The following is a 115,343-nucleotide window of genomic DNA, read 5'->3' on the forward strand; positions in this document are numbered from 1 at the left end:
ATTTTCCTTAGCATGCGTTAGTAGCTCTGGGGATGGCACAGAAGACTATAAATAGCTGATTTCTTTGAATTATTGCGCTTTATTGTAGTTTAGAGGAAGTGTTATTTCGAAATTAGGGCCGCGCTTGTCATCTACTACCTTAACAGTGCCATTATGTAGTCCAGCTGCCCAACGAGCAATTGACAAACCTAATCCAGTTCCGCCAGACTCAGTACCAATTCTTTTATTTCCCTTAACAAATCTACGGAAAATATCAGCTCGATCTTCTACAGGAATTTGATTACCAAAATTAACTACGTTGCTTACAACAGTATTCTGCAGATGATTAATATGAGCGCTAATTAACACACGAGTTCCGTCGTTTGAATGTTTAAGCGCGTTGGAAATAACGTTAGTAAACAATTGTGAAAGACGGTCTTGGTCTCCTGTTAATTCAATACCATTTTCAATCTGAATGCTAATTTCATGATTATGACCAGCGTCAGCTATTTCAAGAGGCTCAATAATTTCATCAATAAAATCCGCAAAATTAAATGACGTAATATTAAGGCTTTCAGCCCCTGCTTCAACCCTAGATAGGTCAAGAAGAAAAGCAATAAGATCCGCTAATCTGTGTGTTTGGTTCAAAATAGCTTCCATATTGGACTCAGTAGGTTCAACAACCCCATCTGCAAGATTTTCAAGCATCGCTTGCAAAGCAGATACTGGAGTGCGCAACTCATGGCTTACGTTTGCTATAAGTTCGCGTCTCATTTGATCAGCATGCTCAAGTTCCTCGGCCATTTCGTTAAAAGCAAGCGTAAGTTTACCAACTTCGTCGCGTCGATTTTCTACAGCAACTCTTACGGAATAATCACCGTCTGCCATTGCTTCTGAAGCGTCTTTCATTTGACGAAGAGGAGCAGTAAGTCCTCTTGAAAAAACGTAAGTGATTCCTAATGCAACAACCAGTGTTAATGGCATAGCAATCCATCCGTTTAATCCTGTTTTTAGCAAAAACCATGCCATTACGAATGCAATAGCAGTTGCGAACACAATAATCGCAGAAAGTTCAATTTTTAGAGATGAAAAAAATCCAACTGGGCGATTTGGGTAACGGTGTTCTTGCTTATTTTGATTCGATATATTGTTAGATTTTTCCTTGTTAGAAGTATTTTTCTTAAATAAAAGTTTTTTCATAATAGTTAATTAGTTTTAGATTTGCACTAATGATTTATATATAAAATTACATAATAATTATGTAAAAAGTGGTGTTAAATTAGGGTAATTTTTATGAAGCTTGTGATTGAAGTACCTGCTCATAATCATTCATAGGTGGTTCAAAAGCGTAACCTATACCGTGAACTGTGCGAATCCACTCTGAACCAATCTTATGGCGAAGTGACTTAATGTGAGAATCAACAGTTCTTGTGCCGGAAGCATCTGGCCAATCCCATACTTGTTCTAGTAGCTCTTCGCGCTTAAAAACATTATGTGGATGTCTAGCAAAAGTCGCAAGTAAATCAAATTCAGTAGGAGTAAAATGCACTTCCTCATCGTTTAGCATTACTTGGCGTTGACGAGGTTTAATAACAAGCGCTCCAAAATTAAGGGTTCGCTCATTCTCCATGGTTTTTGCTATTTGAGCAGCTCTTTCTACTCGGCGAAGCAATGCTGCGCAACGAGCAATTAATTCGCGAGGAGAAAAAGGCTTAGTCATATAATCATCAGCGCCAGCGCTTAATCCGACTATTTTATCTGCTTCTGCATCTCTAGCAGTAAGCATAAGAATAGGGACGGGTCTTTTTGCAATAATCCTACGCGTAGCCTCAATGCCATCCATTATTGGAAGCATAATATCCATGATTATAAGATCAGGTTTAAGCTGTTCTGCCGCTCTAACAGCAGATGCTCCATCAGCAGCAACTCTAGCTCTCCAGCCTTGAGCAGTAATGCGTTGTGCAATTGCTGTAGCAAGATCTGGCTCATCTTCAACCACAAGAATGGTACGAAGCGTGTTGCTAACCGATGGAGCATTTAGCATATTTTTTAATAAACCTTTCAGTGTTGTACTGGCTTTAAGAATACCGCACCTAACGCTGGAACGGTAATTCTTGCTGAGTATGGGCGAGAATGATATTCTTCAGCAGCTGCAGTAAATGTGCCATTGTGAATATCAGAACCGCAATACTTTGCGTCATCGGTTGTGAGTATCTCTTCCCACTGGCCGCCCTTTGGCAACGCAACCTGGTAGTCTTGCCAAGCTTGACCTGAGAAGTTTACTACTACAACAATTTCTTCGCCGTCATCGCCAATACGCATGTAGCTTAATGCGTTGTGGTCGGAATCGTCACTTGTAAGCCACTGGAAACCATCAGGAGTAAAGTCTTGACTCCAGAAAGCTCTAGAACTCTTATACAAGGCGTTCAAATCTGCAACAAGCTTTTGCACTCCTTGATGGAATGGCCACTGCAATTCATTCCAGTTAAGAGAAGTATTGAAGTTCCATTCGCTGGACTGTCCAATTTCACCGCCCATAAACAGCAAGTTCTTGCCTGGGTGAGACCACTGGTACGCAAGCAAAGCACGCAAGCCTGCGAACTGTTGCCATTCATCTCCTGGCATCTTTCCAAGCAGTGAACCCTTGCCATATACGACTTCATCGTGGCTTAATGGCAACACGTAATGTTCAGAATACGCGTAAACCATAGAGAAGGTAATCTCATTGTGATGCCAGCGACGATTAATTGGCTCTTCCTTAAGGTATTGCAATGTGTCGTGCATCCAACCCATGTTCCACTTCAAGCCGAAGCCTAAGCCGCCCATATCGGTTGGTGCTGTTACTCCCTGATAAGCAGTAGATTCCTCAGCAATCATCATGATGCCAGGATTATTCTTGTAAGCAGTAGCGTTTGCTTCCTTAATGAAATCAATAGCTTCAAGGTTTTCTCGACCGCCGTAAATATTTGGTCTCCACTGCCCATTTTCTCGACTGTAATCCAAGTAAAGCATGGAAGACACTGCATCGACGCGCAGTGCGTCAACGTGGTACTCATCCAACCAGAAGCAAGCATTGGCAACAAGGAAGTTGCGAACTTCGTGGCGACCAAAGTTGAAGATATAAGTACCCCAATCAGGATGTTCTCCTCGCATAGGATCAGGATCTTCATAAAGTGCCGTACCGTCGAAACGACCAAGAGCGAAGTCATCCTTAGGGAAGTGGGCAGGAACCCAATCCATAATGACACCAATTCCTGCTTTGTGAAGCTTATCTACAAGGTACTTAAAGTCATCAGGGGAGCCGAGTCGAGAATCTACAGCATAGTAGCCTGTAACCTGGTAGCCCCAAGATCCAGAGAATGGGTACTGTGTAAGAGGCATAAACTCAACGTGAGTAAAGCCTTCTTTTTGCACGTAGTCAACCAAGTGGTCAGCAAGCTCGCGATAATTACCTAAATCGCGATTCCAACTGTTAGCTTGTATTTCGTAAATACTTATTGGGCCATTGTGTGCATCAGTTTTTGCACGCTTATCCATCCAATCGGTATCGTGCCACTTAAATTCAGAATCGACAACAATGGATCCAGTATTTGGTGGAACTTCATGAGAGCGTTCCATTGGATCGGCCTTCATAATCCAGTTGCCAGACTGCGTAAGAATTTCATACTTGTATACTTCGCCAGCTGTAACACCTGGAATGAAAAGTTCCCAAATTCCTGAAGATCCAAGGGAGCGCATTGCGTGACGTCGGCCATTCCAGTAATTAAAGTTTCCAACAACTCGAACTGCGCGAGCATTCGGCGCCCAAACAGAAAAAGCAGTGCCGGTTACTTTCTTTACCATCTTACCTGTTTCAGGAGAAACAAGACCCCAAGAATCGGTAATAGTCTTAATATGCGCGCCTAACGCTTCCCAAAGACGTTCATGACGACCTTCGCCGAACAGGTACATATCAAGATCGCCAACTTGAGGCAAATAGCGATACGGGTCATCGTCTGTTGATTCAGAGCCGTCAATTTCTACAGTATGAACGCGGTAGCTTGGCACAGACCAAGTTTTACTTTTCGCATGCTTTACTGCAGGAATAACAGCGGTAAAAATGCCATTATATTCATGCTTAGCTTCGTATTCTCCGCTCTTGGTGAGAATTACTACTTTCTTTGCCATTGGGCGTAAAACGCGGACGGTTACAGTGTCAGCACCTTTGTCAGTTCCAAGGTGGCCGCCGAGAACCTCATGTGGATTGTAATACTCTGCATTGCTCACCGCAGCTAATACGTCCTGACGGACTGGGACTGCGACTGCATCTTCATTGATGTTAGTAACTGTACTCATGTTGACTATCATACATGGTTTATTGCTATAAGTCGCGTGTGTTTCGCAGTATTGTGAAAAATTTATGAAAGTTTTTTCAAGTCTTGCCCTTATGGGAAACTGTTATGAGTTTTTCTGTGCGTACGGAGGGTTCTGTTGGAATATCAAGTCGGCGATATGGTCGTCTATCCTCGTCACGGTGCAGCTCGTGTTGAAGAAATAAGTGAGCGCACTGTAAAAGGTGTAACTCGTCAATATCTGCGCTTAGTAGTGTTGTCGTCAGATGGTTTGGAAATTAATGTACCAGTAGACAATGTTAAAAAAGTAGGCGTACGTGACATTGTTGGGGCTCAAGAAGTAGCAAAAGTTTTTGAAATTTTGCGCACTCCAATTATTGAAAAAGAAATGAATTGGTCTAGGCGGTACAAGCTTAATGTTGAGAAGATTGCCACCGGTGATGTGAACAATATTGCTGAAGTTGTGCGTGATTTATCTCAACGCGATGTAGACGAGCATGGTCTGTCTGCTGGCGAAAAGCGTATGCTTTCACGCGCTCGCAGTATTCTAATTTCTGAAATTGCTTTGTCTGAAAAGATTGATGAATTGGAAGCTGAGCGTCTTCTTGATGTAAATCTTGGCTACAAAGACCCCCAGGAAGGTGATGATAAGCATCATACTTGCGCGCCTGATGAGCCTGCATCTCAGACTTTATTGCTTTTAGAAGAGCGTAATAAAAAAGCAAAAAAGAAGTAAGTCTAAATTTTTAATTAGTTAATTTAGTTAATTTAATAATGTAACTGTTTTACAAATTAAATTAATTGTTAGATTTCAGCAATAAAAAATCTCTTGCACCATATGATGCAAGAGATTTTTTGTTATAGCGATTGAAGCTTTGTTACTGTTTACTTGCCTGGATCTTGCTGACCCTGATTTGAATTCTTAGGATCAGTATTCTTGGCTATAGTTGGCTTCTTAGTAATAGGTTTCTTTGGTGAATCTTGATCATCAATATTCTTGCGCATATCTTTTGTATCGTTAAGAGAGTTTTGAAGATCATCGCAAATTTTCAAAATCCACTGATCTAGCTGATTGGCATACTTAGGCATAAGCTCACTTACGCGTACTGTCGACGTGTAGCTTCTACCAGCAATACCATTTAGAAGATTAAGAACATCATTGCCTTGCTGACTATCACTAATAAGAACATCAATCTTACGATCTTCAATGAGCTTTTGGAATTCTTCTACACTTGAACGTTGTGGTTCAGTGTTATTGCTTATAGCGTCAGAATATTCCTTAGGAGCTGCATCCTTTACGTTCATGTCTGCCATAAGCCAGAACAGAATTGGCGAGGTTGAAGCATATTTTGCATCACTATGATTTTTAGCAAAATCACTAATAGAACTTGCTAATTTCTTTTCGCTATTTTGCCATTCAGATAGTCGCTGAGCAAAATCATGCTTCTTAGCCGGAAGAACCTTTGAGAAAGTATCAGCCATTGATGAAGCCATAGCTTCTCTTGCATCGTGAGAGAACCACAAGTACGGATTATCTCCATTTAATGCACCAACTGTTGCAGCTGCACTGATAGTTTCAGCCTTTTTTGGATGCACTTTAGAAGCCCAATCGTCGTATCCTGCGCCGTTTGTAATTAATACTTGCGCATCCTGCATATTTTCCAAGTCTTTTGGTTTAGGCTTAAAAGATGAAATATCAGTATTTGCACCAGCCATTATCGATTCGACTTTAACGTCTTTACCGCCGATTTCTTTAGCCAAGCTGCCCCAAGTATCTACAGTAGATACAACAGTTATTTGTGTTGCTGCTTTAGGTTTTCTTTTGGCTTTTCTACCTGCTGACCGCATGCCGAAAATCCAAGAAGTACTGCAGATGCAATAAGGCATGTTGAAACGGTTTTGCCAAATTTTTTTGCCGCGCAAATAATGGTACGCATCACTGTGGCTCCTTCTTTGATAATAGTGCGTCGGCGCACATTAGTTTTGCTTGTCGACTAATACACTTCTATACCTCACGATAGCCTATCCTTACGAATTGTGCGAGTTGGGAGGCATATTTATGGTTATTGTTCTTGATGGTAAAGCACTTGCTGGCAAAATTAAGGAAGATTTGTCTGCACGCGTTGCGCTATTGCGTAAAAATGGTATTGAACCGGGATTGGGTACTCTACTTGTTGGGAATGATCCTGGATCATTAAAGTATGTTGCTGGAAAACACAAAGATTGCGAAGAAGTTGGGATTCGTTCAATCAGATGTGATTTGCCAGAAGATGCTAGTGAAGATGACATTCTTAAAGCAGTTGAGCAATTGAACAATGATCCGCTTTGTACAGGTTTTATTGTGCAATTGCCTCTTCCTAAGGGCGTGGATTCTCAAAATATTATTGCGGCAATAGACCCTGCAAAAGATTGTGATGGAATGCATCCTTATAATCTAGGCGAGCTTGTGATGCATATTTCTGGAGATATTACAACGCCTTTGCCGTGTACTCCTCGTGGAATTTTAGCTTTGTTAGACGAGTATGGAATTAATCTTTCTGGTAAAAACGTTTGTGTTCTCGGTCGAGGAATCACGGTTGGGCGAACAATCGGTCTGCTTCTTACGCGCAGGGGAGTAGATGCAACTGTTACACTATGCCACACTCATACTAAAAATTTGCAGGAAATTATGCGTGGATCTGACGTTATTATTGCTGCAATGGGCTGTGCTGGTTTTGTTAAGCCAGAAGATATTAAACCTGGTGCAGTTCTAGTTGACGTTGGCGTATCTCGCATATTTGATGAGGAAGCGGGAAGATATCGTATAAAAGGCGATGTGGATGTTGCTTGCCGTGAGATTGCTGGAGCATATTCTCCAAATCCTGGTGGAGTAGGCCCTATGACACGCGCTATGCTTCTTGCGAATGTTGTTGATATGGCTGAAAGAAAGCTTCAAAATTAATATTTCGACACTCCCGGACTAAAACGGCAATTTTGGCTAGGCCTGCCTATAAACTAGCTCTTTGTGTGCGTAGTATCGCGCATAACTATAACTAAATATCGAGTAATATCCACCCCAAGAAGAAACCACTAATAAATAATGGCAGAGAATAATAACGAAGTCGCCAAGGTTGCGATTAATGATATTGGCACCGAAGAAGACTTCATCAAGGCAGTCGATTCAACCATCAAGAATTTTGATGATGGTGATTTAGTTGAAGGTACCGTCGTAAAGATTGATCACGACGAAGTATTGTTGGATATCGGCTACAAGACTGAAGGTGTAATTCCTTCCCGTGAACTTTCCATCAAGAAAGACGTTGATCCAGATGATGTCGTTGAAGTTGGCGACACCATTGAAGCCCTTGTTGTTACTAAGGAAGACAAGGAAGGACGTCTTATTCTCTCCAAGAAGCGTGCACAGTATGAGCGTGCTTGGGGTGACATCGAGAAGATTAAGGATGCAGACGGCATCGTTGAAGGTACAGTTATTGAAGCTGTTAAGGGCGGCTTGATTGTAGACATCGGTCTTCGTGGCTTCTTGCCAGCTTCCCTCGTTGAAATGCGTCGCGTTCGCGATCTTTCCCCATACATTGGCCAGAAGATTAAGGCTAAGATTCTTGAGCTCGATAAGAACCGCAACAACGTTGTGCTTTCTCGTCGTCAGTTCCTTGAGGAAACCCAGTCCGAAGTTCGCGAGACCTTCCTCTCGCAGCTTAAGAAGGGTCAGATTCGCGAAGGCGTTGTGTCTTCTATCGTAAACTTCGGCGCATTTGTTGACCTCGGCGGCGTTGACGGCCTCATTCACGTGTCTGAGCTTTCTTGGAAGCACATCGATCACCCATCTGAGGTTGTTAAGGTTGGCGATAAGGTTACCGTTGAAGTTCTCGACGTTGATCTCGATCGCGAACGTATTTCCCTTTCCCTTAAGGCAACTCAGGAAGATCCATGGCAGCGCTTCGCTCGCACCCATGTTCCTGGACAGGTTGTTAAGGGCAAGGTTACCAAGATCGTTCAGTTCGGTGTGTTCATCTCCGTTGAAGATGGTATTGAGGGCTTGGTTCACATTTCTGAGCTTGCAAACCGTCACGTAGAGAACCCAGAAACTGTTGTTAAGGCTAACGAAGAAGTATTCGTGAAGGTTATCGACGTTGATCTTGATCGTCGTCGTATCTCCCTCTCCTTGAAGCAAGCTACTGAAGCTGTCGATCCAAATTCTGAAGATTTCGATCCAGCTCTCTACGGCATGCCAGCTGAATATGATGCTGAAGGTAACTACAAGTACCCAGAAGGCTTCGATCCAAACACTAATGAGTGGATGGCTGGATACGAGCAGCAGCGCGAAGAGTGGGAAGCTCAGTATGCTGCAGCTCACGAGCTTTGGGAAGAACACAAGGCATTCGCTGCTAAGGAACTCGCAGCTGCAGCTGAATCTGCTGCCGCTGACGGCCAGAGCGAAGAAGCTGAAAAGAAGCCAACTAAGGAAGAGAAGAAGGAAGAAGTTGCTTCCAACTATTCTTCTGAGGCTTCTAACGAAGGTGCTTTAGCTGATTCCGATCAGCTCGCAGCTTTGCGCGAACAGCTTTTGAGCGAAAAGAAGTAGTTTTCTACTTTCTACTAGAAGCTTATTAACAATTGCCCTGGTGAGTGATCATCGGGGCAATTTTGTTTATGTTTTACTACTATTTTGAGTATGTTTTGCGAGTATTTTTGTGACTCAAGTTTTGTAATTAAATATAGGTACAATTAATTTTCTTTTAAGAATCATGATTATATGATGCTTTTAAGCATTAATCATAATTATTAAAAGGATTGGTGAAGATTATGAGCACGTTTGACAACAATCAGAAAAATGCTCAGTCCCCTTCGTACGATGGGAATAGTGAGGAGAACGCTAAAGCAACTTTAGTAAGCTCGCGCAATAAAATTGTTGCAGGTTTGCTAGCGATTTTCTTAGGCACATTAGGTATTCACAATTTCTATCTTGGTTTTAAAGGCAAGGCGATTGCACAGCTGCTTATTTCTGTTCTTTCCTTTGGTTTTCTGTTGATCATTACAGCAATATGGGCATTGGTTGAGGGTATTTTGATTCTTTGCTCAAAGCCTGGAACTAAGTGGCACAAAGATGCTGATGGTGCTGAGTTAAAGGATTAGTGTTTTATAATTATTGTTAATAAATAAGATGCCCTGGTGAGTGATTATCTGGGCATCTTTTAATATCTTTAGTAATAACGCTTTTATTTATTAATTTTTTATTATATAGTTTTTAAGAAAATAAATTTCTTACGAGAGAAAGTGTAATTATTGTGAGTGATTTAGATAATCAAACTGGAGATTACGCCGGCTCTGACGGACAGCCACAGTACGGACAGCCACAGTACAATGATCTGTCTCAGCAGTACAACCAGGCTCAGCCACAATATAACGACCAATCCCAGTATGGTGCTCAGCCTCAGTACAATGCTCAGCCACAGTATGGTCAGTACTCTCAGTCTGCTCCTCAGTACAATCAAGCGTCTTCCTACTCTAACTATGGGTCTAATAATTATTCATCAAACACATACAGAAGCTCTCGTAACAAGATTGCTGCAGGCCTGTTAGCGATTTTCTTGGGCGCTTTGGGTGTGCACAATTTCTATCTTGGTTTTAAAGGCAAGGCTATTGCCCAGCTTCTTATTTCTATTCTTTCTTTCGGCTTGCTGGCTTTTGTTTCTGGAATTTGGGCATTTATTGAAGGAATTTGCATTCTTTGCTCTCAGCCTGGTTCTAAGTGGCATAAGGATGCCGATGGTGCTGAACTTCAAGACTAATTTTACAATTACTATTTAGCATATAATGCCCCGGTAATTATTTACTGGGGCATTACTTATAATTTATATATGACAATAATGCGTATTGCGATAACGGGCGGAATTGCTGCCGGAAAATCTACAGTAGTAAACCATTTGCATTCGCTTGGCGCTTTTGTTATAGATTACGATGTTTTAGCGCGTAAAGTGGTGGAACCAGGAAGTGCAGTATTGCAGCGAATCGTAGGAATTTTTGGGGAAAATGCCGTTTTGGAAGACGGTTCTTTAAATCGTGCGTTTATTGCAGAGCATATTTTTGGAGATGACGATGAACGTAAGCAAGCGTTAAGTAAGCTTGAGGATGTAATTCATCCTGCTATTTATGATTGTGCAAAGACTTTAGAAAGCGAATATAAAATCGAATATTCTAGTAAAATTTCTAAAGAAAATCGCAATGAAATAAGCAGTATAAGCTCGGTTATTGTGCACGATATTCCACTTCTTGCGCAAGTAATTGACAGCATTCCATTCAGTTTTGACCATATTATTACTATTGAAGCGCCTAAAGAAATTCGCGTTAAGCGAATGATAAGCGAGCGAAATATGACGGAGAGACAAGCTTTAGCGCGCATAAATAGTCAGCTTCCAAGTAAAGCTCGAAAAGCTATGGCAGATTTTGTTGTAGATTCAACGAAACCGATGGAATCTATGCTTAAAAGTGTTGACAATATGCTGAAAACATGGCTGCAAGAAATAAACAATAAACAATCAAAGCGCTGAAATGGCAAAATTGGGGAAGTAAAAGATTATGTCGAATAAAATTCAGCGCACAAACAAGCCGTTTGTTGTAAAAGCTCCGTACAAGCCTTCGGGTGATCAGCCGCAAGCAATAGAAGCGTTGGCGAATCGCATTGAAAACGGCGAAAATGACGTTGTTTTAATGGGTGCTACGGGAACTGGTAAAACTGCTACAACTGCTTGGCTTATTGAGCGTTTGCAGCGTCCTACTCTTATTATTGAGCCGAATAAAACTTTAGCGGCTCAGCTTTGCGCGGAGTTTCGTGAGCTTATGCCAGATAATGCCGTGAGCTATTTTGTGTCTTACTACGATTACTATCAGCCAGAAGCGTACATTCCGCAAACAGACACGTATATTGAAAAAGATTCCAATATTAACGACGATGTTGAGCGGCTTCGTCATGCTGCTACAGCGAATTTGCTTACTAGACGCGATTGCGTTGTTGTGGCTACTGTTTCTTGCATTTATGGACTTGGTACTCCAGAGGAGTATGCAGAGAGAATGCTTATGCTAAACGTTGGCCAGCAGCTTGAGCGAGATACGCTTCTTCGCCAGTTTGTGAGCATGCAATATAAGCGCAACGATATTGCTTTTACGCGTGGAACTTTTAGAGTGCGCGGAGACACTGTTGAGATTATTCCAGTGTACGAAGAATTAGCTGTGCGAATTGAGTTATTTGGTGACGAAATCGACAGAATTACAATGTTGCATCCTCTTACAGGAGAAGTGATTCGCCAGGAGAGTAGCGTTCATATTTTCCCAGCATCTCACTACATTGCAGGGCCAGAGCGCATGGAACGCGCGCTAGAGGCTATTGAAAAAGAGCGTGACGAACGCGTTGCACAACTTAAAAAGCAGAACAAATTGCTGGAAGCTCAGCGTTTAGAAATGCGAACTACATATGATCTGGAGATGCTGCGTCAGGTTGGTGTGTGCCCAGGAGTGGAAAATTATTCTAGGCATTTTGACGGACGCGATGCAGGCACGCCTCCGCATACGCTGCTTGACTTTTTCCCAGACGACTTTTTGCTAGTTTTAGACGAGTCGCATGTAACAGTGCCGCAAATCGGAGCCATGTATGAGGGTGATGCTTCGCGCAAAAGAACGCTTGTGGAGCATGGCTTTAGGCTGCCTTCTGCAATGGATAATCGCCCGTTAAAGTGGAAAGAATTTTTGGAGCATGTTGGTCAAACTGTGTATCTTTCTGCAACGCCTGGAGATTATGAGTTGGGGCTTTCTGACGGCGTAGTTGAGCAGATTATTCGCCCAACTGGTTTGCTTGACCCTAAGATTGAGGTTCGACCTGTGGAAGGTCAGGTTGACGATTTGCTTGCGGAAATCAAGGAGCGAGTGGCAAAAGATGAGCGTGTGCTTGTTACTACTCTTACGAAGAAAATGGCGGAAGACTTAACCGAGTACTTTTTGGAGCTTGGAATTAAAGTTGAGTACTTGCATTCAGATGTTGATACTTTGCGCAGAGTGGAGCTTTTGCGCGAGCTTCGCGAAGGCAAAATTGATGTGATTGTTGGCATTAATTTGCTTCGTGAGGGTTTGGATTTGCCGGAAGTCTCGCTTGTTGCGATTTTGGATGCAGATAAGGAAGGTTTCTTAAGATCTTACCGCTCGCTTATTCAGACGATTGGTCGTGCTGCTCGTAACGTTTCTGGAACTGTTCTTATGTATGCGGATACTGTTACTGATGCTATGAGCAAGGCGATTAGCGAGACAGAACGCCGTCGCGAAAAGCAAATCGCGTATAACAAGGCTCATGGAATTGATCCTAAGCCTTTGCGAAAGAAGATTAGTGACGTGAACGACATGCTTGCTAAAGAAGATGTTGATACGCAAACTTTGCTAGCAGGCGGTTACAGGAATGCTAATAAGGCTGGGAACTCGCATTATGGCGTGCCAAAAGAGCCAAATCTTGGGCAGCAAAGCAAAGAAAAGCGTATGGCAAATGTTTCTGCGTTGCCACAAGACGATATTATGTCGCTGATTAAAAATTTGAGCGAGCAAATGCATGTTGCTGCGCAGCAGTTGCAATTCGAGTTGGCTGCTCGTTTGCGCGACGAAATACGCGATTTAAAGAAAGAGTTGCGGCAAATGGATGAGGCTAATAAGTAAGGGTAATGAGTGAGCGCAGCTAGTCGTGGTTAATTTTAATGAATAAATAGGCGCGAGTTTTGCCTATAGGTCACAATTTGCTGGTACACTATTACTCGGAAAGTGGGTATTTTCCCATTTAAAAATAAACAAAGGAAATAGGTAGGCATTATGCGTAAAGCCAAAATTGTTGATACCATTGGTCCAGCTACAGAATCGTTGGAAGGTATTACCAAGCTTGTTGAAGCTGGTATGGATGTTGCTCGTTTGAACCGTTCTCACGGCACTCCTGAAGATCATTTGCGCGTTTACAACAATGTTCGTGCAGCTTCCAAGTCCACTGGCCGCAATGTTGCTGCTCTTGTTGATTTGCAGGGTCCAAAGATTCGCTGTGGTTGGTTCAAGAAGAACGCTGATGGTGAAGATAAGGTTTATTTGGAAGAAGGCCAGGAGTTCATCATTACTACTGATGATGTTGAAGGAGACGAGCATCGCACTTCCACAACCTTCAAGGGCTTGCCAGGAGATTGCCATGCAGGCGACCCAATTCTTATTGATGATGGTAAGGTTCGTCTTGAGGTAACTAAGGTTGAAGGCAACGACGTTCACACTAAGGTTATTGTTGCTGGCCCAGTTTCCAGCCACAAGGGCATTAACCTTCCAGGCGTTGCAGTTTCTCTTCCAGCTTTGACCGAAAAAGATGAGTCTGATCTTCGTTGGGCTATTCGCACTGGCGCTGACATTATTGCTATGTCCTTCGTGCGTTTTGCTACCGATATTGATCGCGCTCACGAAATCATGGACGAAGAAGGTCGTCGTATTCCAATCGTCGCCAAGATTGAAAAGCCACAGGCTGTTGAAAACTTGGAAGAGATTGTTAAGACCTTCGATGGCATTATGGTTGCTCGTGGTGATATGGCTGTGGAAATGCCTCTTGAAGAGGTTCCACTTGTTACCAAGCGCTGCATTGAGCTTTCTCGCCGTTATGCAAAGCCAGTTATCGTTGCTACCGAAGTTCTTGGCACAATGGTTAACTCTCCAGTACCAACTCGTGCAGAAGCTTCCGATTGTGCTAACGCTGTTCTCGATGGTGCTGACGCAACAATGACTTCTAACGAAACTGCTGTTGGTAAGTATCCAGATGTTACTGTAAAGACTATGTCTCGCATTTCTCAGTATGCTACCGAGAATGGCTATGATCGCATTCCTGCAGTTGAGCTTGATATGTCTAGCACCGGCGCAGTTTCCTCTGCAGCTGTTGATTTGGCAGATAAGCTTAACGCTAAGGCTATTGTTGCCTACACTCAGACTGGTCGTACGGTTCATCGTATTTCCCGCGAACGTCCAACTGCTCCAATCTACGGATTGACCAACAATGAGCACACTTATCACTGGTTGGCTTTGAGCTGGGGTACTGAAGGATTCTTGATTAGTGAAGATTATCACGATATGAATCGTCACGATTTGATGATTTTCACCGACAAGGTTCTTCGTGAGGCTGGTAAGGTTTCAGATGGTGACCAGATTGTTATCTTGAGCACTGCTCAGGGTGAGCGTCAGGCTGGTCGTACTGACTCCATCTACGTTCACACAGTTGGTGCTTGCGACTAATATTACGCGGTTTTGCACATGCGTTTAGTATGATTTAATTTTTTAATTATTTACTTGCGCATGTGTAGGACGTATAACGTGTAACGTATAAGTTGTGACTTGTAATGCGCGCTTCCTATCTGTAGGTTGCGCGCATTGCTTGTATTTAATCGCAAATATTCAATATTGCGACACGCGCAAAACGCCTTAACTATTTGCATGCAGCTTAAAGTGTGCTATAGTCGACAAGTCGCAAAAAATTGCGAAAAATTGAAGATGCCCCTGTATCCCAATTGGTAGAGGAAACAGCCTCAAAATCTGTGCAGTGTGAGTTCGAGTCTCACCGGGGGCACGTGCACAACGTCACTTAGCTTGCTGAGTGACGTTTTTTTATTTCGTTTTAATATTCAGACATAAACAGTAAAGCGTATAATAATAAAAGCATTTTCGCACAATAAAACAATGAATGTGCTGTACGTGATGTGAAAGGAACAAAGATGATCCGCAGTGCAAAATTGCAAGTAGGTAAGCGTAAAAAAAGTAATTATGCTAGCGAATTAATCAATAATTACAAGCATAAATTAATGTTTGTATTTGCGTCATTCGCTGCTGTAGCAACAATATTAATGTGTGTGTTTACCATTGTTCCAAACTCTTCGGCATTTGCTTCAACTAAATCAACAAACAGCCTTCCACAAAAGGGCGTTATTGTTACAGCTTTTCAGCAAAACTGGAGGAGTATTGCCAAGGAGTGCAAAGAAACGTATGGTCCTGAAGGTGTTAAGTATGTTCAGGTGTCTCCTCCGGAGGATCATATTAAAGGAAAAGCGTGGTGGACTTCTTACCAGCCTGTTAGTTACAATCTAAATTCCAAACTTGGCACTGAAGATGAGTTTAAGAATATGATTACTACGTGTAAAGCTGCGAAGGTTGGAATTATTGTTGACGCTGTAATTAACCACACAACAGGCGCTGATAATAAAGACACTATTGGTGTTGGTGGCAGTAAATATGATGCTGCAAATCAGAGCTATCCTGATGCTGGTTACACAAAAGATGATTTCCATCAAATAGATAGAGATATTTACACGTATAGTGATGCTCAAGTAGTTTGGAATTATCGTTTAGTTGGTTTGCTTGATTTGGATACTTCTAAGCCGCATGTGCAAAAAACTCTTGGTAACTATTTTGCAAAATTGCTAAAAATGGGTGTAGCTGGCTTCCGCGTGGACGCTGTAAAGCATATTGCGCCAAACGAGATGCAAGCTATTAAAAAAGCTGCAGCAGAGGCGAGTGGAATTAAGCCTGAACACATTTGGTGGATGCAGGAAACGATTGGGGACAGTAATGGTGCGAAAGAAAATCAGCCAAATAAATATGTTGGAACTGGTGAAGTAGACGAGTTTGAGTATTCGTATCGTTTGCGAAATTATTTTTATGGTTCAATTGACAATTTGAAGCATATTACAGATGGTCTTATTCCTAATAAGAGTGCTGCTATTTTTGTTACGAATTGGGATACTGAGCGAGATAATGCCACAAGTGTTCTTACTTATAAAGATGGCAAATTATATGAGCTTGCGAATGCTTTTATGCTTGCTTACCCGTATGGTACGCCAAATATTTACTCTGGATACAAGTTTAGTGCGCGGGATGTTGGTGCTCCTGGTGCAACTGAAACGTCTGTGCCAGATGCAAGCTGTGGTAAGGATTCAAAGTGGCAGTGCACTCAACGCTGGACTTCAATTCGAGGCATGATTGGCTTCTATAATGCTGTTAAAGGCACGAAAGTAACTAAGTGGCAGGATGACGAAAGTAATAATATTGCTTTTAGTCGCACAAATAAGGGTTTCTTCGCTATTAATAATGACGATAAGCAAAATGATGTTAACTACAATACTGATTTGCCGGATGGCGAGTATTGCAATGTCTATGCATCAAAGAATTGCGAAAAGACTGTAACTGTTAGCGGTGGGAAAGTTGAAACTACAATTCCTTCTCATTCTGCAGTGGCATTGCATGTTAATGCTGTAAAGCACTTTGGTAGCAATTCTGCAATTAATAAAATACTTCTGGTATTTGTTGCTATTTTTATAGCTTTGGTTGTGGCTCTTGCAGTTAGATTTAGGAAGCGTGTAAAGGATGTAGCTAAAGATAATGGAGCTAAATAAATAAGTTAAATTGTGAAGTGATAAATAAATTGTTACAAATAGAAAAGTATAAATAAACCTGTATAGCGTATGACATTTTTGCAGTTTAAATATAATTATTGCAATGTTGTCAATTTATGTTATACTAAGCAATGCATATAACGCATATGAGACGAGGGTAGATACATTGTTGTACTGCCCTCGTTTTATGTGTTGTTGCTATCGGCAAGCCAAAGAAGAATATTGCTGATACCAATGGAGGAAAGGATACTGATGACTCGTCATCGACATCTTGCATCGAAGATTATTTCTATTGTTGCCGCTCTTTCAATGCTTGTGACAGGATTTGCTGTTGCAGGCAGTGCAAGCGCTGTTACTAGCGGGGGGGGGTCTACCAATAGCAAAGAAACTTCTACTAATGTAACTCTTAAAAGTAAGGGTGTTATTGTTACTGCGTTTCAGCAAAATTGGAAGAGTATTGCTCAAGAATGCACTAAAACTTACGTCCCTGAGGGTGTGAAGTATGTTCAGGTTTCTCCGCCGCAAGATCATATTAAAGGTAAAGCTTGGTGGACTTCTTACCAGCCTGTGAGCTATAAATTAAATTCTAAACTTGGTACTGAAGCTGAGTTTAAGCAGATGATTACTACTTGCAATGCGGTAGGTGTTGGAATCATTGCTGATGCTGTGATTAATCACATGACTGGCGCTGATAATAAAGATACTGTTGGTGTTGGAGGAAGTAAATATGATGCGTCTAATCAGTCCTTCACAGACGCTGGATACACTAAGGATGATTTCCATAAGAGCACTGAAAATATTAAAGATTACACGAATGCTGAAGAAGTTTGGACTCACAGACTTGTTGGTTTGCTTGATTTGGATACTTCTAAGCCGCATGTTCAGCAAGTGTTAGGCAAGTACTTTGCAGATTTGTTGAAACTTGGCGTTGCTGGTTTCCGTGTGGACGCTGTTAAACATATTTCGCCAGAAGATATGAGAGCTATTAAAGCTTCTGCCATAAAGCAATACAATGAAGGCGTTGACGACAGCAAAAAGATTAATGACATTTGGTGGATGCAGGAAACTATTGGAAACCCTTCAGAAGCTGCACAAATTAAGCCTGCTGCACATTTGAATGAAGGCGAAGTTAACGAGTTTGGCTACTCTTACCAGCTTAAGCAAAACTTCAAAGGCTCTCTTATTAAATCAGATAAGCCTCTGAACAAAATTCAAGACGGAATGGTTCAAAGTGATAAAGCTTCGATTTTCGTTACGAACTGGGATACTGAGCGCGGTAACAGTGTGCTCACATATAAAGATGGCCGTCGTTACGCTTTAGCAAATGCATTCATGCTCGCATGGCCATACGGCACTCCAAACGTGTATTCCGGATACAAGTTTGACACTCATGATGAGGGCGCGCCTGGTGCATCTGATACGTCTGTTCCAGATGTATCTTGCGGCAAAGATTCAAAGTGGCAGTGCACTCAGCGTTGGACTTCGATTCGTGGAATGATTGGATTCTATAATGCTGTTCAAGGCGCGAAGGTTACGAATTGGCAGGATGATGGCGACAATAATGTTGCATTTAGCCGTGAAGGCAAAGGCTTCTTAGCAATCAACAATTCTCTTGACGAAAAAGAAGTTTCTTACAAGACTGATTTGCCAAATGGTGAGTATTGCAACGTTTATGCTGCAGGAGACTGCTCTAAGACTGTTAAAGTTGAAAATGGTGTAGTTAATGCGAAAATTGGCGCTCGCGAAGCAGTAGCATTGCATGTTAATGCCACAAAATCCAAGCATCCAGCTGGCGCTGCTACAGACCCGTCTGATCCTCAATATGGTGAAGAAAAGCCTGATGCAGGTATGCCAGAAGATCCTAAAACAACTATTTACTTTAAGCCAGACGAAAAGTTTAAGGATAAGAAAGTATATGTTCATTACGGCATAGGCTCAAGCTGGACGTCAGGTCATGGCGAAGAGATGCAAAAGGCTTGCGATGGTTGGTATAAGCATACGATTAAAACCAATGGTAAAGCTTATGAAGCAGTGTTTAATGATGGTGAAAACTACTGGTATCACGAGGGAGAGAATAATAACTTTAAGATTCCAGCTCATACTGATTCATATGTAGCTCAAGATCACAAGGGTAGTGTTGGAGTAAATCCTTGCCCAGTAAAATATGAGCCAAAGACTACTGTTCGAATCCACTATAAGCCAAAAGCGGGCGATGATCGCAATATCGGCGTTTATTTGTGGGGTAAAGACAAGGATGGTAAAGAGCTTCATGGAGTCTGGCATCAGTTTACTGGCTCTGATTCTTTCGGCAAAGTTTTTGAAACTACAGTTGATGGAGCTTTTGAAAACAAGTCACTTTCCTTTATTACTACTACAAAAGAGTGGGGTAAAGATGGTGGCGATCGCGCTATTGAAAACTGTGCAAGTGGCCTTGCTGAAGCTTGGGTAACAGGCGGAACGGATACTACGCAGTTTACTGCTCCAGACAATCTTAAGAAGAAGCCAAAAGAGTTAAAGGTAACAGTTCATTATCGCAGGAATGCTGGCGATTATGAAGGCTGGAACATGTGGACTTGGAACGACGGAACTGGTGGTACTGCTCGTTACTTCACTTCGCATGACGATTACGGCAAAGTTGCAACCTTTACTGCTAAGAATGATGGTGGTATTGACAGTGTTGGTTTCAAAGTTAGAAAATCTACGCCAAATAGCGATTGGGAAAAACAAGATCCTAGCGATCGCAGTATTCCAAACAATGCTATTAAGCTAGATGCAAGTGATCCAAGCAAGGGTAGTGCTGAAGTCTGGTTAATGCAAGATGACATGACAGTATACTTAAACGCTACGATGCCACAACTTACAGCTCACGTGATGTCTGCGGATATTACTGGCTTAAAGAAGTTAGCTGTAAAAGTATCTGGTGATGTGTCGTCTGTAACGACTTCCAACGTAACACTTTTGGATACTAGTGAAAATCCTAGCAAGAAAGTTGAAATTGCTTCTGCTAAAGCTAAGGGTCCAGATATTACTATTGAGACCAAAGAAGAACTTAATATTAAGCATAAATATGAGTTGAGTATTAAGGGATTAGCTACAGGTATTAAGCTTTCCGCTTCTTCAAAAACTGGTGCTAGCGTAATTCGTACCGATGAATTCGATAAGAAATACGCGTACAATGGCAATGACTTGGGCGCTGTGCATTCTGCTTCTTCAACTACTTTTAAGCTTTGGGCTCCAACAGCAACTGAAGTAAAGTTGATTACTTATCGGTCGACTGCTGAAAAAGCAGAAAAGTCTAAAGAAATTGCTATGAAAGCAGAAGATCATGGTGTGTGGTCTGCAAAGCTTGATGGAGATCAGGCTGGTACAGCTTACGCATATGAAGTTCATTTTGCTGATGGCACAGTGAATGTTTCTGCTGATCCTTATGCGAAAGCTGCAGTAGTAAACGGTGAACGTTCTGTTGTATTAGCAGATAAAGACGCTGGCAATGCTGGAAATCGTATGCCAAGCTTTACGAATCCAAGTGACGCAACAATTGCAGAAATGGATGTTCGTGACTTCTCAATCAATCCAAACTCTGGTATTAGCGATGCTCATCGCGGTAAGTATCTTGGAGTAATAGAAGCAGGCACTAAGACCACAGATAAGCATAATGTTTCTGGCTTTGATTATTTGAAGTCGCTTGGTGTCACTCACGTGCAAATCATGCCAATGTATGATTTTGCTTCAGTTAATGAAACTGGTGACTTGAGTTACGGAAAGCAAGGCGCTCAAAACTGGGGTTATGATCCGCAAAACTACAATGTTCCTGAAGGATCTTACTCTACTGATCCTGCAACTCCAACAACAAGGGTTAAGGAAGCTAAGCAAATGATTGCTGGCCTTCATAAGGCTGGTTTGCGTGTAATTATGGACGTGGTTTACAACCATGTTTATGACGTGCAAAATCATTCGTTTAACAAGACTGTTCCTGGATACTACTTCCGCTATAAGGATGGCGCTTTGAATGGTAATTCTGGATGCGGTAACGATACTGCCTCTGAACGTCAAATGATGCGCAAGTATATTTTGGATTCTGTGAAGTATTGGGCTACGCATTACAACCTCGACGGCTTCCGATTTGATTTGATGGGCTTAATTGACCTGAAGACTATGCAAGAAGTGCGTGCTGAGCTTAATAAGATTGATCCTTCAATTATTGTGCTTGGTGAAGGCTGGGATATGAATAAACTGCTTCCTAAGAGCGAGTCTACTATTCAACCTAATGCTTATAAGATTCCAGGAGTAGCGTTCTTTAATGATTCATTCCGCGATTCTGTAAAAGGTTCTGTGTTTGATACTGAGGGTACTGGTTTTGTCAATGGCAATACAGATAAAGGTGTTAAGGCTTTGCTTGAGCATAATTTGCTTGGTTGCCAATTTGGCACGAGTAGTACTGTTAAGTGCTGGAATGGTAATGCTGAAACGCACTTTGCTGATGCAGGTCAAATTGTTCAGTATGTTGAAGCTCACGATAACTTGTCGTTGTATGATAAGCTAAAGGTCTCTGCTCCTAACGACACTGAAGACGTACGATTGAGGCGAGTAAAGCTTGCAAATTCAATGATTTTGCTTTCGCGCGGCATGCCGTTTATTCAACTTGGTCAGGAATTCTTGCGAACTAAGAACGGTAACGAAAATAGCTACAATTCTGGAGATAAAGACAATGCTCTTGATTGGAATCGCGCAACAGAAAAGTCTGATTCTGTGAACTATTTCAAGGGATTGTTGAAGCTACGCAAGAGTATTAAATCTCTTCGTGATTTTGATTATGCAACAATTAACAAGAACATGAAGATGATTGATGGCACTACTGATGGTGTAATTGCTTATACGCTTAAAGATGCAGATAAGCAATACGTTGTTGTGTTCAATGCTAATAATGCTGAAACTCAAGTAAAGATTCCAGCAGGAAAGTATTCTGCTCTTGTTGCTGATGGCAAAGTTAATGAAGTTGCTCAAGAGGCTAATGTTTCAGCTGACGGAACATACAAGGTTGCTGCTCTTTCGACTGCTGTGCTTGTGAAGGATGAATCTAAGCCTGGTACGCAGCCTGGTACGCAGCCTGGTACGCAGAATCCAGATCCATCTACGCATGGGCATGAACAAACTCCTGGTACTGTGACTCCTGGTACTGGTCCTCATCCAGCGCCAGCTCCGGCACCTGGACATGAGCAAACGCCTGGTCAAGTGACGCCTGCTCCTGCTCCGTCTCCTTCACCAACGCCTCAGCACAATCCATCTGAGCATGAGACTCCATCTAAGCCAGGTCAGACTAAGCCTGCTCCAGCTAAGCCAGATCAGTCTAAGAATGAAACTCCAGCTGAGCATCCTGCGCCAGCTAAGTCTGAACAAACTGCTCCAGCTAAGCCTGCAGAATCAACTCCTGTGCCTCAAGCTCCGGAAACAGTCCAGCAGCTTAATCCAGAATTAAAGGGAACTCTTAGCGTTGGTAACAATAACGTTGCAACTGCAGGTGTTGTTAACAGTGTGAGAATTAATGTTGTAAACAGCGAGTTCACCGAGCGTTTGCAGCGTGATGGAGTAGTTTATGCTTACGCGTACATTTACTCATCTCCACGCTTGCTTAAGGGTGCTGATGGTTCAAAGTTTGTGACTGTTCGCATGGTTAATGGCAAGCCTCAATTCGACGCTCAGTTCCCAGCTGGATACACCGGAAAGCATACGGTTGTTTTGGTTGACGAGAAAGGTAATCAACTTGCATGGACAGACATAACCGTTGTAAATAACGATATTGTTAAAAAATCGCAAGAATTAAGTTCTACTGGCAGCAGCATAATTCAGATCGCATTTATTTGTGCAATATTGTTGGTTGTGGCTGGTGCATTCTTCATTAAAATAAATCGAGCTAAGAATATATAAAAGAAGGTATAGAATCAAAAAGTAGATTAAGCTTAATCTTATTATGTAAGTACTTGCGTGATAATGTGAGAAAGAAGAACGTATGTTTTGCATCAACTGTGGAGCATTAGTTAAGGATAATGCACGGTTCTGTTCTCGTTGTGGAGCAGCTGTTAATGCTTCTGCAGAAAATGATCAGCAGAACAATGCGCAGAATCAGCAAAGCTCGCAGAATCAGCAAAGTATTCGTAATAACATGAATCAAGCTTACAAAGCTGAGCCGTATAATTCTGCAGCATCAGCCACTTATACGGCATCAGCTATTCCTGCGTCTTCACGCGGAGGCAGCGTATTTTCTGTATTTGATGTTTTTTCAAATGAGGAATTAAAGAATAAAAGAAACATAATTCTTGCTATTACAATAGTTATATCTTTTATTCTTTCGTGCATTTTTGGATGCTTAATTTGGGATTTTATTCACCCGAGTCAAATTCCTTATTCAAAGCTTCGCAGTGAGCTTACTCAATCACACAAGTATGAAGATTATACGCTAAAAATTGTTAATTCCGACGTTTCTCAATATCCGCACGTTAAATTGTACTTTTCTCTTACAGATAGCAGTGGAAAAGCCCTTGAGATTGACTCTCCAACTGCTGCAATTCGCGAGAAAATTGGTGGTGGCAAAGAAGTAGAACGCCTTATTCACAAGGTTGAGAGAATTAAAGACAATCAAGGTGTTAATTACGAGATTCTTCTTGATAAATCCGGCTCAATGGATTCTTCAATCGACACTATGAAGAAAACAATGAGTGATTTTGTTCGCAATCTCAACTATAAGGTTGGTGATAAAGGAGAGCTTATATCTTTCGATAGCTACCTCATGTATATGGCAACATACACGAGCGATAAAGATCGACTTCTTACAGGTATCGATAATATGACGCCTTACGGCATGACGGCCTTGTACGATGCTCTATACGCTGGTGTTACTAATGCTTCAAACCATCCAGGTTTTAACTGTGTTATTGCTTTTACAGACGGTTTGGATAATGAAAGCACTCATACTGCGGATGAGGTTATTGCTCTAGCAAAAGAAAAGGGAATACCAGTTTATTTGATTGGTACAAGTGATGCTGATTCTAACGTATTGCAGAATATTGCAAACGAAACAAACGGCTACTTCTGGGATATTAATTCTATTTCAGATATGAAAGATGTAATGAATAGAATTAGAGTTAATCAAGATAATGTTTATTGCCTCGAGTACGATTCTGATTCCTCAACAAATCCTTATGTTAATCGTGTAGTTTCTGCTTTGCTTGCAGATTCGAAGAACCATAAGTCTGGTGGCATTGGTGATGATTTAGCATTTAAGCCAGTCAAGAAGAAGACTTACAAGAAGGGTAGTTCTCGTTTTGTTCTTCATAAGGGAGACGTAACTTGGACAGAAGCTAATAGTGCATGCATGCAAGATGGCGGTTACTTAGTAACTCTTACAGACAAGCGTAAGGAAACTAAGGTTATAAATATGGCTAAGAAGGAAGGCATCAAGTATGTTTGGATTGGCGGTTACACTTCTCAGCGCGAAAATGGTGACGTGTATGCGCACTGGGTTACTGGTGAAAAAGTAAAGTATCAAAACTGGTTACCGGGTGAGCCAAGCCGAAATGATAAAGATGGTGAACCTGAGTTTTATCTTATGCTTTGGAGATTAAATGACGAATGGTCTTGGAACGATCAGCGTGACAACCTATTTACAAATCCTACATTGCGCAAAACGTTTAGCGGTAAAACAGGCTACGTGTGCGAAGTGAATAAATACTAATAAATAATTTCAATAGTATTTTTATTATTAGTGAATTAGGGGAAAGCTTATGCGCAAGCAGCAGCCGCGTAAATTGCAAAGTGGGCCACATACTGTAACTGGTCGTGCAGTACAATATAGGGGTGCGTTGCATAATCAACGTGCAAAATCAGTCGCGTCTAGAAATCATTTCGCTTCTATTTTTGTGATTATTATTGCGCTTGCTTTAATAGCAGTGTCTATGTGTGCTGCAGTATATGTTATGCGCTCGCAATTCTTCGACCATTCTAATAGAACTGCTGTTAAGAGTCCTAAAGAGTTAGCAATAGAAGCAGAAAAGCGAGAGTCTTTAATTAAAGCTCATAAAAAACTGGCTCGTAGAGGAATTGATCCCAATAGTGCAGAAGTTAGAAGCGTGATTTCAAAAATGTCTCTTGAAGACAAAGTTGCGCAAATGTTTGTTGTAAAACCTGAGGAATTAGTTGGCATAAACTGGACTGTGACTTCTTCTGGTGCACAAATGCAGCAGGCTTTTAACTCCTTGCCTGTTGGCGGAATAATGTACACGAGAGAAAATATTCAAAGTCCTGAACAGACTAAAAGTATGATTTCTAAATTGCAAGAAATAAGTAATGCTCGTGTATTATTGCCTGCGATTGTTAGCGTTGATGAAGAGGGTGGGACTGTTGCAAGAGTTAGTTCTAATCCTCAAATGGGAGTGAATACTTCGCCTAATATGAGAGATATTGGTGTTACTAAGAAAATGCGTAAAGCTTATAAAGCGGGAGCATATATTGGTAAATATCTCCATGATTTTGGCTTTAATGTTGATTTTGCGCCTGTTGCAGATGTTCTAACTAATCCGGATAATAATCTTATGAAAAAGCGCTCATTCGGTTCTAACCCAAAGCTTGTGGCTCATATGACTGACGCGTTTACGGATGGTTTGCAAGAAAATCATGTTTTTGCTACGTATAAGCATTTTCCTGGTCATGGCTCAACTTTTGAAGATTCTCACAAAGGTACTACTGTTTCGAATCAAACTCCATTTTTGCTAAGAAAAGTAGATTTAGTTCCATTCAAAGATGCGGTAGATACTGGCGTTAAGTTCATTATGGTTAGTCATGTGTCGTATCCGAAGATTACGGGAGATGATACTCCAGCTAGTATGTCGGAAAAGATTGTTACAGGTTTAGCTCGTAAAAAGCTTGGCTATAACGGTATTCTTATTTCTGATTCTTTAGGAATGGGAGCAATATCTTTACGTTATGCTCCTTCAAGCGCTGCAATTACTGGAATTAAAGCAGGTCTTGATATGCTACTTTCTCCTGCAAATTTGCGCCAAGCTTACTATTCTGTTGTTAATGCCGTTCGTAGAGGAGAAATTCCTGAGTCTAGAATTGATGATTCTGTAAAACGAATTATTGCTGTAAAATTGCAGATTGCTAAATATCAAAAACTTTATAAATAGTAAACAAAATACTAATAAGCACTAATATTTTTAATAATAATTTTAATAATATTTTCAGTTTGTGCGCGTGTTGTGTTTGCATTTGTACTTTCATAGTGTTAGCATCATTTCAACACAAACGAATATCGAATATTTCGGTTGAGGTTTGTGCATTGAACCACAAGTAGTTAATGAGTTTAGGAGGCAGTCATCATGCGTAACATGAACATGAATGCTGAATCTATGAATACTCTTAACGCTGCACGTATGTGGTGGTGGCAGTCTTCTCTTTGGCGTGAGTTTACTCTGAAGTTTTAGAAGCTGCATATAAAAGCTTGTAGAAGACCTCCGAGGTAAGCTCGGGGGTCTTTTTGTATACAAGCCTCAAATCTCAAAAATAACCAAATCACAAATCACAAATCACAACAAAATATTCGATAGCTTTATATGAATAATATAAAGCCCAAACAAGGAGAGAAATCATGGCTCAAGAAATTAACGAAACCGTTAAGGAAACTTATAACAATAGTGCAAACGCAACTACAGATGCTGCAGCTGCGATGATGCAAAATGTGAAAGTTAAGAATCATGCATTAGATATTACTTCGTTAGTGTTAGTTGCGGTACTTTTTGCGGCTGGATGCATTCTTGACTTTACTGTTGCAAAATCTCTTTCTATTGGAAATATTCAGCCTGAGTTTGTTATTGCTTCATTCTGCTTGTCAATTTTGCTTGTTAGGCCGAAGATTTACCAGGGTGCTATTATTGGTGCTCTTGCTGCAACGTTAATTCAATTTAATACTTCGATTCCGTTCCTTGAATATGCTTGCGATATTCCAGCTGCAATAGTTATGACTGCAATGTTAATTGGCTATATTCGCTTATTCCCAAAGGATGCAGCTCGTAAAGTAAGCGTATTCCCATTCATTGCTACTTTCATTACTACAGTAATTTCCGGTTGTATTTTTGCTCTTATTGCTGCATTCTTCGTATTGCATTCTCCAAACATGGTTCTTGTGATGTTCCCAATTATTTTGGGCACTGCAGTATTTAATGCAGTTGTTGTAGAAGTGCTGTTCACGCCATTGAAGATTGTATTGCATAAGTAAATCAATTTTTATACAAATTATTTTGCATAAAATGTGTTTTTTATTGCACTTAGTATGCATGAATGATTGCAGTGTATAGAAAAAGTAAAGGTATAAAAGTGAGTTGATGCCAGTCATATTGCGATTGGCATCAACTTTTATGTTAGTAAATAGTTTGAGTTTGATTGGTGTGTTACAGTTATGGATGGTATGCATCAGCAAAATGAACTGATTGCTGGAAGAAAATTAGTTGAACAAGCCCCACAACGAAACATAAAGAGCCTTATGAAAAAACCTAATGATTCACACTTAGAAGATCCGCTACTTGAATTGAAGAATGTGTCTTTTCAATACGGTACAAATCGTAGTGAAAATACTTTAAGCGTTGAGGATAATAAGTATGTGCTTAATAGCGTAGATCTTAAAATTTACCCTGGTGAATTTGTTGGAATTATTGGACCTTCTGGCTCTGGTAAAACAACTCTTGCTTCACTTTTTTCTGGCGCTATTCCTCACCATTATTCTGGCGAACTTTTAGGAAGCGTTAAGATTGCGGGTCAAGACACTAAAAATCTTGCTCTAACCAATATTGCTTGCTTGATTGGATCTGTTATTCAAGATATTGATGCGCAAATGGTTGCTGCAAACGTTGAAGACGAGCTGCTTTTTGGATTGGAAAATTTTGGAGTTCCTCACGATGAAATTCCTAATCGTATAGCTAGTTCTTTAGAAACTGTTGGTATTAGTGATTTGCGCAATCGAGATTTAGATACATTGTCTGGTGGGCAGAAGCAGAAAGTTGCTATTGCTGCAATTTTGGCACTTAAACCTAAAGTTTTAGTGTTGGATGAACCAACATGTGCGTTGGATCCTGTATCTTCCCGCATGATTTTTTCTATTCTTCAAAATCTTAATAAAAAATTTGGTATTACTATTGTTGTCATTGAGCAAAAAGTAGCTTTGTTGAGCGAGTATTGTAATCGTCTTATAGTGCTTTCTAAAGGTGAACTTGTTCTTGATGCTCCTGTTTCTTTAGCTCTTAAAGATATAGAGTTACTTCGTAAAGTAGGTATTAACTATCCGCGTACTACGCATTTAATTAAGCAGTTGCAAGATGAACAGATTTGTAATCCTGCTGAGCTTACTGTTGGCGTGGAAGAAACTGTAAATACTATTGTTAAAACATTACGTACGGATTATTCTAAACTTTCTAATTCAAATAACTCGAATAATGCAGAATCTGTTTTAGAGTCTCATAAAGAGGCTTTTATAAAAGCTAATAATTCAGATAATTCTAACAAGCCATGCCTTTCAATAAATAATGTGAGTTTTGCTTATGCGAATGGTGTTAAAGCTCTAAAAGATGTTTCATTTAATGCAAATAGCGGTGAATTAATTGCGTTAATTGGAAGAAATGGTGCTGGAAAAACAACAATTACAAAGATTATTAATGGTCTATTAAGACCTACAGAAGGTAGTGTTGCAATAGATGGCATCGACACTAAGTCGCTTCGCATTAGTCAAATAGCAAAATATGTATCTACCTTATTCCAAAATCCTGATCGACAATTATGCAAAGAAACGGTACTTGAAGAAGTTACTTTAAGCTGTATTTTAATTGGTCAGAATGAGGACGAAGCTAAAGCTCATGCAATGGAAATTATTGATGAGTTGGAGCTGGATTCTAAAGCTAGCCCGTTTATGCTTTCTAGAGGACAGCGTCAAATGGTTGCTTTAGCTGCAACAGTTGTAACGAATCCTAAGATTCTTCTTCTTGACGAGCCAACTTGTGGCCTTGATTACAAGGAATGCATGAGAATTATGCAAGTTGTAGAGCGTTTAAGAAAAAACGGTTGCTGCGTGATTATGGTTTGTCACGATATGGAAGTTGTGCTTGATTATGCAACTCGACTTATAACAATTAACGATGGAAAGCTTATTATTGATGGTTCAGCGCATGATGTGTTTGAAAAGCCGGAAGTGTGCTCTGCTGCAGCATTGTATCCGCCATTATTGTGTTCCGTTTCTCAAGGCTTGGTTGCGCATGGATTTAATAAGTGTAATGGCTTGTATGTGCGAGCAGAATTAGTAGAAGCGTTGCGTGGCGAAAAAATCGTAAAACAGACTGTACAGAATTAGTAGAAGCAATAGCAAATAAAAGTAGCAAATAAAGTAGTAAAGGCGTCTGATATTTATGAAAACGAGATTGTTAACTTACCAACCAGGTAACACTTTTCTTCATCGCACTAATCCTATTGCAAAACTAATTCTTGCTGCGAGTGTTGTAATAAGCGTGTTTATTGCTAAACAGTATTCCGCGCTTATTGCGATTGCAGCTATTATTTTCATTGGCATGGCTTTTACTCGAGTTGTTAAAACATTATCTGGTCTTATTAAAGCTATGCTTATAATTTCTTGCGTAATGTTTCTGATACAGACTGTTATTGCTCAAAGTGGAAACTATATTTTCTTGTGGTTTACGTTGCACGGTATTGATATTGGTGCAAAAGCTGCTTTGAGATTGTTCTGCTTTGCTTTTCCTCTTGTAACAGTTCTAACGGTAACTAAATTAAACGATCTTGCAAATGCTGTAGTGCAATATTTGCATGTTCCATACTGCTACGCTTTTACTATTACAACGGCAGTGCGTTTCGTGCCGATTTTCGCTTACGAAATGTCTCAAATCACAGAAGCTCAAATGGCTCGTGGTATTGAATATGATACTAAAAATCCGTTTAAAAAAATAAAGCTTATGATGCCGCTTATTGTGCCTCTTTTAGTTTCTTCAGTTCGAAAAGCAGACAGTTCTGCACTTGCTGCTGAAGAGCGCGGTTTTTATTTGCGCACGCGCAAATCATCGTATTATAAATATCCATTCGGATGGCGTGGATTCTTATCTGTGATTATTTCTGCGCTTATTATTGCTTTACCAATAGTTACTTCAATCTTTTTGCCTAATCTTGTATGAAGAATTTATGTAATTAACAAATAGTTTAAGAGGCTAATAATGAAAAGTGTAAAAGTTTGGCTTAAAGGTGCAAGAATTTACACGCTGCCAATAGGAATAGTTCCTGTTGTTATGGCATTTGCTATTTCTCTTAGAATGATGCGTTTTTCGCATTTTGAGAAACCAATTATTAGTTTTGTGCAGTGCTTTATACAATTTTTTCTGTGCTGTGCTGTTGCAGTATTTATGCAGATTGCTGTTAATTATGCGAACGATTATTGTGACGGCTTGAATGGTTTAGACGAGAATCGTAAGTTTCGCCCTGTGAGTAAAAGTAAAAATTCTAAGCCATTATGTGATGTATCGTGGCGTCTTGCGGATGCTGGTATTGAGTCAAAATCTGTGCTTAAAGCGGTAATAGTTTCTGCTTTGATTTCTTGCATAGCAGGTTTACTTATTGTTTTTAGCACGGGAATATTGTGGTTTATTCCGCTTGGAATTGCCTGCATTGCTGCAGTGTGGTTTTATGCAGGAGGAAAGCATCCTTATGGTTATAAAGGCTTTGGAGAAGTAAGCGCTTTTGTGTTTTTTGGCCCTGTTCCTTTTATTGGATCTTTATGTGCAATAACACATGGCATAGGTGTTCAAGCAAACAATATTTTTATTAATAGTCCATTAATGGTTTTGGCTTGTGTTTTAATGTCATTCATTCCTGGAGCTTATTCTGCATGCTTAATGATGGTGAACAATCTTCGAGATATTGCAAGTGATAAAGAACATGGAAAAATAACTGCGATGATAATGCTTGGAGAGCAAAGAGGTAGGCGTTTATGTGCTGCAGTGAGCATTGTTGCGGCGCTTTTGTTGTTAGCGTATTCGGTTTCAATTATTGTTTTTCCTTTTGAAGTTCCTTCAATATGGAACCTTTATAATGCTGAAATTTTCTTCAATTTTAGTAATTTAGTACGCAATATTCCATTGCACCTATTTTTTGCTATTCTTCAGTGGATTATATTGGTAGCTCTTATAATAAAAGCGTATAAATTTGGCAAATGTATACTTAAAGGCGACTATAAGAATGCTTTTCCACTTTGTGTTGCTCAAACCATTTTTGCAGCTGTAGTAGTACTGTTGTCTGCGGCTGTATAAATAAGCAAAATAGCGCGAATTTGTGCATTCTTTCGCGAGTCTTGTGAATCTTATGGTATCATTGATTGACACAAACATTGGGTGCGTGCGGTTTTAGTGACATGCAAATTGCGTTATGATGCGTGATTCTACCGGTGTTTGTGAACGTGCTGTTGCGTAGTCGTCATGTTAAAGATGCATGGCGGTGTTGCCCTGTTTATGCGGCAATGAAATGAGGTTGTGAGTATGCCAGTTACGAAAAGGAATGAAGGGACAGAGCAAACAATGCCTGAAATACTTACTGATGATGAGCTTCGTAAGGCTGCTGATGCAGAAGCTGTGAAGAACGAGTCTGAAGATAAGAAATCTAACAATATTCGCACTGTTGTTGTTGCAGAAGATGAATCTGTTAATCGCATGGATTTAGTAGCTATGTTGGAAGATAACGGTTATCAGGTTGTAGGTCAGGCAGCTAACGGTCAAGAAGCTATTGAGTTGACTCGTGAGAATCATCCGGATGTTGTGTGCATGGACGTTAAGATGCCTGTTATGGATGGTATTACTGCTGCAGCAACTATTTGTGATGAAAACATTGCGCCAGTTGTTATGCTCACTGCTTTTTCGCAGGCAGATTTAGTAAAACAAGCAACAGGTGCCGGTGCAATGGCATACGTAACTAAGCCGTATGAAGAATCTAAGCTTCTTCCAGCTTTGGAAGTTGCTATGGGTCGTTTTAGTGAGATTAACGATTTATTAGATAGCGTTGAGCGCACAGAAAATAGATTGCACGATACGGAAGATCAGCTAAAAAAGACGGAAGAAAAGCTTAAGAAAGCTGAAGATACCTTAGAAGAGCGAAAGCTGGTAGACCGAGCTAAGGGTCTTCTTATGGATAAGGCCGGATTCTCAGAGCAGGGTGCATTCCGTTGGATTCAAAAAACTTCTATGGATCAGCGTATCCCTAAGAAGCGTCTTGCTTTGGCTATTATTTCAAAGTATAGCGATGATAAAATAGACTCAGATTCTGAGGATTAATAGTATTAATCTTAAAAATCTTAAATTTATTAAATCATAACGCTTGTTGTGCTGAATACTATTAGCATAATTGTTGTAATAATTACGGAACGTAGGTGAGTAGTCAACAGTGGATACCAGCATCGTCGAAGAACATTCTTCTGATTTTAAGAATGAGAAAGGAACGTTGTTGGTCGTTGATGGCCATTCTCTTGCGTTCCGTGCTTTTTTTGCAGTTTCTGCGGATAATTTTTCTACTCGCTATGGGCAGGCCACCAATTCTGTCTGGGGCTTTATTACTATGCTTTCCCAAGTGGTAAGAAAAGAAAATCCTGACCGTTTAGCTATTGCTTTTGATGTTAAAGGTGGCACTTTTAGAAATAAGATGCTTCCTCAGTATAAGGGTACGCGTGAAGCTGCTCCTCAAGAGCTTCTTTCTCAGCTGCCTCTTATTCAGCAGATGCTACGTTCTTTAGATATTACATATATTGAAAAACCCGGGTATGAGGGTGATGACGTTATTGGAACACTTGCAACAATGGGCGCTGATGCTGGGTATAGAACTTTAGTTCTTTCTGGAGATCGCGACGCATTTCAGCTTATTGACGACAATATTACAGTTCTTTATCCGGGGCAGCATTTCAAAGATTTGAAACAAATGAATGCTGCTGCCGTTTTAGAAAAATATAATGTTACTCCTAAGCAATATCCTGATTTAGCTGCATTAAGAGGCGAAACTGCAGATAATATTCCTGGTGTTCCCGGTGTTGGAGATGGTTATGCTGCCAAATGGATTAACCAGTTCGGCAGCTTGGAAGATATTATTTCTCATGCAGGTGAGATTACAGGTAAAAAGGGTGAAGCTTTACGAGAAAATATTGATCAGGTTCGTTTGAACCGTCGAGTTAATGCTTTGGTCCGTGACTTAGATCTTGGTATTAGTGTTGATAATTTGCGTTTTGGTGAAGATATTAATGCTAATAAATTAGGAGAGTTGTTATCTCAACTTGAGTTTGGTGAATTAAAAAAGCGTAAGATTCTTAAAGCTTTTAGTCGTACAAATCAGCAATTGCTTGATGACAATATGCGAATTATGCTTTCTTCAACGTATGAAGGAAATGCTGAAATAGAGCATACCAGTCGCGGCGAGCAATCAACTTCTGATGCTGAAAATCTTCAAGACGTATTAAAAAATACTAAAGTAAGTCATATTAAATCTTTAGAAGATTTACGCGAGTGGGAAACTAGCGTAGCTGCTTTCCTAGAAGAAGACAATAGTAACGAGGAAGAAAATACTGACGTAGAAAAAACGAAAGATTCTTCGCAATCTGATTCCTCTGTAGATGCAGAAAAACTTATTGATAATGAGCAAAAATGTGCAGATTTAATATTAAACAATCGCGAATTAGTTGTTTATGCTCATGAAAGTAGCTGCCAGTCAAAGCATCGTTTTGGTTTAAAAGCAGACTGTTTATTGATGCTTGTTAGGGGTAGGGCAGCACTAATTTATGCTTCAGACTTGCGTGTAGAGACAAACTCCTTACTCGAATCTTTAAGGGAATTTTTGCAAAAATATGCTTCTTCAATAGTTTTGCACGACTATAAAAAGCATTTAGGATTGTTGTCATCTTTGGAATTAGTTGATTCCGATAACCCGAGTATTACTCCTCTTCTTGATACAAGATTGGCTTCATATTTGCTTGAGCCTGATTTTCGTGCTGAAACGCTTGAAAATATGGCAGAACATTATTTAGATATTTCGAGCGATGATGAGGATTCAGATAATCAGGAAGCTAAGCAGGGTGAGCTTGATCTTTTACTTGATGATTCACTAGCTTTAGATGAAGCTAAAACAAGCGAAGAAGAAACGCAAAAGTTTGAAGATAAAATTTTAAGAACTGCTGTTCTTACACGTCTTTTAGCTATTCAATTTGCGCCAAAATTGGATTCTAGAAAACAAACAGGTTTGATGTCGAACTTGGAAATGCCTATTTCAAGAGTTTTGCGAGGACTAGAAGATGTTGGCGCTGCTGTAGATATGCAGCGTTTAAGTAGCATGTTCCAACAATTTTCTTCCGATGCTGAATTTGCCCAGAATATGGCTTGGCAGGCTGCGGGAAATCGTGTGAATTTGCAAAGTCCTAAGCAATTGCAGCAAATACTGTTTGATCATTTTGCTCTTAAACCAACTAGGCGCACAAAAAACGGTTCTTACACTACTAATGCTGAAGCATTGCAAGCAATGTATGCGAAACTTGATCCTGAAGAACCTGCAAGTCAATTTTTAGGGGCTCTGCTTAGTCATCGCGAGAAAAATAAGTTAAAGCAAATAGTGCAAAGCTTAATTGATGCTGCTCATTATGACGATAAACGTATTCATACAAGATTTGAGCAGACTATTGCTGCAACAGGCAGATTAAGTTCTGCAGATCCGAATTTGCAAAATATTCCTAATCGTAATGCTGCTGGCCGTGAAATTCGTGCAGCGTTTGTTCCAGGTGAAGATTTCGAATATTTAATGAGCTGTGATTATTCTCAAGTTGAGTTGCGTATTATGGCTCATGCTTCTCATGATGAAACTCTTATTGAAGCGTTCTGCTCTGGTGCAGATTTTCATAAATATGTGGCAAGCCTGGTTTATCAAATACCTGTAGATCAAGTTAGTAGTGACCAGCGTTCTCACGTAAAAGCTATGAGCTACGGTTTGGCATACGGATTGAGTACTTATGGTTTGGCAAAACAACTTTCTATTACACCGTCTGCTGCCGAAGTGTTGAAAAATAAGTATTTTGATACTTTTGGAAAAGTTCATGATTACCTGGAGTCTTTGGTTTTGAAAGCTAAAGAACTTGGGTATACAGAAACAATGTTTGGTAGGCGTAGATATTTCCCACAGTTATCGTCAAATAATCGTACAGCTCGCGAAGCTGCAGAACGTGGAGCTTTAAATGCTCCAATTCAAGGAACTGCAGCCGATATTATGAAGCTTGCAATGATACGTGTTGATAAAGGATTGCGAAATTCTAAAATGCGCAGCCGCGTAATTTTACAAATTCACGATGAATTAATTTTGGAAATTGCGCACGGAGAAAAAGATAGTGTAGAAAATATTGTGCGAGAAGCTATGGAGCATGCAGTTAATTTAGATGTTCCGCTTAATGTGTCAACTGGCGTTGGTGTTGATTGGCAATTAGCAGCTCATTAGATTTGCATATATTTGAATAAATTTGTATAAATTTTCATCTTTTTTCAAATAAAAGCAACATAGCGTGAAAAGTGCGCAAATATATGAGATACTTATATTATGCATATAAGACCAGGTTCCATGTATCCGCTTGGCGCCAATTATGACGGTGCCGGCGTTAATTTTGCGCTGTTTTCCGAAGTTGCAAAGCGCGTTGAATTATGCTTGTTTGACGAGAATGATAATGAAACACGTATTGATATGACCGAACAGAACTCATACGTTTGGCACAATTATGTATCAGGTATTCAGCCTGGCCAACGTTATGGGTATCGTGTTCATGGTCCTTACGATCCTTCGCACGGATTGTGGTGCAATCCTCATAAGCTTCTTTTAGACCCGTATGCAAAAGCAATTGAAGGCAATATTGACGGTGATGAAAGCCTGTTTTCTTACTGGTTTGATAATCCGGATGATATTTCTGCAATGAATACTTTGGATTCTGCAGACCATACGATGAAAGCTGCAGTTATTAACCCATACTTTGATTGGGGTAATGATCAGCATCCTATGATTCCGTACCATGATTCTGTTATTTATGAGGCTCATGTTCGCGGTATGACTAATCTTGATAGTCGTGTTCCTGCAGATATTCGCGGAACTTATGCTGGTCTTGCTCACCCAAGCGTTATTTCTTATTTAAAGAAGCTTGGTGTTACTGCAATTGAGCTTATGCCAATTCATCAGTTTGTAAATGATTCATTCTTACAAAATAAGGGATTGAGCAACTATTGGGGCTACAATACCATCGGTTTCTTTGCTCCGCAAAATTCTTACTCAAGTTCTGGTCAGCGCGGTGAGCAGGTTAATGAGTTTAAGTCAATGGTTAAGGCTTATCATGCTGCTGGAATGGAAGTTATTCTTGACGTAGTTTATAACCACACTGCTGAAGGCAATGACCGTGGTCCTACTTTGAGTTTCCGTGGTATTGATAATCGCGCATATTATCGTCTTGTAGACAACGATCAGCGTCATTATTTTGATACTACTGGTACGGGTAATTCCTTACTTATGCGTTCTCCGAAAGCATTGCGATTGATTACGGATAGCTTGCGTTATTGGGTTACCGAAATGCACGTTGATGGCTTCCGCTTCGACTTAGCTGCAACTCTTGCTCGTCAGTTCCAAGAAGTAGATAAACTTTCTGCATTCTTCGACATTATTGAGCAAGATCCTATTATCTCTAGCGTAAAACTTATTGCAGAGCCTTGGGATATTGGTGTTGGAGGTTACCAGGTTGGCGGATTCCCTCCAAGCTGGTCCGAATGGAATGGCAGGTATAGGGATTGCGTTCGTGATTTTTGGCGTTCGCAGCCTTCTACTTTGCCTGAATTTGCAAGTAGGCTTATGGGAAGCTCTGATTTGTATGAGCAAAATGGACGTAAGCCTGTTGCTTCTGTGAACTTTATTACAGCTCATGACGGCTTTACTATGAACGATTTAGTAAGCTATAACGAAAAACATAATGAGGCGAATAAAGAAGGAAATAACGACGGCGCAAATGACAATCGTTCTTGGAATTGCGGTGTAGAAGGTCCTACAAGTATTCACGATGTAAATGAGCTGCGCGAGAGGCAAATGCGTAACCTGTTCTCAACATTGCTTATGAGTCAGGGTATTCCTATGATTTGCGCGGGCGACGAAGTGATGCGTACACAGCACGGCAATAATAATGCTTACTGCCAAGATAACGCTATTTCTTGGATGAGCTGGGATTATAACGAAACTCAGCGTGATATGTTTGATTTCGTTTCCAAGCTTATTCATCTGCGTCTTCATCACCCTGTTTTGCATCGCCGTCGCTTCTTTACAGGACGTTCAAACGATGATGACGTTTGCGATATTCCACAGGTTGAATGGCTTGATCATAACGGAACTGTTATGGACATGGAAGATTGGTCAAATACTCACGCGCTTTCTGTGATGATTTATTTGAATGGATCCGACATTCCAGAAACAGACTGGTATGGAACAAGAATGGTCGATAACGACTTTATTCTTATATTTAATGCTCATTATGAGCCTATTACTTTTACATTGCCAGACAAGCGTTATGGTGAAAAGTGGAAGCTGATTGTAGACACTTACAATCCAAAAGGTCCTGAGCTTTTATATGAGGCAGGATTTAATATTGTGGCTCAATCTCGCAGCTTCTTGCTACTTATGAGCGAGCATAAGCCAGAGCGTTAAATAAGATTCGAATAAAAATAATTTAATCGCAAATAATTTTATAATTTCATAATTTCATAAGATTGAAGCAGCGTAGGGAATTTAGTTTCCTGCGCTGCTATTTGCTATAATAGCCTGATTAATTTTTGATTGAAGACGGTCAGTTTGCATAGCTGCAACCTGCCTTGAAAAAACAATAATCCATCCTAGAAATAGCAGGCAAGATAATGCTTCAACATTAGTAAGAGTATTGTGACCGTGCATCCACTGATTTCCAGCCCAAGCTGTAAGAACAACAGCTAAATCAGAAGCTACATAAAATGTGCGAGAAAGGCGAGGAGCTAACCAAGGCAAGCATACAAGCATCGTACAAATTAATCCAGTTACGCCTCTAGCGCACAAGTCATGAAGAAAAGGATGAGGGGTATAGCGGAAAGTTCCTATGCCAATAAAAGCAATACCGCCTAAAATAAGTAAAGTAGCCATAATAGTTGTGCGAGTTCTAAAATGACGCGTGCGCTCTTCATTATTGTGCTGCAATATTTCGCGTTGGGTTGCAACAAATTCTGTAATAGCAAAGTAGCTTGTTATGATAATACAAATTCCAGATAGTACAAGCGTTGCGTTAAACATGCTGGCTGCAAAAGTGGTTCTGTCGCCAAGCTGAGAAAAATTATTGTTATACCAGTAAGGGTCATCCGTGGTAAGACCTGCAGTTGCAGCGCCTGAAATAACGAATAGCGGAAGCAGGGAAGCTACAGTTTTAGCTTCAAGAAGCTCAGCTTGAATAAGTGTTGCGTAACCAACAATTCCAGATAATGCTGAACATAATACCGGCAAGTAATTGTTCATTGCAGATTTGCCAATAATACTGTTTATGATGGAAAGCAAAGCAAAAGACATAAGAAACATTGTTGCGCCATAAATTGTAGAAAGCGCTGTAATTTCAAAAGTATGTTTTACTATGCGAATCAGATGGTGTCCGGTAAATTTTTTATTAGTACGCAAATAGCCAATAATAAAAGCGCCAATGCTGCACAAAGCCACAATTCCTGAGGCTGTAAGGAAAAGTCTTTGGCTAATTTGCCAAAATGCTGGCATAACCAACATGTACATAGACATAGTAACCATTGCGAATGATGCGCATACAAGAAACGCTATTAATCCCATTGCTTCAGTTCGCTGGAAACGTCCCATACCTTAGCCCCTTTATCTTGTTAACTAATTACATTGTACAGTTTGCGCTAAAGTCAAGCACGCATAAAATTTTATACACGCCACGTGTGTCGAAAATTTGCATTTGTCGGCAAAGTGCGCTATTGTATTTGATTGTGCTTGGAGCTGGTTAACAGTTCAAAAGCCTCGGGGTGTAGCGCAGTTTGGTAGCGCGCCTGCTTTGGGAGCAGGATGTCGCAGGTTCGAATCCTGTCACCCCGACTTTTTTATATCTAGTGAAATATTTTATTCAGCTCGCAACAATTATCTGTGCACGTATCCGTACATATTAATAGATAGTATTCATATTATGAGTGATATTAACGATACTGTGGATTGTGCTACTTGTTGGGAAGCACCGTATTCTAATCATCAATTAAAAGCTTGTGTTGAGGTTCCTGGTAGTAAGTCCCTGTCAAATCGTTATTTAATATTGGCAGCAATAGGTACAAAACCTGTAGTTTTGCAAGGATTGTTGCGCTCTAGAGACACTGAGCTCATGATTAACGCGTTATCTACATTCGGAGTTAAATGTGAATCTCTAAATGAAGAGGGCACGAAACTGCGCGTAATTCCTCCAGAAGACGGAATTTTTAGAGTTGAAGATAATGCTGAAGTATATTGCGGACTAGCTGGAACTGTAATGCGTTTTGTGTCTGCTCTAGCATTGTTTGCGAATAAACCTGTGCGCTTTGATGGAGATAAGCAAGCCTATGTTCGCCCTATGAAGCCAGTTCTTGACGCTTTAGAACAGCTTGGTGCTCACGTGGAGTATCACGGCGAAACTGGTTTTTTGCCGTACACGATTACTCCTCCTAAATCATTAGAACTTAAAACTCGCAATGTGGAAAATATTGTTTGCATTGATTCCTCTGCATCGTCACAATTCATTTCAGCATTATTGCTAATTGGTTCTCGCATACCTAACGGTTTGTATATTGAACATATTGGTAAAAATTTGCCGAGCATGCCGCATATTTTAATGACAATAGATGATGTGAAAAAGTCTGGTGGCACAGTCCAAATGATAGAGCCTATTAGTTGGGCTGTTTTGGAATCAAAATTAGTTTTGCCAAATACTGTAGTTATTGAACCAGATTTGTCTAATGCTGCGCCATTTTTAGGGGCTGCTTTAATCTCAGGAGGCATAGTTAGAGTTCCAAACTGGCCTAAGCGCACGACTCAACCTGGCGGATTGTTGCCGGCCATACTTGAACGTATGGGTGCTGTTGTTAATTTTGAAGAGGACGATACAAACACTGGGTCTGGAGTTCTTTGTGTAAAAGGAAATGGCCGTATTCATGCAATTCCTTCTTTAGATTTAAGTAAAGCGGGGGAGATTGCTCCAAGCATTGCAGCTATTCTTGCTTTTGCGGATGGAGTAAGTCAGTTGCACGGTATTGCTCATTTACGTGGCCATGAAACTAATCGTTTAGAAGCTTTAGTTAAAGAATTAAATAGAGTCGGTATTGGTGCTAAAGAGCTTGAAGATGGCATCAGTATTGAGCCAAGTGATTATGTGCATGGGGAAGTTATGGAAACTTATGCAGATCATCGTATGGCAACGTTTGCTGCAATGCTTGGACTGCGCATAGAAAATGTAAGGGTCAAAAATATTTCTACTACTCGCAAAACGATTCCTGATTTTCCAGGCATGTGGCATAAAATGCTTGAATAATAAATAATCCCGAGCCTTTTTGACTCGGGATTATTTATATCTATTTATTTTCTGCGCCATTAAGCGCAAACAATTTAGTTCTTAAACTTGTTGCCGTAGGTATCTTCACCAGCTTCAGCAATAGCTGCAGCCTTGCGTGCAATAGCCAACTCTTCGTTCGTTGGAATTACAGCAATAATCACAGAGCTGTCTGGAGTGGAAATAACGCGTGGCTCCTTAGAGCGAACCAAGTTCTTTTCCTTGTCGAGCTTAACGCCGAATGGCTCAAGCTTTTCGCATACGCGAGCGCGCACGATTTCGTCGTTTTCGCCAACGCCTGCTGTGAATGTAATGACGTCAACGCCACCCATTTGAGCGGTGTAGTTACCAATGTAACCAACAATACGGTGTACGTATACGCCGAGAGCAAGCTTAGCGTTTTCGTCGCCTTCTGCGATGAGCTTGTGAATATCGCGCAAATCGCCGTGGCCAGTCATACCCATCATGCCGGAACGCTTGTTGAAGAGAGTGTCAAGTTCGTCCACGTTCATGTGAGCGTTACGAATAAGGTGGAAGACTACTGCTGGATCAATATCGCCAGTGCGTCCGCCCATCATTAAGCCTTCGAGTGGGGTTAAGCCCATAGAGGTTTCAACTGGCTTGCCAGAAATCTGAGCAGAAGCAGAAGCACCGTTACCAATGTGCAAAACAATCTGCTTCAAACCTTCTGCAGGCTTACCAACAACGCTTGGAACAACAGAACCAATGTATTCGTGAGAAGTGCCGTGAGCGCCGTAGCGACGAATATGATAGCGGTCTGCAATTTCCTTATTTAAAGCATAAGTTGCTGCAACCTGTGGAAGATCATGGAAGAAGGAAGAATCGAATACCATAATCTGCGGAACGTCTGGCAAAAGTTCAGTCATGACTTCAGCGCCAACAGCCTCTGGGCCGTTGTGAAGTGGAGCCAAAACTGCCAAATCCTTAACCTTGTTGATTGTCTTCTCATTGACTAATGCAGGCTTAGGGAAGGTCAAGCCACCCTGAACAACGCGGTGTCCAACTGCCACAATGCCGGATTCAGAAAGCTTTGGACCATATTCCTCGAAGAAACCGAGTACGCGCTTTAAGCCCTGCTCGTGGTCGTGAACTGGCTCATCGAACTCATGCTTTTCGCCATTGAATACGTGCTTGTAGTGGCCGTCAACTGGCTCGCCAATCTTCTCAACGATGCCGGAAGCGATACCTTCACCGCTTTCCAAGTCAACGAGCTGATACTTAATCGAACTGGAACCAGAATTGATAACAAGAACGGTTTTTGCCATTGGGGCATCCTCCATAAAGTATTGATAAGGCTTGTAAATTGCCACGCTCTAGTTTACCGTTAAGTTCCTACAATGCGGAGAGTTATTTTGTGTCATAACAATCTAAAATATGTGAAGAACATTTAACAGTTTATTTTTGTTGATTTTATAGCTTTCTGCACAAAATCTTATTCTCACTGAGCTTCAATAGCTGTTAAAGCAACAGTATTAATAATATCTTGTACTAAAGCTCCTCTAGATAAGTCGTTTACAGGCTTATTTAGACCTTGTAAAATAGGGCCAACTGCCAGTGCTCCACTTGAGCGTTGTACTGCTTTATACGCAATATTTCCTGCGCATAAATCAGGGAACACAAATACATTTACGTGACCTGCAATAGGATTATCTTTTGCTTTTGCTGCAGCAACTGTAGGAGACCAAGCTGCATCAAACTGAATAGAACCAACTACGGCTAAATCTGGAGCTTTTTCTTTTACTATTCGCGTCGCTTCTTCTACAATGTCAACATCTGGGCCTTTACCAGATCCTAACGTTGAATAAGAAAGCATTCCAACTTTAGGATCTAGTCCGAATGCTGCAGCAGTATTCGCAGACTGAATCGCAATATCTGCTAGCTGTTCTGCATTCGGGTTTGGGTTAATAGCGCAATCTGCAAAGACTGCTACGTGATCTTTAAAACACATAAGAAATGCGCCAGAAACCAGCTTAGAGCCGGCTTTTGTTTTTATTACTTGTAATGCTGGTCGCACAGTATTTGCAGTGGAATTAACAGATCCAGACACAAGACCGTCTGCTTGTCCAAGTACAACTAGCATAGTGCCAAAATAGCTTGCGTCGTTAAGTTGTTCTCTTGCTTGTGATTCAGTCATTCCTTTCTTTGCTCTTAATTCGCAAAGTTTTGTAATCATATGGCTAAGCATTGCTTCATCGCTCATAGATTGGAAACTTGCTTTGCAAACTGAATTAAGATTTAACTCTTCAGCACGCTTCAATATTGATTCGCGCTCTCCAACAATAATAAGATTCACAATATCTCGTTCAAGCAAGTAATCTGCCGCTTTTAATATGCGATCTTCTTCTCCTTCTGGAAGAACAATTGTTTTTTTCTGTTCTTTTGCTTTTCCTAAAAGACTGTATTGAAAAGCGTATGGGGTAGTTGGTGCATTGAATGGCTGGTGCAACGCATTAAGAATATCTTTTTCTCTAATGCAGTTTACGAATATTTCTAACGAACTATTTTTGTTTTCTTCGTTTATTTGAGGCAGCACCCATAATGGTGTTTGGCTTACTCTAGTTTCTTTTTCGCTAGAATTTGCGCAATTTCTAGCTGTGTAATCTTTCATTACTTCAGCTCCAAGTTCCTCAGAACAGTCAGTAACAAAAACGCCCAAAATTTGCGTGCAAGCCTTCATAATACAAGCGTTGGCAGTATTAATAGTTTGTAAGATTTGCTCTGAGCTTCGTCCCTTTGCGCAAACGGTTAGAAAAACAGGCGAAGCTAAGTCTGCTGCAACAGTTGCGTCAAAGGCAAATAAATCTGGATCATATACAGGGCTTGCGTCGCTTGAAACAATAACAGAAGCTTGGGCGGATGTTGATTGTAGTACTTCATTGTATCTTGCAACAATATCTCCGCGCACTGTGTCTTTATTTGTTCTGACTATTTCTGGAGTGGATACAATAACTTGCTCTAATTTTGCTGAAGTATTTGCAATACCCAAAAGTTGTTTAGTGAAAGCGTCATTGGTTTGAGCGCATGGGCGAAAAATAGTAGTGCTGTAGTTGTTAGACAGAATATGTGTTATTCCGAGTGCAACAGCGTTTCTGCCGTACATATCTTCGTTGCCAATAATTGTTACATTAATATGTGACACGATGCGTTCTCCTTTGATACTATTCGTGTTGTGCTGTTAGGTTTCATATTGTAAAAATTAAATTACTTAAGTTTTGCAATATAGCCAAGCTTGTTCTATTGTACGGCTTTTTGTTTTTATACACGCACATAGTAGTAATTCTGCAATATAAATTTTGATTCGTTTTTTTTTTATTTAGTTTACATGCAAATTTATTTTTATATACAAAACGGGAGTCAACCATTCGATTGACTCCCGAAATGTTTTTAGCTAACCAGTTTTAGCTTTATGAGCTTAAAACTACTCGTTATCGCCAGCGGTTGCAGCGGTAGCGGTGACAGCGCCTGGCTTGTCGGTCTTAACGCCTGGCCATACCCAATCGGTGTAGTCTGGGTGATCAAGACCCTTGTCGACTGCATACTGGAAGGCTTCGAGGCGGAAGTCCTCGAGCTTCTTGATTTCGTCGGCATACTTGGCGGCGTCAACCATACGCAAAGCTTCAGCGGTAAGCTCGTAACGATCCATGTCGTTCACGCGAACCATGTCGTATGGCGTGGTGGTGGAGCCCTGCTCCTTGTAGCCATGGACGTTGAAGTTGTCGTGGTTTGGACGATCGTAAATCAAGCCGCGAACGTCATGTGCATAGGAGTGATAAGCGAAGAGGACTGGCTTGTCAGCGGTGAAGAGATCGGTGAACTCTTCGTCAGTCAAAGCTTCGTTGTTTTCCTTAGCGGACTGCAACTTGAGCAAGTCAACAACGTTAACAACCTTGAACTTAACGCCAAGCTTGTTCAACTTGTCGGCAGCGGCCATCAATTCCTGCTGTGGAACATCGCCAACACCAGCGAGAACAACCTGAACTTCGTCGTTGTTCTTAGCGTTGGAAGCCCACTTCCACTCTGCAGCACCCTTTTCGAGCTCTTCGCGAGCTTCGTCGAGGGTCAACCAAGTGGCGGCTGGCTGCTTACCAGCGAAGATGGCGTTAATCATGTTGGTGGACTTGTAAGCCTTTTCAGCAACAGCGAGCAACATGTTGGAATCTACTGGGAAGTAGATGCCGATTACATGATCGTTGTTGAAGGTCTTGTTCAAGAGCACGGAGGTTACGCCTGGATCCTGGTGCGAGAAGCCGTTGTGATCCTGACGCCATACGTGAGAGGATACCAACAAGTTCACGGAGGAGATTGGCTTACGCCATGGAATCTCGCGAACGGTAGCCTCAAGCCACTTTGCGTGCTGGTTCAACATGGAGTCGATAACGTGTACGAAGGACTCGTAAGAGCTCCAGATGCCGTGACGACCGGTGAGCAAGTAACCCTCGAGGAAACCTTCCATCTGGTGCTCGGAAAGCTGCTCGGTGACCTGGCCGGTAACAGCCATGTGCTCATCGACTAAGCCAGAAAGGTAGCCAGCATCCCACTGCTTGTTGGTTACTTCGTAAGCAGCCTGCAAACGGTTGGAAGCGGTCTCATCTGGGCCGAAGATACGGAAGGAATCTGGGTTGTTCTTGATGATGTCACGAGTGTAAACACCAAGGCGACGGGTAGCTTCGAGCTGACCCCAGCCGTGACCGAATTCCTTAACTTCCTTGACTTCGTAATCATCGAGCTTTGGAAGCTTCAAATCTTCACGAATACGACCACCGTTGGCGTTTGGATTTTCGCCAATACGGAGTTCGCCCTTTGGCATGAAGGAAAGAACGTCTTCCTTCACAGCGCCCTTTTCGTCGAAGAGCTCTTCAGGCTTGTAGGACTTCATCCAGTTCTTCAAAACCTCGAAGTGAGCTTCGGTATCGCGAGCGGAAGCCAGTGGAACCTGGTGTGCACGCCAAGAGCCTTCGGTCTTCTTGCCGTCGATGAACTTCGGGCAAGTCCAACCCTTTGGAGTGCGGAAGATAATCATTGGGTAGTAAGGGCGAGTTACGTCGTTAGTCTGAGCCTCAGCCTTAATATCGCAAATCTCGTCGAAGATGGTTTCGAACATATCGGCGAAGCGACGGTGGATGGACATGTGATCCTCATCGTCGAAGCCAGCAACGAACTCGTATGGCTCGTAGCCCATGCCGTGGAAGAACTCATGAAGCTCTTCGTCGGAAATGCGGGAAAGAATAGTTGGGTTAGCAATCTTATAACCGTTCAAGTGCAAGATTGGAAGCACGATACCGTCGGTACGTGGGTTCACAAGCTTGTTGGACTGCCAACCGGTGGCCAAAGGACCAGTTTCAGCTTCGCCATCGCCGACGATTGCTGGAACGAACAAGCTTGGGTTGTTCATAACAGCGCCGTAAGCGTGGGAGAGTGCATAACCAAGCTCGCCACCTTCGTGGATGGAGCCTGGGGTTTCAGGAGCGAAGTGAGAAGGAATGCCGCCTGGGTAAGAGAACTGGCGGAAGAACTTCTGCAAACCAGCTTCGTCCTTTGTAATCTTTGGATAGTACTCAGTGTAAGTACCGTCGAGGTAGGACTGAGCAGTACCAGCTGGGCCGCCGTGGCCTGGACCCATGATAATCACGGTATTCTGCTGGTGGTCAGCAATGAAACGGTTGATGTGGCCAATAAGGAAGTTAAGACCTGGAGTGGTGCCCCAGTGGCCCACCAGACGATGCTTAACATCTTCGCGAGTGAACGGCTCCTTCATTAGAGGGTTGCTACGAAGATAAATTTGGCCGATTGCAAGGTAGTTGGCAACACGCCAGTACTTGTCTACGCCTTCGATAGCTGCCTCGGAAACTGGAGCGTTGAGCTTCTTCCAAGGTGTGCCAATAACAGGACTCGTCATGTGTACTCCTGTACTCAAGCACTTTTCAGTGCAATTTGATCATTACCATTTGGTTATAGAGTCTGGAAAACAAATGTATTACAGCTCTTTTTCCATCCGTTTCAGTATAGTGCCAGCGTCTGACTTTTGTTCGTTTGGTTACTTCTTCGTGCATTTATGTTGAAAAAATGTGTGATTATGTGCGCAAAAAATTAGCCATTTGTATAGATTATGTTATATTTGATGTTCGTTTTTTGCTTTGTTATTCAGCGTTTCGCACAAAAATTTATCAAAGCTATCTATTGATTTAGAATTATTAATGTAACTTTTATATCTAATTTCGGCGTTTTGTAATTACGCAACGTCTCAAAGCTTCACTATTATGAATTGAATCGTATTAGAACTTATATATAAGGAGAATCATGGCAAAAGGACCAGTGCTTGTCGTTGATTTTGGCGCTCAATACGCTCAGCTTATTGCTCGTAGAGTGCGAGAGGCTAATGTGTATTCAGAGCTTGTTCCGCACTCTATGCCAGTTGACGAAATGTTAGCTAAAGATCCTCAAGCTATTATTCTTTCGGGTGGTCCTGCTTCTGTTTATGAACCGGGTGCTCCAGATATTGATCCAAAGATTTTTGAAGCTGGCGTTCCAGTTCTTGGCATTTGCTATGGCTTCCAAGTAATGGCTCATGAACTTGGTGGAGACGTAGATAAAGCTGCTCTTGGCGAGTATGGTAAAACTTCTGCAACTATTGATGATTCTGAAGGCCTGCTTGCAGATTCTCCTGTTGAGCAAAATACTTGGATGAGCCACGGTGTTGCTGTTAAGCGTGCTCCAGAAGGTTTTAAGGTGTTGGCGCACACAGAGGGTGCTCCTGTTGCTGCAATGCAAGATGAAAGTCGCAAACTTTATGGAGTTCAGTGGCATCCAGAAGTAAAGCACACTCCATTGGGTCAGGAACTTATTTCTACATTCTTACATAAGTGTGCAGGGTTAGATAACAATTGGAATCCTTCTAACATTATTGAGGATCAGGTTGCTAAGATTCGCGCAGAAGTTGGGAATGCACAAGTTATTTGTGGTCTTTCTGGTGGAGTTGATTCAGCGGTTGCAGCAGCTTTGGTACATAAAGCAATTGGTGATCAGCTTACTTGCGTTTTTGTTGACCACGGTTTGCTTCGTAAAGGCGAAGTTGAGCAGGTTAAACATGATTTCGTTAAAGCTACTGGCATTAAGCTAATCGCAGTTGATGCCGAGGATGATTTCTTGGATGCTCTTAAAGGCGTGAGCGAGCCGGAGCGCAAGCGCAAGATTATTGGCGAAAAGTTCATTCGTACTTTTGAAAAAGCTCAGCTTCAAGTTATTGAAGAAGCTGGTAAAACTGGAGCGGAAGTTAAGTTCCTTGTGCAGGGAACTCTTTACCCAGATGTTGTAGAATCTGGCGGTGGAGACGGTGCTGCAAACATTAAGTCGCATCACAACGTTGGTGGTTTGCCAAAAGATTTGAAGTTTAAGCTTATTGAGCCTTTGCGCACGCTGTTTAAGGATGAAGTTCGCGCTATTGGTACTGAGCTTGGTTTGCCAGATGAAATCGTGTGGCGTCAGCCTTTCCCTGGTCCAGGCTTAGGCATTCGCATTGTTGGTGAGATTACGCGCGAGCGTTTGGCTGTTCTTCGCGAAGCAGATGCAATTGCTAGAGAAGAGCTTTCTAAAGCTGGTCTTGACCGCGACATTTGGCAATGCCCAGTTGTATTGCTTGCTGACGTTCATTCTGTTGGTGTTCAGGGTGATGAGCGCACGTATGGTTCTCCAATTGTTTTGCGTCCTGTGAGTTCTGAGGATGCTATGACAGCTGATTGGTCTCGTGTTCCTTACGATGTGTTGGCAAAGATTTCTACTCGAATCACGAATGAATGCCGTCAAATTAATCGTGTAGTGCTCGACGTAACTTCTAAGCCACCTGCCACGATTGAGTGGGAGTGATGTAAATCACATTTAATTTTTTATTCAAAAATGTATAAATTACAGTTATTTTGCATGCTTAATTTAGTTAAAATGCTGGGAGTATCCGTGTTTTCTATATCTGATACCCCCAGTTTGTATATTATGCATTTTGACTGATAGAATAAACTACTAATTGTATGGTTGTTGTTCGATATGTTTCCAAGTGTTATTCAACGGCTTCTGTATAATCGCTAAAACGTTGGGAGAATTGATTAGTATGGCTGAAGGTGTGCCTAAATATATTGCTGTTCGCGATAATTTGCGTGTTCGCATTGACGCTATGGAAGCAAATGAACAGCTGCCTCCAGAAATTGAATTGTGCAAACAGTACAATGTTAGTCGCATTACGTTGAGGCATGCTGTAGGCACGCTTATTGCAGAAGGCTTGTTAGTGCGTGAGCAGGGTAGGGGAACATTCCGTGCGCCTGAAATTATAAGTACTCACAATAAAGTGTTTATTTCGGATCGTGCGCAAGGTTTTTACGAGCAAAATTATTCAAGCGACTCTGTTATTACAATAAAAGTTTTAGAAAATGACGTTGTTCATGATGAAGATGCTGCTTTGCGCTTAGGTTTAAAGCCAGAGGATGAGATTATTTGCCTAAAGCGTTTGCGATACGTAGACGGAGTGCTTTCGCGTTACAGCGTACTGTATTTATCTGCTTCGCGTTTTCCAAAAGTGTTAACTCATGATTTTTCAGAAGAATCTTTATCTGATTTCTTGAATAAAGCATATGCTGTTGAGCTTGTTGAAAGCGAAGTGTCAGTTTATGTAGAAAGACTGTGTGACAGACTTGCTGTAATACTTGATCTTAAAGATGGCACTCCTGCAATTGCAGCTAAATCAACAGTAAAAGATAAGTTTGGTACGATTATTGCTTTTGGTGCTGCTATATATACGCCAAATTCTGGTGAGATTACTTTCCACTTGCACGCAAATTCGTAAATTTTGCATTGTGTGAGCATGAAGTTTTGTAATTGCCTGTAGAATTTTCTGCAGGCAATTTTCGTATAAGTTATTTGTGCTTGCTTTTCAGTTTTAGGTTTTCTAGTTTTAGGTTTTCTAGTCTACTGGTTTGCGGGTTGTTTTGAAAAACAAAAAAGTCTTGCCGATTTCTCAGCAAGACTTATTTCGTGTCCGGAGCGGGACTTGAACCCGCACGCCTGTACAAATAGGCACTAGCACCTCAAGCTAGCGCGTCTACCATTCCGCCACCCGGACAGGTGTTTTAGACAACAGATAAGACTATAACATCTTTTTTGAGTCTTTGCTTCGGCGTGTTGAAAAATTTATGCTTTTTTGTTCGAGTAAAGCATAAATTGCTTTATATCTGCCTTATATTAAGCCATTTTTCGCCGCAAAATTTCCGTCGCTACTTGGTTGAAAATCAACAATATTAATCTGTTTATTTGTTGTATTTCCCTCTAAATCAACGAATGAATGCTGTGGAATAGTGGAAGTGTCATGGTTCGGGTAGTCTCTTCTAAAGAATGATCCGCGTGACTCATGTCTACAAAGCGATGCCTTTAATACTGCTTGTGCAAGCGTTGACATATTGCTTATTTCCCATATTGCTGTAAGTTCTTGATTAAAAATTAAATCTTTGCTATGAAGCTTTAAATTTTTTATTTTCGGAAGTAATGACGCGTGAATTTCTTGTAAAGCTGAGTTAAGTGACTTTTTATCACAAGATATTGCAGCAGCTTTTTCCATAATTGTTCCAAGTTCTGAAAATAGTGCATAAGGATTATTTTCTTCGCTTGTATCCGCAGAGTTACTTAGGGTATTTATATTATTTTCGATACCATCTTGCTCAGAATTATCTTCTTTAGTAAGCGTTTTAATCTCAAAATTTTTTTGATTATATAATTTTTCTAGTTCTGTGCATGTTTTGTTGCGCTCACTGTTTTTGTTGCAATCGCAGTTTTCGTAGAATTTGGATTTGCTGTCAGAAATAATATCGTTAAGTTCTTTTGCCATTGCAACGCCAGCGCGTTTTCCAAAAACGCAAGCGTCAAGCAGGGAATTTCCTCCCAAGCGATTAGCTCCATGAACTCCAACACAAGAGCATTCGCCGGCTGCGTATAATCCTTGAATAATAGTTTGCTTATTGTTGTACCACTTGTAAACTTCGCCATTTAAAGTAATAGGTATTCCTCCCATTGTGTAGTGCGCTGTTGGGCGAATAGGAACTAAGTCTTTAGAAGGGTCAATGTTAGCATATTGTTCTATTGTTTCGCTAACTTGTGGCAAAACTTCTTTCATGCGTTCTTTGCCAATATTTGTCATATCTAGCCAAATGCAATCGCATTTTGAGTCAGTATTACAATCGCTTGTAGTGTCTTTAACACCGCGGCCTTCTAGAATTTCATTTTCAATAGCTCGAGAAACAATATCTCGCGGGGCTAAATCTTTATGAACTGAATCATAATTCTTCATAAATGATTCGCCATTGGAATTTTTTAATACTCCACCTTCTGCTCGAGCTGCTTCAGAAAGTAGCATTCCGGTATGTCCAAGACCAGTAGGGTGGAATTGTATAAACTCGCAATCTTCAATCTGCAATCCTGCTTTCAAAGCTAATGACATTCCGTCGCCTGTTAAATCCCAAGAGTTTGATGTTGTAGAAAATAATCTTCCAGCGCCGCCTGTAGCAATAAGAACTAACTTTGAACGCATAGAACGCAATTTGCCTTTGGTAAGATCAAAAGCTACAATGCCTTCAACTTTTTGTGTTTCTTGATCTATAGCAATATCTGTAACATATAAATCTTCAATAAAAGAGATGTTTGCAGCAACGCATTTTTGCCAAAGACTATACAAAATTTGATGACCAATCCTATCTGCAGCAAAAGCAGCACGTGCAACTGGTTGCTTACCAAAATTGGCAGTATGACCGCCGAAACGACGTTGGTTAATATGGCCATCTTTTGTGCGAGAAAATGCTACGCCATCATGTTCAAGCTGAATAACTGTTTCCGCAGCCTCTTTTGCAAGCAATTTAGCTGCATCCTGGTCGCTTAACCAATCTCCACCATGAACAGTGTCATAATAATGCCACTGCCAAGTATCGTGTTCAACATTTCCTAGGCTTGCAGCGATTCCACCTTCTGCTGATCCTGTATGAGATCTTAAAGAAGGTATTTTAGAAATCACTTTTATTGAAGGAGATTTTCCTTGTTTTTTCAATGACTTGTATTCGCAAGATTGAACAAACCCAAGTGCTGCAGACAGTCCTGCTGCTCCGGCTCCAATAATAATTGCATCGTAGTATTCGCTTGATTGCATACTCTTATTTTCTCATAAGCATGGTCTTGTGGAATGCGTGTTACGCCACTTTTTGTTGCTTTATAACAAAATCTTCATTTTTTCTAAATATAGTTCCTTCCAACTCTAAAAGTGCAATTGCTCCAGAAACTTCTGCAATAGATGGAATGGTGCCTAATTCTTCTTTCTCGTATGAAAGCTTGATAATTTCATAAATGCTATCAATGTTTGCATTTTCACGTTTGCGCTTACATGTAAGAATCGCATTAATAATATGCTGTTGTATTTCAGTATAATTTTCTGATTCATTTGAATTTAATACTTGCTCTTCCTGAATATTGTAAGTTTTATCGCTATTGTCAGAGTTGTTAAAATAGTTGCTTTCTGCTGTTATTTTACTACTAGCAGTTTTATTCAAAGCTCTCGCTATGTAATGGTGAGATTGTGGGAAAAGAATATCAACATCTTGTTGACTGCATACCATTATTGCTTGTGAATCGTGAATAATTTTATTGCATCCAGCATTATGCGGTCGATTTATATCTCCTGGAATCGCATACAACTCGCGGTTTAAGTCTGTGGCCCATGTTGCAGTATTCAAAGCTCCTGATTGTAGTCTTGCTTGTGCTACAAGAACTTTTGAAGATAATGCTGCAATAATTCTATTTCGTAGTAGGAATCTGTGCCCAACTGGAGTAGTGTCGGGGCACAATTCGCTTATGCAGGCACCGCCTTTTTCTATAATTTCATCAAAAAGCTGAGAATTGCTTTGTGGACCCATATGGTTCAATCCGCCTGCAAAAACTGCAATTGTTCTTCCGATTGGTTTGTTTTCTCCTGCATCTGTTTGAGCGTCAATTGCGCCCCAGTGGGCTGCTGCATCAATTCCATAAGCGCCGCCAGAAATAATAGTATGCCCTTTTGAAGCGCAGTCGTAAGCAAAACGATACGCTAATTCTCTTCCGTAATCTGTGCAAGATCTAGATCCTACAATTGCAAGCGGATTATGGCATTGAATAAGTGCTTGAGGGTTTCCAATACCCCACAGGCATAATGGTGGAGAAAAGTGGCTTTGAAAAGCCAGATCTTGTAATTGCTTTGGCCAATACTTACTGTGAGGTGCAATAATCCACTGCTTTCCTGAATTAGTGAACCATTTACATAATGCGTTTGGCTCCCAAGTTGGTAGATGTGTTAGTCTAACGCACCATTTTGCGAGAGTGCGGTGTAGTGCTTCTAAAGTTTGTGTATTGTTGTTGTCTCTGTATCCCCATGACTTTAATCCCTTATTAAAATAAGATTCTAAAGTTGTTATTGAGTGGTGTTTGCTTATGTGCTTCCACATAGTAGATGTTAACCGTTGGCTTTTGCTGCGCTTGTCTTTAGATAAGCTAATATTATCCGCGTTTTCTTTAATAGCTTCTTCAATATTTTCTTGGGCTGTTTCATAGCTAGTTTCTTCACTAATAATAGGAAGTTGCATTTGTTGAGCAGAAGATTCTTGCTGTTGGGCTAGGAAACTTTTAACAATAGGATGCAGCAGTTTTACAATATCGTTAGCATGCTGCGCTCCAAGTAAAAGCGTGTACATAATGGCGTCTGCTCCTTCTAAGCAGAACGTTAGTATTGCGCGAGAAAGTGTTTCCTCGTCAATTTCAATAACATTATCAATGCTATTTTCGCAATTTTTATTATTTACATTATTAAGATTGCTCATATTCGTGTCCTTAAACTAATAGCCTGAGCCATGTCTGTCATGTCTGGGGAACTGTGCCCAGAAAGATCTGCTAACGTCCAAGCAAGTCGCAACGCTCTGTCTGCTCCTCTTAAACTTAATTGGTGTTTTTCTAATGCTCGATTAATAAGCCCAACAGCCTGTTTAGAAGTGTATTTTCGAAGCCATGTTCCGGAAGCTTGTGCATTGCAATCCCAACCTTGCTTGCTGAAACGAGTTCTAGCTACTTGACGTGCTTCTGTTACATTATTGCGCATCATTTCACTTGTAAGAGTTGTGCTCGCTTCTTTATTTGGTCCGTGAACTTGATTGTTTTGGTTTGGTATAACAATTCTTTCCACAGGTGGAACATCCATTTGAATATCAATACGATCAAGAATAGGTCCAGAAAGTCTAGAAAAGTATCTAGTGCGTTCTCGCTCTTTGCATGTGCATCGCTCTCCGTTTCCGTATGCGTAGCCGCAAGGACAAGGATTTGCTGCAATAACAAGCTGGAATTTAGCAGGATAAAGCGTAGTTCCTTTTGAGCGCGAAATAGCAATATGTCCGGATTCCAGCGGTTCTCGAAGTGTTTGCAAAACTCTTGGTGAAAATTCTGGAGCTTCGTCCATGAACAGTACTCCGCAGTGTGCGCGAGTTATAATACCAGGTTTTGCAACTCCTGTTCCGCCTCCAATAAGTGAAGCTGCTGAAGCTGTATGATGTGGTGCTTCAAATGGTGGAATGTCACTAATACCGTAGTAGGGTAGTGTGCCACAAAGTGAGCGAATAGATGCAACTTCAAGCTGTTCTTGTTCATTAAGAGGACACATAATGCTTGGTATTCGAGATGCGAGCATGGTTTTTCCGGATCCTGGAGGGCCAATCATCATAACGTGATGCCCTCCGGCTGCAGCAACTTGAAGAGCCCACTTTGTGTGTTCTTGCCCAATAACTTCGCACATGTCTCCAATCTCATATTTTGAATTAACTTGTAATGGTGAGGCACTTTGATCTTCTAATATTTCAGAATGCTCGCTATTTGTATCGTCTTGCCCATTTCGTTCTAAAACTTGCATGTGCTTATAAACTGGGTCTTCTTCAATAAGTTTTAGTGACTCTTCTTGCAAAGTTCCATGCAATTCGGTTACTAAATCATAAATATGATGTATTCCAATAGTCTCAATACCTTCTACTAATTTCGCTTCCGCAAGATTTTCTTTGGGAATAATCATGCGCTTAAAATGCTTCTTATTTGCGTAAAGAGCAATAGGAAGCATTCCTTGTATTGGAAGCACTGTTCCGTCAAGATTTAGTTCTCCTAAAATAACGGTATTTTCAAGTTCAGAAAGTGGAATATATTTTTCGGCGCTTAAAATACTTGCTGCAATAGCAAGATCGTATGAAGATCCACTTTTAGGCATTGAAGCAGGAGACAAGTTTACTGTTACTCTACCTTCTGGCCATTTGCAGTGTAAAGCATGATGAGCTGACTTTACTCGTTCTCTAGCTTCGCTTAGAGAAGTGTCTGGAAGTCCTATTATTGAAAAGTTTGGCATACTTCCAGACATAAATACTTGAAGTTTAATTGTAAAAGCTTTAAGTCCAATAAGTCCAACTGATAATGCGTTTCCAATACTCATTAAAATGCTCCTGGAATATGTGTGAATTGAATATTGCTGTTGTTGTCTATTTCTTCTAGCGCTTGAATCATGCATGCAGAATCTCTATACGTGTATTTGTTTATAACAAGAATTGATACTGCATCAAAACGAATACGGTATCTGGGTATGTCAGTGCCGAATTTTTCTATCCACTGCATGCCTGCTTTACGTAATTTATTACGTTTATCTTGGTTGATTGCTTCAAGCGGTGTGCCATATTGGACGCTTCGTCTAGTTTTGACTTCTACGAAAACTAATTTTTGTTCCGGTGTAATCATCACTAAATCTAATTCTCCTTGACGCGAATGCCAGTTTCTGTCAATAACGTGCCAACCTTGTTGCATTAGTCGCAAAGCTGCGTATGTTTCGCCAAGTTTTCCCAACTCTTTACTTTCAAGAGAATCATCTTGAAGCTCATTGGACACTTGTTCAAGTTTTTCTTGTAAAAATACTTGAGCAGTCTCAGCGTCGTCAATCTCGTCAAACGATATAATTTCATCGTCAATAATGTGTTTTTGTGTAATCATGCTGCTATTTTCTGTGCTTATTGAGCAGCAATCCAGATTTTTTAAGTATTGTGGATAAAAGCTATATACGGCGTGTTGTATTAGGAATTCAGTATATTTTCTGTATTTTTCTAAAACAAATTCGCTATTTTTTGCAAACTGTTAATTCGTTATAGCTAATTTTGATAACCGTAGGTATGTACTAATTAACCATACTGGCATATTGTCGTTATCACTTAAATAAAAATTTAAACAGAAAACAGAAAAGTAAGTGGATGCACAAAGCAAGCTGAAGCAAACTAATCTACTGTTTAAAAAGTTGAAAAACTGGAGGGGTATTATGAGCGCTACTGAAGAATTGCAAGGAAAGTATCATTTTGAAACATTGCAATTGCATGTTGGCCAAGAGCAGGCGGATCCGGCAACTGATTCTCGTGCAGTTCCTATTTATCAAACAACAAGCTACGTATTCCATGATTTTGATCATGCTGCAGCTCGTTTTGATTTGCGTGACGCTGGAAACATTTATGGTCGTTTAACGAATTCTACTCAAGATGTTTTTGAGCGCAGAATTGCGGCTCTCGAAGGTGGAACTGCTGCTTTGGCTGTTGCTTCTGGTGCTGCGGCTGTTGACTATGCGGTTCGCAATATTACGCAGCAGGGCGATCACATCGTGTCTTCAAAGAATGTGTATGGCGGCACTTATAACCTGCTTCGTCACACTCTTCCTCGAGATGGTGTAACAACCACTTTTGTTGATCCTAAGAATCCTCAAAACTTCGAGGATGCAATTCAACCAAATACAAAGCTCGTATACTTTGAAACTTTTGGTAATCCTAATGCTGATTTGCCTGATTTTGAAGCTATCTCAGAGATTGCGCATCGTCACAACATTCCTGTTTTTGTTGACAATACTTTCGCAACTCCATATCTTTTCCGTCCGCTTGAGCATGGTGCAGATATTGTAGTTGAGTCTGCTACGAAATTTATTGGCGGCCACGGCGCAACTCTTGGTGGCATTATTGTTGAAGGCGGCAATTTTGATTGGGCTAAAGTTCCTGGAAAATTCCCAACTCTTACTGAAGCTGACCCTAGCTATCATGGTTTGAACTTCTATGAAGCTTTAGGATCTGTGGCTTTTGTGACTCGTATTCGTGCGATTATTTTGCGCGATACTGGCGCTTGCATTAGCCCGTTTGCTGCGTTCTTGCTTTTGCAAGGCACGGAAACTTTGAGCTTGCGAGTTGAACGTCACGTTGAAAACGCGTTGAAGGTTGTGAAATATTTGCAAACTGTGCCAGAAGTTGAATCTGTAAGTCATCCTTCTATTGAAGGTCGTTCTGATCACGAGCTTTATAAGCGTTACTTCCCGAACGGCGGCGGCTCTATTTTCACGTTTGATATTAAAGGTGGAAGGGATGCAGCTCGCGTATTTATTGACAATTTACAGCTTTTCTCATTGCTTGCAAATGTTGCTGACGTGAAGTCATTGGTTATTCATCCTGCATCTACTACGCACTCTCAGGAAACTCCTGAAGAATTGGAAGATCAGGGCATTCATGAGGGAACTATTCGCTTGTCTATTGGAACTGAGCATATTGACGATATTCTTGCCGATTTGCAGCGCGGATTTGACGCTGTTCGTAAAGCAGGTCTTGCTTAAATAGAAAAGAGAAAGTAAAGCAAAAGTTATTAATTAAAAATATTCCTGGAGATCCATTACCATTTTATTCGGAACGCATATTGTATTTGTATGCGCTCCGATTTTTTATACATTCTGTAAATTTGTGCATCATACTTTAGGATGAGACGCTAATTTTTTCTAAATAATTTCCGCCTTACGCACGATAGTAATCAGCTGTATTTTTCCGTAAATTTAAGTATTAGCAGTAGATAACTATGCGATTACTACTTTTTAAGAAAAGGAGCAGTTATGAACAACCGTTACGAAACAAGTTCATACGAGCAAGAAAATGCTTTAGATTTTAGAGCAGATTTTAACCAAAACTTGATTGGTGAAACAGCGGTTGCAGCTTTGCATGTTGTTAAAGATTTTGGCAAGGGTGCAGGAATTGTTCACGCTTTGCGAGATGTAAGCGTAAGTTTTGAGCGCGGCAAGTTTACGGCGATTATGGGTCCTTCTGGTTCTGGAAAGTCAACTTTAATGCATTCCTTGGCTGGTCTTGACAGTGTTAATTCTGGAAAAGTTTTGGTTGATGGCCTTGATATTACAGGCATGAGCGATAAGCAGCTTACACTTATGCGTCGCGAAATGGTTGGGTTTATTTTCCAAAGTTTTAATCTTCTTCCAATGTTTAGCGCTGAGCAAAATATTCTCATGCCTCTTACTTTGGCGGGCAAAAAGCCAGATAAGCAATGGTTTAATACTTTGGTTAATACTCTTGGCTTGCAAAATCGCTTAAAGCATAGGCCTGCTGAGCTTTCTGGCGGTCAGCGACAACGCGTTGCAATCGCTCGAGCTTTAATATCTAAGCCTTCCGTAGTTTTTGCGGATGAGCCTACCGGTAATCTCGACTCTGCTTCCAGCTCAGAAGTTTTGCATTTTTTGAAGAAGTCTGTAACGGAGCTTGGTCAAACTGTGATTATGGTTACGCATGACGCTGTTGCAGCCTCTTACGCGGATCGAGCAATTGTGTTTGCAGATGGTCAAATCGTTGAAGACGTACAAAATCCTACTGCAGAAGGCATGAGCAAGATGCTTATGGAACGCAGCGAGGCTGGTATTAATAATCAGTCTGCTCAATTGCAATAAAAGGTGGTGAAGTTAGAATGTGGAAAATCGCACTAAAACTTATGCGTAAAAGCGTGCGCATGCTAATCGCCTCTGGAATTGCAATTCTTATAGGCAGCATGTTTATGAGCGCTACTTTGCTTTTTGTAAATAGTGTTGACGACTTGATGGTTCGCAATGCAACAGAAGAATTTAGTAGTGCAAATTATGCAATCTCATCTAAAGGTTCTAACAATTCTCCGAGTGGTGCAATTCATTATAAGGATCTTCATTTAGACAAAATATCGAAGATGCCTGGTGTCAACGGTATTCGTAGTGACGATGCGACTGCGCTTGTAAGAGTGGAAAAAGGTGATAAATCAGCTACGAGTATTGCTTGGTCTAGTGGTTTGTATGGAAATCTTCCTGTGTATAAATCAACAGAAGGTAGGGAACCGCAAAAAATAGGCGAAATTACGCTTATTAAAAGTATTGCTAAATCAATAAATGCAAACGTTGGCGATACTATAACTTTGGTTAAAGTAGATGACACTGGCGGAGATAAAGAAAAATCGTACGATGTTCGTGTGGTTGGTCTTGTAGACGATGGAGAACATTCTCAAATACCAGTTTCAAATCGCGGCACGTATCTTGGTGGCGTAACGAATGATTTTTGTGCAAAACTCAAAAATCTTAAGAATTTTGACAATCAAGTTGTGCAAAGCAAAGTATACATGAGTATTGATGAATCTAAAATAAACGATTTATCTCCTAAGATTAGCTCTTTGCTTCCAGAGCAATTTTCTCTTATGTCTAGGCACGAAGTTGGTGTAAGAGCTGTTCGAAATGTGTCTAACGGCACTAATTTTGTAACCATGTTCTTGCTATCTTTTGGTATTCTAGCGTTGCTTATTTCTTCGCTTGTTATAGCAAACACATTCCAAGTGTTGGTTGCTCAACGCAGACGCACTCTTGCACTTTTGCGCGTAATTGGCGCACAGTCACACCAGCTTTATGCGGCAGTTTTGCTTGAAGCTGCAATACTTGGAGTTATTTCTGCGTGCGTTGGTGTGCTTTGCGCAATCGGATTTATGGGCGCAATTAGTAACGTGAATATTAATTCTGGACCATTATCTAAGATTCCTTTGATTGTTTCGCTTCCAGCGGTTGTGTGGCCAATAGTAATTGGCGTAATTGTAACGGTTCTTGCATCTATGAGTGCTGCTCGATCTGCTACAAAAGTAACGCCTATGGAAGCGTTGCGACCAATGGATTTGATTAAAGATAAGCGCGCAAGCATTATTCGTGCTGTTTTTGGCGTGATATTTATTGTTGCAGGTATTTTAGCTACGGCTTTAAGTGCTACTTCTTTAGCAAGCATGATTGCGGTACAGTCGCCTAATGCTGGTTCTGACTCTTGGATGACTTTGCTTGGAGCAGTTTTTGGATGTGCGCTTGTTTTTATTGGCATTATTATTACAGCAACATTCTGGATGCCGTTTGCTATGAAGCTAACTGGAGCAATCATGGCACTTTGTGGGCCTGCATCTAAAGTTGCTAACGCAAATGTGCAACGTAACCCTAGAAGAGTTGCGGCAACTGGAACGGCTTTACTTATTGGTGTAACGCTTGTTTCCACAGTAGTAACTGGCGCAATATGTGGTAAAGCAACTCTTAAGGGTGTTGTTGACGATAGATATAGTGTTGACATTATTGTTCAAGGCAAGAATGTTAATGAATCTCTAGCTGCTGATATTTCAAAGATTAGTGGAGTAAAGCATACTGAGTTGCTTCCTGCAGTTCCTATGACTTTTAAGAACGCTAAGGGCAAAACTGAGTACACTATGGTAGCTGGAGTTGATAATGTAAATCAGCTTAAAAATGTAATGCACACTGATCTTTCTGGCGTTAATATAAACAAAGATTCTGTGCTTTTGCCTAAGTTTAATGAAGAAGGCGGAGAACCTTTTGACCTTAAAAAAGGAAACCTTAATCTACAAGCTTACGTAGAAAATTACAGTTCTGGTGAAACAGATGGCAAAAATATTACGCCATTTACTGGCATGAATACAGACCCTACTAATAACAATAAGAGCATTACTGTAAAGCAAGTTCAGTTTAAGAAGTATCGAAATATTGGTGTGTATTCAAATAATACTGCTTTCGTGAGCAAATCCTACTTCAATAAATACCTTAACCCTACAACGCATATGCTGCTTATTTTGGTAGACTCCAGCAAAGCTAATCTTGTAGATATTGCTAAAAACATTCAAAATGTTACATCTAGCTATGCGGAGGTTATGGCTACTGGAAGTGTGTTCGAACGAGCAAAGTGGGAGAGTGCTATCAATTCAATAATGATGGTGCTTGTTGGCTTAATAGCAGTAGCTGTTGTGATTGCTTTAATAGGCGTTGCAAACACATTAAGCTTGTCTGTTATTGAGCGCACTAAAGAATCTGCAACTTTGCGCGCAATCGGTATGACAAGAGGCCAGGTTAGAAGATCTCTTGCGTTGGAAGCAACGTTGATTTCCTTAACAAGCACTGTTTGCGGCTTGATTGTTGGAACAGCGTTTGGATGGGTTGGATCTTACATGGTGTTTAGCATAATTGGCAATGTTCCGTTTGTAGTTGATTGGAATATTTACGCGATTCTTGCTCTAATCGCTTTGCTTGCAGCTCTTCTTTCTAGCGTGCTTCCAGCTCGTAGAGCAGTGAAGTCTTCGCCAGTAGTTGCGCTCGCAGAGGACTAAATTTCGCAAAAACTATATGTAAAACGATAGTTTTTAGAAGTTAGGTTGCAGAAAATAAAGATAATGCCGGTGTGTAAATTTTACGTGCCGGCATTATCTTTTTCTTAAGCGTTTTCGACACGCAGAAAAAATTTGTAATATTATTATTATTTTTTTATTAAAATGTGTGAATAATTATGCGAAGATTATAATATTATGTATAGAAATAGCATTTTTTATTAAAGATATTCAAAAATAATACGATTATTATTCATAATAACAAGTTTTGCAGGAAATTTTCCGAATAAATAGTGTTGAAAATGTATTTATTTCTTTGTTATGCTCAAGAATGACTGCTGACATAAGTTAGACATGAAGGCCGCTACGAGCAAGGAGTAGAAAAATATGGTAACGGTCAAGAAAAAATCTGCCGCAGCAATTGCAGGAATCTTATTGTTAATGCAAAGCCCAATGCCAGCGTGGGCGCAAGAAGCTGCTGATGAAGTACAGAATGTACAAGCTCAAACAGAGGTGACTGCAAAAGCATCTACTGAAGAAGCAATTGAAAAAGCTGAAAATCAAGTTCGCGAATTAGAAGCTCAGATTGAACAGTATAAGAAAAAAGTTGCAGAATTTGACGATCTTTTAAATAAAATCGATGAGGCTGAAAAAGCATTTGAAAACGTTAAGAAAAATAATGAAAAGGAACTTTTAGAAGCTCAAAATGCACTTAAAATGGATTCCGAAGCTGCAAAAGCAAAGGTTGTGGAATTTGAAAAATCCAAAAAAGAAAAAGATAATGAGCTTATTGGATTAAAAGCAGCGTATGAATCTTTAAAAGATCAATATGATAATGCAAAATTAGCTCTTGATACTTTGCAAGGTGACGAAGAAGAAAAAAGTCAAACAAAAGAAAGAGCTGCAGCTAACATAAAGCAGTATGAATCACAGATTTCAAATCTTCACAAAGAAGTAGATTCTCTTAATGAATCTATTGCAAGCGATTCTGCTCAAGTTAAAGAGTATGATACAAAAATCGCTGAATTAGAATCCGCATTAGAAAAAGCTGATCCAAACGATGGAAGTAATTTTTATTCTATAGCGGAGCAGTTTAGAAAAGTCTCTAATGATCAAGTTTCGCTTAGCAGAAAAATAGAAGAAAATAAGAAATCTGTTTCTACTAAAGAAAAAACTGTGAAAGAATTAGAAGTTCTTTTCCAGAGTGCAAAGAAAGAATTTGAAAAAGCAAGTGAAGAACTTCGAAAAATTAAAGATCAAATTGATGAGTCTAAAAAAGATGTAGCCAAAAAGCTTGAAGCTTCTAATACTAAAGATTCTGAAGTAAAAAAAGCAGAGTCTGAGATAAAGCTTATTGGTAATATTATTGAAAACTATAAGTTAGTTGACAACAAAAAGGAATTAGACAAAAAAATTAAATCATTAAATAGTGGTATTGAGGGCGCTAAAGCGTTTAAAAAGAATCAGTCCGATGAAAGAACTGAAAAAAGTGATTTAAAGAAGCAAGCTGAAAATTCTTTGAAGGATGCAGAAAAGAATCTTGAGGAAGCTAAAGCTAAAGTTACTATCCTCAAAGCTCAATTAGAACAGGAAAAAGCTCAAAAGAATCAGCAAAATGGTAGCAGCTCTGCTGGTAATAATGATGCCAAGCAATCAGGAAAACAGACTGCTCCTATTGCTCCAGCACCTCCAGTAGCATCTGTTCCGAAAGTAACTGCTCCAGTTCCTGCAGTACCTGAAGCTAAGATTCCAGCGCCGTCTGTTAAAGCTCCAGCTATGCCACCTGCTTCTGTTGTCCCTGCGGCCCCAGTAGTGCCAGCAGTTCAAGTTGAAGATAATTCAACATCTGTAGCACCTTCAGCTCCTGCAGCAAATCCTACTGTTGCAAATACTCAGAAGGCAGTAACTCCAGTTGCTGAAGTAACTAAGAATGTTTCTTCTGCAGACGCATCTAAGGCTCCAGCTGTTGCTAATGTTCCAGCTGCTGTGGCTCCGTCGAACAATATTTCGCAAGCAGATAAGTCAACTGAATCTCAGGTTTCAGAAGAAAACTCTACGAAGTTTGAAGATAATAATGGTGAAACTGAGGAAGTTGAAGAAAAAACTCCTGTTGAAAGCAAGAAACCACAAGCTCAAGCTAGTGCTACAAGTGAAAACAAATCTTCAGGAAATGTACTTGGAAAAATAGCTATTGGCGTTGTTGGAACGTTAGCAGTTGCAGGAACTGCTGCAGCAGGCGTAACATTTATGCGTCCTCGTCGCCTACCGAAAGCATAAATTAAGAAGCTACTAGGTATGTTGATAATTTAAATTTGCGGCTATTTGTGCATTGTGCATTATGCATTAATAGCCGCATTTTTATATGTTTTGGGTATTTTACGGCTTAACTAAGCTATTTTCATAAGCAAAAACTACAGCTTGAACTCGGTCTCTAGCATTGATTTTTCCTAAAATATGCGCAACATGCGTTTTGACTGTAGGCAAGCTAATAAATAGTTTGCTAGCAATTTCCTGATTTGAAAGCCCGTGAGCAATTTCTATGAGCACCTCGCGCTCACGGTCAGTAAGTTCTGGAATAGCAGAATTTTCGTACGAGCAGCTTTGTGTTGCTGGTGCAGCAGAATTTGCTTGTGCAGCGTAACTCGAAACGCTGTTTACTTTAATATTTGTTGCTACTTTGCCTTGCTGAATCATATTTTCGATCAAACGTTTAGTAGCGGTCGGAGCAATAATTGCGTTTCCTTGATACACAGTTCGTATGGAATTAAGCAAAGTTTCTGGCTCTGTATCTTTAAGCAAAAATCCGGAAGCACCAGCATGAATTGCAGCCATAACATATTCGTCTAAATCAAAAGTTGTCAGAATAATAATTCGAGTATTTTCGTTAGTTTTTTGCTGCAGAATCTTGCGAGTTGCTTCCAAACCGTCCATTATAGGCATGCGAACGTCCATAAGAATAATGTCTGGATTTTGGCTTTTAGAAAGCTCCACAATTTGTGATCCGTTAGAAGCCTGAGATACAACGTGCATATCTTGCTGCGAATTTATTACCATCGCAAATCCTGCTCGCACAAGCTCCTGATCGTCTGCTATTGCGACTCGAATTACTTCATTGTTTTCCATATATTCCATAGTATCAACTTACTATTGCTTATTTAATGCGTTGTGTTGAATTTGCTCATCTAGTGGGGCAGCAGGGCGAATAGCAATCTCAGCTATATTTGCACCTTTATTTGCTGAATTAACGCTCGAACCTGTTTCTCGCAAAATTCCAAGCAATTTTCGCAAATATTTTAGTGCCGAACGCCCCTCGTCACTAATATTTTTAAAGGCTTTACTAATTGCTTCACTTTGCTCTTGTGGTTTCTCCGTTTCTGTTGACTCTGTATTTTCTGCATTACTATTTGTTTTTTCGTATTTATTTAGCATATCAATTCCGCTATTTGCGGCATCGATTACTTTATGCAATGTAATAGCAACTTTTTGCTGAATATTTGAGCTAAGTCGTTGCCTTTCTGCGTTAGCTGCAAGCACTTCTAGCTGTTTTTGCTCTTGCTCAAGTTCTGTTCTGCGCGCTTTTAGAAGCAGCAAATTATTGTCATCATTTCTGCGGTAATAAGCAAACGCAATAACTGTAAAACAAATTATTGCAACTATGAAACCAAAAACTAATCCAACGGACGCAAATTGCATAAAGTCATAAAAATTGGTTGTGGCAATATTTGATGTAAAGAATCGTATTGGAGTTTCAGTTTGTGGAATATTTTTTGATGAAATACCAATTTTTACGGCGAAAATAGCAGATTCGGCAAGCACTACTGCGCTAACCCATTGCCATGCGCGTTTTTTACCGTAGAGCACAGCAGCGTAAATAATATTTGGTATGAAAAAATTAGCGAATAAAATATTCGGCAAGAGTATAAGCTGTATTGCAGAAAATACTGCTGCAACAATTGCGCATGCGGTTGGAGCTTTTCTGCGAAACATGAATGGCACCATGGTTGTAAGAGTAAATACTTTATAAAGTATTTGTAATGAAAGCGAGTTGGAATATTGTGAAGACATTCCAACTCCAACAATAAAATCGTAGGTTGGCAGAAAGAGCATCATAACAACCCAAGGTGATGCATAAATAATGTCTCCAATAAGCCAATGTTGTTCAAACCATTGTGATACTTTCTCAATCCTATTTTTTGAAGTATTTGCTTCTGGTAAAACGTATGGCAAAACGTTTGTCGAAACTTCCGATGATGTTGAAACGTTTGCATTTTCCGGTTTTGTTTGTGCTTCTGCTTGATTATTAACTTTTGCATTATGAGTAACGTTATAAATACTATTTAATACAGAAGCAGTACTGTTTGACTCGTCTGTGCTGTAAGAATATGGAATGAAAGCAACAATACTAAACGTTCCATCATTCATTTTTCCATAATCAAGCGTTCCGTGAAGATTTTCAATTCGCTCTTTCATGCCAATCAAACCATAACCGTTTTTATGTGGCGCACCGCTATTTTGCGTTTGGTTAGCTTCGATTTTGTGTATTTCATTTGTAATTTTTAGTGTTAAGCCTTGGTCCTTCCACTGTTCGTGAATGTTTATTTTAATGCCATCTCCTGCGTGCTTTCGAATATTAGTAAGAGACTCCTGAACAACGCGGTATGCAACGGTTTGTGCGTCCGCGTTAAGCCTATTTTGAGAATTCATGCCATCAACAGTGTGCCAAAAAATATTTTTAGGAGATGCAATCTTTGCTTGCTCAATAAGAGAAGGCACATGATTGAAGTCCAATTGACCCGATGGAGCATCAGTTAAAGCTTCTAGAAGTCGGCGCATGTCGTGAACGGCGCGCTCGGCTTCGTTTTTAATAATATGCATTGTTTTTTTAGCAAGCGAAATATCTTTGGTTGCTGCATAACGACCACCATCTGCTTGCACAATAATAATAGAAAGCGTGTGGGCAACAATATCGTGCATGTCTCTGGCAATTCTTGCGCGTTCTGCAGTAACAGCAATATGCTGAGCTTTCTTTCTGTACGCGCGAATAGCATTATTGTGATCTTGTAAAAGTTGAATAGTATGCACGTGAGTGCGCTGCCAGTAGCCAATAATAACCGTAATAGTGGTAATAATAATCGCAAAAATTATGGAAGGAATCGCAAAATCAAGTATATTCGAAACGCAATTTTTTATGTTACTACTATTTATATTTCGTACACTGCAAGTATAACTAGATTTCGAATGATTATTGCCATATATTGGTCCCATTACAGCATTCCACGATATTAATGCGCAAGATAATACGGTTGTTACGTAAGATGCAATAACAAAAGCTTTTGAATGCTCCGGATTTCCTCGCGCAATAGCGTTAACAAGCAGTACGAAACCAAAGAAATCAGCAAAAAGTTGAATAGGACCAAAGATTACTTGCATAATGCAAATAACAATAAAAGTAATAGCTGCATGTTCAGGCCATAGTTTTCGTACTGAAAGTAGTAATGCAACAACAATATTTATAAGTATTAATGCAATTAAAGAACTTTGTGTCAAAAAGCCATCAACATTGCTTATAACATAGCGATTGCTTGAAAGAATAAAAAGAACGAATGGAATAATGAACCATAATATGTCGTTTAATGTGAGCTCTTTTCGTAAGCGTTGAATAACACTTTGAAACATATTAGGTACTTTCATAATTACTAGGCTAGTGCATAGTACTTTATAGAACAATCGAACTTGAGTATGATTTATAAGTAGAGTGTGTGATTGATAGTTGCAATGTAGCACGCAAATAAAGAAATATAGAATGGAAAGGAATACACATGGCATTACTTAATACTTATTATGTTCCTGGATTGCATGTTGAAGAGCGTGCGATTGACGTTCCGCTTGATTGGGAAGGAAACACTCCTGGTGGAGCTATTAAAGGCGAAACGATTCGACTGTTCTGTAGAGTTGTTTGTGCTCCTGAGCATGTGCATGACGATTTGCCGTTGCTTGTGTTCTTGCAAGGCGGCCCTGGTGGGCAGTGTCCGCGACCACTTTCGCCTTCTAGTGATGGTTGGATTCAAGAGGCTATTAAGCATTTTCGTGTAGTCTTGCCAGATCAGCGTGGTGTTGGGCGTTCTTCAAGAGTGGATGCTTCAACTATGAAGCGTATGGCAGATGATGGCGTAAGTGTTGAGAGACAAGCCTGGTATTTGAAGCGTTTCCTGGCTGATTCTATTATTCGCGATTTTGAACATTTGCGTCTTACTGAATTTGATGCTAAACCGTGGGTGTCTTTAGGGCAAAGTTACGGCGGATTCTTAACGCTTACGTATTTGTCGCTTTTCCCGCAAGGATTGATTGCAAGCTTCACAACTGGCGGCATTCCTCATGTTCCTGCAAATGCGCGTGAAGTCTATGAGCATACTTTTCCTCGTATGGCGCGTAAAACGGAGCAATTCTATGAGCGTTATCCGCAGGATGTTGCTCGTGCTGCTGCTATTGCAGATCGTATTGCGCAGGGTGATGTTGTGCTTCCAAATGGCGAGAAGCTTACGGTTGAGCGATTCCAAATGTTGGGTTCTTCCTTCGGCATGAAGCCAAGTTTTGAGCGAGTGCACTGGCTACTTGATTCTGCGTTTGCAGATGGTGATGGTTCTTTGAAAGCGTTTAAGCACGGTGGTGGAGCTTCTGCTGGAAGTTTAAGCGACGAGTTTGTGTACGGTGTAATGGATTCAACGGCTTCAAGCCCGCTTTATTGGCCGCTGCAAGAATTTATTTATGCTGACGGTGAATTAGAGCACCCAATTTTGTGGGCAGCTCAGCAGGTTAGGGAAACAATGCCAGAGTTTTCTGGTTCTGCACGTCCGCTTCTTTTTACGGGCGAAGCTATGTTTCCTTGGATGTTTGATCAAGAAAAAGCTTTGCAGCCATTCTTGCCAGCAGTTGACTGCTTAATGAGCGACAAGCAGTTTGGCAAGATCTACGATCAAGATCAACTTGCTAATAACGAAGTTCCATTACAGTCTGCAGTCTACTTTGATGACATGTATGTTGATTCTGGTCTTCAGCTTGACACGCTTTCTCGTATTGCAAACTCCCATTATTGGACAACAAATGAATTTGAGCATGATGGTTTGCATGGAGATGTAGTATTCCGTCATCTTTTTGATGAGGCTTTAAATCGTGGTGATTTAGAGGGAATTTACAAGCGCTAATAAGCTCTGTAAGTTTTAAATTTTGCGTGTTTGTATCGTTTAATAGAGCACTATTTGATATGCTATACATCTGTTTGAGTAATAATTGCGTCATAAATAGTGCTTTATTTATGAAATGCACCAAAGGGGATTATGAATGAGTAGTGGAACATTCGGTACTGTTGGATTTATTGGTTACGGCAATATGGCACAAGCAATTGCTAAAGGTGCTGTAAATGCAGGCGTATTGCAAGGTGAAAATATTGTTGCATGTGCTCGTAATTTTGAAAAACTTGAGCGTAACACTTCGCTTATTGGCGCTCGCGCTATGCGCACTGCTAAAGAAGTATGTGAAGCAAGTGACGTAATTATTGTTGCTGTAAAACCTTATCAGATTTCTGAAGTTCTTAAACCTATTGCTGGTCTTATTGATGAACGCGGTACAGCTATTATTTCTGTTGCAGCCGGCTGGAATCTTGAGCGATACAAGGATTTGCTGGGCAATAATGTTCATGTGCAATGCATTATTCCTAATACTCCTATTTCGGTAGGTCAAGGAGTTACTTTAGCTGAGTCGAATAACACTCTAACTGACGCACAGCTTTCTATGTTTAATGCTTTATTTGATCCAATTTCTTTAGTAGAGCGTGTGTCTGGCGAAAATATGAATATTGCAATGTGTATTTCTAGCTGTGCTCCAGCTTTTACAGCAATGTACATGGAAGCTTTGGGAGATGCTGGAGTGAAGTACGGCTTGCAACGAGATTGTGCTTACCGTTTGGCTGCAAAAATGATAGAAGGAGTAGGCGCGTTATATATGAACGAGCGTACTCATCCAGGGATTATGAAAGATGCAGTGTGCTCTCCTGGAGGAACCACTATTCGAGGCGTTGCGCAGTTAGAATCTCGCGGATTTAGGGGAGATGTAATTTCTGCCGTGGATGCTATCGAAAATATAAAGTAAATAAAATCAAGTTGTGTCGGCTTTCCCGACGCTGGTCTAAACTAGGTGAATATGTCTTTAACTATTGGAATTGTTGGATTGCCAAACGTGGGCAAATCCACTATGTTTAATGCTTTAACTCGCAATAACGTTTTGGCGGAGAATTATCCGTTCGCAACTATTGAACCAAATACTGGTATTGTTCCGCTTCCGGATCGTAGACTTCCAGTGCTTGCAAAATTAGTTAATACCGAAAAGATTGTTCCAGCAACAGTTACTTTTGTTGATATTGCAGGCATTGTTAAGGGTGCTTCCGAGGGCGAAGGTTTGGGCAATAAGTTCCTTGCTAATATTCGCGAAGCAGACGCAATTTGCGAAGTTGTACGTGCTTTCAACGACGACGATATTGTGCATGTGAACGGCAAAGTGGATCCTGCTGACGATATTGACACTATTAATACTGAGCTTATTCTTGCCGATATGCAAACTATTGAAAATGCTCTTCCAAAGTTGGAAAAGGATTTGCGTGGCAAGAAAGTCACTCAAGAATATGTTGATGCCGTGAATAAAGCTAAGGAAATTCTTGCTTCTGGCAAGACTATTGACCAGGCTCATAACGAAAAGCTTATTGATAAAAACGACGTGTACGATTTGCACTTGCTCACTGCTAAGCCATTTATTTACGTATTTAACGTGGATGATTCGGAGTTAGCTGACGAAGATTTAAAGTCTAAACTTTCTGCATCTGTCGCTCCTGCAAAAGCAATCTTCTTGAATGCTCAGTTTGAGTCTGAACTTACAGAGCTTGACGAATCTGACGCTCGTGAAATGCTTGAGGATGCTGGTTTGAAGGAATCTGGTTTGGATCAGCTTGCGCGTGTGGGATTCGATATTTTAGGTCTTCAAACTTATTTAACCGCTGGTGTTAAGGAAGTTCACGCTTGGCAGATTCATAAAGGCTGGACCGCTCCTCAAGCTGCAGGCGTTATTCACACTGATTTTGAGCGCGGATTTATTAAAGCAGAAATCGTATCTTACGATGATTTCGTGGCTGCTGACGGTTCTATGGCAAAAATTAAGGAAGAAGGCAAGCTTCGCCTTGAAGGCCGAGACTACGTTATGCAAGATGGAGATATTGTTGAATTTAAATTCAACGTGTGATATTTCTGCGAATTAAGCGAAATTTTGTTTTTCAAGCGTTGCTACTAGTAGTTTGCTGTTAAACTATTAGTAGCAACTTTTTTATTTTTATAACCGGAGATAGTGATGCAATTTATTCGTGACTTTGTTAGTGATATACGCAAATGTGCGCGATTTTTTGCAAAAATGCGCAGATGGTGGATTCGTAGTTCGAAAACTATGCGCTATATATCTGCGAGCATACTTGCAATGTTGATAGTAATTTTCCTGTTATTTGTTGGTTTTGAAACGTCAAATGTACTTTCTACTACGTATCAATACGGTGTGCAAGCACGGAAAAATGCGCTTATTGAAAAGAATAAAAATAATTGCGTCGGTAGTGAAAATAACAGTAATAGAAGAAATATAAATAATAATATAAATAATACTTCTAAAAATAAGTATTATAAGTATTGCAATAAAAGTTCTTTAAAAAAGACTAATGGTAAATCTGATTTTTGGAAGTATCCTACAGGTGGAGCATATCCTAATCTTACGGGAATAAAGGTTTCTGACTTACATATTGATGTAAATCTTAAAAAGCAGCGAGTATACATTATTGCTAAAGGTAAAACTGTTTATTCAATGATTATGAGTTCTGGTATAAAAGACTCTACTCCTCATGGTGATTATCATATTGATGGTATGCGCAACAAGCATTTTTACAATCAGAATGAAAAAGTTGGCGCTGACTATTGGGTAGGTTTTATTGATGCAGAATACTTGTTCCACTCTGTGCCAACTAACTATAACTTTGGAGAATATATTGCGTCAGAAGGTATGAAGTTAGGAAAGCCTGCGTCTCATGGTTGTGTGCGTTTAAGTGTTGCGGATGCAAAATGGTTCTATGAGAATATTCCTGACGGAACGTCTGTTCATATTGGATAATCTTGCTTGTGCAAAAGCAAGATTTAAGTCTTATTTAATGTAATTGCTTAAATGTTGCAAATAAAAAAGAGGGCCTTCATTTGAAGACCCTCGTATATTTGTTTTTAGCAAACTATTCTTGCAATATTTTGTTTAGAAGAATAGTACTGCAGCCAAACATGCTAATATTACCAAGACAATAGAAGCTAAGAAGCTTGCAAGGAAAGCTGCGCGACCCTGCTTGAAAATAGCCTTGAAGTTAACGTTAATTCCAAGAGCAGCCATTGCCATGCCGAGGAAAACGTATCCTGCTTCTACAAGAGTTAATGCATGATCTGTTATGAAAGGAACGTAAGTTCCAATAACAGATGCTGCAATGAAGCCAAGCATAAACCATGGGAAGCTAATCTTATGCTTTCCACCATTTTCAACTTTGCTATGACGAGCATTCCACCAGATTGCAATAAAGATGGAGGCTGGAACTAACATAAGAACTCGTGAAAGCTTCATTATTGTTGCAGCATTGATGCTAACGGATGCTCCGCCAGCTGCAGTATTGATACTATCGAATGCTCCGCCAGCTGCAACAGCATGTGCGATTTCGTGAAGAGATGCTCCTGAAGCTATTCCAAGCTGCTGCTTAGTCATGCCGAAGTGAGGAAGAATAAAGATTTCAGCAAGAGCGTAAATAGTGCCCATAATTGCAACTGTTGCAACGGCCATAACTTCGTTCTGCTCTTTTTCATCTTCCTCTTCTGGAAGAACTGGCATTGAGCCAGAAAGACCCATAACTGCTGCAGCGCCACAAATACTTGTGCCTCCTGCAGTAAGCATTGCAAGCTGAGGATTTACCTTCAAAAGTTTAGCAATGTTATAAGTTACGAAAACCATTACTGCAACTAACACAGCTGCAATAGGTAGGCACTTAATGCCCTTGGTAAACAAATCATGCAAATTCAGCTTAAAGCCGAGGAGAATAATACCAAGACGAAGAAGTTTGTTTGCAATCAAACCAGCAGCGCTTTTAACGCCTGCTCGTCGTAAATCATTATTCTTTTTGTATGCGTGCAATGGCAGCTGCAGAGCCATGCCAACAAGCAACGCAATAATAAGAGCACCAAGTAATTGGAAACCTGGGTACTGCTTAAGCCAGCTGCCAATAAAGGAAGCTAGAAGTGTCAATACGGCAATAAGAGCCATATCGATGGTGCAGATTTTCTTTTTCCATGTATCAAAGAAATTAACCATTTAGCTCATTATTCTCTCACAATCGGACAAAAACGAACATTAATTAAAGATTTAGTCAGATGTTATAAATATCTTGCAAATTTTAATCAATTTTATAAACATAAGTGAGCGATTATAAACATTCGTTAGTGTTTATTTTGTTCTTTTCGACACACCGATTTTGCTTGATATTTCAACAAAAATAAAAAATAGACTTATGATTTTATACTTATGTTCGACACATATCTTTTTGCGCGTTAGAATTTCTCTTTGGCATATGGGTCGGTGGTGCAATGGAGACCTCCCAGAAGCTGCCATCCCAGCGCTCAACGAGTGCTTGTTTTTTTTTTAACGACACTCGGTTACATACCTCTTGCAGAACTTGTTTTTACGAGGAGAAGAAATGAATTCTTTGTTTACATGGCAGCGTCACGGCGACGGTAAGACTTTGCGCCCAGGCGAAGTAGTTGAGCCAGATGAACGTTTAACTTGGGTTCGTACCGCTGGTATTGGTGCTCAGCATGTTATTGCTATGTTTGGCGCAACATTCTTAGTGCCGATTTTAACGCACTTTGATCCGTCGACTACTTTAATGTTTACGGCTCTTTCCACTGCACTGTTCTTACTTATCAACGTAAATAAGCTTCCTAGTTATTTAGGAAGCTCTTTTGGTCTTATAGCACCTGTTATGGCTGTAGCCGCTGCGCATAAGGGCATTGCTGTAGCAAGCTTTGGTATTATGTGCACAGGTATTCTGCTTGCTCTTATTGGTGTTCTTGTTCATTTTGCGGGCGCTAAGTGGATTGACATTATTATGCCGCCTGTTGTAAACGGTGCAATTGTTGCAATTATTGGTTTTAACTTGGGTCCAGCTGTTTGGGGCAACTTCCAAAAGGCTCCAGATACTGCTTTGGTAACTTTGGTTGCAGTTATGCTCATTGCGGTAATATTCCGCGGCCTTCTTGGGCGATTGAACATTTTGCTCGGTGTTCTTGTTGGCTACGCTTACGCATGCTTCCAGGGTCAAGTTGACTTTAGTAAGATTGAGCAAGCTTCTTGGATTGGTTTCCCTAAGTTCCACACTCCACAAGTAGATTTCTCTGTTCTACTTATGTTCTTGCCAGTTGTTCTCGTTCTTATTGCAGAAAATGTTGGTCACGTTAAGTCTGTAGCTCAAATGACTGGTCGAAATTACGATGACAAGATTGGTACTGCTTTGTTTGCCGACGGTTTAGGCACTGCAATTGCAGGTTGCTTCGGTGGCTGCGGTACAACTACATATGGTGAAAACATTGGTGTTATGGCTGCAACAAAGGTTTACTCAACGGCAGCATACTGGTGTGCGGCAGCATTTGCGTTCATCTTGAGCCTCTGTCCAAAGTTTGGTGCAGTTGTAAACTCCATTCCAGCTGGCGTTTTGGGCGGCGTTACAACTTTGCTTTATGGCATGATTGGCATGATTGGTGTGCGCATTTGGGTAGAAAACAAGGTGAACTTCGACAAGCCAGTGAACATTATGATTGCTGCAATCGTTATGATTATTGGCATTGCTAACTTCCAGTTTGCTGTTTCTGGAGTTCAGTTCAACGGTATTGCAATCGGCACAGTTGTGGTGTTGGTTGTGTATCACGTTATGAAGGCTATTGGTAAGCTTACTGGAACAATCGCTAAAGATGATCCAGATGTTGCTTAGCTTAAATGCTTCAATTTGATTTAATTTAATCAATTTAAGCGCGTTCGCTACTTTGTGAGCGCGCTTTTTTGTAATTATTTTTGATTACACAGCAAGTAGATTGGGAATAATTAATATAGTACTATTAACTTTATGTTGAAACTAATCGTAGAAATAATTATTGGCGTTGCATGGGTTGCTTTTGGCGCGTACATGGCTAAAAAACCTAAAAACACTAAAGCGCATAAGACTGCCGATTATTCAAGCGATGGAAAGAAAAGCAGTCAAAATAATGATGCTGCTGATGCATCTGCCGATACTTCTGACGATATTTCTGCGGATGATTCTATTGATCAAGACGTAGTCATAGAAAGCATTGATGAAGATAATAATAGTGATGTTGTTGTTACTAAAGATGCTTCTAAAGACGATTCTAAAGACGATTCTAATAGTGAGAACAAAGATAAGACTTCTTCAAAGTTTGCAAAAAAAATAAAAGATTGGGCAGATTATTATAGTGATGATGGTGACCTCGGTGACCTCTTTAGTGATTTAGTAGAAGCTAAGAAAAAACTAGAAAAAGACGGTGATTTGCCAAAAAATAGCGATACTAGTGAGGATAGTGAAAGCAATACTAGCAATATTAGCGATAATAGTAAAAGCAATACAAGCGATAGCAAAAGCTCAAATAGCAAGGAGAGCCACTCTATGAAAATTGATTTTGATGTAAACAGATTTGTTGGAAAATCAAGAAAATGGCGTTGGATTTTTGCTGCAATCGTAGTAGCAATAGTTTTTATATGCGTAATTGTTTTTTGTCTTGCAAAGTTTACAACCGATTGCATGTGGTATGCTCAACTCGGCTTTGAAAGCGTAATCTGGATTCAGTTAGCTGCAAAAGTAGGTGTTTGGGTACTATACGCTGTATTGATGTCCGCTTTTGGCTACTTGTCTGCAGCTTTAGCAATTAAAGCTCGTCCGACTAATGCAGATGGGTCTTATATTCGCGTGCGTGGAAATGTTATTGACCTAAAGCATGGAATAAGCTCTAAAGTTGCATTACATGCTGCTGGTATTGTCTCACTAATTGTTGGCGCAATATTTGGTTTTCAATTCTACAATCACTGGGTGCAAATATTACTTATGTTCAACGCTCAGCCTTTCGGAATTAAGGATCCACAATTTGGAATTGACAATGGTTTTTACGTATTTGTGCTTCCAGGACTAAGATTGTTTGCAGGTGCTTTTGTTCTTCTTTTGGTATTATCTCTTATTTTCTCTATTGTTTCGCACTTGCTCATGGGCGGTATTCGCTTTACTATGCCTATTTATGGCAATGGAATATTGAATATTACTAACCGCGCTCGAAGGCAAATTGCAATATGGTTTATGCTTGTGATTTTATCTTGGGCAGTTTTGCAAATTTTAGACATGTTCTCTGTGGTAACTCTTGATGGTTCAAGAATTACTGGTGGATCATACACGGATATGAATGCTGGAGTGCCTGGAAGTATAGTTATGGCAGTTGTAACAGTTTTGGTTGGTGCTGTTCTCTCGTTTTGGTTTATGAAATCTCATGCACTTTCTGGTGAAGCTCCAATAGCGCAACGTTTTAAGAGTGCTGTTAAAGCTTGGAAAACTCCAACAATTGCTTTGGCTTCTTTAATTGCTTGCTCAATTGTTATATCTTTTGCTTGGCCTGCTCTTTTGCAGCGTTTTAAGGTTGCTCCTAACGCTCAGGAAATGGAAGCTCCTTATATTCAGCGAAATATTGATGCTACGAAGTTTGCTTATGGTTTGAATAATGTAAAGAAAGAATCGTATAACGCAACTTCTAAAGGAAAATCTGGAGCGTTATCTGCAGAAGCAGAATCTACTGCGCAAATTCGTTTGCTTGATCCTCAAGTTACTTCTCCAACCTTCCGTCAGCTTCAGCAATCAAAGCAATACTATACGTTCGCAGATACTCTTGCAGTAGACAAGTATGATATTGATGGAGTGAGTCAAGATACTGTTATTGCGGCTCGAGAACTAGATTTAGCAGGGAATGACAATCGTAACTGGGTTAACGACCATACTGTTTACACTCACGGCTATGGAATTGTGGCAGCTTATGGAAATAAAGTAACTGCAGACGGTCAGCCGCAATTTATGGAGTATGGTATTCCGACTCAAGGTAAACTTACGAAGTTGCAAAAATATGAGCCTCGTATCTACTTCTCTCCAAATGCGCCAGAATATTCCATTGTTGGTTCGCCAAAAGGCACAGCTCCGTGGGAGTTTGATTATCCAACTGGTTCTCAAGGTGCTTTAACTACTTTTAAAGGCAATGGTGGTCCTCGTCTTGGAAACTTCTTCTCAAAGCTGATGCATGCTATTCGTTTTGAGTCTGATCAGATTCTCTTCTCGGATCGTGTGACTGAAAATTCGCAGATTTTGTACGATCGAGATCCTAAGACGCGTGTGTCGAAAGTTGCCCCATACTTGACTTTGGATGGTCGCGTGTATCCTGCGGTTGTTGACGGTCGAGTTAAGTGGATTGTTGACGGGTACACTACTTCTGATGCTTATCCATACTCTCAAATGACTGATTTTGGCAGTGTTACTCAGGATTCAACTACAACAACATCTCGCTCAATTAAAGGATTAACTAATCAGCGTGCAAATTACATTCGCAATTCAGTAAAAGCCACTGTTGATGCATACGATGGATCTGTTGATTTGTATGTGTGGGATAAAAAAGACCCTGTGATTAAAGCTTGGCAATCAATATTCCCAGGTCATTATCATGATATTTCTAAGATTTCTGGCGATTTGATGAAACATTTGCGTTATCCGGAAAGCCTGTTTAAGGTTCAGCGTTATTTGCTAGCAAAGTACCATGTAGATACTGCAAGTCAGTTCTTCTCTGGCGAAGATTTCTGGCAGACTCCTGTTGATCCAACGGAATCTCAAAGTCTTCAACGTGATGATATTTTGCAACCGCCTTACTATTTGACTTTGCAAACTGGAGATGCAAAGAAACCAGTATTTTCACTAGTTTCTACATATATTCCTGCAGGTAAGATCACTCGCGAAATTTTAACTGGTTTCTTGTCTGTTGATTCAGATGCTGGAGATACTCCAGGAAAGATTGGAACGAACTATGGTAAGCTTCGCTTGCAAGAATTACCTAAGGTTTCTAATGTTCCAGGTCCTGGTCAAGCTCAAAACAACTTCAACGCTAACGCTAGCGTTTCTAAAGAGTTGAATTTGCTTGAATCTGGCTCTACAAAAGTTAAGCGAGGAAATTTGCTAACTTTGCCTCTTGGTGGAGGGCTTGTTTACGTAGAGCCTGTTTATGTGCAATCAAGTGGTTCTACAAGCTATCCGTTGCTTAAGAAGGTATTAGTTGCTTTCGGCGATCAGGTTGGTTTTGCGGATACATTGGACGAAGCTCTTGATCAAGTATTTGGTGGAGATTCAGGAGCTTTGGCAGGAGATGCGTCTAATAAACCTGGAGATAAATCAGATAAGCTTCAAATAAGCGAAGGTAGTAAAGATAGTAAAGATAGTAAAGATAGCAAAGATAGCAAGCGAAATTCTTCTAATCAAGCTTCATCTGCTAATTCATCTTCTCTAAATACTCAAGTAAAAGCTGCTCTTAAGCGCGCAGCTCAAGCGTTAAAGGATTCCGATGCTGCTATGCGTGAAGGTAATTGGGAAGCGTATGGCAAAGCTCAAAAGGAGCTAAGCGATGCTATTAGCGATGCTATGAAAGAAGAATCTGCAAAGTAGTAGAATTGCTGTTATTAATCCGTTACTATTTCAGTTTTATAGCTGAGATAGTAACGGTGTTTTGCTTATTACTGTTATTTTCTCAGATATTTGGCTGAGTTAGTAACGGTGTTTTAAAGCTGGTTGTCTGGATCTTCGTCATAGCTTACGGGGCCTAGAAGGATATTTTCGCAAGCATTGATAATAATCATAAGAATTGTAGTAAGAGCAATTATTGCGATTGTAGCAGAAAAAATAAGCGGAGTTCTAAACGAATTATAAGCAAACTGTAACCAAATGCCTAATCCGTTTCTTGCTCCTAAATATTCTGCTGTTGCTGCGGTTCCAAAAACGTATGCTGCGCTGATTCGAATTCCGCCAAAAATTTGTCGTGCTGCGACTCGTAGCTTAACGTGCCACAAAGTCCATGTTTGACTAGCTCCGCACGTTAAAGCAACATCGCTATAAAAGCTTGGTACGGCATCTAATCCGCGAATTGTTTGCACTGCAATAGGGAACATGCTAAAAATCATAACTATTGCAATTTTCCCAGACATTTCAAAACCAAACCAAATCAAAAAAATTGGTGCAATAGAAATAAGCGGCATGGTTTGAGCTGCGCATAAAAGCGGGAAAAGTGCAGATTTTATAAGTTTAAAAACGTGGAAAGCAACGCCTAAAAGAATGCCAACTAAAATAGCCAACGCAAAACCAATAAGTGTTTCCTGCGTTGTTATCAAAGCTGCCGGCCACAAGGTTGGTAAAGCTTCAACAGTGGCTTCTGCAATAGAAGTTGGTGTAGGAATCAAATTTTGTGATATTCCAGAATAGGTGCATGCTATTTGCCACAAAATAAGCAGAATTATTACGGATATTATAGTTGGCAGATACTTTAAAAGCATGCGTTTTAAACGCGATTGCGTCATATAAATTCAATTCCTTTCGCTTAAAAATGCGATTGCTGCCCCAATCGCCACAATAAAACGAGATTAGCACGTATATTCTATTAGAACCGCACAACTTAAGATGTACTTAAGTAAGTTTTGCTTATTTGTCGCTTATTTCGTGCATAATCTAAATGTTTCGTGAGTCAATGTGTGGCAAACCGCAGCAAAGTTTTTCTTTGCTCGGGGGCATTGAACGGCGCGGGCTAGGCCCTTAATACCGTTTTCTGCCAAGTCCGTGTCACTTTCCCAGAAGAACGGTACTAGAACAAAAGTAGGGAACTCATGAATATGCGTATTTTTAAGCGTACTCTTGCTGTTATTCTTTCTGTATGCTGTGCATTTTCTTTCTCGGCATGTGGGTCTACTAGCGCTAATAATAACGCTAATCTTCGCAAAGTATCTTTTATGCTATTTTGGGCGCCGGATACTAATCATATTGGTATTTATGTTGCAAAGCATAAGGGCTGGTTTAAAGATGCAGGTTTAGATGTAAATATTCTTGCTGTTGCTCAAACCGGTTCAGAGCATGCTGTAGATAGTGGTGCTGCAGACTTTGCGCTTAGTACTTTAACTAATGCTGCTGATTTCTCAACTAAGGGAGCGAATCTTGAGCAAGTTATGCAAGTTCAGCAAAAGCCAAGTGCAATATGGTGTTCGCTTGCAAAAAACAATAAGATTCATTCTCCAAAAGACTTTGATGGACGTACTTTTGCAACATTTGGTTCAGCTGAAGGTGATGCTGTTATTCGCAGAATGATTCAGCATGATGGTGGCGAAGGTAAGTTCGATAAAGTAACAGTTGGTACTTCTACATTCCGCACTCTTGAATCAGGTAAGGCTGATTTTGGTGGATTCTACGGCACTTGGGAAGGTGTTCAGTCGGAGATGTTTGGACCTAAGCTTCGCTGCTTTATGGAAGGTGATTATGGTGTTCCTGGCCAGCCGGACACTATTGGCATAATTACTAATAAGCGCACTATTGCTAAGGATCCTAAGCTTGTTCGCGCATTTGTTCAGACTGCAAAGCGTGGTTATGAATATGCTTATGCTCATCCGGATGAGGCTTCTGATATTTTGGTTAAGGAAGCAAAAGATGCAAATCTTGATCCAAAGTTTGTTAAAAGAAGCATGAAGATGATTGTTGACGGACAATATTGGGGCAATCGTGCCGATATTAAGAGTGGAAAGTTTGTTTTTGGCACTAGCGATGTAAAGGGAGCTCAGGCTTACTTTGACTTCTTGAGTAAAGAAGGCGCTTATACTGATGCTAAAGGCAAAGTAACAAAGAAAACTCCTCAAGCTAAAGATTTGTCCACAAACAAATTCTTGAAGTAATTTCGCCAATGGCGTAAGTCTTGGTAGAATGGTTTTCAGTATATGAGGGCGTATCGGGTAGTTGTGCATTTACGTCAACTACAATCGATACGCCCATTTCGTTGTTCTATCGCCTTTATGAATGGGAGTGGGTATACCATGGCGTCGGATTTTTGGCTTATTGCTGGATTAGGAAATCCTGGCACAAAATATGAGGGAACACGCCATAACATGGGTTTCATGGTTGCGGATGTGCTTGCTGAACGTTGGTCTGTGCAGTTTTCTGATCATAAAGGTCTTTCTAAACTCGGCAAAGGTGTTATGAATCTTGATGGTCGAACTGCTAAGTTCTTCCTTTCTAAACCATTGACATTTATGAACAATTCAGGAGCTGCTATTTCATCTATAAGCTCCTACTATCAGATTGAACCGGATCATATTGTGATCATTCACGACGATATGGATTTAGATTTTGGACGTATTAAAGTAAAATCTGGCGGTTCAGCAGGCGGACATAATGGAATTAAGTCTATTGATCGTTCTCTTGGAACACAACAATATGCTCGCGTTCGAATGGGTGTAGGTCACGCTCAGCGCGGTGCTCATGCACACGATAATACTGTTAATTGGGTGCTTGGAGGTTTTGCTGGAGCTCAAAAATCCGAGCTTCCAAACTTCTTAGCAGACGGAGCAGATGCTGCAGAAAGTGTTATTTTCCACGGGCTAGCAGAAACTCAGGAGCATTTTAATGGCCGCTGATAACAGGTCAATAAGAATGGTTGCAAAAAGCTTAAAAAATATTGAAACAGAAGAATCATCAATCAATTTGCATGATATTTTGCTAGATTTATGCAGTAAAGATGAAATATTTAGTGCATTATCGAAAAATAATATTGATTCAATTAACGAGTTTCAAAAAACTGCAGAAAGTGGCGAGCTTAATATTGCAGCGCCTCTTGGAGTGCGACCGGCTCTTGCAGCTTCTCTTGCAGAGAATATGCCTGTTGTTGTTATTGTTCCTTCTAGCAAAGATGCGGCAGATTTCACTGAATCTCTTCGTGACTGGTATAGGGGGAATCCGCAAGACGTTGCTCAACTAGAGGCATGGGAAACTTTGCCTCACGAGCGTCTTTCACCTCGCGCAGATACTGTTGCGAGCAGAATCTCAGTATTTCGTAGGCTTAAGCATCCAGAAGAAGGTAGTTCTTTATTTGGGCCGATTCGAGTTCTTGTTCTTCCTGTTCGATCTCTTATTCAGCCAGTTGTTTCAGGACTTGGAGACGTAGATCCGCTAGTTTTTGGGTGCGGAAAAGAACTTTCTATTACAGACGCAACTAAGCGGTTGGTGGAAAATGCTTATACGCGCGTTGATTTGGTTATGGAGCGCGGAGAATTTGCTGTTCGAGGCGGAATTATTGACGTATTTGCGCCAACAATGACACATCCAGTGCGTATTGAATTTTTTGGTGACGAAATTGACACAATGAAGCAATTCCATGCTTCAGATCAGCGCACATACGGAAATAATATTGAAAAACTTTGGGCAACTCCTTGTAGAGAACTGCAACTTACAGAGGAAATTTGTAAGCGTGCGCGTTCGCTTATTGGCAAAATTCCGAATGCTGATGACATGCTTGAATCCATTGCAAATTCTATACCGGTAGAAGGTATGGAATCCTTGCTGCCTGCATTGGTTGACAACATGGAATCAGTGCAAAACATGTTTTCTAAAAATGCTGTAATAATGCTATCTGATCCGGAAAAATGCCGAAGGGCAGCAGAAGATGTTACGTCCACTGCAAACGAGTTTTTGGCGGCTAGCTGGCATGTTGCAGCTTCAGGATTAGGTTCTGGCGCTCCTATTACTTTTGATCAAGCTAATTTCTTAGATTTTGACGAAACTGTTTCTGCACTAGAATTTTCTAATCATGATGTTTGGAAATTAACATCATTCGGCGTAGATGATACCCTTGCAGGAAATATCTCTTTACCTGTTAAAGCTCCTGAAGAATTTAGGGGAGATTCTTCGAAAGTTTCAGGCGGAATATCATCTCTTATAGATGACGGTTTTGATGTAACTATTACTGCAGCAGCTTCTGGTACTCTTTCTAGATTAAGAAGAGCTGTTAGAACAACAGGAGTTGCAAACTTTACTACAGTACGTTCTTCTTTAAGCGACGGTTTTATTGATGCAAAAGCGCGTATAGCTGTGCTCACAGAGCGCGATTTAACTGGTAAATCTTCTGCTTCAACACAATTAAAAACTCCAAAACGCAGGCGCAAATCAATCGACTTAATGGAACTAAAGCATGGAGATTTCGTAGTACACGAGCAGCATGGTATTGGTCGTTTTATTGGCATGAAACAGCGAAATATTGCAGTAACTGGTGGAACTGCAACTCGTGAATATTTAGTAATCGAATACGCGCCAAGTAAACGTAACGCTCCAGCAGATAAATTATTTATTCCAACAGATCAGCTTGATTTAGTTAGCAAATATATTGGTGCCGAAATACCAAAACTTAATAAGCTTGGAGGCTCGGATTGGGCTCAAACTAAGGCAAAAGCTAAAAAGCATGTTCACGAAATTGCGGAAAATCTTATTAAACTTTACTCCGCGCGTCAGCAGTCTCGCGGTTTTGCGTTTAGTAAAGATACTCCTTGGCAAAAAGAGTTGGAAGACGCATTTCCTTACCAAGAAACTGCCGATCAGCTGACAACTATTGATGAAGTAAAAGCAGATATGGAAAAACCAATGCCGATGGATCGCTTAATTTGCGGCGATGTTGGTTTTGGAAAAACTGAAATTGCGTTGCGTGCAGCTTTTAAAGCTGTTCAGGATTCTAAGCAGGTTGTTGTTCTGGTTCCAACAACATTGCTTGTTCAACAGCATTACGAAACTTTTACGAATCGTTTTGAAGGATTCCCAGTAAAAGTTGCTGCAATGAGTAGATTCCAAACTGCTAAAGAAATTGACGAAACTTTGAGCGGATTGCAAGACGGAAGCGTGGACGTTGTTATTGGAACTCATAAACTTTTGAACCCGAGTATAAAATTCAAAGATTTAGGTTTAGTCATAATAGATGAAGAGCAGCGTTTTGGCGTGGAGCATAAGGAAACGTTAAAAGCTTTGCGTACAAACGTCGACGTATTAAGTCTTTCAGCAACGCCAATTCCAAGAACGCTTGAAATGGCTGTAACTGGTATTCGTGAAATGTCTACACTTGCTACGCCTCCAGAAGACCGTCTTCCAGTTTTGACTTATGTTGGCGCTTATGAGGATTCGCAAGTATCAGCTTGTATTAAGCGAGAATTGTTGCGCGGAGGACAGGTTTTTTATGTTCATAACCGCGTAGAAGATATTAGTTCTGTTGCAAACAAAATTAACGAGCTTGTGCCGGATGCGCGCGTTGCTATTGCGCACGGAAAAATGGGTGAAAAGCAGCTTGATGCTGTAATTCGCGATTTTTGGCATAGGGATATTGACGTGCTCGTGTGCACTACGATTATTGAAACCGGTCTTGATATTTCTAATGCGAATACGCTTATTGTTGATCATGCCGACAGATTTGGTTTAAGCCAATTGCATCAGCTTCGCGGGCGAGTTGGGCGAGGACGTGAGCGCGCATACGCTTACTTCTTGTATGATCCAACTAAGCCAATGACTCAGCAGTCTCACGATCGTCTTGCAACTATTGCTCAGCACACGGCTTTAGGTTCTGGATTTGACGTTGCTATGAAAGATTTGGAACTTCGAGGAACTGGAAATCTTCTTGGTGATGAACAAAGTGGACACATTGAGGGAGTCGGTTTTGATCTCTACGTTCGCATGGTTTCAGAAGCTGTTGAGCAGTATAAGGAGCCAGAGCACGTTCAGCCGGTCTTGGTAACTATTGATTTACCTATTGAAGCTTCGATTCCGGTTGATTATATTGCTTCCGACAAGCTTCGTTTGGAGGTGTACCGTAAGCTTGCTTGCGCAAGTAATGATGACGATTTGAAGGATCTTTACGACGAGTTGTTGGATCGTTTTGGTGAGCCGCCGGAAGCGTTTGGCGCGCTGTGTGATGTTGCTCGCTTGCGCTTTAAGGCTCGAGAGCTTGGTATTACGCAAATTAGTTCTCAAGGAAAAACGGTTAGGGTAGTTGGTGTTGATCCAAAAGATTCTGTGCTAATGCGAATGCAGAGGATTTATCGCTCAATGCAATACCGTCCTGTTACTCATATGCTTATTATTCCAGCGCCTTTTGAATCTTCGCTTGGAACTAGCGCAATGAGCGAGCATGAAATACTTTCATGGGTGCGTCAACTTCTTGAAGATTTAGCTTGGTAAATTTGCTTGTGTTTATTTTATAAATAAAGGCGGCCGCTTATTTTGCAGTCGCCTTTATTTATTACTTTTTTGCGTTCTTACTGTAACGCTTCTCTAAGCTCATCTTCTATTTCACTATGATTTACAGGACGATTTTGAGCATCAAGATTCTCGCGATTAATATGCCATTGCTTATAAATCTCACCATTTTTAATCATAAGAATTCGGTCAGAAAGTCTCACAGCTTCCGCAATATCGTGCGTAACCATAAGCGTGCTCCAGCCGTATTCAGCTTGAAGCTTATTAAGCAAATCTTGCATATCGAATCTAGTAAGAGCATCCAAAGCGCCAAAAGGCTCGTCAAGCAACAATAATTCAGGATTTCTAACTAAAGCTCTTGCTAAAGATACGCGCTGCTGCTGGCCGCCAGAAAGCTGAGACGGCCACTTGTTATCGTAGTCTTCAAGCTGCATTTGGCAAAGCGCTAAATGCGCAATATCCTCAAGCTCTTGCTTACTTGCTTCCATGCCAAAAATAACATTTTTGCTCACAGAAAGCCAAGGTATTAATCTCGCATCTTGGAAACCAATAGCCTGACGACTTGTGGCGTAAATGCTACCTTCAGTAGGAGTAAGAAGTCCTGAAATTATTTTCAAAAGCGTCGTTTTTCCGCAGCCAGATCTTCCTACAAGAGAAACAAACTCACCTTGCTTGATGCTCATCGTAACGTTTTTTAACACGAAAGTAGAGTTATCTGCAGAATTATTTTCAGCATTTTTAATTGTGTTGCTACTTTCGGCGTTATTAAAAGAGATTCCAAGATTCTCCATAGTAACGCAGTATGTGTTATTTTTTTCGTTAGATGCAAGAGTTTGTGTGGAAGATTCTTTAGAAACTTCCACAGAATCGTTTTTTGCAGTGCGCTTTTGAAACATGTTCTTGAAACTAGTCATTGTTTATGAGTTAGTAGATGCTTATTTGCTGCAGTCCATTACAGAATCATCCAAATTCTTTGGAGTCTGCTTAATCAAACCGTACTTAACGTATTCTTTAGCCTGAACTTTCATCATTTCCAAGCCTTTAGCGTCGATTGGTCTAATTGTTGGATTATCAAACTTTTCAATCTGCTTAATAATCGTGTCAGATGCTCCAAGCTGCTTATAAGCGTTGCCAATAACATTCTTTTCTTTGTGAGACTTCTTTGCTTCGCGCACAAGAGCCTTATACATTTTCTTCACAAGCTCAGGATGCTTCTTAGCGAAGCTCTTGGAAACAATATGAATAGTAACGTTCATATTGCCATACTTCTTAGCGTTTACAAGCAACTTAGAACCAGGAGTAGTCATAGCTGCTGCAAGATTCTGGTCGAAGGAAGAAATTGCGTCAATCTGTCCAGAAGAGAAAGCAGCCTGGAAGTTTTTAGGGCTCATTTCAACTTTTTTAACTTTAGAAACGTCTAAACCGCTTTTATCGAAAGCGCGATGAAGCATGTAGTCGCCAGTGTCACCATTGTGAATAATAGCAACTTTCTTTCCATACAAGTCTTTTAAGCTTTTTACGCCGCTTTTTGCAGATGCTACAATTCCCTGAGAATCACCATTGTAGTATTCGAGTGCAAAAGCAACCCAAGGCTGACCTTCGGCAATAAGATCAATAAAACGGCCAGTTCCTGTAGTTGTTGCGTCTGCGCTACCGCTCATTACTGCAGTAAGTCCATCAACTGGAGTGTAAGGACCAGTGTAAGTGACTTTAGACTTTCCAAACTCTTCCTGCAAGAACTTTTCGTTCTTCAATGTAGTTAAATAGTTTGCTGTAGAAAGATAAGCAACACGCATAGTGCCAGTATCTTCTTTTGTAGAAGACGCGTTGCTTGAAGATTTCTGAGCGCTTCCGCATGAAGCTAGTGCAACTGCTGTGCAAAGAGCACACAATGCGCAAATAGCACGCTTGCTTGCGCTTTTTAATTTGAAATTAACCATAGTTGGCTCCTTTTTTGTGTTTATTATCTTGTGTTTCTTGTTTATTGTGTTTATTTTTAGGAAATTCTTCGTTCTGGCATGAATAAGTATTCGAAAATATTTGCCGTAATTTCGGATCCAAGACCTGCAATTGCGTACATAATTATGCAAGCCATCATCTGATCCGGCCTAAAGAATTGTTGCGCTCTCGAAAGAATATAGCCGATTCCAATAGAAGAATTAACTGTTTCGCAAGTAACTAAAGCAACCCATGCGACGGAAATAGAAAAACGCAATCCAGTCATAAAATTAGCAAGAGTTCCGCGCATAAAAATAGTGGTGAAAATAGTAGATTTTTTAATATGATAAGCCTTAGCTAGTTCAATAAGGCGAGGATCAATATTACGAACACCATCGCGAATATTTACATACATAGGGCCAAAAACGCCCACTGCAATAAGCATAATCTTCATAAGCTCATCAACGCCAAGAAAAATAATAAGAAGAGGAGCTAGAGCAGGGAACGGTATTGAACGTATCATGTGGCTAGGCTTGTTTATTATTGTTTCGCCTATTGCGCTTCCTCCAGAAAGAATTCCGGCAGGAAGTGCAAACGCAATACCCAAAAGAAGACCTGCAACAACCCTAAAAACGCTTATTGCAAGAGACGGCCACAGTATTCCCTCATTGTGTAAATCTACGAAAGCTTTAATAACTTCGAAAGGTGAAGGCAAAGCGCGGTTTTCAACAGGACCGAGTGTAATAATAAACCAGCAAAAAACTATAACTATTGTAGAAATCCAAGCGATAAAAGATTTTAATGGCTTATTTGCTTTTTTATTCGCTTGCTTCCTGTTTGCAATACACTCAGTTTTTCGCTCGCGAAAGTGGATATTCATCCGACATCCCTTCGATAGTACTAGCTATATCAGGTTCGACGGGTATATTCTCAGCAATATCCGCAAAATCATATGAATGCGCAAGTTGCACCCCGTGTCAGTTCGCTATTATGGCGCACGGGCATGGACAAAACGCACAAATTCGCGACACGTGAACGTTCTCGGCATAAACACTTGCAAATACAATGTAACGTCCATAAAACGCACTAGTCTTAAAAGAGTCATCACAACCCATAGGTATAAAGGAGTAGTTGTGGCAGCTATTGAAAGCGTATATGCACGCGAAATTTTGGATTCTCGTGGAAATCCTACTGTTCAGGTTTATTTGGAGACCGAAGATGGCGCTCAGGGTGTTGGTTTAGTGCCTTCTGGTGCTTCTACTGGTGAAGCAGAAGCTTGGGAGCGTCGCGATGGCGACAAGTCCCGTTATCAGGGCAAGGGTACGTTGGAAGCTGTTAAGGCTGTCAACGAAGTAATCGCTCCTAAGGTTATTGGCATGGATGCCACCGATCAGCGCGCTCTTGATGAAACAATGATTGAGCTTGACGGAACGCCAAACAAGGGCAAGCTTGGTGCTAACGCAATTCTCGGCGTTTCCCTCGCTGCTCTCTACGCTGCTGCTGAGTCTGCTCAGCTTCCGTTGTACCGCTACATCGGCGGTACCAATGGTCACATTCTTCCAGTTCCAAACATGAACATCATGAACGGTGGTGCTCACGCTGATTTTGCAACCGATATTCAGGAATACATGATTTCTCCATACGGTTTCGCAACCTATAGCGATGCTTTGCGCGCTGGTGTTGAGGTTTATCACACCTTGAAGAACGTTTTGAAGAAGGAAGGCTTGGCTACTGGTCTTGGCGACGAAGGTGGCTTCGCTCCAAAGATGAAGTCCAATGAGGATTCCTTGAAGTACATCATGGATGCAATCGCAGCCGCAGGCTACGAGCCAGGCAAGCAGATTGGTATTTCTCTTGACGTTGCTTCTTCTGAGTTCTACAACAAGGAAACTGGTAAGTATCGTTTCGATGGCGAAGAGCGCGAATCTGCTTACATGCTTGATTACTACGAGAAGCTCATCAACGAGTATCCAATCGTTTCCATTGAAGATCCATTCCAGGAAGAAGGCTGGGATGATTGGGCAGAAATCACCAAGCGTCTTGGTGATCGTTTGCAGTTCGTTGGCGATGATTTGCTCGTCACCAATCCAAAGCGTTTGGCTAAGGGTATTGAGCTTGGTGCAGCTAACTCCTTGCTCGTGAAGTTGAACCAGATTGGTTCCGTCACCGAAACCCTCGACGCTATTGAACTTGCAACCAAGAATGGCTTCACCTCTATGGTTTCTCACCGTTCTGGCGAAACCCCAGACACCACAATTTCTGATCTTGCTGTTGCTAAGAACACCGGCCAGATTAAGACTGGTGCTCCTGCTCGTGGCGAGCGTATTGCTAAGTACAACCGCTTGCTTGAGATTGAGGAAGAGCTTGGTTCTACCGCTCAGTACGCTGGTTACAGTGCATTTAAGGCTTGCAAGAAGTATATGAAGTAACTTTCTACTTTTAAGTAACTTAAATCTTCTTAAGTCTTTAAGTTTAAACGGTCAGTCGTGTTTTCGGCTGGCCGTTTTTTGTAAATATTTTTGAAAAAATCAAGACACGCAAAAAATTTTTTTGAATTTACTTTCATTCTCAGCATAATGGTGATATTTTTGTGAGAAACTCGAAACAGAAGGAGATGTTTCATTATGCGAAAAGTAGCAGTTATCGGTATGGGAAATGTTGGTGCAGCTGTTGCTCACCAGCTTGTTGTTGGTGGTTACGCCGACGAGTTATACCTGTATGACAAGAATGAAGCTAAGGTTAAGGCTGATGCATTGGATTTTGAGGATTCAATGGATAATTTGCCTTTTAATGTAAACATTACTGTCAATGATTACGATGCTTTGAAAGATGTTGAAGTTATCGTAAGTGCTATGGGTAATATTAGACTTTTAGACGTTCCAAATCCTGATCGTTTCGCAGAACTTAAACATAATCGTGTTCAAGTTGAAGAAGTTGGCGCAAAGATTAAAGCTTCTGGCTTCCATGGTGTTTTAGTTGATATTACGAATCCTTGCGACGCTATTTGCCAGCTTTATAAAGAAACAACTGGTCTTCCTTATGAAAAAGTTATTGGCACTGGAACTTTGCTTGATTCTGCAAGACTTCATCGTGCTGTTGGTAAATTCTTCGGAGTGCATCCAAAAGCAGTGAAGGGCTATAGCTTGGGTGAGCATGGCGATTCGCAGTTTGTTGCATGGTCAACAGTTAAGGTTCTTGAACAGCCAATTGCTGAGCTCGCAAAAGAAAAGAATATTGATTTGAACGCTGTTGATGAGGAAACTCGCCAAGGCGGCTTTACGGTGTTCTATGGCAAGAAGTACACGAATTACGGTATTGCTGCTGCTGCAGTTCGTCTAGTTCATGCTGTTCTTTCGGATTCTAAAGAGCAGATGCCTGTTTCGAACTATCGCGAGGAATACCATTCTTATCTTTCTTACCCAGCAATCGTGGGTCGCGAAGGTATTGTAAAGCAGTGCAAGCTTGATCTAACTGAAGAAGAATTGCAAAAGTTGCAGCATTCTGCAGATACGATCTTAAGTAAAGCTCAAGCAAAATAATCTAAAATAATCTAAAATAATCTAAAAGTAATATAGCGATGTAATATATCGAAATATTATAAAAGTAATCTAACGAAATAATTAGGTAGTAATGGTCAGTTGCTGTTTAGTAACTGACCATTATTATTGTGTTTTTCACGTCGAATACATCAAGTAATTTAGAATGTATGGTTATGAGGAAGCGCCGTACGAAAGCAGCAGGTGAAGAAACACAGTCACCGATGCAGCAGCGTCGACTATTTTCAGGACCGCTTGTTTTTCTACTCATGGTTTTTATAGTTACAGTTGGTTCAATTGAGTGCATTTCTACAGTTAGAAATTATGCTCTAAGTTTGGCTGAACTTCACGCATTGCAGCGCGAAGAAAGTACGTTAAAAGAGCAAAAACGTACACTCGACAATAATATTGAACGCTGGAAAGATAAAGCGTATATTGCAGCTCAGGCTCGAGATCGTCTTGGTTTTGTTTTTCCAGGGGAACAGGCAGTTAGAGTGGAGCATCCTGAAGCTGTAACAGGCACATTGCCTAATGCGTTTGCGCAGGAGAATAGCGAAACTAAGAATCGTACTGTTCTACCTTGGTATAGTGATTTGATGTATGCAATACACAAAGCAGACAAGCCAGATAATTTGCCATTGCAATAAAATTACAGTAAAGCTGTGCTGGGAAAAATAAATATGCCAGAAAGTTCAAATATTATGCAAAAAAATGACAATAATCATTACTCTCCAGAAGATGCTGTAAAGCGTTTACTTAAAACGCCAGCAAGCGATGCTGAACGTGCGATTGTTCAGAAGCAGCTTGGAAGGTTTCCGAGGGGAATGGTTGCTATTGGTGCGCGCTGCGTTTGTGGCCGGCCTCTTGCGGTTATAACAAGGCCGTGTTTGCAAGATGGCACACCATTTCCAACTACTTGCTATTTAACCAGTCCCGAAGCTGTAAAAGCAGTGTCTCATGTAGAAGCAAACGGTCTTATGCGAGAATTTAACGAATTGTTGCAGACGGACGAAGTTGTTAAGAAGCAGTATGAGCAGGCACATAAGTATTATTTGGCATTCCGTCATGCATTGGCTGTTTCGTTGGGAGATAGTGAAGAGCATATTAGTGATATGAGTGCAGGTGGTATGCCTGTGCGCGTGAAATGCTTGCATGCTTTGCTTGCGCAAACCTTGGTAATGGGCAAGGGTGTGAATCCTATTGGTGACATGGTGTTGGAGAGAATTAAGGATGAGTTTGATCCAAACGTGTGCCGTTGCACAACTCCATGGAGCGATGATTCTGATGCTGAAGAAACGGAAGTTGTTTCGGATGAAAAAAATAATAGAAAAAATGTTGGTAGTAATAGTGAAGAAAAATCTGTGACTGTTGCTGCAATTGATTGTGGTACTAATTCTATTCGTCTTAAAATTGCGCAAGTTTCCGAGCATGGAATGAAAGATATTGTTCCTAGAATGCTTCGTGTTGTTAGACTTGGGCAGGGAATTGATGAAACGCACCGCTTTGCGGACGATGCTTTAGCGCGAGTTCGGGATGCTGCGCACGAATTTGCGCGAGTTTTGAAAGAGCATCCGGTTGATGCGATTCGCTTCGTAGCAACTTCTGCAACGCGTGATGCTGAAAATCGTGAAATTTTTGAGCAGATGATGGTTGACGAGCTAGGTGTTCGACCGGAAGTTATTAGTGGTACAGAAGAGGCGGCGCTTAGTTTTCTTGGAGCTACAAGCGTTGTTTCGCGCGATGATTTGCAGCCACCGTATCTTGTAGTTGACCTAGGTGGGGGTTCTACTGAGCTCGTGCTTGGAGGGGATGGAGATAGTTTGCCTGTTCACAAGGTTGCTGCTGCATATTCGATGAATGTTGGTTCTGTGCGAATGACTGAGCGTCATTTGCATACTGATCCGCCTACTGAAGACGAAATCCAAGCTGCAATTGATGATGTTGACAAGCATATTGACGAAGCTTTCAAAGTTGTGCCTGCTGGTCGCGTGCGCACTATTATTGGCGTTTCTGGAACTGTTACTACAATGGCTGCATTGACAATGGGCTTGAAGCATTATGATCATTCAGCTGTTGACGGAGTTAAAATTGGGCTTGATCAGGCGTACGCGGTTAATAACCGATTTTTGCGCATGACTCGTGAGCGTAGGCGTTCGTATGCGACGATTCACCCTGGGCGTGTTGATGTTGTTGGCGGCGGAGCAGTGGTGTGGAGCCGAGTGCTTGAACGTTTGGCAAAAGCTGCGTATGAGGATCATGGTGGTGTTTTGGATACTTTTGTGGCAAGTGAACATGGTTTGCTTGATGGTATTACGCTTGATTTGGGGCGCAGACTGCTTGGCTTAGAACGCTGAGTTGTGTTTTTGACAAGTGTTTGGTGGAGTTGCATGTTTGAAGAGCGTTTAGTAAGTGCGTGTTTGTGTTTTCGCCACGCGCTGGCTTGTTCTTTGCAGTGATGTATGGCATAATAATTGATTGCTGCCTCTGTGGCGGAATTGGCATACGCATCAGACTTAAAATCTGACGCCCTTACGGGCTTGTGGGTCCGAGTCCCACCGGAGGCACGAACGAAGCGCTGAACAGTTTTTAGCTGTGCAGCGCTTTTTTATTAACGTTGAGAAATAATGGGTTATTTCGGGTTATTTCCCAAAATGTGGCGTTATAGGCCAAAAGTGCTTAAAGCTAATCTGATGAATATTATGCGGCATAGTCACAATCCAAACGCTGTTGTCAAACGATTTACAGTGATGTGCTGAGCGTTATCGTCTGCGCCAGCGAGTGCGTCCTTCGCCATTGTCGCTGCAAACCATAGGCACACCTTTTGTTGATACAGCTTCTACTTCTGGTCCTGAGTTGCAGAAAGAACCTGGATGAACAACTATTGCGCCTGAATTTTGTGCCGTCTGTTGCTGAGGTGTTGGTGATGGAGTAGGAGCTGGTGCTGGAGCAGGGGCTGGAGCAGGAGTCTGAACATGTTGCTGTGGTTCGTTCTGTGGTGCTGGTGGTGTTGGTGTTGGAGCAGGGGTTTGATTTTGTTTAGAATCATTGCCTGTGGTTTTATTTTTATCGCCATTATTTCCATTATTGGTGGTATTGCGATTAGTATTAGAACGCACTACTTTCTTTACTTTATTTTTTCTTTTACGATTAACGCGTTTGCGCTTACGCGTTGTAGTTTTCTTTTTGCGTTTTATACCATTTTTGGTGTTTTTGCGTTTCCGATTTTTCCGATTTTTCTTCTTTTTGCGAGTCTGATTTTTCTTAGACTTTTTGTTATCAGATTTTTCTTTATTTCGTTCTTCTGCCGTTAATCCGTCTTCGTCTACTACTTCGATGTGTTTCTTTGAATTTTTGTCCTTCTTATTTTCCTTTTTGTCACTTTTTTCATCCTTTTTTCCGTCTTTATTTTTACCTTTAAAAATCGATTTCCAAAAATTTTTAACTCCGTCAAACCAGGAACCTGAGGCAATCGTTTTGGTACTATTGTCAGATTTTTGAGTTGCTGCAATGTAAGAGTTTGCTTTATTTTCGCTAGCATACGCAGTCTCGGGAGCAGCAAATAGTGATGCTGACATTGTGAGAGTAATAAGTATGCCCAAAATAGTATTTACAATAGAGCGAGTTGTAGTTTTATGCTTCGTAACGCGCGTAATCTTCTTGCTCATAAGTTTCCTATCTGTAGTTTTGCAAGCTAGGTTATACTATATTCTATTTGATTGTTATTACGTATGTTTCGTTGCTGTTTTTTTTTTATTTGCGTGTTTTATTCTGTATAAAATTTTGACAAGTTGCATTAAATAAAATTTGGGTAGTGTGCACTTATTTTCGCTTACACGCTTATGTTGACAGCATGTGATTACATAGTTGTAGATACGATAGTTTAGCAATTTTGAACCCCGGCTTCGGCTGGGGTTCATTGCGTATAAGAGAAAATGCGAATGATATTGAGAAATAATATCGTTCCTGTATTTGACAGGAGGCTTAGCAAGTGCATAATCATAATGGTGTAACTTCAACTAGCGGCATTGATTTACACTCAAGAAGTGCCAGTGCCAGCGCAAGTACTACTACAAGCGCAAGTACTACTACAAGCGCAAGTACTACTACAAGCGCAAGTACGACTACAAACGCACGTACCACTGCCATCTCCAGCACCAAAACCAGCACCAACGCAAGCGACGTCAACATCACAACCAGTTTCAACGCCAACGCAGCTTCCCAAGCAGCCGCAATCCACGCAAGTCACACTCACCAGCATCGCTTACTTCTTACTCTTTCTCTTACTTCAATCGTATTTTTTGCCGAAGTAATCGGCTCTTTCCTCACAAATTCTCTTTCGCTTCTTATTGACGCAGGTCACATGCTTACGGATATTTCCGTTCTTGCAGCTTCAACTGTTACTGCAATTCTTATGCGCCGCCGTCCAAGCAGCAAGCGCACGTGGGGTTGGGCTCGTCTTGAGGTTATTACTGCTGCCGCCGGTGCTCTTATTTTGCTAATTGTTGGCGTATACGCTCTTGTTGAAGCTGGAATGCGTCTTTTTGGCAACGGTCACCAAGGCATTCATGATGTAAATCAACTGCTTTTCTTCGGCATACTCGGCCTTGCTGCAAACCTTGCTTCGCTTGTAATTCTTATGTCTCAATCGCAAGACAACATGAATATGCGAGCCGCATTCCTTGAGGTTATGAATGACGCTTTGGGTTCTGTGGCGGTTGTAATTTCCGCAATTGTTATGATGAGCACTGGTTGGGCTGGTTTTGATGCTCTTGCCGGCGCGATTATTGCTATTCTTATGATTCCGCGCGCTCTGAAGTTGCTTAAGAATGCTGTTAAGGTTCTTCTTGAACAAACTCCAGAAGGTCTTGATCTAGATAAAGTTCGTGAGCATTTAGAGCATGTGCCGCATGTTCTTGCAGTGCACGATTTGCATGCTAGTACCGTTTCTACTGGATTGCCTATTTTTATGGCTCATGTTGTTGTCGATCCTAACATGACTATGGCTCAATGCTCTCAGGTGCTTTCCCAACTTCAGGATTGCTTGCGTGAGCATTTTCCTGTTTCTGTTTCGCACACTACATTCCAGTTGGAGCCTGAAGGCTATACTACTTCAAGCGCTTCTGAGCATCACGAGTAATAGTTTGAAGCATTTAGCTACTATTTAACTGTGTTGCATTCATTTTTGAAGTAAAGTGTAAATATGCCCTTAAAAGAATTAATTGATAATCCACACAGCGAGCGTGTGCGTAGGCTTGTAGCGTTAAGCAAAGGCAACTCGCATGCTTCTAAGCGTTTTTTGGTTGAAGGTCCTCAAAGTGTTCGTGAGGCTGTTAGTTACGCTTCAGATTCAATAAGTGATATTTACGTTACTAAAGAGGTTTGCGTTAACAATGAAGAAGATGCTAATCAATCTTCTTCTTTGCAAGAAATTATTAAAGAAGCGTTATCTAAAGATTTATATGTTCATCCTGTTGAATCAAGTATTATGCAAAAAATAAGTTCTGATTCGCAAGGAATTGTTGCTGTTAGCGATGCGCAATTTTTAGATGAGATTTACGTAGGTGAGTTTAAGAATTTGCAAAAGTCTGTTAGTTCAGAAAACTTTGTGAATGCAGAAGGCTCTGAGCGCGTAGGCAATACAAATAATCCTCTTTTGATTGCAGCTTGCTGGCAGGTAAGAGATCCTGGTAATGCGGGTGCGATTATTCGTGTTGCAGATGTTGCAGGCTGCGATGCTGTTGTTTTTGTTGACGATTGCGTAAGTCGTTGGAATTCTAAGCTTGTGCGTTCGACTGCTGGCTCGCTATTTCATCTTCCTGTAGTGCAATTAAGCGTTCAAGACTGGTTTGATTACGCTAAAAAATCAAATATTCGCGTTATTGCAGCGGATATTTACGGAACTGATCAGCTGAAACCTGTGCCTTTCCCAAAGATTCTTGCAAATACTGAGCTTACCAGCTCTTCTTTAGCAATCTTATTTGGCAACGAAGCGCGTGGTCTTCCTCAAGAAATATTGCAGCAAGTTGACAATATTTCAATTATCCCAATCTACGGTAAAGCGGAATCAATGAACCTTGCAACAAGCGCAGCAGTAATGCTTATGGGCTTGGCTATGTCTAGTCATGAGCGAAAAATATAGCTTTGGGCAGTATTTTTAACAGTGTATAGAACATAATGAAACATGTGGATACGCGTAATACAGATAGGAAGGGTGCTGTGACCGATAATAAGCCATTCGACGTTAAAGCTGTAACTCAAGCAGTCAAAGAAGGTATTGCTCGTGCTGCTGCAGCTCAGAACATGGACGAGTTAAAGGCGGTGAAAACTCAATATGCTGGTGCTCAGTCAGTGATGACTCTTGCGAGCAAGGCTATTGGTTCACTTCCTGCAGATCAAAAGAAGGAAGTTGGCAAAGTAATGTCAACTTTGCGAGCTGATTTTGGACGTGCATTTGCTCAGGCTTCGGAGCGTGTTAAATCTGCTGAAGAAGCACGTATGCTTTCTGCTGAAACAGTTGATATGACTCTTCCGGTGAATCGCAAACCTCTTGGTGCTCGTCATCCGATAGCTCGTATTATTGAAGATTTTGAAGACTTCTTTATTTCTATGGGTTGGCAAATTTCTGCAGGTCCAGAAGTTGAAACTGAATGGTTTGATTTCGACGCGTTGAATTTTGGTCCAGATCATCCTGCTCGCCAAATGCAAGATACTTTCTACGTTCAGGGAAATCAAGCCAAGGATGCTGCAGGCTTTGTTGGTTCAAACATGGTTTTGCGCACGCAGACTTCTTCTGATCAGGTTCGCGCATTAATTGAGCGTGGAGTTCCTCTTTATATTGCTTCACCTGGTCGCGTATTCCGAACAGATGAGCTTGATGCAACTCACACTCCAGTATTCCACCAGTGTGAAGCTTTAGCTGTAGATAAGAACTTGACAATGGCTGACTTAAAGGGCGTTCTTGACCGTTTGGCTGTTGCAATGTTTGGTCCAGATGCTAAAAGCCGTTTGCGTCCTAGCTACTTCCCATTTACTGAGCCTAGCGCTGAGCTTGATTTGTGGTTCCCAGATAAAAAGGGTGGCCCAGGTTGGATTGAATGGGGTGGCTGCGGTATGGTCAACCCAAATGTTTTGAAGTCTGCAGGTTTAGATCCGCAAGTTTACACTGGCTTCGCTTTTGGTGTTGGTTTGGAACGCACTTTGCTGCTTCGTCACGATATTAACGATATGCATGATTTGGTTGAAGGCGATAAGCGCTTCGCACAACAGTTTGTAATGGGGGAGTAAAACTCATGCCAATGGTAGATATTGACTGGCTTAAAGATCATGTTGAAGTGCCAGAAGGTTTAACTTACGAGCAGCTTGCTAAGGATTTAGTGCGCGTAGGTTTGGAAGAGGAAGAAATTCATACTTCGCAGGTCACCGGCCCAATTGTTGTCGGCTATGTAGTAGATGCCACTGCCGAACCGCAGAAAAATGGTAAAACTATTAATTGGTGCCATGTTGATGTTGGTGAAGAGTACAACGATGTTGATGAGAACGGTAAGAAAGTTCCTCGTGGCATTATTTGTGGCGCTCCAAATATGGCTGCAGGTGAAAAGGTTGTTGTAACTCTTCCTGGTGCTGTTCTTCCTGGTGATTTTAAGATTGAGCCTCGTAAGACTTATGGTCATATTTCTAACGGAATGTGCGCATCTGAGCGTGAGCTTGGTTTAGGAGATAGTCATAACGGCATTATTTTGCTTCGCGAATATGGATTCTCTAAAGCAGAATATGATGCTCTGAAACCTGGCGATGATGCTATGGAATTGCTTCATCTTAATAAGCCAATTTTGGAGATTAATATTACTCCAGATCGCGGTTACGCTTTTTCATATAGAGGTGTTGCTCGCGAGTACCATCACTCAACCGGCGCATCTTACACAGATCCTGTAGTAGCTCTTAATGAGCAAGCTGCAAAATTTATGGACTCTCAGAATCATAAATCTGCAGATATTCAGGTAAGCATTGAAGATACGAACCCAATTCACGGTGTTGCTGGTTGCGATCGTTACTATGCTCGTGCTGTTAATAATTTCAGCTCTGATGCTAAAAGCCCTCACTGGATGCAGCGTCGTTTAACTCGTGCAGGCATGCGTAGCATTTCTCTTGCTGTTGACGTTACTAATTACGTGATGCTTGACTTAGGTCAGCCTTTACATGCTTACGATTTGGATAAAATTGAGGGTCCTATTGTTGTTCGTCGTGCGCGTTCTGGTGAACATCTTACGACTTTAGATGGTAAGGATCACGAATTGCACGTTGAGGATTTGGTTATTTGCGATTCTCCTCGTGGAAATCAAGGCTCTCGTATTCTTGGTTTGGCTGGCGTTATGGGTGGCATGTATGGCGAAGTAACCAGTGAAACTAAGAATGTTTTGATTGAAGCAGCTCACTTTGATCCTGTATCTATTGCTCGAACTGCTCGTCGTCATAAGATTCCTTCTGAGGCTTCGCGTCGCTTTGAGCGTGGTGTTGACACTGAGTTGCAACCTGCTGCAGCTCAAATGGCTGCAAACCTTTTGGAGCAGTTTGGTGGTGCTAAGCCATCTTCTTATCCAAATGATGTTAATAATACTCAGTCTCGCAATGTGATTGTTTTCAAAGCTGATGAAGTTAAGCGTGTTGCTGGTCTTGATCTTGATTTGAACCGTATTAGTGACATTCTCACCGATATTGGTTGCTCTGTTGCAGGTGGTGGAAATGGTTCATTCTCAGTTCTTCCCCCAACTTGGCGTCCAGATTTGAATGAGCCTTGCGATTTGGTTGAAGAGATTGCTCGACTTGTTGGTTACGATGAGATTCCTGTTAAAGTACCTGCTGTTCCTATTGTGGGAAGAACTGGTTTAACAGAAAAGCAGGCAACTCGTCGCGCTATTGCTTATGAACTTGCAGAAATGGGCTTAGTTGAATCTTTAAGCTACCCATTTGTTGGTGAAGAAGATATTAAGGCCTTCCGAAAAGATGTTGATGAAGTTGACAAGGTAAGTGTTCGTATTGCTAATCCTTTGGCAGGAGATCGTCCTTGGCTTCGCAGATCAGTTCTTATGACTTTAGCTGGAACTGTTCGTCGTAATCTTCGTCGCGGCTTAGATAATATTTCAATGTATGAGCTTGGTCATGTTTACTTTAGTGATCCAAACGCTCCTGCAATTCCTGCTCTTCCTGGTTCTGTGCGACCGTCTAATGCGGAACTTGCTGCATTAGATGCAGGTTTGCCGGATCAGCCTTTGCATGTTGCTGCTCTGCTTACCGGTCATGCTGAAGAAACTGGCTGGCTTGGCACTCATCGCGATGTTGACTGGAGTGATGCTGTTGAAGCAGTTCAACGTTTAGCTAAGCGCATTGGTGTTCAATTCGTGTTAGATCAATTTAACGCTGAGGATGCTCCTGTTTCTTGGCATCCAGGTCGCAGTGCTAGCGTTTGTGTAATTGCTGAAGACGGCTCTAAAGTGTCTATTGGTGTTGTTGGCGAATTGCATCCTCACGTGTGCGACGCTTTGGATCTTCCAAAACATTCTGCAGCGTTTGAGCTTGATTTGACTTCTTTGTTTAACAATATGCAAATGAAGCCAGTTCAGGCTAAGCCGATTTCTACATTCCCACCAGTTAAGCAAGATTTTGCGTTCACTGCTCCTGTTTCGCTGAAGGCTCAGGTTTTGCAAGATGCAATTGAAAAAGCTTCAGGCGATTTGTTCGAATCTGTTGAGCTTTTTGACGTGTATGAAGGCGAGCAGTTAGGTGAAGGTTTGCGATCTCTTGCATATTCTGTAACCTTTAGAGCTGCAGATAGAACTCTTTCTGGTGAAGAAATGGAAGCAGTTCGTAAGGAGATTACAAAGTCTGCTGCAGCATTGCACGCAACTTTGCGCGTATAAGACTGTATTAAATAAGCATAATGCGATTGTGATTTCATGTTTTATTGGTTTCACAGTCGCATTATTCTGTTGTTATAACAAATTTTTTGAAATAAATTTCATATTTCGTAGATATTTACACATGTAATCGTATATATTTATGTATAAATGTTTTTTATGAAAGGTTCTGTAAAAAATTATGGTTAATTCTAGGCAGGATGCTGAAATAGATGATGACGGAGATGTTGTTTTTAAGCAACAACGTCCCTCTACAAAAGCTGCTAGATTAGATGCTATTGAGCAGGCTTTGTTGTCTGAGGTTATTACGTCTCAGTCTCAGCTTTCTAAGGTTCTTGCTCTCCACGGCTTTAATGTTACTCAAGCTACTTTAAGCCGCGATTTAGATGAGATAAATGCTGTTAAGATTCGTTTAACCGACGGTAGGATTGCCTACGTTTTGGGGGATGGCACTGGAAATCGTCATGCAATGGATACTGTTCGTATAGATCAGCAGGTTGCTCGAACGTTATCTGGTCTTGTTACGGAAGTTGCTCACGCAAATAATATTGTTGTGATTCATACTCCATCTGGAGCTGCACAGTATGTTGCTAGCGTTATAGATCGCCAGCCTTTGAAGGGTATTTTGGGCTCTGTTGCAGGAGATGACACTGTTATTATGGTTTGCGTTTCCAATGAAGAAGCGGAAGAAAGAGCAAACTGGATGCTTACTGTTGCATCTCGCTAATTATAGAAAAATCTTAGTCGAAAATTTATTCGTGAATATTTATATTTATAACGTGTACAGTGCAAATTATGCTGTACACGTTTTTATATGTATAAGTATGATTTCTAAATTTTATATATTTTTTCACGTAATGTGACAAAAAAATAAAAATACAACAATTTGTGACATGTCTATTGCGTTTATCTTGTGTGTATAATATGCTCTATATTGTTTAGTTATACAAAGCGCTGCATATGGAGGTCACATGAATACTAATAAGCGCATTGTTCTGGCGTACTCAGGCGGCTTGGATACTTCTGTAGCAATTCCTTACTTGAAAGAACAAACCGGCCAAGATGTTGTTGCCGTATCTCTTAATGTTGGTCAAGGCGGCGAAGCTCTTGATGCAATAAAGAAGCGCGCATTAGCTTGCGGTGCAGTAGAATCTTATGTTGTTGATGCGCGAGATGAGTTTGCCAACGATTATTGCATGCTCGCTTTGAAAGCAAATGCAATGTACGAAGATGTGTATCCTCTTGTTTCTGCACTATCTCGTCCACTGATTACAAAGCATTTAGTGCATGCGGCGCACGAATTTGATGCGGATACTATTGCTCATGGTTGCACCGGAAAGGGAAATGATCAAGTTCGTTTTGAAGTTGCTATCAAATCCTTAGATCCACAGTTAAAAGCAATCAGCCCTATTAGAGATTTGTCGCTTACTCGCGATGTTGAAATCGCTTTTGCAAACAGTCACCAGCTTCCAATTGAGCAAAGTGAGAAAAGCCCTTACTCAATTGATCAAAACGTTTGGGGTCGTGCAATTGAAACAGGTTTCTTGGAAGATCCTTGGAATGCTCCAACAGAAGAGTGCTATTCTTACACTCAAAATCCTATGGAGTCTCAAGAGCCTGATGAAGTGACTATCACTTTTGAAAAAGGTGTTCCAGTTGCTATTGACGGTCATAGTGTAACGCCTTTGCAAGCTATTGAAGAAATGAACGCAAGAGCAGGTGCTCAAGGAATCGGTCGAATTGACATTATTGAAGATCGTTTAGTTGGCATCAAGTCTCGCGAATTGTATGAAGTTCCAGGAGCTCAGGCTCTTATTGCTGCACATCAAGAGCTGGAAAACTGCTGTTTGGAACGTGAGCAGCACAGGCTAAAGCGTGATCTTGATAAAAAGTGGGCAGAATTTGTTTACGATGGTCAATGGTTCTCTCCAGTTGTGCGTTCTTTGAATGCGTTTATTAACGAAACTCAGGAACATGTTTCTGGCGATATTCGAATGACTATGTACGCCGGAAAAGCTGTTGTTACTGGTAGACGCTCCGAAGAGTCTCTGTATGACTTTAACTTAGCTACGTACGATTCTTCCGATACCTTCGATCAGCGTGCTTCCAACGGTTTTATTGAAATTTACGGATTGTCAAATACTGTTGCTGCAGCTCGTGACATGCGCGTTTCAAAAAACAATTAATTTGGATTTGAGGTAATAATGATTTCTCACGATACAACAAAAAACGCTAGCAATCCGATTGCATTGTGGGGTGGACGTTTTAGCTCTGGTCCATCTAAAGAGCTTGCTGCATTAAGCAAATCAACACAGTTTGATTGGCGATTAGCTGATGATGATATTGCTGGATCTAGAGCTCACGCGTTTGCGTTGTATCGTGCAGGTCTTCTTAGCAAAGAAGAGTATTCAGAACTGATTTGCTCATTAAACGAATTGCAAAAGCAAGTTGATTCAGGAACTTTTGCTCCTATTGAAGAAGACGAAGATGAGGCAACTGCGTTAGAGCGAGGATTGCTTGAAATTGCTGGAAGCAAGTTAGGCGGAAAGCTTAGAGCAGGTCGTTCTAGAAATGATCAGATTGCAGCGCTTATACGCATGTTCTTACGCCGACATGCTCGATTTATTGCAAATCTACTGCTAACAGTTTGCAAAGCTCTAATTACTCAGTCAAAAAATGCAGAAGATGCTGTAATGCCAGGTAGAACTCATATGCAGCATGCTCAACCTATTTTACTTGCGCACCAATTAATGGCTCACGTTTGGCCACTACTGCGCAACATTCAGAGACTTGTTGATTGGGATTCACGCGCAAACGAAAGCCCTTATGGTGCTGGAGCTTTAGCTGGAAACACTCTTGGTCTCAACGCTGATGGCGTTGCTAAGGAGCTTGGTTTCGACGCTGTTTGTGCAAACTCTATTTACGCAACCGCAAGCAGAGATATTGTTGCTGAATTTGCATTTATTTCAGCAATGATTGGCGTCGATATTTCTCGGTTAAGCGAAGAAATTATTATTTGGAATACGCAAGAATTTGCTTTTGTGCGCTTGGATGACGCTTATTCAACCGGTTCTTCTATTATGCCTCAGAAAAAGAATCCAGATATTGCAGAGCTCGCAAGAGGAAAGTCTGGCAGATTAATTGGTGACTTAACAGGATTAATGGCAACTCTTAAAGGTCTTCCTACTGCTTATGCTCGCGATCTTCAGGAAGATAAAGAAGCTGTTTTTGATCAAATTGATACGTTAGAAGTGCTGCTTCCAGCATTTGCAGGAATGCTAAAAACTATGCAGTTTGATTTTAAGCGTCTTCGTGAGCAATCAGCCACAGGTTTTGCGCTCGCAACAGATATTGCAGAATGGCTGGTAAAGCAAGGTGTTCCATTCCGTAATGCTCATACTTTGTCTGGTTTGTGTGTAAAGCGAGCAGAAGAAATCGGCGGAGATCTTGCTGATTTAAGCGACGACGATTTCGCGAATATTTTAGACGGATTTATTGATTGCAGCAAAATTCCTGATCTTAGAAAACTGCTTTCAAGTGACGGATCTGTTGCGTCTCGTTGCACTAGAGGCGGAACTGCACTAGTGCGAGTTCTTGAACAAATAAATGAAGCTGAATCTAAAGTAAATGAATATAGTAAGTTTGTTTCTTCTACAAGCGACGGTTCCGCTTATAGTTCATCTTCAAAATAATATTGTGCAAAATTGAAATATTGTGATTATGCTTTTGACAGCTTTGTAATAGTGTCTGCCTGTACTGCAAAAATTAAAAGGCTTGCGGACGCGCATAGCGCCCGATATTTCGGAATTTTTGCAATAAGGAGATACGAATGGCTCAGGTCAGGAATTACAAGGAAGCAGGTTTTGCTTCTTTGTTTGAAGAGCTAAAGTGGCGTGGATTGATTTCTCAATCTACAGACGAGAAACAGCTTGCTCAAGCACTTGACGGAGAACCATTAACGTATTATTGCGGCTATGATCCTACAGCTGCATCTTTGCATATTGGAAATCTTGTTCAGCTTATTAACATGCGCCACTTGCAGGCAGCAGGTCATCATCCTATTGCGCTTGTTGGTGGAGCAACTGGTTTGATTGGTGACCCTCGTCAAAGTGGTGAGCGAACTTTAAATTCTAAAGATATTGTTGCTGCATGGGCTGAACGTTTGCATAATCAGATTGGACGTATTCTGCCTCTTGATGGAGAAAATCCTGTTCGTTTTGTTAGCAATTACGACTGGGTTTCTAAGATGTCTGCTATTGATTTCTTGCGAGATGTTGGCAAAAACTTCCGTGTTGGCACAATGATCGCTAAGGATATTGTTGCTCGTCGCTTGAACTCAGATGAAGGTATTTCTTTTGCAGAGTTTAGTTACCAGGTTTTGCAAGGAAACGATTTCTTGTATCTCTTTGATAACTACAATGTTACTTTGCAGCTTGGTGGATCTGATCAGTGGGGTAATTTGACTTCTGGCATGGATCTGATTCGTAAGGTTCGCGGAGCTTCAGTAAACGTATTTACTAGCCCGATTATTACGGATAATCAGGGCCGCAAGTTTGGTAAGTCTGAAGGCAACGCAATGTGGCTTGACCCAACAATGTTAAGCCCATACCGCTTCTACCAGTTCTGGTTTAATCAGCCTGATGATGAAGTTGTTAAGTTACTTAAAGTTTTCACATTCTTACCAAAGAGTGAGATTGAGCGTTTAGCGCAGCAAATTCAAGAAGATCCAGGAAGCCGTGAAGCTCAGCGCGTGCTTGCTTGGGAAGTTACAAGTTTTGTTCATGGTGAAGATTTAACTAACCAAGCTATTGAAGCTTCTTCCGCACTGTTTGGACGTGGAGATATTAAAAATATTGATGAGCAGACTCTTGAGGCTGCTTTAGATGGCATTAAAGTGAAGTCAGAAGATGGTAGCTTAGATTTTGCAAAGTCTCACAATGGGGATCGTATTGTAGAAGCTGCGGTTTCTGCAGGTTTGTTCCGCACGATTTCCGAAGCTCGTCGCGCTATCGAAGCTGGTGGTTTGTATCTAAATAATGAACGCGTTGAAGGCGTTGATGATGTTCTTGACGATAATTCGTTCTTACATGGTCGTTTTGCTTTGCTTCGCCGCGGTAAAAAAGCTATTGGTGCTGTAGAGCGCGCATGATTTGTTTTTAATATTAGATTAATATTAATTTATTGTCTATTAGAATTTGAAAGGTATGCCGATAATGGGCGAAGAGCGCGGATCACGTAGTGGCAAGTCGTTTGGTAATCGTGGTAATTTTGGCCATCGAAACGGTGGTAAAAGTGGTGAAAGACGCGGTGGTTTCCATAAAGATGGATTCCACAAGAGTGGTTCTAAGAGAAGTGGTTTCCGTTCTGAAAATCGCGACGGAGAACATCGTTTTAACCGTAATCGCCGCTTTGATGATCGCCGTGATGATCGTCGTTCGCGCGATTTTGAGCATGGCGGTGAAGAAGGCGGAAATCCTCGCTACAAGAAGTTTGATGGTGAAAAACGTTTCGACCGTCGAAATAATCACAACGAGAATCGCAGAGAAAATAATCGCGGTGGAAACTTCCACAAGGATTTCCATAAAGATTCCAGAAGTGATTTTGGCGATAATCGTCGTGATAATCGCAGCGAAAATCGTCGCTTTGACAATCACCATAATAATCGTTACGACCGCAATGATCGCAATGATCGTTACGACCGCAATAATCGCAATGAAAATCGTCGCTTCGACGAACATCGCAGCTCTGAGCGCCGAAACAGCAATGCGCATGGCAATGTCAGATTTGAAAATGGACCTCGTCGCAATTCTGACGGAACGGTTTCATATCCATCACAAAACCCTTATACCGCGCGTCGCCCTGGCGAGCCTAAAATGCCAAAGGGTCTAGAGTGGGCAATGCTTTCTAAGGAAGACCGTGAGCGTTTGCGTGGCCTTTCCAAGGAGCATGCTGAAAATATTGGTCTTCATATTCTTGCAGCCTACGTTTTGCAGGAAGAGAATCCTGATCTTGCTTTGGAACACGCAAAATGGGTTGCTAAGCAGGCTTCAAGAATTGATTTTGCTCGCGAAACATTAGCTTTTGTATCTTATCGTCAAGGCGATTACAAGCTTGCTGCTAAAGAATTCCGCACTGCAATGCGCATGAACGGTTATCTCGACTACCTGCCATTTATTGCAGATTGTGAGCGCGGCATGGGCAATCTAGATAAAGCCTTAGAAATTTGCATGTCAGATGAAGCAAAAAGCCTTAAGGGTGAAGTTAAAGCCGAAATGTTCCTAGTGTACGCCGGTGTTTTGTTTGATACTGATCATGCAGATAAAGCTATTGAGCTCGTTCATGCAATGGGCCGTTCAAAGGGCTTACCTGGAGAGTATCGTATGCGTGCCGTTCAAGCTGAGCAGTACTTCTTAGAAGAAGCAGGCAGAAGCGATGAAGCCGTAGAATTAGAATCTTTGCTCGACAGTCTTGAAAATCAGTATGCTGATGCTGACGATGACGATATTAACCCAGATGATATTGTTATTGACTACGATTTGGAACATTTGAACGACGCCATGATGGATGAGATTGGTGTAAGTGAAGATGATTGCGAATTTGCTCCAGAAGAAGATGAATCTGAGGATTAAAATCATTTAAGGCTATTTTTATGCAACTTGAAACGAGAAAGAATTTTTCTGCAAGTACTCGTCCTTTAAGTGAAGCTTTTAGCTTAGCTTTGCTTGATTTGGATGGTGTTGTTTATAGAGGCGGAAATTCTGTTGAGTATGCTGCTGAATCGATTGAGTCCGCTCAAAAACGCGGAATGTTTATTGAATACACAACAAATAATTCTTCTCGTTTTCAAACTGTTGTTGCTAAACAATTGGAAAGTTTTGGTCTGAGTGTAAAACCATGGCAGATTATTACTTCATCTGTTGTTGCGGCTCGCATGGTTGCGCGTCATGTTGAGCCAGGTGCTCGTGTTCTAGTTCTTGGTGCTGAGCATTTGCTTGAGGAAGTTAAGCGTGTAGGTTTACAGCCTGTAGATTCTTGCAAAGATGATCCGCAAGCTGTTATTCAAGGCTGGTATCCTCAGATGACTTGGCAAGAAATGGCAGAAGTTTCTTTTGCTGTAGAGCACGGAGCTAAATATTTTGTTACAAATCGTGATTTAACAATTCCTCGCGAACTTGGAATAGCTCCTGGATGCGGCTCAATGATTCAGGCTGTTATTAATGCTACAGGAGTTGAGCCTATTTCGTCTGCTGGAAAACCTGAATCTGCAATGTATGACGAGGCTCGACTGCTTGTTGCAGCAAATGCTGAACATGTAAAAACTAAATTTGAGTCAGAGCACGAACAATATACTGAAAAAGACGAGTTTGGAAATCCTGTAATAAGTATTTCTAAATCTCTTGCTGTAGGAGACCGTTTAGATACTGATATTGAAGCCGGAACAAGGGGAGGCTACGAGTCTTTGCTTGTTCTTACTGGAGTTACGAATCCTAGAATGCTTATGCTTGCGCCGGAGCATTTGCGACCAAGCTTTGTTTCTAAAGATTTGCGAGGACTTAACGAGTCCCATAACTGCCCAGAGAGAGTGGACGAGCATACTTTTATTTGCGAAAGTGCAAAAGCTGAGCTTACTGATAATCGTATTATTGAAGTGAATAATCTTAATGATTGCAATGCTTTGAGGGCTGCATGCGCGTTGACATGGAGTTTGCAAGATAATGGTGAATCTCTTGAAAACTATACTCTTCCGGAGTTTTCATTATGAGTTTTAATGAAGATTTGCGAATTTTTGTAAACTCTTCTTCACATAAACGTTTGGATTGTGCTCTTGTTGTCAGAGGATTAGCAGAAAGTAGAACAATAGCTAAGCGTTTAATTCAAAATGGTGCTGTAAGCGTAAATAATAAAACTATTAAAAAATCTTCTTTTCTTGTAGAGGATTCAGAAGAAATAGTTATTTCTAAATTAGAAGGCGTAAGCTCTTTTGTTAAATATGTTTCTCGCGGAGCTCTTAAGCTAGAAGGAGCTTTTGAAGCGTTTTCTAAATACGGTTTATCTACTTCCAAGTCAACTAGAGCATTAGATATTGGTGCGTCAACAGGCGGATTTTGCGACGTGCTTTTACAAAGAGGAGTTGAGCATATTATTGCTCTCGATGTTGGTCATGGGCAGCTTAATCCTAAAATTGCGAATAATACTAGAGTAATCGAAATGAGCGGAGTAAATATTCGTAACGTTTACGAAGAAGATTTGCCGTATAAACCTAATCTGATAGTTTCGGATGTTTCTTTTATTTCTTTAACATTCGTTATTCCAGTAATTGCGCGCATTGCTGAGCATAATGCAGATGTTGTTTTACTTGTTAAACCTCAGTTTGAGGTTGGAAAAGGAAATCTTGGAAAAGGTGGAATAGTAACAGACGAATCTTTGCGTCTTAAAGCGTTAGAAAATGTTGAAAATTGTGCTAAAGATAATAATTTGACGATTGTTTCAACAGTAAAATCTCCTATTGAAGGCACTCACGGAAACGTAGAATATTTGCTTTATGCGCATTTTGAAGGCTGATAATACAAATACTTACGCCTAATATACGTAGAAGAATTACAATAGTACTGTTATTTGAAAACAGTACGAAGGGTATTTGTGATGCAGCAACATTTCGATGAAAATACTGCTTCTGCGCCTCGACGCGCTCTTGTAGTAACTCATGCGAGACTTGATAGCCACAGTGCTGTAGTAAATCAAGTTACTTCACAGCTTACTCAAGCGGGTTTTCTAGTTGATGTTTTTCACAGTGCTGCCGTTTCTGACTTTTCTAAAACGCCTACTAATTTAGTTGATGAGCATACTGAAATTGTTGTGGTGCTTGGGGGAGATGGCACCATGCTTCAGGCTGCAGAGTTAGTGCATTGCACTACCGTGCCAATTATTGGAATAAATCTTGGTCACGTTGGTTTTTTGGCAGAATTCGAAAGCTTCCAAATTGATGAAGCAATTAGAAGAATCGCAAATAAGGATTATTCAATCGATCGACGTATGGAAGCCCATGTTGACGTATGGCTTCCAGGCGAAAGTGAGCCTTTAAGAGACTGGGCTTTGAATGATATTACGCTTGATCGTGCAGATCGTGGGCGAATGGTAGAGCTTTCAATACGAGTAGATGATGTTGAAATGTCATCTTTTGGCTGTGATGGTGTAATAGTTTCAACTCCTACTGGTTCAACAGCTTATGCGTTTTCTGCAGGTGGCTCAATTATGTGGCCAAATGTTGAAGCTCTGCAATTAGTTCCTTTAGCTGCTCACGCGCTTTTTGCTCGTCCGCTTATTATTGGCTCAGGATCTACTTTTACGATTGATATTCTTGAAGAATCTTCTTCGGGTGGCTGGATTTGTTGCGATGGCAGGCGTCAGCGCGCTCTTCCTCAAGGATCAAGGATTCAAGTTCGACAGTCTAAAGATGAGCTTTTGCTGGCTAGACTTTCTGGAGCGCCTTTTACTAAGCGTTTGGTTACAAAATTTGATTTACCAGTAGTTGGTTGGCGAGAACATAACAGTAATCAGTCAAACCGTAAATAATCCTACTTAACTAATAGCAGTAAAAACGAGGTATAGTGTGCTTGAAGAATTAGAAATACGCAATCTTGGGCCAATTTCACACGCGCTTATTACTCCTTCTTTACGAATGACTGCGATTACAGGTGAAACTGGCGCTGGAAAATCAATGCTTTTAAGTGCCATAAAACTTATCTCTGGTTCGAAATCAGATTCTGCTAGAATTTCGCCAAATGCTAAAGAAACGTGGGTGCAAGGCGTATTTAGCATCCCAAAATCAAGCGAAGTGGAAGAAACTGTTAATCAAGCTGGCATTGAGCTTGAAACTTCAGAAATTGATGAAACAAAGTCAGATATGTATGTTGCAAGAACTGTTCCTAAACAGGGCCGCTCAAGAGCAACAATATCTGGATTCGCTGTTCCAAAAACTTTGCTTGAAGACGTATGCTCACAAATGGTCACAATTCACGGTCAAAGTGATCAATTACGCATAGCAACTAGCGCAAAACAGCGTGAAATATTAGATTTAGTGGCAAAGAATAGTGAATTAGCTAATAAATATTTTCAAGCTTATCAAGCTTTAAAAGATGCTCAAGAAGCGTGTAATCGTCTTGAAAACCAAGAATCTTCCGCTCGTCAGAGAGCTGACTATTTGAGAGAGTCTTTAGCCCAAATAAAACAAGTAGATCCAAAACATAATGAAGATGAAGAATTGCGTGCAAAGCGCGAGCGCATTGAAAATTCTGCGCAAATTATTAACGCTGTGAGCACAGCTTTATCATCGCTTGACGTTAGTCAAATCGACTATAGTGCTTCATCGTCATCTTTAGACGCAAGAACGCTTATTGATCAGGCTGCTCAAGCATTGCAAAATATTAGAGTTGATAATTCATTTAGTAAACTCGCTCAACAACTTGATGATATTCATGCGCAACTGGACGATATTGTAATGCAGCTTGCTCAGCAGATTGATTTTGATGCGAGTGAGGAAGATTTAGATTCTTTAAATGCAAGAATACATGATCTTAGTGAGCTTACGCGCAGATGGGGGCCAACTTTAGATGATGTTCTTAATTGGGCGCAAAAAGCTCAGTTTGAACTTGAAGATTTAGATGATTCTCCAGAAGCTATTGAGCGCGCTAGGGCCGCTTGTAATAAGCGTTACGATGAAGCTTTTGATTTAGCCAAGAAATTATCTGCCACTCGTGTGAAAGCAGCTAAAAAGCTTAGTGATGATGTTAGTAATGAGCTATCTTCTTTAGCAATGGATGGCGCTCAATTAAATGTTCGAGTAAATTCTAGAAGTGAGAATCAAGATGGTTTAGTTTATCTCGATTCAAACGGCATTGACGATATTGAGTTTCTTTTTAGACCATTTCCAGCTTCGCCAGATTTACCAATGGGCAAAAGTGCTTCTGGCGGTGAGCTAAGTAGGCTGATGCTTGCAATGGAACTTGTTGTTGCAAGAATGCGTGAGCATGATGATAAAAACATGACTTTTATTTTTGACGAAGTTGATGCAGGAGTTGGTGGCGCTGCTGCAGTTGAACTAGGAAAGCGTTTGGCTAAACTTGCTAAACATTCGCAAGTGATTGTTGTTACGCATTTGCCTCAAGTGGCCTCTTTTGCTGATGCTCAATATGCTGTGCAAAAAAATATTTCACCTGTTAATAATGGTGATTTTGAAAGTCAAGAAGCGGATACTACTGTTAATCTACTCGAAGGTAAATCTCGTGAGATGGAAATCGCTCGTATGCTTGCTGGAAGTAACTCTAAAACTTCGCTTGAACATGCGCATGAATTGTTGGAAACGAGTAGAAAGATAATTGATGACGCTGCAGAATAATAATTCGTTTTTTAAGGCTGCGATTTTTGATTTTGACGGAACTCTTATTGATTCTCTTGGAGTTTGGGATGATATTGATAAAAAGAGTTTTGCAAAACGCGGCTTAAATGTTCCGGATATTTTTGCAAATACTACAGCAGCTATGAATCCTCGCCAAATTGCAGATTATGTTATTGAACATTACGGTTTTAGTGAATCTCCTGAAGAACTAATGAAGGAGTGGTCGGATATGGCGTTTGACGCTTATGCTAATCATCTTCCTCTTAGAAAGGGAGCTTACGACTACGTTAAATACTTGCGTTCTAAAAAAGTAAAGATGTTTCTTATTACAACTCTTTCCAAAACTTTATGCCAGCCTGCGTTAAGAAGGCTTAATATTTTAGATTGTTTTGATTTTTTGCAATTTGGGGAAGATTTATCTAAAGAAGGAAAACACAGTTATAAAACTTATGTTGATATAGCAGAAACTCTTAAGGTTGCTACAAAAGATTGTGCAGTTTTTGAAGATTCTGCAACTGCGCTAAATTCTGCTCAACAAGCTGGAATGAAAACATATGGTGTTGTAGATGAATCGTGCTCAAAAAATGATTTAGACTTGCCATTTAGGAAATGCTTAGAAGTATTTTCCAACTTCGATGATGCTCCAAAAAGTTGATGAGGTTTCACATACCCCGGGTTTTGTCGCGTACACAAGTGCACACGGATGGCCATCCATCTCGATTTGACGTTACCGCCAAACTCTAGCAGTCTACCCGAAGACTCAGGCGAGCAGCCTTTAAGCGTCTTCTGCTTGACCTTGCTCCCAATGAGGCTTGCCATGCGACTAACTGTTACCAGAAGTCCGGTGGTCTCTTACACCGCCGTTTCACCCTTACCCAAACGAAACGTTCGGGCGGTCTATTCTCTGTTGCGCTATCTCTCAGGTCGCCCTGGGCGGACGTTATCCGCCATTGTGCTCTGTGGAGCCCGGAAGTTCCTCAGTCACTCCGAATGAACATTGTGACCGCGGCCATCGTGAAACCTCAACCTTCCCAAGTATAGCAGATATTGTTCATATCGTAAAAAATTAGTTGTTTTGCGTAAATTTTCGAAATAATTATGAAATTTTTTTGCTTAAATTTAATAACTTGCTAGTTTCTTATTGATTTAGCAGATATAATAGAAGCACCGACGGCATCGTGGCAGTCGGCTGATACAAATCGAACTTAGGTTCGAATCTATATGGGGAGGTTTCGCATGGAAATCGTCATTACTGGTCGTCATACGCAGATTAATCAAAGGTTCCGTGACGTTGTAGAAAGTAAGATGAATCGCGTAACCGCTATTGCTCCTGATGCGCAGCGCGTTCAAATTGTGTTGACTCATGAAGGTAATCCAAGGCAGGCAGATACTGCAAAGCGAGTTGAAATTACTGTTGTTGCAGGTAGCACCGTGATTCGCGCAGAAGCTTCTAGCACTGATCAGTACAGTGCTCTTGACATGGCTCTAGATAAGTTGACGCTACGTTTGCGCCGCACGCGTGATCGCCGCAAGGATCATCGCCGCGGATACACGGAAATGGTTCCTGTTGATATGGGCGCTGTTGAGCCAGAAATTGACATGAAAATTGAGGAGCCTAGTGAGGATGTTGCCAATAGTGCGGATGCAGCTGTTGCTTCTGATTTAGGCCCTGGTGAGTCTGTAGAAGTTAGCGTTGGTGACACGCCTATTGTTATTCGACGCAAGCTTCATATTGCAGAGCCTATGAGCATTGATGAAGCTTTGTACGAGATGGAATTAATTGGTCACGATTTCTTCCTGTTTGTTAATAAAGAAACAATGCGACCATCTGTTGTGTATCGTAGGCATGGATGGAGCTATGGTGTGTTTGAGATTGATACGCCTGAAAATGTTGCTAAGAAAAAGTAATAATAAAATAATTACGAAAATTAATAAAAGTATTTAGGAGTTTGTAAAAATTAAGTTAGATTAACAAAATGCCCGTCGGCTAGATGGCTAGGCGGGCATTTTATTTGTTACACCGACTCGCGTGCTTATAAAAATCGCTGCCGTCGCGTAATATAGGCACAGTTTACGTCTATGTTGGCTAGGCCGTCTTCATAGACATGACCTAAGGGAGCAAAACGTGGTAGATATCGTCGATAAAGCCTTGCGTATGGGTGAAGGCCGTCAGTTAAAGCGCCTTGAGAACGTTGCCAAGGCTGTGAATGCGTTGGAAGATGAAATTTCTGCGCTTTCCGATGAAGAATTGAAGGGTCAAACCGCTAAATTTAAGCAGCGCTTAGATAATGGTGCAAAACTGGATGATTTGATGCCTGAAGCCTTCGCTACTGTTAGAGAGGTTTCAAAGCGTACGCTTGGCCAGCGTCACTTCGATGTTCAGCTTATGGGCGGTGCGGCATTGCATTGGGGCAATATCGCAGAAATGAAAACTGGTGAAGGTAAAACACTTGTTGCAACTTTGCCAAGCTATTTGAATGCTTTGGAAGGCAAGGGCGTTCACGTTGTTACAGTTAACGACTACCTTGCAAGCTACCAGAGTGAGCTTATGGGTCGTATTTACCGATTCCTCGGCATGAGTGTTGGCTGCATTATTACCGATCAGCAGCCACCTGAGCGTCGTAAGCAATACAACGCTGATATTACTTACGGCACTAACAACGAGTTTGGTTTCGATTACTTGCGCGATAACATGGCGTGGGAAAAGAGCGAGCTTGTGCAGCGCGGTCACCACTATGCTATTGTCGATGAGGTTGATTCTATTCTTATTGATGAAGCTCGTACACCATTGATCATTTCCGGTCCTGCTGAAGGCGACGTAACTCACTGGTATCGCGAGTTTGCAAAGCTTGTTTTGAAGCTTAATCGCGATGCTGATTACGAGATTGACGAAAAGAAGAAAACTGCAGGTATTCTCGATTCTGGTATTGCTAAGATTGAGGATTACTTGGGTATTGATAACCTTTACGAGCCAGCTAATACTGCTCTTATTGGTTATTTGAACAATGCTCTTAAAGCTAAGGAACTCTTCCTTCTTGACCGCGATTATGTGGTTACTAATGGTGAGGTTTTGATTGTCGACGAGCATACTGGTCGTGTTCTTCCAGGACGTCGTTACAGCGAAGGCTTGCATCAGGCTATTGAAGCTAAGGAAAACGTGGAAGTTAAGGCAGAAAATCAGACTTTTGCTACGATTACTTTGCAAAACTACTTCCGCATGTACGACAAGCTTGCTGGTATGACTGGTACTGCAGAAACTGAAGCTGCAGAATTTATGGGAACATATAAGCTTGGTGTTCTTCCAATTCCTTCTAATCGTCCAGTTATTCGTATGGATAAGGATGATTTAATCTTCCGCACTAAGAAAGAAAAGCTTACTGCTATTGTGCGCGATGTTGCAGAACGTCATGCAAAGGGTCAGCCAGTATTGCTTGGTACTGCTTCTGTTGAATCTTCAGAAATTCTTTCTTCGCTTCTTGATGTTGCTCGCATTCCTCACCAGGTTTTGAATGCTAAGCAGAATGCTAAGGAAGCTGCTGTTGTTGCTGTTGCAGGCCGTAAGGGTGCTGTAACTGTTGCTACTAACATGGCAGGCCGTGGTACTGATATTATGCTCGGCGGCAATGTTGAGTTCCTTGCAGACGCTAAGTTGAAGGCTGAAGGATATTCTCCAGACGATACTCCTGAAGAGTATGAGAAGCGTTGGCCAGGCGTTTTAGCCGAAGTTAAAGAGCAGGTTAAGGACGAGCACGAAGAAGTTAAGAAGCTTGGTGGCTTGTATGTGCTTGGTACTGAGCGTCACGAATCTCGCCGTATTGATAATCAGCTTCGAGGCCGTTCTGGTCGTCAGGGTGATCCTGGTGAGTCCCGCTTCTACTTAAGCTTGGAAGATGATTTGATGCGCCTATTCAACACTCAGCTTGTTGCTCGTGTTATGGCTAAGGGATTGCCAGAGGGCGAACCAATCGAATCTAAGTATGTTTCTAACGGTGTGCGCACGGCGCAGAAGACTGTTGAAGCTCGTAACTTTGAAATGCGTAAGAACGTTTTGAAGTATGACGATGTTATGAATAAGCAGCGTACTGTTATCTATGCAGAACGTCAGATGGTTCTTAAGGGTGAAGATATTCATGAGGACATCTTGAAGTTCATCAGTGACACTGTGGAAAGCTATGTTCGTGGCGCAATGAA

74 protein-coding genes, 4 tRNA genes, 1 other RNA gene, 1 pseudogene and 1 riboswitch (1 of these 81 running past the window's edge) are annotated in these 115,343 nt (G+C 40.9%); of the genes and pseudogenes, 58 read left to right on the plus strand and 22 right to left on the minus strand.

From position 1 onward, the window contains the following. Positions 1–69: 69 nt before the first annotated feature. The 3 genes from CGSMWGV1500E_RS03250 to glgB form a co-directional block, all read right to left on the minus strand. Positions 70–1,179, minus strand: a complete 1,110-nt coding sequence (locus CGSMWGV1500E_RS03250) for a sensor histidine kinase (RefSeq protein ID WP_004127940.1) — start codon at positions 1,177–1,179, stop codon at positions 70–72. 91 nt (positions 1,180–1,270) lie between these two features. Then, positions 1,271–2,023, minus strand: coding sequence for a response regulator transcription factor (locus CGSMWGV1500E_RS03245; protein ID WP_004127943.1), 753 nt, complete (start codon positions 2,021–2,023; stop codon positions 1,271–1,273). Between the two features lie 17 nt (positions 2,024–2,040). Beyond that, positions 2,041–4,314, minus strand: coding sequence for a 1,4-alpha-glucan branching protein GlgB (gene glgB, locus CGSMWGV1500E_RS03240; protein WP_004127946.1), 2,274 nt, complete (start codon positions 4,312–4,314; stop codon positions 2,041–2,043). A gap of 135 nt (positions 4,315–4,449) precedes the next feature. Here glgB and CGSMWGV1500E_RS03235 point away from each other — a divergent pair, with 135 nt between their 5' ends. Next, positions 4,450–5,046 carry a CarD family transcriptional regulator gene (locus CGSMWGV1500E_RS03235; protein WP_004127948.1) on the plus strand — a complete coding sequence of 199 codons (597 nt, stop codon included), beginning with the start codon at positions 4,450–4,452 and terminating at the stop codon, positions 5,044–5,046. A 149-nt stretch (positions 5,047–5,195) separates the two neighbouring features. Here the strand turns inward: CGSMWGV1500E_RS03235 and CGSMWGV1500E_RS03230 are convergent. After that, positions 5,196–6,247: pseudogene (locus CGSMWGV1500E_RS03230) on the minus strand (metal ABC transporter solute-binding protein, Zn/Mn family). A gap of 122 nt (positions 6,248–6,369) precedes the next feature. Between CGSMWGV1500E_RS03230 and CGSMWGV1500E_RS03225 the strand changes: the two are divergent. From CGSMWGV1500E_RS03225 to glgX, 19 genes are all read left to right on the plus strand, one after another. Continuing rightward, positions 6,370–7,251 carry a bifunctional methylenetetrahydrofolate dehydrogenase/methenyltetrahydrofolate cyclohydrolase gene (locus CGSMWGV1500E_RS03225; protein ID WP_004127956.1) on the plus strand — a complete coding sequence of 294 codons (882 nt, stop codon included), beginning with the start codon at positions 6,370–6,372 and terminating at the stop codon, positions 7,249–7,251. A 138-nt stretch (positions 7,252–7,389) separates the two neighbouring features. Further along, positions 7,390–8,892: a 30S ribosomal protein S1 gene (gene rpsA / locus CGSMWGV1500E_RS03220; RefSeq protein WP_004127959.1), complete on the plus strand. Its 1,503-nt coding sequence runs from the start codon at positions 7,390–7,392 to the stop codon at positions 8,890–8,892. A gap of 221 nt (positions 8,893–9,113) precedes the next feature. Next, positions 9,114–9,443, plus strand: a complete 330-nt coding sequence (locus CGSMWGV1500E_RS03215; protein ID WP_004127962.1) for a TM2 domain-containing protein — start codon at positions 9,114–9,116, stop codon at positions 9,441–9,443. Positions 9,444–9,595: 152 nt separating this feature from the next. Beyond that, positions 9,596–10,099, plus strand: a complete 504-nt coding sequence (locus CGSMWGV1500E_RS03210) for a TM2 domain-containing protein (protein WP_004127965.1) — start codon at positions 9,596–9,598, stop codon at positions 10,097–10,099. A 69-nt stretch (positions 10,100–10,168) separates the two neighbouring features. Then, on the plus strand, positions 10,169–10,858 hold the full coding sequence (coaE, locus tag CGSMWGV1500E_RS03205; RefSeq protein WP_004127970.1) for a dephospho-CoA kinase: 690 nt from the start codon (positions 10,169–10,171) through the stop codon (positions 10,856–10,858). A gap of 28 nt (positions 10,859–10,886) precedes the next feature. Continuing rightward, positions 10,887–13,001, plus strand: coding sequence for an excinuclease ABC subunit UvrB (uvrB, locus tag CGSMWGV1500E_RS03200; protein ID WP_004127975.1), 2,115 nt, complete (start codon positions 10,887–10,889; stop codon positions 12,999–13,001). A gap of 150 nt (positions 13,002–13,151) precedes the next feature. Continuing rightward, positions 13,152–14,591 (plus strand): pyruvate kinase, encoded by a 1,440-nt coding sequence (pyk, locus tag CGSMWGV1500E_RS03195; RefSeq protein WP_004127978.1) that lies wholly within the window; start codon positions 13,152–13,154, stop codon positions 14,589–14,591. A 257-nt stretch (positions 14,592–14,848) separates the two neighbouring features. Further along, positions 14,849–14,922 (plus strand) — tRNA-Leu (locus CGSMWGV1500E_RS03190). A gap of 145 nt (positions 14,923–15,067) precedes the next feature. Further along, complete coding sequence (locus CGSMWGV1500E_RS03185; RefSeq protein ID WP_004127981.1) at positions 15,068–16,741, plus strand: alpha-amylase; 1,674 nt, start codon at positions 15,068–15,070, stop codon at positions 16,739–16,741. Positions 16,742–16,993: 252 nt separating this feature from the next. Next, positions 16,994–22,666 carry a type I pullulanase gene (pulA, locus tag CGSMWGV1500E_RS03180; protein WP_004127984.1) on the plus strand — a complete coding sequence of 1,891 codons (5,673 nt, stop codon included), beginning with the start codon at positions 16,994–16,996 and terminating at the stop codon, positions 22,664–22,666. 82 nt (positions 22,667–22,748) lie between these two features. Then, positions 22,749–24,470, plus strand: a complete 1,722-nt coding sequence (locus CGSMWGV1500E_RS03175; RefSeq protein ID WP_004127988.1) for a VWA domain-containing protein — start codon at positions 22,749–22,751, stop codon at positions 24,468–24,470. Positions 24,471–24,519: 49 nt separating this feature from the next. Beyond that, a complete protein-coding gene (locus CGSMWGV1500E_RS03170; protein ID WP_004127991.1) occupies positions 24,520–25,920 on the plus strand; it encodes a glycoside hydrolase family 3 protein in 1,401 nt (466 codons plus the stop codon). A 461-nt stretch (positions 25,921–26,381) separates the two neighbouring features. Continuing rightward, a complete protein-coding gene (locus CGSMWGV1500E_RS03165) occupies positions 26,382–27,008 on the plus strand; it encodes a hypothetical protein (protein WP_004127996.1) in 627 nt (208 codons plus the stop codon). 180 nt (positions 27,009–27,188) lie between these two features. After that, positions 27,189–29,126 (plus strand): ABC transporter ATP-binding protein, encoded by a 1,938-nt coding sequence (locus tag CGSMWGV1500E_RS03160; protein ID WP_004127999.1) that lies wholly within the window; start codon positions 27,189–27,191, stop codon positions 29,124–29,126. Positions 29,127–29,181: 55 nt separating this feature from the next. Then, positions 29,182–29,955 carry an energy-coupling factor transporter transmembrane component T family protein gene (locus CGSMWGV1500E_RS03155; protein WP_004128002.1) on the plus strand — a complete coding sequence of 258 codons (774 nt, stop codon included), beginning with the start codon at positions 29,182–29,184 and terminating at the stop codon, positions 29,953–29,955. Positions 29,956–29,994: 39 nt separating this feature from the next. Further along, complete coding sequence (gene menA / locus CGSMWGV1500E_RS03150) at positions 29,995–31,083, plus strand: 1,4-dihydroxy-2-naphthoate octaprenyltransferase (protein WP_004128004.1); 1,089 nt, start codon at positions 29,995–29,997, stop codon at positions 31,081–31,083. A 225-nt stretch (positions 31,084–31,308) separates the two neighbouring features. Further along, entirely contained in the window at positions 31,309–32,097 is a 789-nt protein-coding gene (locus tag CGSMWGV1500E_RS03145) for an ANTAR domain-containing response regulator (RefSeq protein WP_004128008.1), read from the plus strand. 109 nt (positions 32,098–32,206) lie between these two features. Continuing rightward, positions 32,207–35,281, plus strand: coding sequence for a DNA polymerase I (polA, locus tag CGSMWGV1500E_RS03140; protein WP_004128011.1), 3,075 nt, complete (start codon positions 32,207–32,209; stop codon positions 35,279–35,281). Between the two features lie 99 nt (positions 35,282–35,380). Then, entirely contained in the window at positions 35,381–37,510 is a 2,130-nt protein-coding gene (gene glgX / locus CGSMWGV1500E_RS03135; RefSeq protein ID WP_032843486.1) for a glycogen debranching protein GlgX, read from the plus strand. Positions 37,511–37,591: 81 nt separating this feature from the next. Here the strand turns inward: glgX and CGSMWGV1500E_RS03130 are convergent, their stop codons facing one another. Continuing rightward, a complete protein-coding gene (locus CGSMWGV1500E_RS03130; RefSeq protein ID WP_004128015.1) occupies positions 37,592–38,686 on the minus strand; it encodes a hypothetical protein in 1,095 nt (364 codons plus the stop codon). Positions 38,687–38,852: 166 nt separating this feature from the next. On the opposite strand from CGSMWGV1500E_RS03130, the gene CGSMWGV1500E_RS03125 reads away from it, so the two are divergent. After that, positions 38,853–38,926, plus strand: a tRNA-Pro gene (locus tag CGSMWGV1500E_RS03125). An 88-nt stretch (positions 38,927–39,014) separates the two neighbouring features. Further along, positions 39,015–40,382, plus strand: coding sequence for a 3-phosphoshikimate 1-carboxyvinyltransferase (gene aroA, locus CGSMWGV1500E_RS03120; RefSeq protein ID WP_004128018.1), 1,368 nt, complete (start codon positions 39,015–39,017; stop codon positions 40,380–40,382). A gap of 74 nt (positions 40,383–40,456) precedes the next feature. On the opposite strand, the gene CGSMWGV1500E_RS03115 is transcribed toward aroA, so the two are convergent. The 3 genes from CGSMWGV1500E_RS03115 to CGSMWGV1500E_RS03105 all read right to left on the minus strand — a co-directional run bounded on the left by CGSMWGV1500E_RS03115 (position 40,457) and on the right by CGSMWGV1500E_RS03105 (position 46,317). Then, positions 40,457–41,686 (minus strand): acetate/propionate family kinase, encoded by a 1,230-nt coding sequence (locus tag CGSMWGV1500E_RS03115; protein WP_004128020.1) that lies wholly within the window; start codon positions 41,684–41,686, stop codon positions 40,457–40,459. Between the two features lie 173 nt (positions 41,687–41,859). After that, positions 41,860–43,560 (minus strand): phosphate acetyltransferase, encoded by a 1,701-nt coding sequence (gene pta, locus CGSMWGV1500E_RS03110; protein ID WP_004128022.1) that lies wholly within the window; start codon positions 43,558–43,560, stop codon positions 41,860–41,862. 279 nt (positions 43,561–43,839) lie between these two features. Beyond that, positions 43,840–46,317 carry a phosphoketolase gene (locus tag CGSMWGV1500E_RS03105; protein ID WP_004128025.1) on the minus strand — a complete coding sequence of 826 codons (2,478 nt, stop codon included), beginning with the start codon at positions 46,315–46,317 and terminating at the stop codon, positions 43,840–43,842. A gap of 401 nt (positions 46,318–46,718) precedes the next feature. Between CGSMWGV1500E_RS03105 and guaA the strand changes: the two genes are divergently transcribed. Together guaA and CGSMWGV1500E_RS03095 are read left to right on the plus strand one after the other, a co-directional pair. Next, on the plus strand, positions 46,719–48,281 hold the full coding sequence (guaA, locus tag CGSMWGV1500E_RS03100; RefSeq protein ID WP_004128028.1) for a glutamine-hydrolyzing GMP synthase: 1,563 nt from the start codon (positions 46,719–46,721) through the stop codon (positions 48,279–48,281). 238 nt (positions 48,282–48,519) lie between these two features. Then, on the plus strand, positions 48,520–49,248 hold the full coding sequence (locus tag CGSMWGV1500E_RS03095) for a GntR family transcriptional regulator (protein WP_004128031.1): 729 nt from the start codon (positions 48,520–48,522) through the stop codon (positions 49,246–49,248). Between the two features lie 189 nt (positions 49,249–49,437). Here the strand turns inward: CGSMWGV1500E_RS03095 and CGSMWGV1500E_RS03090 are convergent. The 5 genes from CGSMWGV1500E_RS03090 to CGSMWGV1500E_RS03070 all read right to left on the minus strand — a co-directional run bounded on the left by CGSMWGV1500E_RS03090 (position 49,438) and on the right by CGSMWGV1500E_RS03070 (position 55,475). After that, a tRNA-Leu gene (locus CGSMWGV1500E_RS03090) sits at positions 49,438–49,524 on the minus strand. Positions 49,525–49,638: 114 nt separating this feature from the next. Beyond that, on the minus strand, positions 49,639–51,591 hold the full coding sequence (locus CGSMWGV1500E_RS03085; RefSeq protein ID WP_004128034.1) for an FAD-binding protein: 1,953 nt from the start codon (positions 51,589–51,591) through the stop codon (positions 49,639–49,641). A gap of 40 nt (positions 51,592–51,631) precedes the next feature. After that, positions 51,632–53,287 (minus strand): DNA-processing protein DprA, encoded by a 1,656-nt coding sequence (gene dprA, locus CGSMWGV1500E_RS03080; RefSeq protein WP_004128038.1) that lies wholly within the window; start codon positions 53,285–53,287, stop codon positions 51,632–51,634. Beyond that, positions 53,284–54,927, minus strand: coding sequence for a YifB family Mg chelatase-like AAA ATPase (locus tag CGSMWGV1500E_RS03075; protein ID WP_004128040.1), 1,644 nt, complete (start codon positions 54,925–54,927; stop codon positions 53,284–53,286). Before CGSMWGV1500E_RS03075 ends, dprA begins: the two co-directional genes overlap by 4 nt. Continuing rightward, positions 54,927–55,475, minus strand: a complete 549-nt coding sequence (locus CGSMWGV1500E_RS03070; RefSeq protein WP_004128042.1) for a YraN family protein — start codon at positions 55,473–55,475, stop codon at positions 54,927–54,929. The genes CGSMWGV1500E_RS03075 and CGSMWGV1500E_RS03070 overlap by 1 nt, the downstream gene beginning before the upstream one ends. Positions 55,476–55,794: 319 nt before the next feature. Here CGSMWGV1500E_RS03070 and CGSMWGV1500E_RS03065 point away from each other — a divergent pair, with 319 nt between their 5' ends. The 4 genes from CGSMWGV1500E_RS03065 (at position 55,795) to CGSMWGV1500E_RS03050 (ending at position 63,212) form a co-directional block, all read left to right on the plus strand. After that, the gene (locus tag CGSMWGV1500E_RS03065; RefSeq protein WP_004128043.1) at positions 55,795–57,117 is read left to right on the plus strand and encodes an O-acetylhomoserine aminocarboxypropyltransferase/cysteine synthase family protein; all 1,323 of its coding nucleotides are present in this window, start codon (positions 55,795–55,797) and stop codon (positions 57,115–57,117) included. A gap of 270 nt (positions 57,118–57,387) precedes the next feature. Further along, positions 57,388–58,227, plus strand: a complete 840-nt coding sequence (locus CGSMWGV1500E_RS03060; protein ID WP_004128044.1) for an ABC transporter ATP-binding protein — start codon at positions 57,388–57,390, stop codon at positions 58,225–58,227. Positions 58,228–58,244: 17 nt separating this feature from the next. Beyond that, positions 58,245–60,938, plus strand: a complete 2,694-nt coding sequence (locus CGSMWGV1500E_RS03055; RefSeq protein ID WP_004128047.1) for an ABC transporter permease — start codon at positions 58,245–58,247, stop codon at positions 60,936–60,938. 384 nt (positions 60,939–61,322) lie between these two features. After that, entirely contained in the window at positions 61,323–63,212 is a 1,890-nt protein-coding gene (locus CGSMWGV1500E_RS03050; RefSeq protein ID WP_004128050.1) for a hypothetical protein, read from the plus strand. 99 nt (positions 63,213–63,311) lie between these two features. On the opposite strand, the gene CGSMWGV1500E_RS03045 is transcribed toward CGSMWGV1500E_RS03050, so the two are convergent. Then, complete coding sequence (locus CGSMWGV1500E_RS03045; RefSeq protein WP_032843488.1) at positions 63,312–64,067, minus strand: response regulator; 756 nt, start codon at positions 64,065–64,067, stop codon at positions 63,312–63,314. A 12-nt stretch (positions 64,068–64,079) separates the two neighbouring features. Next, on the minus strand, positions 64,080–66,626 hold the full coding sequence (locus CGSMWGV1500E_RS03040) for a sensor histidine kinase (protein ID WP_032843491.1): 2,547 nt from the start codon (positions 66,624–66,626) through the stop codon (positions 64,080–64,082). A gap of 128 nt (positions 66,627–66,754) precedes the next feature. On the opposite strand from CGSMWGV1500E_RS03040, the gene CGSMWGV1500E_RS03035 reads away from it, so the two are divergent. The 4 genes from CGSMWGV1500E_RS03035 to CGSMWGV1500E_RS03020 all read left to right on the plus strand — a co-directional run bounded on the left by CGSMWGV1500E_RS03035 (position 66,755) and on the right by CGSMWGV1500E_RS03020 (position 71,126). Beyond that, positions 66,755–68,137: an alpha/beta fold hydrolase gene (locus CGSMWGV1500E_RS03035; RefSeq protein ID WP_004128061.1), complete on the plus strand. Its 1,383-nt coding sequence runs from the start codon at positions 66,755–66,757 to the stop codon at positions 68,135–68,137. Between the two features lie 136 nt (positions 68,138–68,273). After that, positions 68,274–69,080, plus strand: a complete 807-nt coding sequence (gene proC, locus CGSMWGV1500E_RS03030; RefSeq protein ID WP_004128063.1) for a pyrroline-5-carboxylate reductase — start codon at positions 68,274–68,276, stop codon at positions 69,078–69,080. A 51-nt stretch (positions 69,081–69,131) separates the two neighbouring features. Further along, positions 69,132–70,220 (plus strand): redox-regulated ATPase YchF, encoded by a 1,089-nt coding sequence (gene ychF, locus CGSMWGV1500E_RS03025; protein ID WP_004128066.1) that lies wholly within the window; start codon positions 69,132–69,134, stop codon positions 70,218–70,220. Positions 70,221–70,448: 228 nt separating this feature from the next. Beyond that, a complete protein-coding gene (locus CGSMWGV1500E_RS03020) occupies positions 70,449–71,126 on the plus strand; it encodes a L,D-transpeptidase (RefSeq protein ID WP_230455184.1) in 678 nt (225 codons plus the stop codon). Between the two features lie 132 nt (positions 71,127–71,258). On the opposite strand, the gene CGSMWGV1500E_RS03015 is transcribed toward CGSMWGV1500E_RS03020, so the two are convergent. Beyond that, entirely contained in the window at positions 71,259–72,353 is a 1,095-nt protein-coding gene (locus CGSMWGV1500E_RS03015; RefSeq protein ID WP_004128071.1) for a YeiH family protein, read from the minus strand. A gap of 382 nt (positions 72,354–72,735) precedes the next feature. Between CGSMWGV1500E_RS03015 and CGSMWGV1500E_RS03010 the strand changes: the two genes are divergently transcribed. Together CGSMWGV1500E_RS03010 and CGSMWGV1500E_RS03005 are read left to right on the plus strand one after the other, a co-directional pair. Beyond that, complete coding sequence (locus tag CGSMWGV1500E_RS03010; protein ID WP_004128073.1) at positions 72,736–74,025, plus strand: uracil-xanthine permease family protein; 1,290 nt, start codon at positions 72,736–72,738, stop codon at positions 74,023–74,025. 132 nt (positions 74,026–74,157) lie between these two features. Further along, entirely contained in the window at positions 74,158–77,781 is a 3,624-nt protein-coding gene (locus tag CGSMWGV1500E_RS03005) for a UPF0182 family protein (protein ID WP_004128076.1), read from the plus strand. A 113-nt stretch (positions 77,782–77,894) separates the two neighbouring features. Here the strand turns inward: CGSMWGV1500E_RS03005 and CGSMWGV1500E_RS03000 are convergent, their stop codons facing one another. Further along, positions 77,895–78,686, minus strand: a complete 792-nt coding sequence (locus CGSMWGV1500E_RS03000; RefSeq protein ID WP_004128079.1) for an ABC transporter permease — start codon at positions 78,684–78,686, stop codon at positions 77,895–77,897. 303 nt (positions 78,687–78,989) lie between these two features. On the opposite strand from CGSMWGV1500E_RS03000, the gene CGSMWGV1500E_RS02995 reads away from it, so the two are divergent. The 3 genes from CGSMWGV1500E_RS02995 to mfd all read left to right on the plus strand — a co-directional run bounded on the left by CGSMWGV1500E_RS02995 (position 78,990) and on the right by mfd (position 84,354). Beyond that, positions 78,990–80,042: an ABC transporter substrate-binding protein gene (locus tag CGSMWGV1500E_RS02995; RefSeq protein WP_004128081.1), complete on the plus strand. Its 1,053-nt coding sequence runs from the start codon at positions 78,990–78,992 to the stop codon at positions 80,040–80,042. 138 nt (positions 80,043–80,180) lie between these two features. Continuing rightward, positions 80,181–80,780 carry an aminoacyl-tRNA hydrolase gene (gene pth, locus CGSMWGV1500E_RS02990; protein WP_004128084.1) on the plus strand — a complete coding sequence of 200 codons (600 nt, stop codon included), beginning with the start codon at positions 80,181–80,183 and terminating at the stop codon, positions 80,778–80,780. After that, positions 80,770–84,354 carry a transcription-repair coupling factor gene (gene mfd, locus CGSMWGV1500E_RS02985; protein WP_004128088.1) on the plus strand — a complete coding sequence of 1,195 codons (3,585 nt, stop codon included), beginning with the start codon at positions 80,770–80,772 and terminating at the stop codon, positions 84,352–84,354. The genes pth and mfd overlap by 11 nt, the downstream gene beginning before the upstream one ends. Before the next feature lie 77 nt (positions 84,355–84,431). Here mfd and CGSMWGV1500E_RS02980 read toward each other — a convergent pair whose 3' ends face one another. The 3 genes from CGSMWGV1500E_RS02980 to CGSMWGV1500E_RS02970 form a co-directional block, all read right to left on the minus strand. Then, positions 84,432–85,286: an ABC transporter ATP-binding protein gene (locus CGSMWGV1500E_RS02980; protein ID WP_004128091.1), complete on the minus strand. Its 855-nt coding sequence runs from the start codon at positions 85,284–85,286 to the stop codon at positions 84,432–84,434. Between the two features lie 21 nt (positions 85,287–85,307). Next, the gene (locus CGSMWGV1500E_RS02975; protein ID WP_004128093.1) at positions 85,308–86,312 is read right to left on the minus strand and encodes an ABC transporter substrate-binding protein; all 1,005 of its coding nucleotides are present in this window, start codon (positions 86,310–86,312) and stop codon (positions 85,308–85,310) included. 56 nt (positions 86,313–86,368) lie between these two features. Further along, positions 86,369–87,190, minus strand: a complete 822-nt coding sequence (locus CGSMWGV1500E_RS02970; protein ID WP_004128096.1) for an ABC transporter permease — start codon at positions 87,188–87,190, stop codon at positions 86,369–86,371. Continuing rightward, positions 87,180–87,295: riboswitch (TPP riboswitch) on the minus strand. (Overlaps the previous gene by 11 nt.) A gap of 148 nt (positions 87,296–87,443) precedes the next feature. Between CGSMWGV1500E_RS02970 and eno the strand changes: the two genes are divergently transcribed. From eno to CGSMWGV1500E_RS02945, 5 genes are all read left to right on the plus strand, one after another. Then, positions 87,444–88,739, plus strand: a complete 1,296-nt coding sequence (gene eno, locus CGSMWGV1500E_RS02965) for a phosphopyruvate hydratase (protein ID WP_004128100.1) — start codon at positions 87,444–87,446, stop codon at positions 88,737–88,739. A 195-nt stretch (positions 88,740–88,934) separates the two neighbouring features. Next, positions 88,935–89,849 carry an L-lactate dehydrogenase gene (locus tag CGSMWGV1500E_RS02960; protein ID WP_004128103.1) on the plus strand — a complete coding sequence of 305 codons (915 nt, stop codon included), beginning with the start codon at positions 88,935–88,937 and terminating at the stop codon, positions 89,847–89,849. A gap of 167 nt (positions 89,850–90,016) precedes the next feature. Beyond that, positions 90,017–90,493 (plus strand): FtsB family cell division protein, encoded by a 477-nt coding sequence (locus CGSMWGV1500E_RS02955; RefSeq protein WP_004128105.1) that lies wholly within the window; start codon positions 90,017–90,019, stop codon positions 90,491–90,493. Positions 90,494–90,547: 54 nt separating this feature from the next. Next, the gene (locus tag CGSMWGV1500E_RS02950) at positions 90,548–92,200 is read left to right on the plus strand and encodes a DUF501 domain-containing protein (RefSeq protein ID WP_050543268.1); all 1,653 of its coding nucleotides are present in this window, start codon (positions 90,548–90,550) and stop codon (positions 92,198–92,200) included. Positions 92,201–92,326: 126 nt separating this feature from the next. Beyond that, positions 92,327–92,410: transfer RNA gene (locus CGSMWGV1500E_RS02945), tRNA-Leu, on the plus strand. A 195-nt stretch (positions 92,411–92,605) separates the two neighbouring features. Here CGSMWGV1500E_RS02945 and CGSMWGV1500E_RS02940 read toward each other — a convergent pair. Beyond that, the gene (locus CGSMWGV1500E_RS02940; protein ID WP_004128110.1) at positions 92,606–93,511 is read right to left on the minus strand and encodes a hypothetical protein; all 906 of its coding nucleotides are present in this window, start codon (positions 93,509–93,511) and stop codon (positions 92,606–92,608) included. A 479-nt stretch (positions 93,512–93,990) separates the two neighbouring features. Here CGSMWGV1500E_RS02940 and CGSMWGV1500E_RS02935 point away from each other — a divergent pair, with 479 nt between their 5' ends. The 14 genes from CGSMWGV1500E_RS02935 (at position 93,991) to CGSMWGV1500E_RS02870 (ending at position 111,807) form a co-directional block, all read left to right on the plus strand. Beyond that, positions 93,991–94,983, plus strand: a complete 993-nt coding sequence (locus tag CGSMWGV1500E_RS02935; RefSeq protein ID WP_032843505.1) for a cation diffusion facilitator family transporter — start codon at positions 93,991–93,993, stop codon at positions 94,981–94,983. A gap of 63 nt (positions 94,984–95,046) precedes the next feature. Beyond that, positions 95,047–95,985: a TrmH family RNA methyltransferase gene (locus CGSMWGV1500E_RS02930; protein WP_004128114.1), complete on the plus strand. Its 939-nt coding sequence runs from the start codon at positions 95,047–95,049 to the stop codon at positions 95,983–95,985. A gap of 35 nt (positions 95,986–96,020) precedes the next feature. Next, entirely contained in the window at positions 96,021–97,130 is a 1,110-nt protein-coding gene (gene pheS / locus CGSMWGV1500E_RS02925) for a phenylalanine--tRNA ligase subunit alpha (protein WP_050543263.1), read from the plus strand. A gap of 5 nt (positions 97,131–97,135) precedes the next feature. Continuing rightward, positions 97,136–99,760 (plus strand): phenylalanine--tRNA ligase subunit beta, encoded by a 2,625-nt coding sequence (pheT, locus tag CGSMWGV1500E_RS02920; RefSeq protein WP_004128116.1) that lies wholly within the window; start codon positions 97,136–97,138, stop codon positions 99,758–99,760. 178 nt (positions 99,761–99,938) lie between these two features. After that, on the plus strand, positions 99,939–100,484 hold the full coding sequence (locus CGSMWGV1500E_RS02915; protein ID WP_004128117.1) for an arginine repressor: 546 nt from the start codon (positions 99,939–99,941) through the stop codon (positions 100,482–100,484). 244 nt (positions 100,485–100,728) lie between these two features. After that, the gene (locus CGSMWGV1500E_RS02910) at positions 100,729–101,943 is read left to right on the plus strand and encodes an argininosuccinate synthase (RefSeq protein ID WP_004128118.1); all 1,215 of its coding nucleotides are present in this window, start codon (positions 100,729–100,731) and stop codon (positions 101,941–101,943) included. An 18-nt stretch (positions 101,944–101,961) separates the two neighbouring features. Next, positions 101,962–103,449: an argininosuccinate lyase gene (gene argH / locus CGSMWGV1500E_RS02905; protein WP_004128119.1), complete on the plus strand. Its 1,488-nt coding sequence runs from the start codon at positions 101,962–101,964 to the stop codon at positions 103,447–103,449. A 137-nt stretch (positions 103,450–103,586) separates the two neighbouring features. After that, a complete protein-coding gene (gene tyrS, locus CGSMWGV1500E_RS02900; RefSeq protein WP_004128120.1) occupies positions 103,587–104,906 on the plus strand; it encodes a tyrosine--tRNA ligase in 1,320 nt (439 codons plus the stop codon). A gap of 64 nt (positions 104,907–104,970) precedes the next feature. After that, on the plus strand, positions 104,971–106,386 hold the full coding sequence (locus CGSMWGV1500E_RS02895; protein ID WP_004128121.1) for a hypothetical protein: 1,416 nt from the start codon (positions 104,971–104,973) through the stop codon (positions 106,384–106,386). A gap of 20 nt (positions 106,387–106,406) precedes the next feature. Beyond that, the gene (locus CGSMWGV1500E_RS02890; RefSeq protein WP_004128124.1) at positions 106,407–107,519 is read left to right on the plus strand and encodes an HAD-IIA family hydrolase; all 1,113 of its coding nucleotides are present in this window, start codon (positions 106,407–106,409) and stop codon (positions 107,517–107,519) included. Beyond that, positions 107,516–108,319 (plus strand): TlyA family RNA methyltransferase, encoded by an 804-nt coding sequence (locus CGSMWGV1500E_RS02885; protein ID WP_004128127.1) that lies wholly within the window; start codon positions 107,516–107,518, stop codon positions 108,317–108,319. Before CGSMWGV1500E_RS02890 ends, CGSMWGV1500E_RS02885 begins: the two co-directional genes overlap by 4 nt. Before the next feature lie 81 nt (positions 108,320–108,400). After that, the gene (locus CGSMWGV1500E_RS02880) at positions 108,401–109,330 is read left to right on the plus strand and encodes an NAD kinase (protein ID WP_004128130.1); all 930 of its coding nucleotides are present in this window, start codon (positions 108,401–108,403) and stop codon (positions 109,328–109,330) included. A 37-nt stretch (positions 109,331–109,367) separates the two neighbouring features. Continuing rightward, positions 109,368–111,152, plus strand: a complete 1,785-nt coding sequence (recN, locus tag CGSMWGV1500E_RS02875) for a DNA repair protein RecN (RefSeq protein WP_004128134.1) — start codon at positions 109,368–109,370, stop codon at positions 111,150–111,152. Beyond that, positions 111,136–111,807: an HAD family hydrolase gene (locus CGSMWGV1500E_RS02870; protein ID WP_004128137.1), complete on the plus strand. Its 672-nt coding sequence runs from the start codon at positions 111,136–111,138 to the stop codon at positions 111,805–111,807. Before recN ends, CGSMWGV1500E_RS02870 begins: the two co-directional genes overlap by 17 nt. On the opposite strand, the gene rnpB is transcribed toward CGSMWGV1500E_RS02870, so the two are convergent. Further along, positions 111,804–112,177, minus strand: an RNA gene (gene rnpB, locus CGSMWGV1500E_RS06185) — RNase P RNA component class A. The genes CGSMWGV1500E_RS02870 and rnpB overlap by 4 nt on opposite strands. A gap of 211 nt (positions 112,178–112,388) precedes the next feature. Here rnpB and hpf point away from each other — a divergent pair. After that, the gene (gene hpf / locus CGSMWGV1500E_RS02865) at positions 112,389–113,060 is read left to right on the plus strand and encodes a ribosome hibernation-promoting factor, HPF/YfiA family (RefSeq protein WP_004128140.1); all 672 of its coding nucleotides are present in this window, start codon (positions 112,389–112,391) and stop codon (positions 113,058–113,060) included. A gap of 217 nt (positions 113,061–113,277) precedes the next feature. Further along, a protein-coding gene (gene secA, locus CGSMWGV1500E_RS02860) for a preprotein translocase subunit SecA (protein ID WP_004128143.1) crosses the window boundary here: on the plus strand, positions 113,278–115,343 show its 5' portion. Its footprint extends 721 nt past the window's final position; 2,066 of the gene's 2,787 nt are visible here — the first part of the coding sequence; it begins with the start codon at positions 113,278–113,280; its stop codon lies off the right edge, out of view.

The organism is Gardnerella vaginalis 1500E, assembly GCF_000263595.1.
In the GTDB taxonomy this organism is placed as follows: domain Bacteria; phylum Actinomycetota; class Actinomycetes; order Actinomycetales; family Bifidobacteriaceae; genus Bifidobacterium; species Bifidobacterium vaginale_E.

Coding starts and splice junctions, on each gene's coding strand:
- CGSMWGV1500E_RS02975 (WP_004128093.1), bottom strand. CDS start 86,312: ATGGTTAATTTCAAATTAAAAAGCGCAAGCAAGCGTGCTATTTGCGCA.
- CGSMWGV1500E_RS03155 (WP_004128002.1), top strand. CDS start 29,182: ATGAAAACGAGATTGTTAACTTACCAACCAGGTAACACTTTTCTTCAT.
- CGSMWGV1500E_RS03020 (WP_230455184.1), top strand. CDS start 70,449: ATGTTGATAGTAATTTTCCTGTTATTTGTTGGTTTTGAAACGTCAAAT.
- mfd (WP_004128088.1), top strand. CDS start 80,770: ATGGCCGCTGATAACAGGTCAATAAGAATGGTTGCAAAAAGCTTAAAA.
- CGSMWGV1500E_RS03055 (WP_004128047.1), top strand. CDS start 58,245: ATGTGGAAAATCGCACTAAAACTTATGCGTAAAAGCGTGCGCATGCTA.
- CGSMWGV1500E_RS03065 (WP_004128043.1), top strand. CDS start 55,795: ATGAGCGCTACTGAAGAATTGCAAGGAAAGTATCATTTTGAAACATTG.
- CGSMWGV1500E_RS02980 (WP_004128091.1), bottom strand. CDS start 85,286: ATGACTAGTTTCAAGAACATGTTTCAAAAGCGCACTGCAAAAAACGAT.
- CGSMWGV1500E_RS02885 (WP_004128127.1), top strand. CDS start 107,516: ATGAGTTTTAATGAAGATTTGCGAATTTTTGTAAACTCTTCTTCACAT.
- CGSMWGV1500E_RS02950 (WP_050543268.1), top strand. CDS start 90,548: ATGCAAAAAAATGACAATAATCATTACTCTCCAGAAGATGCTGTAAAG.
- CGSMWGV1500E_RS02895 (WP_004128121.1), top strand. CDS start 104,971: ATGGGCGAAGAGCGCGGATCACGTAGTGGCAAGTCGTTTGGTAATCGT.
- CGSMWGV1500E_RS02930 (WP_004128114.1), top strand. CDS start 95,047: ATGCCCTTAAAAGAATTAATTGATAATCCACACAGCGAGCGTGTGCGT.
- CGSMWGV1500E_RS03005 (WP_004128076.1), top strand. CDS start 74,158: ATGTTGAAACTAATCGTAGAAATAATTATTGGCGTTGCATGGGTTGCT.
- pheS (WP_050543263.1), top strand. CDS start 96,021: ATGAAACATGTGGATACGCGTAATACAGATAGGAAGGGTGCTGTGACC.
- CGSMWGV1500E_RS03250 (WP_004127940.1), bottom strand. CDS start 1,179: ATGAAAAAACTTTTATTTAAGAAAAATACTTCTAACAAGGAAAAATCT.
- proC (WP_004128063.1), top strand. CDS start 68,274: ATGAGTAGTGGAACATTCGGTACTGTTGGATTTATTGGTTACGGCAAT.
- CGSMWGV1500E_RS02995 (WP_004128081.1), top strand. CDS start 78,990: ATGAATATGCGTATTTTTAAGCGTACTCTTGCTGTTATTCTTTCTGTA.
- CGSMWGV1500E_RS03040 (WP_032843491.1), bottom strand. CDS start 66,626: ATGAAAGTACCTAATATGTTTCAAAGTGTTATTCAACGCTTACGAAAA.
- CGSMWGV1500E_RS02870 (WP_004128137.1), top strand. CDS start 111,136: ATGACGCTGCAGAATAATAATTCGTTTTTTAAGGCTGCGATTTTTGAT.
- CGSMWGV1500E_RS03165 (WP_004127996.1), top strand. CDS start 26,382: ATGGCTCAAGAAATTAACGAAACCGTTAAGGAAACTTATAACAATAGT.
- CGSMWGV1500E_RS03160 (WP_004127999.1), top strand. CDS start 27,189: ATGGATGGTATGCATCAGCAAAATGAACTGATTGCTGGAAGAAAATTA.
- CGSMWGV1500E_RS03130 (WP_004128015.1), bottom strand. CDS start 38,686: ATGGGACGTTTCCAGCGAACTGAAGCAATGGGATTAATAGCGTTTCTT.
- pyk (WP_004127978.1), top strand. CDS start 13,152: ATGCGTAAAGCCAAAATTGTTGATACCATTGGTCCAGCTACAGAATCG.
- ychF (WP_004128066.1), top strand. CDS start 69,132: ATGTCTTTAACTATTGGAATTGTTGGATTGCCAAACGTGGGCAAATCC.
- CGSMWGV1500E_RS02960 (WP_004128103.1), top strand. CDS start 88,935: ATGCGAAAAGTAGCAGTTATCGGTATGGGAAATGTTGGTGCAGCTGTT.
- CGSMWGV1500E_RS03070 (WP_004128042.1), bottom strand. CDS start 55,475: ATGATTACACAAAAACACATTATTGACGATGAAATTATATCGTTTGAC.
- CGSMWGV1500E_RS03170 (WP_004127991.1), top strand. CDS start 24,520: ATGCGCAAGCAGCAGCCGCGTAAATTGCAAAGTGGGCCACATACTGTA.
- hpf (WP_004128140.1), top strand. CDS start 112,389: ATGGAAATCGTCATTACTGGTCGTCATACGCAGATTAATCAAAGGTTC.
- coaE (WP_004127970.1), top strand. CDS start 10,169: ATGACAATAATGCGTATTGCGATAACGGGCGGAATTGCTGCCGGAAAA.
- menA (WP_004128004.1), top strand. CDS start 29,995: ATGAAAAGTGTAAAAGTTTGGCTTAAAGGTGCAAGAATTTACACGCTG.
- pth (WP_004128084.1), top strand. CDS start 80,181: ATGGCGTCGGATTTTTGGCTTATTGCTGGATTAGGAAATCCTGGCACA.
- CGSMWGV1500E_RS03245 (WP_004127943.1), bottom strand. CDS start 2,023: ATGCTAAATGCTCCATCGGTTAGCAACACGCTTCGTACCATTCTTGTG.
- CGSMWGV1500E_RS02910 (WP_004128118.1), top strand. CDS start 100,729: ATGAATACTAATAAGCGCATTGTTCTGGCGTACTCAGGCGGCTTGGAT.
- guaA (WP_004128028.1), top strand. CDS start 46,719: ATGGCAAAAGGACCAGTGCTTGTCGTTGATTTTGGCGCTCAATACGCT.
- glgX (WP_032843486.1), top strand. CDS start 35,381: ATGCATATAAGACCAGGTTCCATGTATCCGCTTGGCGCCAATTATGAC.
- pulA (WP_004127984.1), top strand. CDS start 16,994: ATGACTCGTCATCGACATCTTGCATCGAAGATTATTTCTATTGTTGCC.
- CGSMWGV1500E_RS03045 (WP_032843488.1), bottom strand. CDS start 64,067: ATGGAATATATGGAAAACAATGAAGTAATTCGAGTCGCAATAGCAGAC.
- CGSMWGV1500E_RS03215 (WP_004127962.1), top strand. CDS start 9,114: ATGAGCACGTTTGACAACAATCAGAAAAATGCTCAGTCCCCTTCGTAC.
- CGSMWGV1500E_RS02970 (WP_004128096.1), bottom strand. CDS start 87,190: ATGAATATCCACTTTCGCGAGCGAAAAACTGAGTGTATTGCAAACAGG.
- CGSMWGV1500E_RS03095 (WP_004128031.1), top strand. CDS start 48,520: ATGGCTGAAGGTGTGCCTAAATATATTGCTGTTCGCGATAATTTGCGT.
- CGSMWGV1500E_RS03225 (WP_004127956.1), top strand. CDS start 6,370: ATGGTTATTGTTCTTGATGGTAAAGCACTTGCTGGCAAAATTAAGGAA.
- CGSMWGV1500E_RS03105 (WP_004128025.1), bottom strand. CDS start 46,317: ATGACGAGTCCTGTTATTGGCACACCTTGGAAGAAGCTCAACGCTCCA.
- CGSMWGV1500E_RS03145 (WP_004128008.1), top strand. CDS start 31,309: ATGCCAGTTACGAAAAGGAATGAAGGGACAGAGCAAACAATGCCTGAA.
- CGSMWGV1500E_RS03115 (WP_004128020.1), bottom strand. CDS start 41,686: ATGGCAAAAACCGTTCTTGTTATCAATTCTGGTTCCAGTTCGATTAAG.
- CGSMWGV1500E_RS03175 (WP_004127988.1), top strand. CDS start 22,749: ATGTTTTGCATCAACTGTGGAGCATTAGTTAAGGATAATGCACGGTTC.
- CGSMWGV1500E_RS03075 (WP_004128040.1), bottom strand. CDS start 54,927: ATGAGTATTGGAAACGCATTATCAGTTGGACTTATTGGACTTAAAGCT.
- CGSMWGV1500E_RS03085 (WP_004128034.1), bottom strand. CDS start 51,591: ATGCAATCAAGCGAATACTACGATGCAATTATTATTGGAGCCGGAGCA.
- CGSMWGV1500E_RS02890 (WP_004128124.1), top strand. CDS start 106,407: ATGCAACTTGAAACGAGAAAGAATTTTTCTGCAAGTACTCGTCCTTTA.
- uvrB (WP_004127975.1), top strand. CDS start 10,887: ATGTCGAATAAAATTCAGCGCACAAACAAGCCGTTTGTTGTAAAAGCT.
- dprA (WP_004128038.1), bottom strand. CDS start 53,287: ATGAGCAATCTTAATAATGTAAATAATAAAAATTGCGAAAATAGCATT.
- CGSMWGV1500E_RS02880 (WP_004128130.1), top strand. CDS start 108,401: ATGCAGCAACATTTCGATGAAAATACTGCTTCTGCGCCTCGACGCGCT.
- rpsA (WP_004127959.1), top strand. CDS start 7,390: ATGGCAGAGAATAATAACGAAGTCGCCAAGGTTGCGATTAATGATATT.
- CGSMWGV1500E_RS03000 (WP_004128079.1), bottom strand. CDS start 78,686: ATGACGCAATCGCGTTTAAAACGCATGCTTTTAAAGTATCTGCCAACT.
- CGSMWGV1500E_RS03050 (WP_004128050.1), top strand. CDS start 61,323: ATGGTAACGGTCAAGAAAAAATCTGCCGCAGCAATTGCAGGAATCTTA.
- pheT (WP_004128116.1), top strand. CDS start 97,136: ATGCCAATGGTAGATATTGACTGGCTTAAAGATCATGTTGAAGTGCCA.
- CGSMWGV1500E_RS02955 (WP_004128105.1), top strand. CDS start 90,017: ATGGTTATGAGGAAGCGCCGTACGAAAGCAGCAGGTGAAGAAACACAG.
- CGSMWGV1500E_RS03015 (WP_004128071.1), bottom strand. CDS start 72,353: ATGGTTAATTTCTTTGATACATGGAAAAAGAAAATCTGCACCATCGAT.
- argH (WP_004128119.1), top strand. CDS start 101,962: ATGATTTCTCACGATACAACAAAAAACGCTAGCAATCCGATTGCATTG.
- aroA (WP_004128018.1), top strand. CDS start 39,015: ATGAGTGATATTAACGATACTGTGGATTGTGCTACTTGTTGGGAAGCA.
- CGSMWGV1500E_RS02940 (WP_004128110.1), bottom strand. CDS start 93,511: ATGAGCAAGAAGATTACGCGCGTTACGAAGCATAAAACTACAACTCGC.
- glgB (WP_004127946.1), bottom strand. CDS start 4,314: ATGAGTACAGTTACTAACATCAATGAAGATGCAGTCGCAGTCCCAGTC.
- CGSMWGV1500E_RS03010 (WP_004128073.1), top strand. CDS start 72,736: ATGAATTCTTTGTTTACATGGCAGCGTCACGGCGACGGTAAGACTTTG.
- CGSMWGV1500E_RS03060 (WP_004128044.1), top strand. CDS start 57,388: ATGAACAACCGTTACGAAACAAGTTCATACGAGCAAGAAAATGCTTTA.
- CGSMWGV1500E_RS03185 (WP_004127981.1), top strand. CDS start 15,068: ATGATCCGCAGTGCAAAATTGCAAGTAGGTAAGCGTAAAAAAAGTAAT.
- CGSMWGV1500E_RS03035 (WP_004128061.1), top strand. CDS start 66,755: ATGGCATTACTTAATACTTATTATGTTCCTGGATTGCATGTTGAAGAG.
- CGSMWGV1500E_RS02915 (WP_004128117.1), top strand. CDS start 99,939: ATGGTTAATTCTAGGCAGGATGCTGAAATAGATGATGACGGAGATGTT.
- tyrS (WP_004128120.1), top strand. CDS start 103,587: ATGGCTCAGGTCAGGAATTACAAGGAAGCAGGTTTTGCTTCTTTGTTT.